The following is a 115343-nucleotide window of genomic DNA, read 5'->3' as shown; positions in this document are numbered from 1 at the left end:
AGACCGGCTACCTCTGGCTGCCCGACGGGACCGGGAAGGCGATCCCGCTGCCCACCGTCGAGGGGCGGAAGGCGGACTTCTTCCGGCCGGCGGCGATCACCGACGGATGGGTGCTCGGCGTGGCGATCGTCGAGGGGGGGACCGACGGGGTGACCGGGGAGGCGGGGAAGGCCGGCAGTGTGCCGATCTACACGTCCCTGCGGTACCGGCTCTCCGACCGGACCTACCACCCGGTCCCCAGCACGGTCGACGCCGATCAGCTGGCCGGCAACGGCTGGATCCTCGGCACCACCGGCAAGTTCTACCAGCCGGTCATCGCCTCCGGCGACGAGGTGTTCAAGCTGCCGCTGTACGCGGACTTCAAGGAGTACGACGTCCGCAGTCTCAGCGCGGACGGGAGGATCGCCGGCGGCTACACCACCGACATGGGCCCGGAGGAGGTCGACAACCGGCCGATCCTCTGGACCTGCGAATAGCACCGCGCGGGGCCCGGATCCGGGCCCCGCGCATCCACGTATCAGGAGATCGCGACGTCGTCGAACCAGACGGTGCCGCTGTTGTCGCCCGACTTCAGGTGCAGCTGGACGCTGGCGGCACCGGCCGGGGCGACCGCCTCGACGACCAGCTTGGTCCAGCTGGAGTCGCCAGCCGGCAGCCGGTTCGACAGGTTCTGGCCGATCCACTTCCCGCCGGCGTCGAACCAGCTCAGCGCGATCTCGGTGGTGCCGGTGACGTCGGTTCCCCGGGCGTACGCCTCGGCCCGCCACCGGTAGCCCGGCTGCACCGGCGTGATCGGCGCGGTGACCAGCGACGGCAGGCCGGCCGTGGTGCGGGTGGTGTTCGAGAACCGCACCGACCGGGTGCCGCCGCGGGCGATGTCGGTGGTGACCACCGCCGTACCGGCCGCGCTGTTGGCCGGCCGCCACGGCGAGTCCGCCGCGGGCGCCTCGAAGCCCAGGTTGAGCAGGCTGTTCGGGACGGTGCCGGTGGTCCACGCGGTCCGCACCACGGTGGCCGCGAACTTCGGCGTGCCGTCCGCCCGGAACAGCCCGAACCGGTACTGCGCGGGCATCGCCGACACCGACGAGTTGCCCGGGATCGCCCCGTCCTCGAAGTCGTTGAGCGTCCACGGCGACACCGAGCCGACACCGGCCTCGGCCGCCGCCCGGAACACCCGGGCCAGGTAGGCGCCCTGCTCCCCCTCGCTGACCACGGCACTGCTGACCCCGGTCTCGCCGATCACCACCGGGTCCGGGGCGACCGCGGCCTGCGCCTTGCGGATCTCGGCCAGCGCCCGCTCCGACGAGCCGTAGAAGTGGAAGTCGTAGTAGTCCAGCGGGGTGCCGGCCAGCGACGACTTGATCCGGGCCATCCCGGCCGCGCCGATCCCGCCGTCCACCGACAGGGTCAGCGGCATCGCCGGGGCGGCCGCCCGGATCGCCGGGATCAGCTGCCGCACCCAGGTCACCGCGGCGCTGTCACCGGGCTGGAACTCGTTCTTCAGCTCGACGGCGATCACCCGGGGATCATTGACGTACGGCGCCAGCACGGTCCTCGCCCAGTTGACGCTGTTGCCGACCTCGTTGTAACCGGACCACCAGTCGAACAGGGTCACCTTGACGCTCAGCCCGTGTGAGTCGGCGATGCTGACGAACTTGCGCAGCTTCGCGGTGTTGTCCGCTTTCGGGGTGGGCCAGCCGAACGCCTGCGGGAAGACGATCACCCGCACGTTGTCGGCGCCCAGCGCGGCGATCCTCGCCAGGTCCTGGTCGATCCGCGCGGCGTCGAACCCGGTCCACATCGCCGACCAGCCGGCGTCCGACGGGTAGTAGTTCATCGACTTCGCGGTCTTCACCTCGGCGAGCCGGCTCGCCATCGTCGGCACGGGCACCACCGCAGTCTGCGCCGCGGCGGGAGACGGCGGTGAGGTCAGGCCGAGACTCATCAGAACGGTGGAGGCGACCAGACCGGCACGCACACGCAGAGTGTTCATCGGGGGATCGGTGCCTCTCTTCTCGGATGCCCTCTCCATCGGTCGTGGTGTCGTCCACTCCAGCTTCCGGTTGAATGCGACGAGGTTGCAAAACGGGTCGGCGGTCTCCAAACCTCCGGTGGAACCTCATGTCGTTTTCCGCCGCCCGCCAGCAGAATCGAAGGCGTACCACGGGGGAGGAACGATGTGCCGCCCGGATCCCGAGTGCGGGGGCCGGGGAAACCGGGCGGCACATCGGCCGGGTCAGGCGGCCTCGACGGCGAAACGGCGGTACCGGGCCGCGTCGGTGAACTCGGAGGCGGCCGAAGCGGGCAGCCGCAGCGCCGTCGAGAGCAGCCTCTCGGTGGACCGGCGCGGTGCGCGCACACCACGTTCCAGATCGGAGATGCTGCGGATGCTCAGGCCGGTCAACTCGGCCAGTTCCTCCTGGGTCAGCACGGCGTCCCGGCGCAGCCGCCGCAACAGGTGCCCGAAGTTCTGCATGGTGTCCCCTCTCGTCCGGGCTTCGCAGACAGAGGGTGCCGCCCGGATCGCCGGGGTGGGGGAATCCCGACCGAATCCGAACGCCCGCACTCAGCCGGACGCGGCCATCAGATCCCGGATCTCGTCCGCTCCGGGCAGTCCGGGATGGATCTCCAGCGCCCGGCGGCAGTGGTCGGCGGTCCGGGCCCGGTCGCCGAGGGTGTGGTGGGCCCGGCCGAGACCGGCGTGCGCGCGGGCCTCCTGCTCCCGGATGCCGACCACGACGGCCCGCTCCAGCGCGGCGGAGTGATGGCCGATCGCATCAGCTGCCCGGCCGGCCGCCTGCGCCGCCTCCCCGAGGCCGTTGAGCACCCACATCTCGAACTCGTGGTCGTCGCTCTCGGCGATCATCGCCAGCGCCTGCTCGTGGAGGATCATGGCCTCCGCCGGACGTCCGAGCCGGGTGTGCGCGACACCGAGACCGTCCAGCATGTAGGCCTCGCCGAGCCGGTTTCCGGCCTGCCGCAGCAGCGCCAGCCCCTGCCGGAACCACGTCACCGCCTCCTCGAAGCGGCCGGACCGGCTGGCCAGGCGGCCGAGCGCACCGTAGGCCGCACCCTCGCCGGCCCGGTTGCCCATCTCCCGGAAGATCTCCAGGGCCTGCCGGTAGCACTCGATCGCCTCGTCGAGCCGGTCCAGCAGCCGGAGGAGATCACCCAGGTGGCCCAGCGCACCCGCCTCGCCGGACCGGTCGCCGGTCTCCCGGGCCAGCGCGACCACCTGCCGGAACCGCTGCTCCGCGGAGGTGTGCTCGCCGGTGCGCTCCTCCACGACACCGAGGTTGATCAGAGCGCGTGCCTGGCCGGCCCGGTGCCCGGACCGCTGGAACAGCGGCAGCGCCTGGGCCGAGTGCCGGGCCGCGGCGTCGTATCGGCCGGCCCGCCGGGACGCGATACCCAGATCGGTCAGGGCATGCGCCAGCTCACCCGGGTCACCGCCGTCGCGGGCGGCTCGGACCGCATGCTCGTGCAGGGTCACCGCCTCGGTGATGTGCACCCCGTTGAAGTAGAAGTACAGGGTCCGGGCGAGCCGGACGGTGTGGGTGGGCGCGGTCTCAGCCACCGCCATCAGGGTGGGCCGCTCGGTGTCCAGCCAGAGCCGGGCCTGATCCACATCGGTCAGATCCGGACCCGGCGTGGTGAGCGGCGGCACCGGTGGGCGCTGGGCGGCGTCGGCCGGATACAGCAGATCCATCGCGAGACCGGCGGTGGTCAGGTAGTGGTCGTACAACCGGCTCTGTGCCGACCGGCGATCGGCCGGGCGCTCCTCGTCCCGGGCGCGGGCCGCGGCGTACGCCCGGACCAGATCGTGAAACGTGTAACGGCCCGCCGACTCCTCCCGCAGCAGGTGGTCGGCACACAGCCGGTCCAGGGCGGCACGGATCGCCGGCATCCCGCCGTCACCGGTGAGAGCGGCTGCGGCGTACGCGTCCAGGTCCTGCCCCGGATGCAGCGCCAGCAGCCGTAGCAACCTGCGCAGCTCGTCCGGCAGATGCTGGTAGGACAGGTCCAGCGCGAGTTCGACACCCGCGTCCAGCCGGCCGCCCTGGTGCCGTTCGTCCAGCCAGTCGGCATGATCGGTGAGCGTCCACCCGGGACGGGCCCGCATGTGCCCGGCGATCAGGCCGAGCGCCAGCGGCAGCCGCCCGCAACGCTCGGCGATCCGGGCCGCCGCACCCGGATCGTCACCGGCCGGGACGTCCGGCGTCGCCCGGGTCAGCAGGTGACGGGCCTCGCCCGGCGAGAACACCTCGACCGGCAGATGCGCGGCGCCCGGCAGCCCGGTCAGGTTGCGCCGGCTGGTGATCAGCACGGTGCTCCGGTCCCCCGGCGGCAGCAGCGGCCGCACCTGCTCCACGTCGGCGGCATCGTCCAGGACGATCAGCGCGCGCAACGGCTCCAGCCGGCGCCGGTAGAGCGCCACCCGCTCCGGCAGGCCGGGCGGGATCTCCGGGCCGGGCACCCCCAGCAGGCGCAGGAAGCCGTCCAGCACCGCCGTCGGATCAGCCGGCGGCTGGGTGCGATCCGGGTGGAAACCCCGGAGATTCACGAACAACACCTGGTCGTACGGCCGGTCCCGGCCCAGCCGGTGCGCCGCGTGCACGGCCAGCCGGGTCTTGCCCACCCCGGCCATCCCGGCGATCACGTGCACCCCACCGGTGAGCCGGCTCAACTCGGTGCCGCGCCCGGTGAACTCGGCCAGATCGGTGGGCAGCGTGTCCCGCACCCGGACCGGCACGGCCGCCGCGGACTCGCCGCTGACCAGCCGCAACGCCTGCCGCCACTGCGCCACATAACCGGTGTCCGGATGCAGCGCCCGGACCACCGCCACCACCAGATCGGCGCTCAGCCGCCGGCGGCCCCGGCGGAACACGTCCACCACGGTGGTCTTGCCGGCCAGTTCCGCGGCGGGCCGCCCGTCCGCCGTCCAGGCCGTGTTGACCCGGTCGGTGATCACCGCGAACGACGGGTCACCGGCCCACACCTTCAGCGCGCGCAGCCGCTCCACCAGATCGTCCAGCGTCCCGGCCTCGCCGGGGTCGGGCAGGCGCACATCGACATGCCCCGATTCACGCCTCATACCGGGTCAGATTAGTCAATCGAGCCAGGACGATCCGGCTTCCACCCCGTAGTGGTCCGACAGGTAGACGGTCCGGCCGCCGGGTAGCCGTACCCGGTCCTGAAAGACCAGGCTGGCCCGGCGCCACCCACCGTCCGGCCGGACCAGCAGATGATCGAACGCCGGCGGCGACGGCCAGCCCGGAGTGGGCCGGTAGGTGGGCCGGGTGTCGCCCGCCAGCACGTCTCGCAGCCCGGTGGCGGCGAGGAATTCGGCGAGCAGCGGGGAATCTCGCGGCACGTTCAGGTCTCCGGCCACCACCACCGGCGTGGTGACGCCCGCGAGCCGCCGCCGCAGCACCTCGAACTCGGCCCGCTGCGCCACCGAGTACCGGTTGCCCGCCGACCAGTCGTCGTCCCGGTTCGCCGACAGATGGGTGTTGACCACGGTCACCGCCCCGTCGATGACGACCACCTGGGCCCCTTTGCGCATCAGATACTCCGGCCGGGCCGGAGCGGTCCACGGGAACCGCACGAACGTCTGCCCGCTGATCGGCAGCCGGGAGAGCACGACGAGCCCGCCCTTGAGTACGACGGAGCCACTGCACGCCCGGTACCGAAAGCTGGGTGCCGCCTGGGCCAGCACCCGGACGCCCCACCGGTACATGACCTCCTGAAGGCAGACGACGTCGTGATCCGACCGTTCGAGCCGCTCCCCCAGAGCCCGCAGCCGCTCCCGGACATCCCCCTTGAACAGGGTGTTGAAGGTCAGAAGCCGCATTGCACATCCATCATCCTCCGCGCCGATCGAACACTTTCGCACATCGATTCGATGCTGATTGACATCGTTCGGGATTGTTGCAAGTGTGCGTCCAGCATGTTTCCTGTGTGAATCTGTGTGCACGTCCTCCAGGAGGATTTCATGTCACTCACTCGATCAGGCGTCGCCCTGCTCGGCACCCTACTCTTGACTCTTGCGTCTGTGAACGTTCCCACATCGGCTTCAGCAGGCCCTAAGCCCGCCCCCGCCGACACCTCGTGCGCCACCACCGGAGCCGTCGACTTCGGGTTCGACCTCGCCGGAACCGGCTGGAAGTTCACCACCGGCGACGACCCGGCCTGGGCCGACCCCGCCTTCGCCGACGGCACCTGGCGGGACTGGAGCGTCCCGGACAACTGGGGCGACCACAGTGATCTGTCCTCGTACGACGGATTCGCCTGGTACCGCAAGACCTTCACCCTGCCCGCCCGCCCGTCCGGGGTCACCGACGCGGCGGTGGTCGCCGCACTCGGCAAGATCGACGACGCGGATCAGACGTTCCTCAACGGGCGGGAGATCGGGCGCACCGGCGGATTCCCACCGAACTTCGACTCCACCTGGGAGGTGCCGCGCGAGTACTACCCGGCGGACGGCCTGCTCAACTGGGGCGGGGCCAACACCCTCGCGGTACGCGTCTACGACGGCACCGGGGGCGGCGGCTTCTACCAGGGGCCGGTCGGGCTGTACTCGAAGGCCCGGCTGCGGACCCTGGCCGGGATCAGTGGGACCGCTGTCACGCGTACCCAATTGGCTCATGTCTGTGCGGTGTTGAACCGGCAGCACAGCGCCGTGGCGAAGCGGGACCTGCGAGGTTACGCGGCGTCACTGGCACCCGGCTATTTCCACCAGGGTTACACCTCTGAGGTACGGCTAGCCGAAGTTCAGGCGCTTATGCGGGCCGGGAAAGTCACCTTGAGTGACACGCAGGCCGAGGTGTTCAAGAACGCGCGGGGCCACCTCGTCGTCGACACCATCCGCACCTGGACCGGCCTGCCGCCGACCCGCGAACTGCTCCACATCGACCCCCGCAAGCAGCTCGAACTCGGCGACCACTCCCGCTTCTTCCGGCACGACTACGCCTCGGCGGCGATGGGCCGGCGCGCCGAGTTCAACGTCTACCTGCCGGAGAGCTACACCCGCACGTCCACCAAGCGGTACCCGGTGGTCTACATGCTGAACGGCTTCAACGGCAGCAACATCGAGTGGGAGGCGCGTGACATCGACACCGTCCTCGACAAGCTGATCCGAGAGAACGGTCTGTCCGAAACGATCGTGATCTTCCCGGACGGCGGCAGCGGCTGGTACGTCGACACCTCAGCCGGCAACTACCGCTCGATGATCGTCAACGAGATCGTGCCCCTGGTGGACCGCACCTTCCGCACCGTCGCCGACCGCGACCACCGGGGTGTCAGCGGGGTGTCGATGGGCGGTCAGGGCGCGTTCACCCTGGGCCTGACGAATCCGGCCGTGTTCAGTTCGATCGCCAGCCACATGGGCGCGCTCAGCCTGGCCCCGCTGGTGGGCACCCCCGCCGAGCAGGCCACCAACGCCGGCCTGCGCCCGCTGACCCTGGTGGCGGGCATGTCGGCGGCCGACCTGAACAGGCACCGCTTCTACTTCGACGGCGGCGACTCCGACGAGTACCGGTTCGGCGCGGCCGCCCAGCAGATGAGCACCCTGCTGGCGGGCAAGGGCGTCCGGCACGACTACCAGCTGGGCGCCGGCCGGCACGACGACGCCTACTGGATGCCGAAGCTGCTCCGCTCGTTCCAGCTCCACACCGAGCAGTTCCGCTCCCGCTGACCAGGATCGTGTGGTGAGTTCGGGTCCGCTCCGCGCCCGAACTCACCACACGGGGTCCGCGTCGCTCCAGGCAGGCGTCCCTTGCGGCCGGTTCAGACCATGAAGGTGTACGCCGATCGGCCCCACCGAAATCGGGCCGCCCCGTCCGGTCCACGCGACGCCGGCCTCACTCCGGACCGCCCGGCGACCGCCGGGCGAATGCGCCGCTCACCGCCTACCCGCGAACTGCTGGGGGATCCCGCGAGCGCGGGGTCCCCCAGGTGCGGGGTCCCCACGGGTCAGCCGCCGTAGTAGCGGCTCCTTCGGTTGTTGCGGTAGGCCGGGCGGCGGTTGCCGGCGAGTTGCTTGGTGGCGAAGACGCCGACGGCCAGGCCACCGGCGAGGGCGGCCAGGATGAAGCCCATGTTGGCGCCGGAGATCGAGTCGCCGGTCTCCGCGGCGGACAGCACCTGTTCCGGGGCCTTGGCAGCGGGTGCCGCCGAGGCGGGTGCGGCGGCGGCCGCGGCCAGGTCGGCGAAGTCGACGAGCTGGCTGCTCTCCAGCAGGGTCATGTGGGTCATGACGAACTGGTTGGCCTGCTGGGCGAGCTTGCGCACGGTGTCGTTCTCGGTGCTGGCCCGGATGTTGGCGATGGCCGGGAAGATCTTGCCGTGCGCGGCCCGGAGCCGGTCGATGTAGATCTTGTCGAACTCCTCGCCCTGCGCCGACTCCATCTCGTCGAGCCAGCCCTGCTGGTCCTCGTTCGGATCGTTGGGCAGCTTGATCTTCAGTTTGGCGGCCGCGTTGCGGGCCAATTCGTCGAGCTCGATGTGCTGGTCGGCGATGCTGCGGCCGATCCGCTTGATCCGGTTGCTCTCGGACAGGTCCTGGGCCATCTCCCCGGCCGGGATCTCCCACAGGCCGGCCAGCCGGACCTTGATGACGAAGTCCTTGTCAGCGGCCGTGATCTTGCCTTGGCCCCGGTCGGAGAGCAGGTTCTCCGGGGGCACCGGGACGTCGGCGGCCATCGCCCGGTCCGGGGCGAGAACGATCAGGAACGCGGAGATCAGCGCGGCACTGCCGAGACGGCGCCACATTGACCTCGAGCCGACAACAGCCACGTGAACCTCCTAATGCACCACAGGTTGTGCACAGGAATACGGAGCGCTCCCACGATCGGATCACACGGTTGTCGACGGAATCGTGGCGGTGAGGCTCCAGTCGTGGCTGATGTCCGCGGCCGTACGCAGCAGTTTTGGAAGGTAATCTTCCAGTAGCGTCTCCACCGAGGTCTCCGCGGCATGCACCGTCACATTGATGGCAGCCACTACCCGGCCTTCGCCGTCACGCACGCCGGTGGCCACCGAGCGGACCCCGGGCGCCAGATCCTGATCGGCCAGCGCCCATCCCTTGGCCCGGATCTCCCGCAGCATGGACTCCAGCTCGGCCGGGGCCGGCAGGTTGCGCGGGGTGATGCCGGAGCGGGACGGCTCGGCCAGCACCCCGGTCACCGCGCCCGGCGGCAGAGCCGCCAGCAGGATCTTGCCCATCGAGGTCGCGGCGGCCGGGAACCGGGTGCCGATGGTCACCGCGAGCGTGACGATCTTGGGTACGGCCACCCTCGCCACGTACACGATGTCGCTGCCGTCCAGCTGGGCCATCGAGGTGGACTCGTTGGTCCGCGCGACCAGCTTCTCCATGTGCGGCCGGGCCACGTCCCACATGCTCAGCGCGTTCACGTACGCCATGCCCAGATCGAGGACCCGCGGGGTGAGGGCGTAGCCCCGGCCGGCGCCGCGCACGTAGCCCAGCGACTCCAGGGTGATCAGGATGCGCCGCACGGTCGGCCGGGCCAGCCCGGTCTGCCCGGCGATCTCGCTCAATGTCATCGACGGCGTGCCGGGGCGGAAGGAACGCAGGACGTCGAGGCCACGCGCGAGCGCCTCGATGAAGTCGGGCCCCGCGCCCCTTCCGATGTCGGTCACCCGGCTAATGCTTCCATTCCGCGCTGCCCGCGTCCCACTGGGTGTACTGATAGGGGTTGTCGAAGAGCTGGGCCTCGGGGATGTCCGGGTTCATCCCGCGCAGCCAGGCCTCCTCCCCCATCGTCTCGCGCAGGTGATCGACGGTGGCCTGGACCTTGGCCCGGGCGGACGCCAGATCGGCGTCGACGAGCCGGCCGTCCCGTTTCACCACCCGGCCGCCGACCAGCACCGTGTGCACGTCGCCGCGCTGGGCCTGGAAGGCCACGTGGCCGTACGGGTTGAGGATCGGGAACATCACCGGTGACGCGTCGTTCTTGAGCAGCACCACGTCGGCCTGCTTCCCGACGGTGAGCGAGCCGACCTCGGAGTCCATCCCGAGGCTGCGGGCGCCGCCCCGGGTGGCCCAGTCGACCACGTGATCGGCGCGCAGGTGGTGGTTGGTGACGGTCTGTTTGCCGGCGTGCGCCTCCAGGTGCTCCCGGGAGCGGTCGGCGCCGAGCGTGGTGCGCATGGCGGAGAACAGGTCGCCGCTCCACCAGACGCTGGTGTCCATCGACAGCGACACCGGGATGCCGTATTTCCGCAGCTGCCAGGTGGGCGGGTAGCCCTGGCCGGCGCTCTGCTCGCTCTCGGTGGAGACCGAGACCGATCCGCCGGTGGCGGCGATCCGGTGGTACGAGTCGGCGCTGAGCGTGGCCGCGTGCACGTAGACGGTGCCGGGGGTCATGAAGCCGTTGTCGTACATCAGGCGGATGCCGTCGTCGTTGGTGGCGCCCCACACCCCGGCGTGCGTGGTGACCGGGACGCCCAGCTCACGGGCGGTCTCGAAGGCGGCCCGTTCGGGGAACGCGGGGTCACCGGTGACGTCGAAGGCGAGCTGGAAGCCGGCCAGCCTCCCGCCGTCGATCCGCCGCCGGTGGAAGTCGCGGAACTCGGCGGAGGTGGACCACTCCCAGGGGCCCTGCTGGATGTTGCCGTAGGCGAGGACGAACCGGCCGGGCACCGCCTCCAGGGCGTCCACCGCGGCGTCGGCGTGCTGGACGGTCTGGAGTCCGTGCGACCAGTCGACGGTGGTGGTGACGCCGGAGTCGAGGGCCTCGATCGCGGAGAGCAGGTTGCCGGCGTAGACGTCCTCGGGCCGGAAGTGTCTCCCGGATTCCAGGTAGTACCAGACGAAATACTGGGTGAGGGTCCAGTCGGCGCCGTAGCCGCGCATCGCGGTCTGCCACATGTGCCGGTGCGTGTCGATCATGCCGGGCATCACGATCCCACCGGAGGCGTCGATCTCCTCGGCGCCGTCCGGGGCCGTCAGGCCGTATCCGATCCCGGCGATGCGGCCGTCGACCACGAGCACGTCGGCGCCGGGGAGCACCCGCCGCTCGTCGTCCATGGTCAGCACCAGGCCGTTCCGAAAAATCACAGTCATCGTCACCTTCTTTCGGACGCCTGTCCGCTGTACGGGCAGAGCGATTTCCCTAGAGTGCTCCAGGTCACCTTTAGGGTCAAGCGTTTGTTTCGGGGATGTTGACATCGCAGCTGAACGGGGAGACGCTGATCTCACGGACAAGTGTCCGTAGAACGGACGGTAGCTAGTGACTACGCATCCTGGACCGCTGGCGGGCCTGCTCGTCGCCGACTTCTCCCGGATCCTCGCCGGGCCCTACGCGACGATGCTCCTGGCCGACCTCGGCGCTCAGGTGATCAAGGTGGAGGGGCCCGGCGGCGACGACACCCGCACCTGGATGCCACCGGTGCGCGACGGCGTCTCGACCTACTACCTCGGCATCAACCGCAACAAGCGCTCCATCGCGCTGGACCTGAAGGACCCCGGCGATCTGGCGGCCGCTCAGGAGCTGGCCCGCCGCGCCGACGTGATGATCGAGAACTTCCGGCCCGGCGGACTGGCCCGATTCGGCCTCGACTATCCGAGCGTGTCCGCGAGCAACCAGAAGGTCGTCTATGCCAGCATCAGCGGCTTCGGCTCCGGAGCGGGCGCGTCCCTGCCCGGGTACGACCTGATGGTCCAGGCGATCTCCGGGCTGATGAGCCTGACCGGTGATCCGGACGGTTCGCCGTACCGGGCCGGGATCTCGGTCTTCGACGTGATGGCCGGGATGCACGCGAGCATCGGCATCCTGGCCGCCCTGAACCACCGCGCGAGCACCGGCCGGGGCCAGCACGTCGAGGTCAACCTGCTCAGCTCGGCGCTGTCCGGCCTGGTCAACCACTCCAGCGCCTACGTCGCCGGGGACACCGTGCCGTTCCGGATGGGCAACGCACACCCCAGCCTCTTCCCGTACGAGCCACTGCCCACCGCCGACGGCGATCTGATCGTGATCGCCGGCAACGACGGGCAGTTCCGCAAGTTGTGCCAGGTCCTCGGCCTGCCCGAGCTGCCGGAGGACCCCCGATTCGGTCGCAACCAGGACCGCACCGCCAACCGGGACGAGCTGCGGCCCCTCCTGCTCGCCCGGCTGGCCACCCGCACCCGGGACGAGTGGTTCCGCGACCTGCTGGCCGCCGGGGTGCCGTGCGCGCCGATCAACACCATCGACGAGGGCGTGGCGTACGCCGGCGAGCTGGGCCTCCACCCGGTGATCGACTCCGGTGGCGTCCCGTCGGTCCGCAACCCGATCACGTTCTCCGAGACCCCACCGGCGTACGAGCTGCCACCGCCCGGTCTGGACGAGCACGGCGAGGAGATCCGCGCATGGCTACTGAGCTGAATTCAAACCCAGGACTGAGATTCCCGACCGGCCTGGGTACGTCCGACGCCGACTCGATCTCCCTGCTCGGACAGGACCTGGCCGCCGACCTGATGGGGAAGGTGGGGTTCGGCGAGCTGGCGTTCTGGCTGGTCGCCAACCGCCGGCCCACTCCCGGTGAGGTGCGGGTGTTCGAGGCGGTGCTGGTCGCGCTGGCCGATCACGGGTTCACCCCGACGGCCATCGCGGCCCGGCTCACCTATCTGTCCGCGCCCGACTCGATCCAGGGCGCGATGGCCGCCGGGCTGCTCGGCGGTGGCTCCCGGTTCCTGGGTGTCACCGAGGACTGTGGACGCTTCCTGGCCGAGGCCCTGCGCGACGGCCGGACCGCCTCAGACATCGCCGGCTCCGGCGCACGGATCCCCGGGCTCGGGCATCCGGTGCACAAGGTGCGGGACCCGCGTACGCCCGTGCTGATCACCATCGCCCAGGAGGAGGGGCTGTACGGACCCCATCTGCGGCTGTTGGAGGGGATTGCCGCCGTACACCCCAAGAAGTTGCCGTTGAACGGCGCCGGGGTCTGCGGGGCGGCGCTGGCCGATCTCGGTCTCCCGGTGGAGATGTTGCGGGGTTTCGCCCTGCTCGCCCGCGCCGCCGGGCTGCTCGGCCAGATCGCCGAGGAGCACCGCCGGCCCATCGCCAACGACGTGTACATGACGGTCGACCGCAACGCGGTATACGAACCCTAAGGATTCACCATGGCCAGCATCGTCGCGGTCATCGCCTCGACGCATCACCCCTTCTACTACCGGGCCAGCACCGCCACCGGCGACGACCGGCCCCCGTTCGCCGACGAGTGGGTCCGCAAGATCACCGCGTTCCGGGAGACCCTGACCAGGGCGCGGCCGGACGTGCTGGTGATGGTCGGCTCGGACCACTTCCACCAGCTGTGGCTGGACAACATGCCACAGTTCCTGGTCGGCAAGGCGCCGTTCTACGACGCCAACTGGTACAACGAGGAACGCGAGTTCGGCCTGCCGAAGATGCGGCTGAAAGGCCAGGAGGACCTGTCCGCACACATTCTGCGGGCCGGCCTCGACGAGGGATTCGACCTGGCGTTCAGCAACGAGCTGCGCATCGACCACAGCGTGACCTGCCCGATCATCACGCTGCGGCCGGAAGCCGACCTGCCGATCGTGCCGATCTACACCAACATCTTCGCGCCACCGCTGCCGCAGCCGTCCCGGTTCGTCAAACTCGGCGAGACCGTTCGGACGATCATCGAACAGTGGCCGTCCCACCTGCGGGTCGCGGTGATCGGAACCGGTCACCTGTCGCTGGAGTTGGGCGGACCCCGGCAGTTCGGCCCGCACGGGCCCGACCCGGAGTTCGACCAGCGGGCCGTCCAGTGGATCGCCAACGGGGATCTGGACGGCTGCCTGCGCGAGGTGACCCTGGACAGCCTGCACGAGCCGGGCAACGCCACCCACGGGTTCATGGACTTCATGCTGATGATGGGTGTCGCCGGGGCCGGGGTGAAAGCCGACTACGTCGACACGCTCGACCTGTTCCACACCATGGAGGCGTACTTCACCTGGTATCCGCAGGGGGCTCCGGCATGAGTAGGTACCTGCTGAACAAGTTCCTGTTCACCGTCGACCGGGATCCCGCACTCGTCGAACGCTACCGGGACGACCCCGCCGAACTGGTCGCCTGGTGGGAGTCCACGATGGCCAACAAGCTGCTGAACTGTCACGACGGCGAGGACTCCACCTGGCTGGCCCTCACCGACGAGGAGCGGGACGCCCTCGTCGCCCGCGACCACGTGCGGCTCTTCGAGTTCGGGGCCCACCCGTTCCTCACGCTCACCCTGCTGATCGCGGTGTTCGAACGGGACAACACCGAACCCCTCGAATACCAGAAGGCGTACGGGGCCGCGCTCGCCCACGTCACCCGGCCCTACCCGGACATCGCCACGTGATCCGCGCGGCGGTGCTGAGGATCTGCGGCCAGCCGCCGGCCGTCGAGTCACGGCCGGCGCCGGCGCCCGCCGACGGAGAACTGACGGTGACCGTCACGGCGGTGCCGATCACCCCGCTCGACCTGCTGTGCGCCTCCGGGACCAGCTATTTCGGGACACCATCCACGCCGTACGTGCCAGGGGTCCAGGGGGTCGGCACACTCCCCGGCGGGACCCCGGTCTGGTTCGCCACCGCCGCCGGGATGCGGCCCGGGGACGGCGCCATGGCGTCGGTGGTGACCGTGCCGCCGGAGGATGTGGTGCCGCTGCCCGGCGACGTGCCTCCGGTGCTGATCGCGGCTCTCGGGCTGTCCGCCGTCGCCGCCCACCAGGCCCTGCACTCGGCCGGTGGGCTCGCCGCCGGGGAGCAGGTGATCGTGCTCGGCGCCGGCGGGGTGGTCGGGCAGGCTGCGGTCCAGCTCGCCCGGCTGGCCGGCGCCCGCCGGGTGATAGCGGTGACCCGGGCCGCCTCGTCACGGGCCGCGTCCCCGGGTGCGGACGCCGTCGTGCCGCTGCTGCCCGGGGACGGCGTCGACGAACTCGCCGAACGGCTGCGGCCGGTGCTCGACGGGCCGGCCGATCTGGTGCTCGACCCGGTCTTCGGGGTGCCGGCGGCGGCCGCGCTGCGGGTGCTGCGGCCGGGTGGGCGGCTGGTCAACCTGGGATCGTCGGCGGCCCCCACCGCGCCGATCGACTCGGCGACGCTGCGGGGCGGATCATTACGGGTGATCGGCTACACCAACAACGGCCTGTCGGTGGCCGAGCGGGCCGCCGCCCTGACCGAGATCGCCGGGCACGCGGCGGCCGGGCGGCTCACCGTGGACCACGAGATCGTCCCGTTCGGCGACGTGGCCGACGCGTGGGAACGCCAAGCCGCGGGCCACGCCACCGGCCGGATCGTGCTGACCCTGATCTGAGGGCCTGCGTTCGTGTGCCGATTTTCGGCTCGATTCGAGCCGGAAATCGGCACACGAACCGGCGTCCCGTCAGCGGGCGGCGGTCGGGGCGTCCCAGAACTCGTCGTCGGCGCCGGTGGTCAGCCGGGCCAGGGTCGCCTGGGCCTGCTGCCGCTCCCGGCGGCGGGTCATCGCCTGGTTCACCATCCGCACCGGGCGCTGCAGCAGGTAGGGCAGCAGCAGGAGGATCGCCAGGATCACCGCGGCCCAGGTCAGCGCCTTGCTCAGGGTGTCCATGCCGCTGGCCGCCGAGGCCGGCGTGGCGTTCGCGGTCGCCGACGGCAACGGCGTGTTCACCGCGGCGACCGGGCTGACCAGGCCGTCCGCGGCGGTCGCCACCAGCCGTTCGGTCACCTCGGCGGCGTGCATGCCGGGGTACGCCGAGCGGATCAGGGCGGCCGTGCCGGCCGCCCAGGCGGCCGCGTACTCGTCGCCGCTGCCGACCCGCCCGATGGTCGCCACCCGTACGCCGGGCGCCAGCACGTCGGCCGACCCGCCGAGGTGCTCGCCGGCCGGCTGCTTGTCCTGGCCGGCCGCACCGGCCCGGATCAGCCCGCCGGCCGGGTCCGCGGTCGACGTCGCGGGCAGCACCACCACCACGTCCCGGCTGATCGCGTCGCTGACCGCGCCGACCACCGCCGGGTCGCGGGCGTCGATCGCGGAACCGATCAGGATCACCCGGGCGCCGGCCGACACCGCGACACCGATGCCGGTGGCGGTGAGGGCCGGGGTCAGCTTGACACCGGCCTTGATCGGCACGATCCGCGCGCCGGGCGCCACCCCGTAGCTCGCGCCGTCCTGGCCGTCCTCGCCGGCGATGATGCCGGCCAGCCCGGTGCCCGCCCGGCAGCCCAGGTCGCCGCGCCCGGTGCCGCCGGTGAGGTCGGCGCCCGCGTTGACCCGGCCGCCCAGCTCCGGGGCCGAGCCGTCGACGCCGGAGGCGATCACCGCCACCTTCACGCCGGAGCCGTTCGTGGTCTTCCACACCTGGCTCGGGGTGAGCAGGGTCTGTCCCCAGTTCGCGACGGGCGGCAGGTTCTCCTGCCGGGCGCAGGAGGTGCCGCCGCCGTCGCCGGCCGGCACCGGGCCCTGCCGCAGGTCCGGGCCGACCGCGTCCCAGGGCAGCACCAGATGCCAGCCCGCGCTCAGCCGGCTCGGGTCGGAGAGGCGTTCGCCGTCCGGCTGGACCCGGCCCGAGTTCAGGTCGAGGATCTCACCGGCCCGTGCGGGGTCGCCGAGGAACCGGGACGCGATCTCCCACAGGTTCTCCGGGGAGCCCTGGTAGGAGGCGGTGACCGTGTAGTAGTACCGGTTCACCGCGGCGCCGGCCGGTGGTTCGGCTCGGGCCGGTGACATCGGCGTGGTGGCCAGCACCGCGCCCAGGGCGGCGGCCGCCGCGACGGCCCGGAGTCTCGTCATCGTCCTCACCACTCGGATTTCTCGACAAGCGCCCAGTCATGGTCGTCGTTGGCCTTGCAGGTGGACAGGGTCAGCCGGGCGTCCGCACCGCCGTCGCCGCTGCCGGTCACGTCCAGGCAGTTGCCGCCGACCGCGTTGACGATCCAGTAGTAGACGAACTTGCCGACGGTCTTCTTCTTCTCCAGTCGGAAGTCCTGGTTGTCGTCGGGCAGGCAGAGACTCTCCCGCAGCTCGGTGCCACCGCCCACGGCTTCCTTGCCCGGCGCGTCGATGCAGCGCCCGTCGTCGACGTTGCGGATCCAGTAGAGCTGGTTGCCGTCGCCGTCCACACCGCGCGGCTCGAACGTCCACTCCTGGTTGTCATCGGTGGTCTTGGCACAGGGGAACTGGTTGACGTCGCCGCCCTCGACGCCGGGGCCGTAGCCGCCGATGTCGACGCACATCTCGGTGGCCAGGTTGAGGATGAAGTACGGCCCGTAGTTGCCGCTCTTGACCTCGGTCGCCTTGATCGCCGGCTGGTTGGCCCGGCCGGTCTCCTTGGGCTTCGGGGCCGACGATTTGGACGGCTTCGGTACGGCCGGGGCGGTGTTCTTCGGGGCCACCTGGAGGCGGGTGTCCTTGGCGTACTCCTCCTGGGCCTTGGTGATCGTCTCGGCCAGCGCGGTCACCGCCGCGGCGTCGCTGCCGCGGGTGAAGGCGGCCAGAGCCGGGGCGTACTGGCCGCCGGACTTCTTGACCAGCTTGCACATGGTCCGGCCGAGCACCTGGATGGAGACCACCGGCTGCCACGGGCTGCGGTTGGCCGCCTTGACGTTGGCCTGCCACACCCGCGGCAGGAACTGGGCGATGCCCTGCTCACCGGCCGGGCCGAGCTTGCCGGGGTCGAATCCGGAGGTGGCCATCACCTGCGCGGCGAGCAGAGCCGGCGGCACCTCGGCGCACACCTTGCCACCGCTGACGACCGCGGCCACGTAGGCGTCCGGGACCGGGACCACCGTGCCGGCCGCGGTGTAGCCACCGATCGCCGGCGGGGACGCCGCGGCGCCACCGAACTCGGGCTGCAGGGCGTACCAGGTGGCGTACCTGTCGACGGTGTCCACGTGGTCCTTGGCGTCGCCCAGGCCACCGGCCTTGATCACCCCGTCCAGGCCGATCCGCCGCGCCGCCAGCGCCAGCTTCCACGGGTCCTCGCCGAGGTTCAGCGCGCGGGCCTGACCGGTCAGACCACAGGTCAGGTGGGCCAGCGCGGTGATCGCGGCCTCCCGGTCGGTGGGCTGCGCGCCCTCCCACGGGATGTTCTGCTGCCACTGCTGCGGGGTCAGCGCGGCCACGCCGGTGGCGCCGTTGTCGCGCATCCCCTCGACCGGTGTGGCGCCGAACGCGGAGGCGGCCATCACCTGGCCGGCCAGCCGCGCCGGGGTGAGCGCCGGGCAGGACCGGCTCGCGCTCGACAGGATCCGCAGGTCACCGGCGGACACCGTGCCACCCTCCAGGGGCTCGGCGGCGTTGGCCGCCTGCCGTGCCACGAAGGCGCCGGCCCCGAGCAGGGTGATCAGGGCCAGGGCGGAACCCAGGAAGACCGGGCGGCTCAGGCTCGGCATCCGGAACATCAGTACCGCTTTCTAAGTCAGTCAGAGGGGAGTTGGGCGAGCACTTCGTCCTCGGTGGGGACGTCGACCCGGTCGGACCATCGCAGCGTGCCGACCACCGCGTCGAAGAGCAGCGTGATGGCCTGCACCTCCTCGGCCTCGACGTCACCGTCGGTGAGCACGGTGAAGGTGAGCAGGCCCCACACCCCGGGAGCGTCCGGGGCGGCCACGTAGTAGCTCACCCGTACCGAAGGGGCTTTGCGTTTCAGGGGTTCACTGTCGATGATCTGCTGGACCCGGACGGCCGGGCAGCCGCCGATCTCCAGGGCGATCCCGTTGTCACCGGCGTCGGCGAGGACCGAGTTCAGCACCGACACCGGGTCCTCGGGCTCGCCGTCGTCGGCCCCGATCACGGTCAGCAGCAGCGAGCCGGGCAGGCGCATGCCCTGCATCTCGGACACCGGCATGACCAGGCCGCGGGCTCCCGAGCGCTGGGCCTCGACGGCGGCCTCGGTCATGTCCTTGCGCAGGATCCGCCGCCACGGGCCGGCCTTGTCCCGGGGCAGGGTGTCCGGCAGCGCCCGCTTGATGATCTCCTCGATGTTGCGGTCGCGCAGTTTCGTGTACTCCGGGAGGGTCGGGATGTGCACCCAGCCGGTGGGGATGACGAGTTCGTAGTCGATCACGAGGGGTCCTGTTCAGGGGCGGTCCCGGGAATGAAGCGCAGCTGGGGGCTGTCGGCGAGCAGGTTCATCGCCGCCTCGATCCCGTCGCCGATCGCCCCGAGCTGTTCGAAGTCGGCGATCCGGGTCTCCAGCAGGACGTCGAGGTCACCCTCCGGCCGTTCCAGGCGCAGGGCGGCGTGCACCCGGCCGTACGTGCCCTCCTCCTCGGTCTGCGCCAGCGCGATGACCCGCACGCCGTCGCCCCGGGAGGTGGAGAAGTACTCGACGTTCGGTGGGCGGATGTCGTCCGGCAGCCCCTCGGCGCCGACGACCGACATCAGATAGGCGGGGTCCTCGCCCTCCCGCGGCGCCCGGAACTCGGCCAGCAGCATCAGCGGCACCCAGCGCACCTGCTCGCCGAAGAAGCCGGCGCCCCAGATCAGGCGGAAGCCCTCGGGCAGAGCGTCGGCGCGCTCGATCAGGTCACCGGCGACCGCCGTGCCCATCGCGCCGGCCTCGAACGGGAACGCCTCGGGTGAGTCGGCCGGCCAGTTGGCCCGGGCCACCGCGATCTGGTCGCCGACCATCTCGTCGAGGATCTTCGCCATCGACGCGATCCAGGCGTCCCGGTCCTCGTCGGCGGCCGGGACCAGGTCCCAGGTCCAGGAGATCGGCAGCATCACGCGTCCCCGAGCGCCGGGTGTTCCATCGCCTGCATGGTCGCGACGACGATGCTGACCCCGATGCCGAACGCCTGGTTGAGGCCGCCCCAGGCGCCCCAGGTGGTCTGCAGGAAGGTGCCCAGGCCGTTGAAGCCCCCGTTGAGGAACGGCAGGCCCTTGAGCCAGCTCAGGTCCTTGAACGTGCCGATCCCGGCGAAGTTCTTCCACCAGGTGCTCATCAGGCCGTTGAGGCTGCCCTTGAAGCCGCCCCAGCCGTTGAGGAACATGTTGCCGAAGCCGTTCTTGAAGTTGCCCCAGAAGCCGGTGAACATGTTCTTGAGGCCTTCCCGGAAGCCGATGCTGCCGGGCGCGCCCATGCCGATGCCGTTGAAGGTGAACTTGATGTTGGTCACCTTGCCGTTCGGGCCCAGGATGAGCGTCCACTTGGCGCCGAAGCCGTTCTGGAAGCCCTTCCAGCTGCTGACCATGGCCCCGATCTTGGAACCGAACTTGGCGACCGCGGCGCCCAGGCCGGCGAGACCCAGCCCGACCGCGCCCAGGACCACCGAGAGCACACTGCCGTCGCCGCCGCCCAGCAGGACGCTGTCGGCGATCAGTGTGACCGCGCCGGCGACCACCCCGGCGACCACGATCCATCCGACGCCGGGGAACAACACCGCCAGGAAGGCGAAGGCCAGCGCGATGTATCCGAAGATCTTGCTGACCCACTTGAAGAACTGCATGATCTTCCAGTTGATCTTGTCAGTCAGACCGTCGTCGTAGTTCTTGCAGTTCACCGCGTCGCCCAGGCGCTTGCCCGCCACGCCCAGCGCGTCCAGCGCCGCGTTCAGCTTGTTCTTGGCGGTGGTGACGTCGCCGCTCGCCTCGTCCTGGAGGCGCTTCTTGTCGACGCCCTTCTGCTCCTCCTCGGGCGAGATGGTGCCGTCCGGGCCCTTCTGCGGGTCGGGCAGGGCGCTGGCCCGGCTCAGCGAGGCGTTCGCGTCCGCCTCGGCGGTCTCGGCCGCGCCGACGTCGGTGAAGGCCTTCTCGAGTTCCGGCTGGTAGATGCCGATCTCGGTGGCCGCGTCGTGATACCGGACGCCGGCCTTCTGCAGGCTCTCCTTGATCGACTCGGCGTCCTCTTTGATCTTCTCGGCCCAGCTGCCCTTGAGGCCGCTCTCGCCGGCACTGACGATCTTGGACAGCTGACTGACCGTGTCCTCGATGGTGTCGGAGATGTGCTTGTACCGCTTGTGCGCCTCCTCGATCCGGGCCGGATCGGACGCGCGCATGGTCTTGATACGGCCGTCGCTCACTGTTCTCCGTCACTCTGCAGAGTCTTGAAGAGTTGCAGGTCCGCCTCGGTCCAGGCCTCGTCGGCCTTGTCGATGCGCTCTTTGAACTTCTCCAGGTCCTCGACCATCTTGTCCCGGTTGCCGGTCCAGTTGTCCGCGAAGTCACCCATCGACAGGTTCGCGTTGTGCTGGCCCCACTGCTTCTCCAGCCCGTTCTCGAGGTCCAGCGCCCCCTTGAACTGATGGATGATCTCACCGAGGTTGCGCGACAGATCGTTGAGTCCCTTGACCACGATGTCGGCCATCAGCACACCGCCTTCCGTGTCGTCGTGTTCACGCGCCCGCCGCCTGTTCCAGCAGAGGAATCTGAACTGCCTGAAGGGTTCCGTCGCCGAGGTGCACCCGGGCCACACCGGGCACCACCTTGTCCGCGATGGCGGCCCGGGTCAACCGGACACCGACCAGATCGCCGGCGCTCAGGGTCGGCGGGGACAGCAGCGCTCCCCGCCGGTTCTTCTTGACCTCCACCTGCCAGCCGGAGAAGCCCATCGCCACCGAAGAGATCTCCCCGGCGATGATCACCGCACGGCTCTTGCCGGACGCGGTCCGGGTGAGCTGGCGCAGGTAGTCCTTCGCGGCGACGTCCCGCCACACCTCGGCGTCGTCCACCAGCAGCGCGACCGGGGCGTCCCCGGTCTCGATCAGTGCGGAGAACTCCTCCTCGGCCGGGTTCTCACCGGTCACCGCGCCACGCACACCGGGCTTGCCGACCAGGTCCAGCAGCGGTGTACGCATCGGCGCGCCGATCACCAGCTCCACACCGGAGCGCAGCAGCGACTCGGCCATCACCTTCAGCGCCGTGCTCCGGCCGGAGCGGGACGGGCCGGCGATCAGGAACGTCGGCGCGTCCTGCAGCGGGTTGACCCCGATCGGCGCCAGGTCGTCGCCGCCGACGCCGATCAGAGCGAAGCCCGGCTTCGGTGTGCCGACCAGCTCCCAGGCCTGCTCGAAGTCGAGCTCGGTGGGCATCGTCGCGATCTTCTGCGGACGCTGGGCACGGGGCACGTCCACGTCCCGCTCGGTCAGCCCGGCCGCGATCTCGTGCATGGCGGCCACCTGCGCCGGGCCGCTCGCGTCCGCGGCGATCAGGGCGACCTGCACCTCGATCTGGGACACCGCCCGGTAGGCCCGGCCGGCCGGCATGTTCTCCGGGATCTTGCGCGGGTTCAGCCCGGCCAGCGCGGCATCGGTCCGGTCCGAGAGCCGCAGCACCAGTTTCTCCTCGACGAGCGAGGCCATCCGGCCGCTGAGCAGGCTGTGGTCACCGGCCACGATCAGGTGCACACCGGTGCTGGCGCCCTCCCGCAGCAGGGTGTAGATCTGGTCGGTCAGCGTGCCGTTGTCGTGCTCGCTGAGCGTGCCGAGGAAGCCCTCCCACCGGTCCAGCAGCAGCAGGATGTGCGGCAGGCGCTCGGCCTTCGGCGCGGTGGCCCGCTGCTCGGTCAGGTCGGCGAACCCGCCCTGGCCCAGGATCCGCTGCCGGCGCTGCACCTCCTCGTGCATGCGCTGGAGCAGCCGGCCGGCCCGTTCCACGTCGGTGCGCTGGGCGACCGCCCCGCAGTGCGGGAACCGGGTGATCGGCAGCAGCGCGCCGTTGCCGCAGTCCAGGCCGTAGATGTGCAGGTCGGCGGTGCTCGCCGCGGAGGCCGCGGCGGTGGCGATGGTGCGCAGCGCCTGCGATCGGCCGGACCGGGGCGCGCCGATGATGTGCAGGTGGCCGAAGGTCGACAGGTCGATGGTCAGCGGCACCTGCTGCTGGCTCTTCGGCAGGTCCTGCACGGCCCAGGCGAACGTCGGCTCGCCCCGGCTGTCCACCCGCGGCTCGGTGGCCAGGTCGGCCACCGTGTTGGTGGGGAGGGCCGGCAGCCACGGGCGGCGCTGCCGGGCGATCCCGAGCATGTCGTTGGCCTGCCGGATCGTCGACACCAGCACGGACAGGTCGGTGGCCTCGTCGACCTCGACCGCCTGGCGGGGGCGCTGCGGGACCGGGCGGCCCAGGTCCGGCCAGCCGACCTGGTGCAGGAAGGGCGCGACCACCGACTCGGCGACGTTCTGCTGGGGGCGGCGGCCACCGACCCGGCCGGTCTGGAACGGGATCAGTGAACTGTGGCCGAGCCGGGCGTACGCGCGTCCCGGGGTGGCCGGCGAGATGCTGGCCGCCTCCCGGGCGTCGATCACGTCGGAGCTCTCGGTCGCGTCGGTGACCCGCAGCGCGACCCGCAGGTTGGTGTTGGCCCGGATCTCGGCCGACACCACGCCGCTGGGGCGCTGGGTGGCCAGGATCAGGTGGATGCCCAGCGACCGGCCCCGCTGCGCGATGTTGACCAGGCCGGTGACGAAGTCGGGCAGCTCCCGGGCCATCGACGCGAACTCGTCGATGACGATCAGCAGCCGGGGGATGACCTCCGGGACCGGCCGCCGGGTGGAGTAGTCGACGTAGTCCTCGATGTCCTTGGCGCCGACCGCGGCCAGCAGGTGCTCCCGGTGGGTCAGCTCGGCGCCGAGCGAGGTGAGCGCCCGCTCCACCAGGTGGGTGTCCAGGTCGGTGACCATGCCGACGGTGTGCGGCAGGTCGACGCAGTCCTTGAAGGCCGCGCCGCCCTTGTAGTCGACCAGCACGAAGTTCATCGCGTCCGGGCGGTTCGCCACCGCCAGCGAGGCCACCACGGTCTGCAGGAACTCCGACTTGCCCGCGCCGGTGGTGCCGGCGACCAGACCGTGCGGGCCGTGTGCGACCAGGTCCAGCGCGAACGGGCCGTCCATGCTGTAGCCGATCACCGCGCGGGTGTTGCGCGGCGAGGCGTTCCACCGGGCGCTGATCGCGCCGACCGACGGGTCCTCCAGCTGGATCACTTCGAGCAGCCGGGCGGCGGACGGCAGCGCGGCGTCCCCGGCGGTGTCGCTGATGTCGCGGATCGGGGCGAGGCGGCGGGCCGTGTTCGGGAACCAGTCGTCGATCACCTCGTCGACCCGGATGCCCTCGATGGTCGCGGCCCGCTGCTGGCGCAGCGTGGTCGGCAGCCCGTCGCCGCCGAGGACCATCGTCGAACACTCCTCCGGCAGGGTGCGCTCGTCGCTGTCGATGCAGATGAAGTAGACGCCGACCGCCGGGCCGGCGAGCAGCAGCGAGACCACACCGGGCAGGGCACGCAGCCGGCGGGCGCCGTCCAGCACCACCACCACGTCCGGGTCGTCGGTCGCCACCCCGGATCCGGTGTTCATCCGGGCCCGGCGCCGGGCGTCGACCAGTTCGAGCAGCTCGGCGATCCGCCGGGCGGTCGTCTCGGCGTCCATGCCGATCAGGGTGAGGGTCTGCTGGCCCAGCGCCGGCCGAGTGTGCGGCAGCCAGGCGGCCCACTCCCACAGGGCGCTGCCACCCGCGTCGGTGAGCACATAGATCTGCAGGTCCCGGGGGCTCTGTGCGACCGCGAGCTGGCCGGTGATCCACCGTGCCAGGCGCCGCGGCCACTCGCCGCGGCCGGCCACCCCGGCCACACCGGCGAGTTTGATCGAGAACGCCACCGGGACGTCGACCAGGATCCGGTCGGTCTGCCGGTCCCGGCCGGCCTCCTCCACGGTGATCATGCTGGGCAGGTCGGCGATGCCGACCCGGACCACCAGGTGGTCGGGGTCGGTGGTGCGGCGCTCCCACAGCCGGGCGCGCGGGCCGGTCGCGACCATCAGCAGCTCGGCCGGGTCCGGGGAGGCCACCCGCCGGTCCGAGCGCTCCAGGACGGTGGTCTCGGCGATGTGGTCCTCGATCGCGGCCACCCGGGCGCGGTGCTCGGCCAGCTGGGCCTTGAACCCGGTCTTGCCCTGGCGACGGCTGGTCCACCAGTTGCCGAACACCATGATCGGGGTCATCGCCGCGAACATCAGGTACATCGGGTTGCGCAGCACCGTCGACATGACGATGCCGAAGACGGCCGGCAGCATCGCGGCCAGCCACGGCAGGGCGTTCGGCTGCGGCGGCTTCGGCTCGGCCGGGATCTTGAACTTGTCCTGCCGTTTCGGCGGCAGCAGCCGGGGCGGGCGGTTGTAGTCCAGGTATTCGTTCTCCGGCGACGGTTCGATCACCGCGTCCGGGTGCAGCAGCGGGTGCGCCTCCAGCGTGGTCGGGCCGGCGGTCAGCTGCGAGGTGTCGCGCCAGACCACCTCACCGGCGGCGAGCGCCTCCCGGTCCAGCAGCAGCGTGCCCTCGACCCCGCGGACGTGCACCTCGGCGTCGAAGGTGACCCGGACGATCGCGGCCACCGGCGGGACACCGTCCAGCCGGACCGCGCTGCCCTCGACCGCGCCGATCCGGTGCTCGCCCGGACCGAGCGACCAGACCCGCCCGGCACCGGCGCCGGTCACGGCTCGAATCGTGACCAGGCCACCGGTGGTGCCGTACGGCGCGGGCCCCGGGCCACCGATCCACAGGACCGACCCGTCGTGCACGCCACTGGCGGACAACGGCAGATCCAGGTCGAGCGGTCGGTCGCCGAGGTGGACCGCACCCGTGTCAGGAATAGCACCGTGCGCGAAAGCCGACGGATCCAGACTGTCCAGCAGCGTCTTGACGATGTCCCGCACCGGAGTGGTGGGTTCGGCGTCCACGACCACGTCGGCCGACCACGCCTCCGGCGACGCGAGCGTGATCAGCATGCGCACGGCGTACTCCCTCTGGTGGTGTTGTTACTTCTTGAGGGAGCCGGCCAGCTCGGTGTCCATCGAGCGGAGCGCCTCGACGGCCTTGTCCAGCCACTCGGAGAGCAGGGTGAGGTTCTCCATCAGCTCGTTGGCCGCGCCGACGAACTCGGTGTGGACCGTCTCGAACTCCTTGGAGGCGGTGTCGGTGACGAAGCCGGAGTTGGTCAGGTTGTCCACGATGGACTTGCACTCGGTCAGACGAGAGTCGATCTCGTTCTTGTTGTTGCGCATCCGGGTCGCGCTGTCCTGCATCTCACCGTAGGTGATATTGAGGTTCGCCATCGGGTATTCCCTTCGAAGTGCGAGCCGCGCTGCACGCCCGGCCCGGCGATCGGCAACTCGACCAAAGTAGGAAGACCCGCCGGGAAGGTCCAGATTCGGTAGGCGATCTTGGGCCCCTGGGCCCAGGAGGGTGAACCGGAGTCGTTGACAGCGGTTACCGCCCGTGCCGACGATCGCCGGATGAACAGGCCGGGCACTCAGGGCACCCACGGCAAGAACAGCCCCCACGAACGCTCCGGCGCCTGGACCGTCGCCCATGCCGCACGGGCTCTGGCCACCGCGTGCGACGAATGGCAACGCCCGCTTCCCCGGGTCGGTGCTCTGGTCCTCGGGCCGGAGTCGGTGACCCTGCGGCTGACCACCCCGGACGAGGCCCCTCCGCCCGGGTGGACCGCCGAACGGTTCGGGCGCACCTGGTGGATACCGCTGCACGAACTGCACGGCACCCCGGTCAGCGACCGGATCGCCGAGCCGTTCCCGCTGCTGGTGTCGGCCGGTGCGTCCACCGACGGGCGGGTGATGCTCAATCTCGCCGAAGCCGGCGGCCTGATCAGCCTGACGGGGGATCCCGCACTGGCCCACGGCATGGTCCGATCCTGGTCACGACGGCTGACCACCGGACCGTGGGCGGCCGGGACCCGGGTGATCCGGGTCGGTTTCGAACCGGACGCCGACTTCACCGGCTGGGATGCGTCCCGGCTGGTCGAGGTCGCCCACATGCTGGAGGCCCCGGAGGGTGGGATCGTCCTGTTCGCCGCCCGGCCACAGGGCCGCGACCTCTACCTGGTCGACCGGCTGCTGGAGCAGGCGGACCGGCGCTGGGCGGTGGTGGCGGTCGACGCCGAGAACGCGACCTGGCGTCTCACCGTGTCGATGGACGGAACCATCGACACCGGGCTGTTCGCTGAGACGCTGAGCATGCGGCCGTGAAGCGTTCGTGAAGAGACCGTGAAGCGGACCGCAGCAGACTGGCGGTCATGCCCACGGTTCCCCCCACCCCGGGCGCGGCCGGCGGACGGGTGCGTATCGCGATCTCCAGTCCGGAGATCCTCGCGCACATCCGCCAGGAATTCGCCAGTAAAGGCCTGGACGTGCTGATCGACGGGTTACCGTCCGTCGATGTCACGGTCACCCCGGTCAGCGTCGGCGCACCACCCGCGTCCGGCGCGCTCGCCGAGGCCCTGAACGGCCTGGCCGGCCCGCACACCCGGCGCCGTGACCCGGCCACCGCCCGGTACCGGCTGGCCCTGGTCCCGCACAGCCGCCCGGCCCGGCGCCCGTCGGCCACCCCACCGGCCGCCTGTGAACGCCCGGCGCTGTCCCCGCGGGAGGCCGAGGTGATGGAGTCGATCTGCCGTGGCATGCGTAACGCGGACATCGCCGCCCTGCTCCGGGTGCAGCAGAAGACCGTGAAGAACCACGTGAACCGGATCTTCACCAAGCTCGGCGCCGGCAGCCGGGTGGAGGCCGTGCTGATCTGGCAGCGGTCCCGCGTCTAGAGTCGCCGATTCGTGTGGTGACCTGTGGCTCGATTCGAGCCACAGGTCACCACACGAATCAGGGGTCCTCGGCCAGGAAGGACCGGACGTCGGCGGCCTCCTCGGCGTCCAGCTCCTCGAACCGGGCCAGGGCCCGGCGGGCCAGCTCCGCGGCACCGTCCGCCGAGCCGCTCACCCGGGCCAGGCCGAACAGGGCCACCGCCTGGTGGTAGCGGTCGCCGGCGTCCTCGCTGATCCGCAGCGCCTCCCCGAACGCCTCCTCGGCCTCCGGCACGCCCAGGCCGAACCGGGCCCGGCCGATGTTGATCAGCAGGTTGGCCTCCAGGATCTGGCTCTGCGACCGGCGGGCGTACACCAGTCCCGGTTCGCCGATCCGCATCGCGTCGGACCAGTGACCGGTCTCCGCGTACAGCTCGCACAGCACGTCACGGGTAGCCGCCAGGTAGTAGTCGATGCCCTCGCGCTCGGCCAGTTCGAGGGCCTCCAGCGCCGGGTTCAGCGCCGCCGCGTACAGCTTGGCCTCGCGCAGTGTGGAGGCCAGGTTGCCGAGCAGACTGATCCGGAACCGCCAGTCGTCCGGCTCGCCGAGCAGTGCCAGCCCGAGCCGGAGCTGCCGCACCGCGACACCGTTCCGGCCCAGCCGGGAGTACGCCACACTGCTGTGGTTGTGCAGCATCGCGCGGGCCACCCGGTTGCCGTCCGCCTCGGCCCCGCGCAACGCCGTCTCCAGCAGCTCCAGCCACTCCAGCGGATGGCCGGCGGTGTAGAAGTAGTCGAACATCAGGCAGACCAGGTGCCAGACCGGCCCGTGGTGCCCGGCCGCGGCGGACGCCCGGATCAGCGCGGTGATGTTCGGCGACTCACCGATGCACCACAGCAGACAGTCGCGCTGCCCCTCGAAGTGGATCGTCGGCACGTCGCTCTCCGGGGTCTCGATCGGCCAGCCCCGGTCGAGCATGCCGTTGCCGGCCCGGGACACCGTCAGCCGGTACCACGCCAGCACCCGGGCCAGGGCGTCCCGCCGCTCGGCGGCCCCGAGATCGGCGGAGAGTTCGGCGGCGTACAACCGGACCAGGTCGTGCATGGTGAACCGGCCGCCGTCCTGCTCCAGCAGGGAGAGCGCGGCCAGCCCGGACAGCCACACGCCGGCACGCACCGGGTCGACACCGAACAGCGCCGCCGCGGTGTGCCGGGACACGCTCACCCCCGGCAGGACGCCGAGCAGCCGGAACGCCCGCGCCTCGGCGGCGCCCAGGGTGGCCGACGACAGGTTCAGCACGCCGCGCACCGACAGCAGCGGATCATCCGGCAGTTGCAGGGCGTCCAGCCGATGCTGCACGTTCTCCAGCTGCCCGACCAGGTCGCCGATCCGGGCGCCGGCCGTCGACACCACCTGCTCGGCCGCGATCTGCAGGGCGAACGGGGACCTGTCGCACAACTCGGCCAGCCGTCGCGCCGACTCCGGCTCGGCGCCCACCCGGTCCGGGCCGACCGTGCTGCTCAGCAGGTTCAGCGACTCCGGCTCGCTCAGCGGGCCCAGCGGGATCCGGCGGGCGGCGTGCCGGACGGTCAGCCCGGACAGCCGGTTGCGGCTGGTCACGATGACGAAGCAGGTGGCGCCGCCGGGCAGCAGATCCTCCACCTGCTCGGCCGACGCCGCGTTGTCCAGGATCACCAGCATCCGCTTGTCGGCGAGCAGGCTGCGCCACAGCGCGATGCGTTCCTCCCGGCCGCCGGGCACGTTGCGGGCGCCGACCGAGGTCAGCAGCCGGTGCAGGGCGGCGTCCGGGGTCAGGGCGGCGTGTGACGGGTCGAAACCGCGCAGGTTCAGGTAGATCTGGCCGTCCGGGTGGGACTCCCGCAACAGGTGCCCCGCCCGTACGGCCAAGGCGGTCTTGCCGATCCCGCCCACCCCGGCCACGGTGACGATCCGGCGGCGCTGCCCGGACCGCCCGGTGGCGTTCTCGATCAGCGTGTGCAACTCGGCGGACCGGCCCACGAACACGTCGTTGTCGTGCGGCAGCTGGGCCGGCCGGGTGACCACCGCAGGCGGCGGGCGGTCCGCGTCGAGGATCTCCGCGTACACCGTCTGGGTCGCCGGGGACGGACTGATCCCGAGGTCCGCGGCGAGGACGCGACGCAGGTCCGCGTACTGCCCCAGGGCGTCGGACGTCCGCCCGCCACGATGCAGGACCCGCATGAGTACGGATCTCAGCCGCTCGTCGAACGGATGCGCCGGCACTTCGGCGAGCAGTCGATCGGCCACCCCGTCCGCGCCCGGCGGAGCCAGCTCGGCGTGCTCGATCAGCAGTTGCAGGCGCAGTCCGGCCAGCCGGGCCCGGATCTGTGCCACGAACGGCCCCGGCACCGAGGCGAGCGCGGTGCCGGGCGGCCACAGTGCCAGGGCTTCGGCGTACACCAGAAGGTTCTTCCCGGTCCTCGCCCGGAGGGCCAGATCCTCCGCGCGGGCCACGTCGAACATCTCCCGGTCCAACCGCAGCCGGTAGCCGGACCGATCGCTGACCAGCAGCTCCTGCGCGTCGCCGAGCGCCCGGCGCAGACCGGTCAGATAGGTGTGCAGGCTGCCCGCCGCGGTGGTCGGCGCGGTCTCGCCCCACACCCGGTCGACCATCTCGTCCCGGGAGACGGCGACACCGGAGCAGAGGGCGAGCACCGCGAAGACGGCGCGCTGCTTGGGCGGCCCGAGGTCGATCTCCCGGTCGTCGAGGAGGGCGGTGAGCGGACCGAGCCCCACGACCCGCAGTCGCGGGACAGCCTTCGGTGCTGCCAACTGCGGACTCCTCGTGACCCGGACGGGCGAAAGCGGGTGGTAACGATAGCGCAGTTAGATTTCCGATCGAACCGGTCAATGCGCGCCCCGAAGAGGGGCATGCTCAGACGAATGACCGGTGACACCCTTCCCGAGGCTGATCCACGGCTGCGCGCGCTCGCGGTGACGGTCGGTGCGCTGACCGCGCTCTGGGTGGGCGTCCTGCTCGACGGATTCCAGTCCGGCACCGCCCTCGTCGCCCTGCTGCCGGCGCTGCTCGCGGCGGTACCCGTCACCCTGCCGGCCCGGCTCCGCCCGGCCGTCGACACCGTTGTCGCGGGAGTCGTCACGATCGGCTCCGTCCTCACCGTCAACGACGCGGGCATCCACTACTTCCCGCTGGTGATGCTGCTCTGGGCGACAGCCGTCGTACCGTGGCGGATGCGGCACCACCGCGGACCGGCCGCCGTCCGGCTGTGGCATCTCGCCGCCGGGCTCCTCGTCTCGCTGCCCGGCCTGGCCGCCCTCGGAGCACTCAGCGAGGAGATGCTCATGGTCGACGCCATCGGCCTCCTCTACATCGCCGGGCCGGTGGCCCTCGGTGTGCTCTGCGCCTTCAAAATCCGGACCGGGTACGCGGTGATCGCGCTCATCGGCACGGCGTCCCTGATCCTCGCCCTGCTCGACGGCGGCTTCCTGTTCGCGGCCTTCTGGTGGTTCGGCGGCATGTATCTGACGATCGGTGCCGTCGGCTGGATCACCACGCCGGCACGCACGGCGTAATCTGCCCTCCATGCAGCCGGTCTCCAAGCTGGAACGACGTGTGGTGGACGCCGCCGGGCAGGCGCTGGCCAGGCAGCGGTATGTGAGCCCGCTCGACGTGCTGACCGGGATCGGCTGGGTGCCGCCCGGCCTGGTCACCGACTGGCGGCAGGGCCGCGCCCCACACCTGGAGGCGGTCGCCGCGGTCACCGTCGACCGCCTCGCCGACGCCCTGGAGATCCTGCGCCGCTGGGCGTCCGCACAGGGGCTGCGGCCGGAGGTCGTCGAATATCCGGCGGCCACCCGGGACCGCCGGCCACTGCGTTTCACCGCCGCCGACGCTTCCGAGGAGGCGTTCCGCACCCACTGGACGCGGCCGGACCTGACCGACCGGCAGCGGGAGACGTTGACCGCCCGGCAGAACAAGGTGCCCGATCTGGTGGTGGTGCAGCCCACGCGGGAGTTCACCTGTGCCGGCTGCGGCCGCACCGACGGTGACCTGTTGATGATGGAGGACGCCGGGCCGCACTGCCTGACCTGCGTCGACTTCGACCACCTGGTGTTCCTGCCGGCCGGGGACACCGCGCTGACCCGGCGGGCCAAGAAGGCGAGCCGGCTGTCCGCGGTCGTGGTCCGGCACAACCGGTCCCGCCGCCGCTACGACCGGCTGGGCCTGCTCGTCGAAGCGGCGGCCCTCGACGAGGCCGAACGGCAGTGCCTGTCCGACGAGGACGCCCGCGCCCGCCGCCGGGACCGGGACCGGGAACGCCGCGAGGTGCTGGACGAGTCGTTCGTGGTGAAGCTGGCCGCCGAGATCACCCGCCTGTTCCCCGGCTGCCCACCGGACCGGGCCACCGCTATCGGCGAGCACACCGGGCTGCGCGGCAGCGGCCGGGTGGGCCGCAGCGCCGCCGGCCGCGCCCTGGACCCGGAGGCGGTGACCCGCGCCGTGATCGCCTCCGTCCGCCACGAGGACACCGGCTACGACGACATGCTGATGAACGGTGTCCCCCGCGACGAGGCCCGCACCCGGATCCGCGACGACATCGACCGCGTCCTGACCGCCTGGCGCCAGCCTTAGAACCCCTTCGGCGTCCGGTCTCGTTCGTGTGGCTGTTCGCGGCTCGATTCGAGCCGCGAACAGCCACACGGACCGACCTAGACTCGCCGGCATGCGGATCGCCTTCGCCAGTGACGACGAGAACGAGACGACCCGGGCGGTACTGGACGCCCTGACCGCGGCGGACCACACGGTCATCCGCCCGCCGGACGGCGAAAGCTGGCCGGACCTGGGCCGGTTCGTGGGCCGGGCGGTGGTCGAGGGCCGGGCCGACTACGGCGTGGTGATGTGCTGGACCGGCACCGGGACGGCGATCGCCGCCAACAAGATCCCCGGCGTCCGGGCGGCCACGGCCTGGGACCCGTGGATCGCCCGCGGCGCCCGCCTGTGGAATGACGCGAACGTCCTGGCGATGAGCCTGAAACGACTGGCCCCGGACTTGGCCGTCGAGGTCCTGGAGGCCTTCCTGGCCACCACCGCCCCAGACCCGGACGAGGCCGCCGCCATCGCCGCCTTGGAGAACCTCTGATCCGGACGCACAATCACACGCGGCGGACTACCAGGCCCGGCTTGGTCTCGGCGGCCGCGCCGAGATGGGTGATGTCGTAGGGGTCGCTGGTGAAGACGATGGCCGTCGTCGACCGCAACGTGATGAATCGCCCACATTCGCCGATCGTTGCCGTCAATCGCCAGAAGGACCCCGGCGTCGTAAACATACGGAATACTCACGCCACGGCCGAGCCGGAGACGTTCAGCGTCTCGGCGTCTGCGGCAGCCCCCGGTCCACCATCTTCTATCCGGCCAGGTGTTTGCGGGCGAAGGCGATGTTGTGGGGCAGCGCCTCCTTCCACACGTTGTGGCCGGTGGCGTACGGCCGGTAGGTGACCTTCGCGCCGTGCAGCAGCATCTCGGTGACCTGGAGGTCGGTCAGGAACGGGAACGCCACCACGTCGAAGCGGCCCTGGTTGACCAGCACCGGGGCGTCGTAGCCGGACACCGGCAGGGTGGTGACCTCACGCAGCACCGACGTGAACGGGCCGGTGTTCAGCGGCTTCTTCAGCATCTGGCCGATACCGACGCCCTGGGTGCGGGTGTTCATGTCGAAGTAGCAGAGGCGGTGCGCGTCGTCGACGACGGCGCGGCCCAGCGGGGTCAGGTAGGCGTTCAGGTCGAAGCCGGGCCGGGCGGTCTCCAGGCCGGCCAGGATGTACGAGACATAGGTGGTGTAGTCGGGGGCGGGCAGCGGCGGGATGTACGGCCCGGCCAGCGGGATGTAGCCCTCCACCTTGGTGGCCGGCGCGTCCGCCATGGCCGCGGCCAGGCGCAGCTCGGGGGCGCGCTCCTTGGCCTTGGCGGCGGTGGCGAGGGTGGCGTGGCCGCCCTGGGAGATGCCGTTGACCACGTAGTCGCGGGACAGGGTGGGGGCGACCGAGCGGGCGGCGCGCACCGAGTCGATGACCGCGTTGGCCTCGGCGGTGGCGTCCAGGTAGGCGTGCGAGCCCTCGGTGCCGATGCCGATGTACTCGGTGGCGACGAAGGCGAAGCCGGCCTGGATCCACGGGGTGACCACGTTGACGTCGGCGGCGGCGGTGCCGTAGTCGTCGGTGTAGGCGCAGTCGTCGCCGAGGCCGGCGGTGACGTGCGCGTTGGCCAGGATCGGCCAGCCACCGGCGGGGGCGGTGCCGGTCGGCACGTAGATGGTGGCCAGTGACTGGCGGGCCTGGCCGAGGGAGTCCTCGGTCCAGTAGGTGATCGAGGACGCGATGCTGCCGGGCGCCTCCTTGCCGGGCAGCGGCGTCGATGTGATCACCGCGCCCGGGGGGCCACCCGCGACGGCGGCCGAGACCGGGGCGGGCAGCCCGATCGCGAGGAGCGGGCCGATCGCCAGGGGCACGACGCGGCGGATCGAGAGCATCGACATCACTCGTCTCTGTTCACAGCGGACAGTAAGGTTAGGCAAACCTAACATGTCAGGCGAAGGCGATCGTGCCGAGGCCGCCGCTGATCTGCATGCCGTGGTAGCGGCCGTACCCGGTGGTCACCGTCCGGACCGCGCTGAGCTTCCCGTCCGGGCCGGCCAGCCGGACGTTGACGTTGGTGCCGTCGTGGACGACCAGATCGTCGCGGCCGTCGCCGTCGTAGTCGGCGAAGTACAGCCGGCCCAGGCCGTTGGCCATCCGCAGGCCGTGGTAGCGACCGTATCCGCTGGTCACGTTCGTCTCGGTGCCGAACCTGCCGGCACCGTTGTTGATCCGCACGTCGACCGTCGTGCCGTTGTGGACGATCAGGTCGTCGCGGCCGTCACCGTCGAAGTCGGCGAAGTACAGCCGGCCGAGACCGTCCGGGACGTGCAGGCCGTGGAAGCGGCCGTACCCGGTGGTCGCGGTGGTCACCACGCCGCTGAACACTCCGGTGCCGGTGTTCAGCCGGACGTTCACGTTCGTCCCGTCGTGGACGACCAGGTCGGCCCGCCCGTCACCGTTGATGTCGGCGAAGTACAGCTGCCCGAGGCCGTCCGGGACGTGCAGGCCGTGATAACGGCCGTATCCGCTGGTCACGTTGGTCGCCGGGCCGAAACCGCCGGCACCGTCGTTGAGCCGCACGCCGACGTTGGTGCCGTCGTGCACGAGCAGGTCGGTCCGGCCGTCCCCGTCGAAGTCGGCGTAGTGCAGCTCGCCGCGGCCGCCGGGCAGGTCGAGCCCGTGGAACTGCCCCCAGTCGGCGGACACGCTGGTGCCGCCGGGCTGGAAGCCACCGGTCGGCACCGCCTCCCGGACCGTCAGATCGGCGTCGGTGTGCACCACCAGGTCGGCGCGGGCGTCACCGTTGAAACTGTGGTACGGGCCGTGCGCCCAGCCGTCGTTCACCACCCGGTTGAGGGCGGTGAAGAACGTGTCGGCCATCACCCGGTACCCGTCGTTGTCGGGATGCAGGTTGTCGGCCAGCTGCGCCGCGGTCACCGGCATCTCCACGTACCGGACCTTGTTGCCCTCGCCGACCTCACGCTCGGCGATCGCCCGCGCCCCGGCGTTGACGACGGCGATCTCGGCCTGGACGCCGGGGGTCGCGGCGAGCAGCCCGCTCAGCACGATGGTGACGTTCGGCCGCTTGAAGATGATCCGGTTGACCAGGCTGTCCAGGCGGCTCACCACGTCCGCCGTGGTCGCGGTGCGGTCGTACTTCAGGTCGTTGATCCCGGCCAGCAGCAACACGACGTCCGGCTGCGCGGCGTCCATGAACCCGTCGATGTTGTCGCGCAGGTAGGCGATCGTCTGGCTGGAATGCCCCTCATGCTGCGGGTCGGCGATGGCGTGGCTCACCGTCGAACTGCCCACGAAGTCGATCCGGTACCGCGCCTGCTGCCGCACGAGGTCCCCGAGGCGGCCCCGGTATCCCACATAGTTGGGAACACTGTGCGACCCCGCGGTGATGGAGTCACCCAGGGGCATCACCCGCAGGGTCGGGTCGGTCAGAGCTCGGGCCTGGGCCGGCGCCGCCGGGATCAGAACCGTGGCGACGAGCACGGCGAGGGCAAGCCGTAGGGGCTTCATGCGACTCCGATGTAGAGAGCTGGCGAGGGATGACGGCGCAATCTATCCCACCGCGATCAACACTTTCAGCCGGCCGAACGCGGCCAGGCCCTCCAGCCCGCCCTCGTAGCCGTACCCACTGAGCCCCCGGCCGGACAGCGGTGACATCGGATCGGCCCCGGTCCCGCAGTTGACCGAGACCCGACCGGCGTCCAGCCGCCGGGCCAGCGCGGTGGCCCGTTCGCGAGAGCCGAAGACGAAGGCCCCCAGCCCGTACGGCGTGTTGTTGGCGATCGTCACGGCCTCGTTCTCGTCGCCGACCGCGACCACCGGCGCGACCGGCCCGAACGGCTCCTCGGCGAGGATCCGGGCGTCCGCCGGGACACCGGTGAGCACGGTGGCCGGGTAGTACCAGCCGGGTCCGGACGGCAGCCGGCCGCCGGTGAGCACCGTCGCACCCCGCCCCACCGCGTCGGTGACCAGGGCGTGCACCCCGTCCCGGCGGGCCGCTACCTGGAGTGGCCCCATGGTTCCGCCGGGCCGGTCGTCGGTCTCCGGGACGGCTGCGGCGAACCGTGCGGCGAACTCGTCGTGGATCGTCCGGTGCACCAGGAACCGGCCGGGCGCCGCACAGCTCTGCCCGGCGGAGCCGAACTTGGCCCGGATCAGGGCCGGAACCGCGACGTCCAGGTCGGCGCCGGGCAGGATCACCGCCGGTGCGTGTCCGCCGAGTTCCAGGACGCAGCTCGCCAGGTGACCGGCGGCGCCGGCGGCCACCAGCTGCCCGACCCGGTGCGAGCCGGTGAAGGTGATCACCGCGAACTCGGGCCGGGCCACCAGGGCCGCCGAGCCGGCCGCGTCGGCGTCCACCACCTGGAGCACACCGGGCGGCAGACCGGCCTCGACCGCCAGCGCGGCGACGGCGCGCACCACCGACGGCGCGTTCTCCGGCGTCTTCACCACCACCGGGCACCCCATCGCCAGGGCCGGGGCGATCTTGCGGGCCAGCACGACGGCGGGGAAGTTGCCGGCGACGATGGCGAGCACCGGTCCGGCCGGGTCGACGGCGGTGTGCCGGCTCAGGCCGTCCCCGCCGTCGATGGCCCGGCCGCCGGTGGCGGCGGTGGCGGCCGCCGCGGTCCACCGCAGGGTGTCGACGGCCCGGTCCAGTTCGGTCTCGGCTTCGGCCCGGGTCTTGCCGGCCTCCCGGGCGAACCGTTCGCCCAGCTCGGGCGGCCGATTCGCGAGCAGCCGGGCGAGTTCGGTGAGGACGGCGCACCGGGTGGCCGGTGGGGTGGCCGCCCATCCCGGGGCCGCGGCCCGGGAGCGGGACGCGACGGCCGGGATGTCATCGGGGGTGAGGAGGTCGAGGTGACCGATCACGTCACCGGTTCGGGGGTCGTGGACGGCGGACATCGTGCTCCTCACCGATCGCCGGAGCGTCAGCTCCAGGTCACCACGTTGCGGTCGTCGAGGAAGGCCATCATCGCGGCGAGCGTGGTCCGGGTCTGCTCCTCGGTGGTGTTCGGCTCGACCGCGTGCACGTGCGCGCCGTTGAAGACGTAGACGTCACCGGCGTTCACGTCGATCCACTTGGACTCGTAGCCCTCCAGGAGTTCGGCCGGGTAGGGCGAGCCGGTGTACTCGACCCCGAGAGCGCGCTTGCTCGCCAGGTCGGGCTGGATGTTCCAGTAGACGAGCCGGCCCCCGCCGCCGTTGTTCTCCAGGCAGATGTTGAGCGCGCCGATCGGCTTGCCGAACACCCCGTTGCGCTCGAAGTCGGCCATCTGCGGGTCGGAGCACTGCGAGTCGTCGTCGTGCGGTTCCAGGGCGAAGACGCCCTGCCCGTGCCAGGAGCGGAACAGCGCGATCGCGGCGCTGCGGCCCTCGTGCTCGGCCGGGCGGACCACCGCGCCACGCTCGGCCAGCACTCCGCCGAGCCCGGCGTAGAACTCCTTCATCGGGTCGCCGGGCACGTCCAGCAGGTCACGCAGGACCGGGTTGGCCACCGCCGCCTCGTCCAGGTACTGCGCCGTCGGTTTGTTCCAGGTGTACGCCCCGATGTAGTAGCCGGGGGCCTCCACGCCGCGGACCTGACGGTCGGGGCTGTCCCAGAAGCGCCGGGAGATGTTCTCGGCGACCTCCGGGGCGACCATGCCGCGGAAGACGACTCCGGCGACCCGGCCCTCCAGGACGTCGAGGACGGCCGCCGGATCGAACTCCTGGTACTCGCGGAAGGTGAAGTAGTCGGCGTCGCCGGACCATCCGGTGATCTGCCGGGTGCTCAGGGTGCTCGTCATGTCGGAACTCCTCGATCAGTGGAAGGGCGGAGAGTCGGAGGGGCGGGTCAGTCCCACGGGTTGTTGTCGGTCGGCAGGGTCGGGGTCGGGGTGGGCGTGGCGGTGGCGGCCGCCGGGGCGGGGGTGCCGGCCGGCTGGTCGGTGTCACCGGCGAGGGCCGCGGAGGCGCCGAAGAAGATGACGGCGGTGGTCGTCGTGACGGCGAGAGCGAAGATCTCTACAACAGTCTTGCGGGCCATTGTCTGCTCCTCTGCGGTGTTCCCTGCGGTGATGCCGAAAAGCTAACGACCAGCGGAATCCCGGTTTTATCTCCGCAGTTATCTCGGCGCTATCCCGGCCGCCCGATCCGCTATCACGCGGAGATATCCGCCGGTTCCGGCGCTGCGAGTTGCCGGATCAACTGCCGCCGGCCGCAGTTGATCGCCGATTGAATGACGGCAATACAGCGGCGACTGCACAGGAGGAGGGATGACCCTTGCCGAATAATGTCGAGCACGAGAACTTCACCAGAACGGCCGTCATCGCCGGGCTCGGCGCGTACGTGCCGGAACGGGTGGTCAAGAACGACGAGGTGGCCGAGCGGCTCGGGGTCACCACCGACTGGATCAGGGACCGCACCGGGATCGAGCAGCGGTTCGTCCTGGAGCCGGCCGGTGCCACCTCCGACCTGGCCGTGGAGGCCGGCCGCCGGGCCCTGGAGTCGTGCGGCAACCCGCAGATCGACTTCCTGATCCTGGCGACCTGCACCCCCGATCACCCGTTCCCGGCCACCGCTCCGGCGGTCGCCGCCCGGCTGGGTTTCAAGGGCGTCGCCGCGTTCGACCTGAACGCCGCCTGCTCCGGCTTCGTCTACGCGCTGTCGGTCAGTGCCGGGATGCTCGCCTCGGGCACCTACCGGACCGGGCTGGTGATCGGCGCCGACGCGATCTCGACCGTTCTTGATCAGAGCGACACGATCACCGCCCCGATCTTCGGCGACGGTGGCGGCGCGGTGGTGGTGCGGGCCGGCCACACCGGTGAGCCGGGCGGGCTGAGCACCCAGATCCTCGGCAGCGACGGCGACCTGCTGGACATCATGAAGACGCCGGCCGGTGGTTCCCGGCAGCGCTCCGCCGGGGTCGGTGACGACGCCGCCAACAGCTACTTCACGATGGCCGGCCGGGCCGTCTACAAGCACGCGGTGAACCGGATGAGCACCGTCTCCAGCGCGGTGCTGGAGCGGATGGGCTGGGCGCCCGGCGACGTCGACTGGCTGGTCGCGCACCAGGCCAACCGGCGCATCCTGACCGCGACCGCCGAGGCGATCGGGATCTCCCCGGACCGCGCGGTGATCAATGTGGACCGGGTCGCCAACACCTCCGCCGCGTCCATCCCGCTCGCCCTGGTCGACGCGATCCGCTCCGGCGCGCTGACCGCCGGGAACCGGGTGCTGCTGGCCGCGTTCGGCGGCGGCGCCACCTGGGGCGCCACCGGGCTGATCTGGCCCGACCTGACCCTGGCCGAGCACCAGACGGCCACCTGACCAGCAATCGTCCGCCGCATCACCCCTGGGAAAGGACCGATACAGATGATCACCACATTGGACCGGGTCAGCACGATCCTCCGGCAGCAGGCCCCCGAGGTGGAGGTGACCGAGATCGTCCCGGAGCACCGCATCCAGGACCTCGGCATCGACTCGCTGACCTTCGTCGACATCCTCCTGAAGATCGAGAAGGACTTCGCCGTCGAGTTCAGCGACGACGAGCTCGCCGCCGTGGAGAGCGTCCAGGACATCCTCGACCTGGTCGCCCAGAAGGCCTGACCCCGCGTCACCGGCGGCGGCCCGGCGTTCGACCCGGCCGCCGCCGCCCAGTCCCAGGTCACCGCGTTCCGTGCACAGATGGGGGTACTCACCATGTCCGATCCGTCCACCGGCGTACGCCCGCTGAACGGCGCGCAGCGGGGCGTCTGGTACGCCCAGCGGATCGATCCCGGCAACCCGGTCCACAACATGGCCGGCTATCTGGAGATCCACGGGGCCCTGGACCCGGCGGCGCTGTCCGCGGCGGTGACCACGCTGGTCCGCGAGGACGAGACCACCCGTCTGCGGTTCACCGAAGTCGACGGCACACCCGTCCAGTACCTGGCGGACCCCACCGGCTACCTGCCCACGGTGACCGACCTGAGCACCGCGGCCGACCCGTACGACGATGCCGTGCGCCTGATGCGCGCCGACCTGGACCGGCCCCTCGACCTGGAACGGGACCGGCTCTTCCGGCACACGATCTACCGGCTCGGCCCGGAACGGTTCCTCTGGTACATGCGGGCGCACCACCTGATCCTGGACGGCTACAGCGCCACCATCCTGCGCCGCCGGGCCGCCGAGCTGTACACCGCGCTGGCCACCGGCCGCACCGGTGCGGGGGTGCCGCTCGGCTCGTTCACCGCCGTCCTCGACGGCCAGGCCCGCTATGCCGGGTCCGGGGCCCGCGAGCGGGACGCCGCGTACTGGCGCGGGCTGATGGACGGCGCGGTCCCGCCCACCCCGCGCGGCCGGCCGGACGACCGGGTGGCCCGGCTGGTGACCCGGCTCGACCCGGCCGGGTTCGGCGGGCTGCGCGCGTTCGCCGAGCGGTCCGGGGTCACCTGGCAGCAGGCGCTGATCGCGGTGGCCGTGCTGCACCGGCGGATGTGGACCGGAAACGATCACGTGGTGCTGGGCCTGCCACTACCCGGGCGACTGGACGCCCAGGCCATCCGCACACCCGGGATGACCGCCAACGTCATGCCGCTCTCCTGCCGTGTCGACCCGGCGGAGAGCATCGGGCAGCTGGCCGCGAAGGTCGCCCGGCAGGCCATCCGGGCCCAGTGGCATCAGCGCTACGACGCCGCCGACCTGCGCCGCGACCTGGGCTGGGCGGCCGATCAGGGCCGCGACTTCGGCCCCACGATCAACTTCGTGGCGGGCGACGAATACGACGACTTCGCCGGTCTGCCGGCCCGCTACCACCTGCTCTCCACCGGCGGCACGGTGGCCGACGTGGCACTCACCGTCACCCACCATCCGGAGGGCGGGCTGCGCATCGACGTCAGCGCGGACACCGCGTACGCCGACGATCTCGACGCCTACCAGCGCACCTTTCACCGGATCCTGGCGGGTGCGGTCAGCCGTCCGGACGTCCCGGCCGGGGAGATCGGGGCGCTTGACGACACTGAGCGTGACCTCGTGCTGCGGGAGTGGAACGCCACGTCGGTGGACGTGCCGGACCTGTCGCTGCCGGAGCTGTTCGCGGCGCGGGTGGCCGCCGACCCGTCGGCTCCGGCGGTGCACGCGGACGGGACGACCCTGACGTACTCCCAATTGGATCTCTCCTCCAACCGCCTGGCCAACCATCTGATCGCCACCGGGGTCCGGCGCGGTGACGTGGTCGCGATCCTGATGCCGCGCGGGCTCGATTTCGCCGTCGCCGTGCTGGCCGTGGCGAAGACGGGGGCCGCCTACACCCTGCTGGATCCGGACTTCCCGGAAAGCCGCCGGCAACGGGTCCTCGCCGAGACCAAGGCCACCGCTCTGGTCACCTCTCTGACCGGAAACGATCAAAACCCTCCTTGTGTACGCGTGGAGCCCGGTGATGCCGCGTGCGTCATGTTCACCTCCGGCTCCTCCGGCACACCTAAGGGTGTGGTGGCGCCCCACCGCGCTCTGGTCGGGACGCTGGCCGGTCAAAGCTATGCCGACTTCGGCCCCGGTGAGGTCTTCCTCCAGTGCTCCCCCGTCTCATGGGACGCGTTCTCCCTGGAGTTCTGGGGAGCCCTGGCCTTCGGTGGACTCTGCGTCCTGCAACCCGGCCAACGCCCGGAACCTCACCTGATCGTCTCGCTGGTCCGCGACCACGGCGTGACGATGCTCCAGTTGTCGTCGGGCCTGTTCAACCTCCTGGTCGACGAATACCCCGAGGCGTTCGACGGGGTCCGGGTGGCGTTCACCGGCGGCGAGGTCTCCTCCGCCGGACATGTTCGAAAAATACTGCCGCGACTACGGATCGCCAACGCCTACGGCCCCGCCGAATCCATGGGCTTCACCACGACGTTTCCGGTATCAAGCGACTTTTCAGACAACTCACTCCCCGTCGGCCGCGCGGTAGCCAACAAACGCGCATACATCCTGGATGAGGGCCTGCGCCCGACCCCGGTAGGCGTCGTCGGCGAGGTCTATCTCGCGGGGATCGGACTTGCCCACGGCTACCTCAGCCAGCCCGGGATGACGGCCACCCGGTTCATCGCGGACCCGTTCACCGAGGGTGGGCGCCTCTACCGCACCGGCGATCTGGCCCGCTGGTCGGCCGACGGCCAACTGGAGTTCGCCGGCCGCGCCGATGGTCAGGTCAAGATCCGCGGCTTCCGGGTCGAGCCCGGCGAGGTCGAGGCCGCCCTCCTCGACTGTCCGAAAGTGACACAAGCCGCGGTGGTCGCCACCCCGGACCGGCTGACCGGCTACGTGGTCGGCGACACCGACGGCGACACGGTCCGCACCCGACTGCGGGAGCGCCTGCCCGACCACCTGGTCCCCTCGGCGGTGCTGGTGCTGGACCGGTTGCCGCTCACCCCGAACGGCAAACTCGACCGCCGCGCCCTGCCCGAACCCGATCCCACCGCAGCCTCCACCGGCGCCGGCCACCGCGCGCCGCGGGACGCCCGTGAGGAGATCCTGGCCGGTCTCTTCGCCGAGGTGCTGGGAGTCGGCACGGTCGGGGTCGACGACGACTTCTTCGCCCTGGGCGGCCATTCCCTGCTCGCCGCCCGGCTGGCCGCCCGCGCCCGGGACGTCCTCGGCGTCGAACTGGGCATCCGGGACATCTTCCAGACGCCGACCGTCGCAGCGCTGGCCACCGCCTCGCACGGCGGCGACCCGGCCGGGGCACGACCGGTTCCGGTCGCCGGCCCACGCGGTGGGCGACTGCCGCTGTCGTACGCCCAACGCCGTCTCTGGCTCACCGACGCCGTGCGGGGGCCGAGCGCCACCTACAACGTGCCGATGGTGTTCCCCCTGCACGGACCGCTGGACGTGGCCGCGCTGACCGCCGCGCTCACCGACCTGACCACCCGGCACGAGGTGCTCCGGACCGTGATCGACACCGCCGGCGACGAGCCCGGCCAGCGGATCCTGCCCCCGGAGCCGGTCGTCGTCGAACGGGTCGCCGTCGTCGAGGACGACCTCGACGACCGGCTGACCGCCGCCGCCGGGCACGTCTTCGACCTGGCGACCGAGCGGCCGCTGCGGGTCACCCTCTTCGACCTCAGCATCGGCGTCGCCGAGGAGACCCACTTCCTGCTGCTCCTGCTGCACCACATCGCCACCGACGGGCAGTCGCTGCGGCCGCTGCTCGGCGACCTGACGATGGCGTATGCGGCCCGGCGCTCCGGTGTCGCCCCGGACTGGGCTCCGCTGCCGGTGCAGTACGCCGACTACACCCTCTGGCAGCGGGAACTGCTCGGCGACCCGGCCGATCCGGACAGCCGGCACGCAGGCGATCTGCGGCACTGGACGGCGGCCCTGGACGGGTTGCCCGACGAGACCGTCCTGCCCCTGGACCGGCCCCGGACGGCGACCGCCGACGACCGGGGCGCGGCGATCCCGATCCGGATCGCCCCCGAACTGGCTGACCGGATCCGATCAGTAGCCCGGGAGCAGCGGTGCACCCCGTTCATGGTGGTGCGGGCGGCACTGGCGCTGACCCTCGGACGGTTCGGCGCCGGCACCGACGTGGCCCTCGGCACCCCGGTCGCCGGGCGTACCGATCCGGTGCTGGATCCGCTCGTCGGGTTCTTCGTCAACACCCTGGTACTGCGGACCGACATGTCGGGTGATCCGTCCTTCACCGAGTTGCTGACCCGGGTCCGCCGCACCGACCTGGACGCCCTCGCCCACCAGGACCTGCCGTTCGACCTGCTGCTGGCGGCGATCGATCCGCCCCGCTCGCCGTCCCGGCATCCGCTGTTCCAGGTCTGCCTGGGGTTCGACGACGCCACCGACGCCGAGCTGTGCCTGCCCGGGTCGCGGGCCGGCCGGGGCCGGGTGGTGGTCACCGGCACGGCCAAGTTCGACCTGGAGTTCCTGCTGCGCGACGAGGGAGCGGACGGCATCGGTGGCGGGTTGCTGTACCGGACCGCGCTCTTCGATCAGGCCACCGCCGAACGCCTGCGGGCCGGGCTGCTGCTCACCCTCAGCCAGGTGCTGACCGATCCTGATCGGCAGATCAGTGCGGTGGAGGTGCTCACGCCGGCGGAACGGGCCGCGGTGGTGCACGACTGGAACGCCACGTCGGTGGACGTGCCGGACGTGTCGTTGCCGGAGCTGTTCGCGGCGCGGGTGGCCGCCGACCCGTCGGCTCCGGCGGTGCACGCGGACGGGACGACCCTGACGTACTCCCAATTGGATCTTGCCGCCAACCGCCTGGCCAATCACCTGATCGCCACCGGGGTCCGGCGCGGCGACGTGGTCGGAGTGCTGATGCCACGCGGGCTCGACTTCGCCGTCGCCGTGCTGGCCGTGGCAAAGACCGGCGCCGCCTACACCCTGCTGGATCCGGACTTCCCAGAAAGTCGGCGGCAACGGGTCCTGGCCGAGACCAAAGCCAACGCTCTGGTCACCTCTCTGACCGGAAACGACCAAACCCCTCCCGGTGTACGGGTGAATCCCGGTGATGCCGCGTGCGTCATGTTCACCTCGGGATCCTCCGGCACACCCAAGGGCGTCGTCTCGTCCCACCGCGCTCTGGTCGGCACCCTGGCCGGACAGAGCTATGCCGACTTCGGTCCCGGTGAGGTCTTCCTCCAGTGCTCCCCCGTCTCATGGGACGCCTTCTCCCTGGAATTCTGGGGAGCCCTCGCCTTCGGTGGACTCTGCGTCCTGCAACCCGGCCAGCGCCCCGAGCCCCACTTGATCGTCTCGCTGGTCCGAGAGCACAAGGTGACCATGCTCCAGTTGTCGTCGGGCCTGTTCAACCTGCTGGTGGACGAATATCCCGAGGCATTCGACGGGGTCCGGGTGGCGTACACCGGCGGCGAGGTCTCCTCCGCCGCACATGTCCGAAAAATGCTGCCACGACTGCGGATCGCCAACGCCTACGGCCCCGCCGAATCCATGGGCTTCACCACGACATTCCCGGTATCGAGCGACTTCTCCGACCACTCACTCCCCATCGGCCGCGCCGTCGCCAACAAACGCGCATACATCCTGGATGAGGGCCTGCGCCCGGCCCCGGTAGGCGTCGTCGGCGAGGTCTACCTGGCCGGAGTCGGCCTGGCCCACGGCTACCTGGGTCAACCAGCAGTCACGTCGACACGATTCGTCGCGGACCCCTTCGGCGGCCCCGGAGAACGCCTCTACCGCACCGGCGACCTGGCCCGCTGGTCGACCGACGGCCAGCTGGAGTTCGCCGGCCGCGCCGACAACCAGGTCAAGATCCGCGGCTTCCGCATCGAACCCGGCGAGGTCGAAGCCGCCCTCCTCGACTGCCCGAAAGTAACCCAAGCCGCGGTGGTCGCCACCCCGGACCGGCTGACCGGCTACGTCGTCGGCGACACCGACGGCCACACGATCCGCACCCGGCTACGGGAACGCCTACCCGACCACATGATCCCGTCCGCCGTCATCGTCCTGGACCGGCTACCGCTCACCCCCAACGGCAAACTCGACCGCCGCGCCCTGCCCGAACCCGAACTCACCACAGCGGGCACCGGCCGAGCCGCCCGGGACGCCCGCGACGAGGTCCTCTGTGGGCTGTACGCGGAGATCCTCGGAAGGCCGGCGATCAGCATCGACGACGACTTCTTCGAGCTTGGCGGACACTCCCTGCTCGCCGCCCGGTTGACCGCCCGGATCCGTGCCGCGCTCGGCGCCGAACTGAGCGTCCGCGACATCTTCCAGGCGCCGACGGTGGCCGCGCTCACCGAACGACTGCCGGCCGCGGCCCCGGCCCGGTCCCGCCCCGCGCTACGGCGCCGCACCGAGGCGGGCGTACCGCTTCCGAGCTGACCGGCCGACGACCCGAGTGGGCGTTCCGCCCCGCGCTGACCGACGACCCGACAGGAATGGAGCCATCGTGGACCTTCAACCCGCCCCCGACGACGTCGTCTGGGATCTGCCCGGCGACCCGCCGCACCGCACCGCGCTGCTGGTCCTGCCGCACTCCGGCGGGAACGCCCACGGGTACGCGCCGTGGCGGGACCGGCTGCCGGGGCACGTACGCCTGCTCGTCGGCCAGTACCCCGGCCGGGGCGCCCGGTTCGGTGAGCCGCTGCCCCGGGACATGACCGACCTGGTCGGCCCGGTGCTGGACTGCCTGCCGTCCGGCGTCGAGGACCTGGTGGTGCTCGGGCACAGCATGGGCTCGCTGGTCGCGTACGAGACGGCTCTCGCCCTGACCCTGGCCGGCCGCCCACCGCGCGCCCTGATCGTCTCCGCCTGCCGGGCGCCGTTCCTGCCCAACCCGAGCCCGGTGGTGCCGGCGGCGCTCGACGACGACGCCCTGGTCGCCGCGATCAGACAACGGGGCGGCACCGACAACGCCATCCTCGACGAGCCGGAGCTGCGGGAGCTGGTGCTGCCGTCGATCCGGGCCGACTTCGCCATCGACGACGACTACCGGCGGGCCACCGCGCCCCGGCTGACCTGCCCGGTACTGGTGCTGGGCGGGGAGAGCGACCCGGTGGTGCCGGCCGGGGCGCTGGCCCGCTGGGCCGAGGTCACCACCGGCCCGGTCACCACCCGGGTGCTGCCCGGCGGCCACTTCTACTTCCAGGACCGGCTCGACACGTTCCTCGCCCTGGTCACCGGCGTGCTGGACGCCGTACCGACCGCATCCGTCTGATCTTCGGAGGTTCTCCATGTCCGTCACCAGCCACCAGCCCACCGGCACCCTCGACGTCGTCACCCGTCCGGGCAGCCCGGCCGTCCTGGTCACGCCCGCGTTCGACGATCTCGATGACGCGCTCGCCTGGCTCACCGACCGGCGCGCGGCGGTCCGCGCCGAGCTGCTGCACCACGGCAGCCTGATGATCCGCGGCCTGCCGGTGCGGGACACCACCGACTTCGCCCGGGCCCGGGACGTGCTGATGCCGCAGCGCACCGGCTACCGGGAGAAGGCCACCCCGCGCACCGACTTCGGCGCCGGTGTCTTCTCCTCCACCGACCTGCCCGCCGCTCAGCCGATCAGGCTGCACAACGAGAACAGCTACACCCTGGAGTTCCCGGGCACGCTGCTGTTCGGCTGCCTGGTCGCACCGGAGGAGGGTGGCGCGACCACGGTCGGCGACATGCGGGCGGCGCTGCGGCTGCTCCCGGCCGCGTTGCGGGACCGGTTCGCCGCGCACGGCTGGCTGCTGGTCCGGCACTACTCGGACCTGGCCGGACTGCCCTGGCAGACCACCTTCAGCACCGACGACCCGGCGGTGGTGCAGCAGTACTGCACCGAGAACGTGATCGGCTACCGCTGGCTGACCGGCGGCACCCTGCGCACCGAGCAGCGCCGCCCGGCCATCGTCACCCACCCGCTCACCGGCGAACAGAGCTGGTTCAACCACTACTCGTTCTGGAACCGCTGGGCCCTCGACGCCGACGTGCGGGACGTGCTGGTCGAGACGTACGGCGCGGACGGGCTGCCGTTCGACACCTATGTCGGCGACGGTTCCCCGCTGACGCGGGCCGAGGTGGAGACCCTGATGACGGCGTACGAGACGGTCACGGTCCGGGAGACCTGGCAGCGGGGCGACCTGATGCTGGTCGACAACATCCTCAACGCGCACGGCCGGGAGGCCTTCACCGGCGACCGCCGGATCGTGGTGGCGATGGGTGACCCGGTCACCCTGGCCGACTGCGAACCGCGGCCGGAGCCGTCCGACGGTCCGTGCTCCACCTCCTGCCCGGTGCCCGGGAAATGAGGGCGGCGATGACCACCGATCTGCTGGACCGGCTGGCCGCCGCGCCCGCCGGCCGGGTGGCCGTGATCAGCGGTGACACCCGGCTCACCTTCGCCGAGCTGCGGGACCGGGTGGCCCGGGTCGCGGCCGGCCTGACCGCCCGCGGGATCGGCCCGGAGAGTGTGGTCGGCCTGTGCCTGCCCCGCGGCGCCGACCTGGTCGTGGCCCTGCTCGGCACCCTGGCCGCCGGTGCGGCGTATCTGCCGATCGACCCGCGGATGCCCGCCGGCCGCCGCCGGTTGCTGGCCGAGGACGCCGGCGCCGCTCTAGTGGTCACCGAGGTGGCCGGGCTGGCCGCCGAGGGCACGTTCGCGCCGGTGCCGGTGGACCCGGGTGCGCTGGCCTACGTCATCTACACCTCCGGCTCCACCGGGCGGCCCAAGGGTGTCGAGATCAGCCGGGGCGCGGCCGCCCGGCTGCTGGCCGAACTGGAGGAGACCGGTGTGGTCCGGCCCGGCCACGGCACGGTCGGCTGGAACGCCTCACCCTCCTTCGACGCGTCGGTCCAGCAGTGGGTACGGGTCTGCCGGGGCGACACGCTGGTGCTGCTGGACGAGGCCACCCGGGCCGATCCGGTGCTGTTCGCCGCGGCGATCCGCGACCACCGGCTGACCGATCTGGACATCACCCCGTCGCACGCCGAACCGCTGCTGGAACACCTCGGCACCGACCGGGAGCAGCCGCTGACCCTGCTGGTCGGCGGCGAGCCGATCAGCCCGGAGCTCTGGGACCGGCTGGCCGGGCTGGCCGACGCCGGGGTGCTGCGCCCGGTCAACGTCTACGGCCCGACCGAGTGCACCGTGGACGCCACCGCCGCGTGGATCACCGCCGGGACGGCCCCGCACATCGGCGGCGCGCTGCCCGGTCTGACGGCCCGGCTGCTCGACGACGCGCTGCGCCCGGTCGCCGACGGCGAGGTGGGTGAGCTGTACCTGTCCGGGCCGCGGGTCGGCCGCGGCTACCGGGCCCGGCCCGGCCTGACCGCCGGCCGGTTCGTCGCCGACCCGGCCGGGGACGGCACCCGGATGTACCGCACCGGCGACCGTTGCCGCCGCCGCACCGGTGGGGAGCTGGAATTTCTGGGCCGGGCCGACGGCCAGGTCAAGGTTCGCGGACACCGGATCGAGCTCGGTGAGATCGAGGCGGCGGTCCGGGCGCATCCGGCGGTGGCCGAGGCCGCGGTCGCGGTGCACCGGGACGACCTGGTCGCCTACTACCGCCAGTCGGCGCCCGCCGACCCGGCCGAGCTGCGCGAGCTGGTGGCCGCGGCGCTGCCCGGCTACATGGTCCCGGCCACGTTCGTCGCGGTGTCCCGGTTCCCCCGCACCACCAGCGGCAAGCTGGACCGGGCGGCGCTGCCGGCACCCGCGCCGACCGCCCCGGAGGTGGTCGCGGACGCACCCACCGGGCACGTCGAACAACTGATCGCGGGGGTCTGGTCCGAGGTGCTGCGGCGGCCGGCGATCGGCGCCGACGACAACTTCTTCAAGCTCGGCGGTCACTCGCTGCTGGCGATCAAGCTGGTCGCCCGGGTGCGTACCGAACTGGGATTCGGCCTGCCGGTCAAATCCGTCTACGAGAACCCCCGGCTGCGGGATCTGGCCCGGGCCATCGAGGCCGGCCTGGAATCCTCCGGCGCCCGGTGACCGTCACGGCGGGGCGCGGGCCGGCGCCCGCGCCCCGCCACCCCCGTGAGGAGCTGCTGTGATTCCGCTGTCGTACGCCCAACGCCGGCTGTGGTTCCTGAGCCGGCTGGAAGGCCCCTCCGCCACCTACAACGCGCCGATCGTGCTCGACCTGCCGGGGATCCCGGACCGGGCCGCGCTGGCCGCCGCGCTCACCGACGTGGTCACCCGGCACGAGGTGCTGCGTACCGTCTACGACACCGTGGACGGCGCCCCGGTGCAGCGGGTGCTGACCGGCACCGATCCGGGGCCGGTGGTGCGGGAGTGCGCGCCCGGCGACCTCGATGAACTGGTGTCACGGTTCTGCACCGGCACCTTCGACCTGGCCGTGGAGCCGCCGCTGCGCTCCTGCCTGTTCACCACCGGGCCGGGAGACGCCGGGCCAGGAGACGCCGGGCCGGATCGGTCGGTGCTGGTGCTGCTGACGCACCACATCGCCACCGACGGCGCCTCGGTCGGGCCGCTGCTGCGGGACCTGACCGACGCGTACCGGGCGCGGCTGGCCGGTGCCGCCCCGGACTGGGAGCCGCTGCCGGTGCAGTACGCCGACTACACCCTCTGGCAGCAGGACGTGCTCGGCGGCGAGGACGACCCGGACAGTGTCGTCGCCGGTCAGCTGGCCTGGTGGCGGGAGAACCTGGCCGGGCTGGCCCCGGTGCTGCCACTGCCACTGGACCGGCCACGGGCCGCCGCCACCGGACGCGGCGCCACCGTCACCGGGCTGCTCGAACCGGCCGTCCACACGCGGCTGACGGATCTGTCCCGCGCGCACCGGGCCAGTCTGTTCATGACCATGCAGGCCGCGCTGGCCGCCACCCTCACCCGGATCGGATCCGGCACCGACATCCCGATCGGCACCCCGGTCGCCGGCCGTCCCGATGAAGCCCTGCACGACCTGGTCGGCTTCTTCGTCAACACGCTCGTGCTGCGCACCGACGTCTCCGGCGACCCGGCCTTCAGCACCCTGCTGGACCGGGTCCGGGACGCCGACCTCACCGCGTACGCCAATGAGGAAGTGCCCTTCGACCTGATCGTCGAACGTCTCAACCCGGCCCGCTCCCCCGGATACCACCCGTTCTTCCAGGTGATGCTGACCGTCGGCACGCACGCGCCGGACGACCTGTTCCTCGGCGATCTGCCGGCGGCCGGCCGGCCGGTCGACCTGGGAGCGGCCAAGTTCGACCTGACCGTGTACTGCGCCGACACCCGGGACCGGGAGGGCTCGCCGGACGGGATGCGGGTGGAGTTCCAGTACGCGACCGACCTGTTCGACGAGTCCACCGCGCGGCTGCTGCTCGACACCTATCTGCGGGTGCTGCGGGCGGTCGCGGCGGATCCGGGCACCACTGTCGGGGCGCTCGACGTGCCGCCCTCGGCGCTGACCGACCGGACCGCCCGCGCCCTCGCTCCGGCGCCCCTCGCCGCTGAGGAGACCGACGACGGGCCGGCCGACCCCCGCGAGGAGATCCTGGCCGGGTTGTTCGCGGCGGTGCTGCGGGTGGACCGGGTCGGGCGGCACGACAGCTTCTTCAAACGCGGCGGCCACTCGCTGCTCGCCGTCACCCTGATCAACCGGGTCCGCGCGGTGCTCGGGGTGGAGATCGGGCTGCGGGACTTCTTCCTGGAACCCACCGTCGCCGGGCTGGCCCGCCGGATCGCCGGACTGTCCGGTTCCGCCACCCGGCCGCCGCTGGTCCCGGTGCCGCGGCCGGATCCGATGCCACTGTCGTACGCGCAACGCCGCCTGTGGTTCCTGGAACAGTGGGGCGGCGCCGGCCGGATGTACAACATCCCCCTGGTGCTGCGGCTACCCGAACCGCTCGACCCGGCGGTGCTCAGTGCGGCGGCCCGGGACGTGACCGGCCGGCACGAGGTGCTGCGGACCGTCTACCGGTCGTCCGGCGGGGATCCGTGCCAGGTGGTGCTGGACCGGGCCGAGCCGGTGGTGACCGTTCTCGACACCGAGCCGGACGATCTGGCCGCGGCGATCGACAGGGCCACCGGGCACGTCTTCGACCTGCGGACCGAGATCCCGTTCCGCCTCTGGCTGCTGGGTCCCCGGGTGCTGGTGGTCCTCCTGCACCACATCGCCGGGGACGGCTGGTCGACCGGGCCGTTACTGCACGATCTGGGATCGGCGTACGCGTCCCGAACAGCCGGACAGGCTCCGGAGTGGACACCTCTTCCGGTGCAGTACGCCGACTACACCCTGTGGCAGCGGGACGTGCTCGACGCGGCCCTGCCCGGTCTGGTCGAGCACTGGTCCACGACTCTGGCGGGTGCGCCGCCGCTGCTCGACCTGCCGATCGACCGGCCCCGGCCCGCCGAGTCCAGTCATCGGGGCGCGGTCGTGCCGTTCAGCCTCGGCGCGGAGTTGCACGCGGGTGCCGCCGAACTGGCCCGTACGTCCGGCACCACGCTGTTCATGGTCTGTCAGGCGGCGCTCGCGGTGCTGCTCAACCGGCACGGGGCGGGCACCGACATCCCGATCGGCACCGTGGTGGCGGGCCGTTCCGACGAGGCCCTGGACGATCTGGTCGGCTTCTTCGTCAACACTCTCGTGCTGCGCACCGATGTGTCCGGCGACCCCACGTTCAACGATCTCCTCGGCCGGGTCCGGGACACCGATCTGGCCGCCTTCGATCACCAGGACCTGCCGTTCGAACGGCTCGTCGAAGCACTCAACCCGGCCCGCTCCACCGCCCACCACCCGCTGGTCCAGGTCACTCTGGTGCTGCAGACCACCACCTCCGGTGGGCTGGCCGGCGATCCGGTGCCGTTCGAGACCGGCACCGCGAAATACGACCTGACCCTGGCAGTCCGCGAGGAGCACACCACCGGCGGGGAACCGGCCGGCCTCCGCTGCGTCCTGGAATACGCCACCGACCTGTTCGACGCCGCCACCGCCGAACTGTTCGCCGACCGCTTCGGCCGGCTGCTCCACGCGGCCGTCACCGACCCGAACCGCCCCGTCGGCGACCTGGCCCCGGGGGACCCGGGTGAGCCGCACGCCGGATGCCCGGCGCTGACCGAAGCCGAAGCCGGGCGGCTGGCCGAGTTCGGGCCTCGGCCGGCGCACTCCTCCGGGTGGCATGTGCTCGACGACCGGGGACGGCCGGTGCCCACCGCGGGCCGTGGCACGCTGCATCTCTGCACCACCGACGCCGACGGCCACCGGTTGCGCGATGCCGGAGTGGCCGCCGGGGTGTCCGCGCGAGGCGAACTGCGGCTGCACCTGCCAGATCCGGACAGAACTACCGCCACCGCTTCCCGGCCGTCCGGCCCGCTTGCAGACGAGCCGCTTCCAGGCGAGCCGCTTCCGGTCGATCCGCGGGAGGAACGGTTGCGCGAACTGTTCACCGAGATCCTCGACGGCCGGCCGGTCGGCCGGGACGACAACTTCTTCAAGGTCGGCGGCCACTCCCTGCTGGCGGTACGCCTGGTCAACCGCATCCGCACCGCCCTGTCGGTGGACCTGTCCGTCCGCGACATCTTCCAGGCGCCGACGGTGGCCACCCTGGCCACCCGCCTGACCGCGAGCACCGCCCCGGCCCGCCCGGCCCTACGCCGCCGAGCGGAAGCCCGTGTGCCGAGTTGAGGCGCGTCCCGCACCACAACTCGGCACACGGTTGAAGCCCGACCATCGCGTGACCCGAAACGGTCCGAACCGCACCACAACTCGGCACGCGGCTGAAGCCCGACCATCGCGTGACCCGAAACGGTCCGAACCGCACCACAACTCGGCACACGGTTGAAGCCCGACCATCGCGTGACCCGAAACGGTCCGAACCGCACCACAACTCGGCACACGGTTGAAGCCCGGTCACCGTGTGGCCGGGAGGGCGGCAGCATGCTGCCGCTTCGGCTGCCGCCGGCCCGGTGGCGCGCTGACTAGCCTGATCTCAGCGCGCCGCCGGGATCCTTTCGTTCCGGCACCCCTCTCTTCGACGTCCACGGTGGGGGCCTCCACGGCCCCCGGGTGGCGTCCGTCCGCGAATCGCAGGAGGAGAAGCGATGCCCTCGATCGACTACGCCGGGCCGGCCACGGCCGCTGGAGGACCGGGCCGGCAGCATCCGCCGGCCCCGGTGATCCTCGATGGCGGGCCGCCGGCCGGGCGGGTCGTCGACGTGCTCGACGCGATCGCCGCCCGGACCGCCGCCGCCCCCGGACATCCGGCCGTGATCGCCGGGGAGACCTCGCTGAGCTACGCCGAACTGGACGCGGCGGTCGCGGCGCGGGCCGCCGAACTGCGCGCCGGCGGTGCCGGGCCCGGCCGGCTGGTGACCGTGTGCCGGCCGCGCGGCGTGGACACGATCGTCGCCATCCTGGCCGTGCTCCGGACCGGAGCGGCCTACCTGCCGCTGGACCCGGGCGCGCCGGCCGCCCGCAACGAGGCGATCCTCGCCGACGCCAGCGGTCGCGACGAGACGATCCCGGCCGGCGCGAGCGGCCTCGGTGAGGTGGCGCCGCCGGAGCTGGCTGTGGTGGTCGAGCGGGGCGAGGTGGTTCTGCCGGGGACGCCGGTGGCGGCCGGCACCGCCTACGTCATCTACACGTCCGGCTCCACCGGGACTCCGAACGGCGTTCTGGTCGGGCTGGCCGCGCTGGCGCACTTCGTCGCCGGGGCCACGCACCGCTACGGCATCACCGCCGCCGACCGGGTGCTGCAGTTCGCTCCGTTGCACTTCGACGCCAGTGTCGAGGAGATCTTCGTGACGCTGGCGGCCGGGGCCACGCTGGTGCTGCGGGGTGACGGCATGCTCGACGTTCCGGCTCTGTTGGCCGGATGCGTGAGGCATCGGGTGACCGTTCTTGATCTGCCGACGGCGTATTGGCACGAGCTGGCCTACGCGGTGTCCGGCGCTGCGACGAGCCTGCCGGGCACCCTGCGAACCGTGATCATCGGCGGTGAGGCGGCCCTTCCCGAGCGGGTGGCGCGCTGGCGGCGGGCGGTCGACGGGGTGCGGCTGTTCAACACCTACGGGCCGACCGAGGCCACCGTGGTCGCCACGGTGGCCGAGTTGACCGGGCACGACGGTGGGGAGATCCCGATCGGGCGGCCGCTTCCGGGGGTTCGGGCGGCGGTGGTCGACGAGGAGTTGTGGCTGCTCGGTGGCGGGCTGGGGGACGGCTACCTGGGCCGGCCGGAGTTGACCGCGCGGCGGTTCACCACTCTGGACGGGGTGCCGGCGTACCGGACCGGCGACCGGGTCCGGGTGCGGCCGGACGGCCAGCTGGGTTATCTGGGCCGGCTGGACGACGAAGTCAAGATCAACGGGCATCGGATCGATCCGGGCGCGGTCGAGTCGGTGCTGCTCGGCCACCCGGGGGTGCGGGACTGCGCGGTGATCGCCCAGGACCTGGCCGACGGGATGAAGCGCCTGGTGGCGTTCGTGGTGGGCGACGCCGAGGCGGCTGACGTGCGGGCGTTCCTGGCCGATCGGCTGCCGGCGGCGGCGGTGCCGGGCACGGTCCGGCCGGTGGGCACCCTGCCGCGGACCAGCAACGGCAAGGTGGACCGGCGGATGCTGAGGAGCCTGCCGGCCGCCGAGGTGGACCGGCGGGCACCACGGGACCGGCCGGCCGCCGAGGTGGACCCGCGGCACGGGCCGGCCACCGCGGAGATCGTTCTGGAGCCGGGCGCGGAGCTCGTCCCGCTGTCGTACGCCCAGCGCCGCCTCTGGTTCCTGTACCGCCTGGAGGGCCCGTCGGCGACGTACAACGTCCCGTTGGTGCTGGAGTTGTCCGGCGTACCGGATCGGGTGGCCCTGTCCGCGGCCCTCGGTGACCTGACCGCCCGGCATGAGGTGTTGCGCACCGTCTACCCGTCGGTCGACGGCGAGCCGGTGCAGCACGTCCTGGACGACGCCGGTGACGTGCTGTCGGTGGTGGAGTGCCCGGCCGGCGAGGCCGGTGAGCGGGTGGCCCGGTTCTGTGCCGGCACCTTCGACCTGGCCGTGCAGCCGCCGCTGCGAGCCCAGCTGTTGATCACCGAGCCGGCAACCACCGTGCTGGTGCTGCTCGTGCACCACATCGCCACCGACGGCTGGTCGCTGAACCCGATGCTGCACGATCTGGAGACCGCCTACCGGGCCCGGCTGGCCGGTGTCGCGCCGGAGGTCGAGCCGCTGCCGGTGCAGTACGCCGACTACGCCCTCTGGCAGCGGGATCTGCTGGGTGACGGCGACGATCCGGCCAGTCTGCTGGCCCGGCAACTGTCCTGGTGGCAAAGTGCCCTGGACGGCCTGCCCGCGGTTCTGGACCTGCCGCTGGACCGGCCCCGCCCGGCCGAGTCCGGCTTCCGCGGCGCTTCGATCCGGGCGGTTCTGGACGCCGATGCCCGGCAGGGGCTGGACCGGCTCGGCGAGGATCGTCAGGCCAGCCCGTTCATGGTGATGCACGCCGCGCTGGCCGCCACTCTGACCCGGCTCGGTTCGGGCACCGACATCGCGATCGGCACCCCGGTCGCCGGCCGTCCGGACGAGGCCCTGCACGACCTGGTCGGCTTCTTCGTCAACACGCTCGTGCTGCGCACCGACGTCTCCGGCGACCCGGCCTTCACCACCCTGCTGGACCGGGTCCGGGACGCCGACCTCACCGCGTACGCCAATGAGGAAGTGCCCTTCGACCTGATCGTCGAACGTCTCAACCCGGCCCGATCGCTGGCGCACCACCCGTTCTTCCAGGTGATGCTGACCGTGGACACGTCGGTCCCGGCGGACCCGCGGCTGTTCGGGTCGGACGCGCGGATCGTGCCGGCCGGTCTGGACGGGGCCAAGTTCGACCTGAGCCTGTCCTGCGCGGCCCTGCCGGACGGCACGATGGAGATCTGGCTGCAGTACGACGTGGACCTGTTCGACGCCGGGACCGCCGCGTTGATGCTGGACGCCTACCTGCGGCTGCTGCGGTCGGCCGCCGCGGACCCGGACGTCCCGATCGGGGAGCTGGCCGTCCTCACCGAGGACGAGCGGACGGCTCTGGACGCCCGGCGGGCCTCCGTGCAGTCCGGCGCCACCGTGGTCACCGGATCCGGCGGGCGGAGCCGGTCACCGCGCGCCGACCTGCTCCGCGACCTGTTCGCCGAGGTGCTGGGCCGGCCCGGGGTGACCGTCACCGACGACTTCTTCGCTCTCGGCGGCCATTCGATGCTGGCGATCCGCCTGGTCAACCGGGTGCGGTCGGCGCTCGGCGCGGAGATCGGCCTGCGGGACGTGTTCCGGGCGCCCACCCCGGGCGGGCTGGACCGGCTGATCGGCGAGCGGAGCGGCACGGCCCGGCCGCCGTTGACCGCGACGCCCGCGGACGGGCCGGTGCCGCTGTCGTACGCGCAGCGCCGCCTCTGGTTCCTCGGTGAGCTGACCGGCCCGAGCGCGCTCTACAACATCCCGCTGGTGCTGCGCCTGGACCGGGTGCTCGACCCGGGGGTGCTGGCCGCCGCGCTGGCCGATGTCGCCGGGCGGCACGAGGTGCTGCGGACCGTCTACCGGGACGCCGGCGACGATCCGGAGACTGTGGTGCTGGACGGCGCCCGGCCCGAGCTGACCGTTCGTGATCTGCCCGCCGATGAGCTGTCGGAGGCGATCGACGGGGCGGCCGGGCACGTCTTCGACCTGCGTACCGAGATCCCGTTCCGGTCGTGGCTGTTCCGCCCCGCCGACGGCGCCCAGGTCCTGGTGCTCCTGCTGAATCACATCGCCGGGGACGGCTGGTCGACCGGTCCGTTACTGCACGACCTGGGATTGGCGTACGCGTCCCGAACAGCCGGACAGGCTCCGGAGTGGACACCACTACCGGTGCGGTACGCCGACTACACCAGGTGGCAACAGTGCCTGCTCGACGCCGAGATGCCGCGGCTGGTGGACTACTGGCGGGGCGCGCTGGACGGCGTACCGCAGGTGCTGGATCTGCCCACCGACCGGCCGCGTCCGGCGGAGGCGAGCCATCGGGGCGCGGTGGTGCCGTTCGGGTTCGGCGCGGACCTGCACACCGCTGTGGTCCGGCTGGCCCGCGAGTCGGACAGCACGGTCTTCATGGTGGTGCAGGCGGCACTGGCCACACTGCTCTCCCGGTACGGGGCGGGCACCGACGTCCCGATCGGCACGGTGGTGGCCGGCCGTTCCGACGAGGCCCTGGACGACCTGGTCGGCTTCTTCGTCAACACCCTCGTGCTGCGCACCGACCTCTCCGGCGACCCCACCTTCAGCGAATTGCTCCGCCGGGTCCGGGACACCGATCTGGCCGCTTTCGATCACCAGGACCTGCCGTTCGAACGGCTGGTCGAGGAGCTCAACCCGGCCCGCTCCACCGCCTGCCACCCGCTGATCCAGGTGCTGCTGAACCTGCAGAGCGCCGGACCGGACGACGATCCGCCGCCGTCCGCGCTGACCGGCGAGGAGCTGTCGTTCCGGGCCGGGGTGGCCAAGTTCGACCTGACCGTGGCGGTGCGCGAGCGGTATGACGCGGACGGTGTCCCGTGCGGGGTGTCCGGCGGCCTGGAGTACGCCACCGACCTGTTCGACGAGCCGACGGTGGTCCGGCTCGGTGACGCGCTGGCCCGGCTGCTGGCCGCGGTGACCGCCGACCCGGGGCTGCCGGTGAGCCGGCACGACCTGCTCACCGGCGAGCAGCGGCAGGAACTGCTGGAGACCTTCAACGACAACCCGGCCGGTGCGCCCGATCTGCGGATCACCGAGGTCTTCGACGGGTGGGCGGCGGCCGGGCCGGACCGGGTCGCGCTGATCGGCGGCGACACCACGATGACCTACGGCGAGTACGGTGCGGCGGCGAACCGGCTGGCCCGGCGCCTCATCGATCTCGGGGTGCGCCGCGGTGACCTGGTCGGGGTGCTGCTGGGCCGGGACCTGCCGATGGCGGTGGCGATGCTCGCGGTGCTGCGGGCCGGGGCCGCCTACACGCTGCTGGACCCGGAGTTCCCGGACGCCCGGCTGGCCGAGCTGGCCGGCGGGGCCGGGCTGGTGGCGCTGGTGTCGGACACCGCGACGGCCGGGCGGCTGGGCGCGGCCCGGCCGGCCCGCACGGTGCTGCTGGACGTGGACGCGGGCGTCCTGGACGCGCTGCCCGCCGATCCGCCGGAGGTGCCCGGTGACCCGGGTGACGCGGCCTGTGTCATGTTCACCTCCGGTTCCACCGGCCGCCCGAAGGGTTCGCTCGCCGCGCACCGGGCCGTCGTCGGCACGGTGACCGGCCAGGACTTCGCCGGCTTCGGCCCGGACCAGGTGTGGTTGCAGGCCGCCCCGGTCTCCTGGGACGCGGCGGCGCTGGAGTTCTGGGGCGCGCTGCTGAACGGGGCGGCCTGTGTGCTGCAGCCCGGCCAGCGGCCCGAACCGGACCGGATCGCCGCGCTGGTGGAGCGGCACCGGGTGACCAGCCTGTGGCTGTCGGCGGGCCTGTTCAACCTGATGCTCGACGAATACCCGGACACCCTGGCCGCGGTCCGGCAGGTGATCACCGGTGGCGAGGCGCCGTCGGTGGAGCACCTGGCCCGGTGCCGCCGGCTGCTGCCCGGGGTCCGGCTGGTGCACGGGTACGGCCCGGTGGAGAGCATGATCTTCACGAACTGCCACCGGATCGACGAGCCGCCCCGGCACGCCCCGGTCCCGGTCGGCGCGCCGCTGGTGAACCGCCGCTGCTACGTGCTGGACGACCGGCTGCGCCCGGTGCCGGCCGGGGTGACCGGCGAGCTGTACGTGGCCGGCACCGGTCTGGCCGACGGCTATCTGCACCGGCCGGCCCTGAGCGCGGCGGCCTTCGTGGCCGACCCGTTCGCCCCGGGCGAGCGGATGTACCGCACCGGTGACCTGGCCCGGTGGACCCGGCACGGCACCGTGGAGATCCTCGGCCGGGCCGACGACCAGGTGAAGATCCGCGGCTTCCGGGTCGAGCCCGGTGAGGTCGCGGCGGTGCTCGCCCGGCAGGCCGGGGTCGACGGGGTGGCGGTGATCGTCCGCGAGGACCGGCCCGGTGACAAACGGCTGGTGGCGTACCTGACCCCGGCCGGCCTGGCGGTGACACGGATCCGCGAGGCCGCCGCCGGCGTGCTGCCGGCGCACCTGGTGCCGGCCGCGTTCGTGACACTGGACCGGCTGCCGCTGACCCCGAACGGGAAGATCGACCGCCGGGCGCTGCCCGCTCCGGCGGCCGGCGCACCGTCCCGGGCCGGGCGCACCCCCGTCGAGCAGCTGCTCGCCGAACTGTTCGGGCAGGTCCTCGGGGTGGACCGGGTCGGCGCCGACGACGGCTTCTTCGACCTGGGCGGGCACTCGCTGCTCGCCACCCGGCTGGTGAACCGGATCCGGGCGGTGTTCGGCGCCGGGATCGGGGTGCGGGACGTGTTCCAGGCGCCCACCCCGGCCGGGCTGGCCCGGCGGATCCAGGAGGCGGCCGGCCGTCCGGTCCGCCCGCCGCTGACCCCGGCCGAGCCCGGGGCCGAGGTGCCGCTGTCGTACGCCCAGCACCGGCTCTGGTTCCTGAACGAGCTGGACGGGCCCAGCCCGCTCTACAACATCCCGGTGGCGCTGCGCCTCGACCACGAGCTCGATCCGGCGGCACTGGCCGAGGCGCTGGCCGACGTGACCGGACGGCACGAGGCGCTGCGCACCGTCTACCGGGAGCGCGACGGCGAGCCCCGGCAGGTGGTGCTGGACGGCGCCCGCCCGGTCCTGACCGTGCTCGACCTGGAGCCCGGCGAGCTGGACGAGGCGGTCACCGCTGCCGCCGGGCACGTCTTCGACCTGTCCCGGGACGTGGTGCTGCGGGCCTGGCTGGTGCGGCCGGCCGGCCGGAACCAGGTACTGGTGCTGGTGGTGCACCACATCGCCGGGGACGGCTCGTCGATGGCGCCACTGCTGCGGGACCTGACCACCGCGTACCGGGCCCGGCTGTCCGGACGGGCCCCGGACTGGGCGCCGCTGCCGGTCCGGTACACCGACTACACCGTCTGGCAGCGCCGGGTGCTCGGCGATCCGGCCGACCCGGACAGCCCGGTCCGCCGCCAGCTGGACTTCTGGCGGGCCGCGCTGGACGGCGCCCCGCCGGTGCTGGACCTGCCCGCCGACCGGCCCCGCCCGGCCCGCGCCGGACATCGCGGCGACGCGGTGCCGTTCCAGCTGGACGCGGCCGCGCACACCGCGCTGGTCCGGGTGGCCCGGGCCACCGGGGCGTCGCTGTTCATGGTGCTGCAGGCCGGGTTCGCGGCGGTGCTCACCCGGCTCGGCGCCGGCACCGACATCCCGATCGGGACGGTGGTGGCCGGCCGCGACGACGAAGCCCTCGACGATCTGGTCGGGTTCTTCGTCAACACCCTGGTACTGCGCACCGACGTCTCCGGCGACCCCACCTTCGGCACGCTGCTGGAGCGGGTCCGGGACGCCGACCTGGCCGCGTACGAGCATCAGGATCTGCCCTTCGAACGGCTCGTCGAGGAGCTGAACCCGGCCCGGTCCACCGCCCACCACCCGCTGTTCCAGGTGATGCTGCTGGTCCGGGACACCGCGGCGGCCGACCCGGACGGCTCGCCGTTCGCCGGGCCGGAGCTGCCGCTCGGGCCCGGCACGGTGAAGTTCGACCTGACCCTGTCGGTCGGCGAACGGCGGGACGCGGCGGGCGCCCCGGCCGGCCTGGACGGCTCCCTCGAATACACCGCCGACCTGTTCGACCCGCAGACCGCGGTGCTGCTCACCGAACGGCTGGCGAGGCTGCTGACCGCCGCCGCCACCGACCCGGAACGGCCGGTCGGCGAGCTGGACCTGCTCGGCGACGAGGAACGCCGGTGGCTGCTGGACGGCTACAACGACACCGCGGTCCCGGCCACCCGGGGCGGGGTGCACGAGGCGTTCCGGGAGCGGGCCCGCCGGACCCCGGAGCGGATCGCGATCAGCCACGGCCCGGTGCGGTTGACCTGTGCCGAGGTGGATCGCCGGGCCAACGCCCTCGCACACCGGCTGATCGCGGCCGGGGTGCGGCCGCAGTCGACGGTCGGGGTGCTGATGGACCGGGGCGCCGACCTGGTGGTGGCCAGCCTGGCGGTCCTCAAGTGCGGCGCGGCGTACGTCCCGGTCGGCACCACCCTCCCGCCGGACCGGGTGCGGACCATCCTGGCCGACGCCGCTGCTCCGGTGCTGCTGACCGACCGCGAGGTGACGGAGACGTACGACAGCCGGGTTGTGCCCTTCGCCGTCGGTGACGGGCCGGACCACGACCCGGGGCTGCCGTTCGACGACCGGTCGCTGATGTACGTGATGTTCACCTCGGGCTCCACCGGGCGCCCCAAGGGGGTCGGCGTCACCCACCGCAACGTCCGGGAGCTGGTCGCCGACCGGTGCTGGGACGCGGCCCACCACCGCCGAATGCTGGTCCACTCCCACTACGGATTCGACTCCTCGACGTACGAGATGTGGGTGCCCCTGCTGCTCGGCGGGGAGCTGGTGATCGCCGAGGGGCACGGCGCCGACCTGGCCGAACTGGCCCGGACCATCACCGACCACGACGTGACCGCCGCCTACTTCACGATGGGCCTGTTCCACGTGATGGCCGACGAGGGGCTGGCCGTGCTGGCCCGGCTCCGGGAGGTGTGGACCGGCGGGGACGTCGCCTCACCGGCCGCGGTCCAGCGAGTCCTGGAGCACTGCCCGGACACCGTGCTGGTGCACAGCTACGGCCCGACCGAGGTCACCTTCGCCTCGCATCAGCAGCGGTTCGGCACCGACCGGGGCGCGTTCGGCGGGGTGCATCTGGGCCGGCCGCTGGACAACAACCGGACCTACGTCCTGGATCCGCTGCTGCGCCCGGTGCCGCTGGGTGGCACCGGTGAGCTGTACCTGGCCGGTGACCAGGTGGCCCGGGGCTATCACGGGCGGCCGGCGCTGACCGCGGAACGGTTCGTGGCCGATCCGTACGGCCCGCCCGGCACCCGGATGTACCGCACCGGCGACCGGGTGGCCTGGAGCAGCCGGGGCGAGCTGCGCTTCCTCGGGCGTACCGACGGGCAGGTGAAGATCCGCGGCTTCCGGATCGAGCCGGGTGAGGTGGCGGCGGCGCTGGCCGCGGACCCGGACGTCGGCCAGGTGGCGGTGGTGGTCCGCGAGGACCGGCCGGGCGACAAGCGCCTGGTCGCCTATCTGGTGCCGGCCGACACCGCGCCGGTACGCGACACGGCCGCCTGGGAGTCCGCGGTGACCGCCACCGCGGCCCGGACCCTGCCCGGATACATGGTCCCGTCCGCGGTGGTGGTGCTGGACCGTCTGCCGGTCACCGTGAACGGCAAACTCGACCGGCGCGCGCTGCCCGCACCCCAGCGGGACGGGCGGGCCGGGCGGGCGCCGCGAACCCCGGACGAGCACCGGCTGTGCGCGCTGTTCGCCGAGGTCCTCGGGGTGGACCGGGTCGGCCTCGACGACGGGTTCTTCGAGCTGGGCGGGCACTCGCTGCTGGCCACCCGGCTGGTCAGCCGGATCCGCGGCACGACGGGCCGGGAGGTCGCCGTCCGGGACCTGTTCGAACGGCCGACGGTGGCCGGGCTGCTCGGCGACAGCCGGGGTGTGGACACCCTGGACGTGCTGGTACCGCTGCAGCCGGCCGGGAGCCGCCGCCCGCTCTTCTGTGTGCACCCGGGCGCCGGGATGAGCTGGGGGTACGCCGGCCTGGCCCGGCGCCTGGGCCCGGACCAGCCGATCCACGGCCTGCAGACCCGGGCGCTGACCGTGCCCGGATACCGGGCGGCAGGTGTGCCGGAGCTGGCCGCGGACTACCTGGCGGAGATCCGGCGGGTGCAGCCGCACGGCCCGTACCGGCTGCTCGGCTGGTCCTTCGGCGGGGTCCTCGCGCACGCCATGGCCGTCGCGCTCCAGGAGGCCGGCGAGCGGGTCGAGCTGCTGGCCATGATGGACGCCTATCCGGTGTCCGCCGAGGACGCGGACCGCGAGCCGGACCCCGGCGAGACCATGCGGATGCTGCTCGGCGACGATCATCCGGACCGGTACGACCCGGACACGGCCGCCGAGGTGCTGCGCCGGCGTGACCCCGTGCTCGCCGGGTTCACCCACGACGAGGTGCGCGCGCTGGTCGAGGCCACGGTCCGGCACGCCGAGATCCTGACGGAGCACCGGCCCGGGGTCTTCGACGGCGACCTGCTGTTCTTCGCCGCGAGCCGGACCGGGATCTCCCCCGAGACCTGGGCACCACATCTGTCCGGTGTCCTGGAATGCCATCACATCGACACCGAACATCTGCGTATGACCGAACCGGAACCCCTTTCCGAAATCGGTGCCCGACTGGCCGATAAACTGTCCGAGAGGAAATGACATGACCAATCCGTTCGACGACGAGGCCGGCACGTTCCTGGTATTGGTGAACACGGAGGGGCAGCACAGCCTCTGGCCGGTTTTCGCACCGGTCCCGGACGGCTGGGAGACCATCTTCGGCCCCGCTGACCGGTCCGGATGCCTGGAGCACATCGAGCAGAACTGGACCGACATCCGCCCCCGGAGCCTGGTCGCGCAGTACGCGTGAACCATTCCTGAAACGGCCTTTCCGCATTCCGCGGAAAGGCCGTTTCGGCTTTTCCCCGGACACCGTTACTGCCTGTTCTTCTGCCGCTTCACGGTCAAACTCCGGCATAGATTTCAGAGGTGCAGAGCGGAGCGAGAGAATCGGGAGGCGCGATGTCCCAGCAAGAGCAGCCGGCGGCCCTGGCCGGCTTCCGTCCGGACGGTCTCGGCGAGCACCTGGTGGCCGAGACGACCGTGGCGGCCATGCGGGTGCAACAGGAGGCGCTGTACGGGGCGCGGGACTACTTCCGCGGCCTCGGCTTCACCGAGCTGCTGCCGCCGATGATCGGCCCGGTGACCGACCCGGGCGCGCGCGGCGCGAAAGCCCTGGACGTCGACTTCTACGGCCACCCCTACAAGCTGATGACCAGCGCGATCTTCTACAAGCAGGCGTCGCTGAAGGGCTTCCCGAAGCTGTTCTACATCGCCCCGAACATCCGGGTCGAACCGCCGGAGACCGCGGCCACCGGCCGGCACCTGGTCGAATTCCACCAGATCGACGTGGAGATCGCCGGGGCGTCCCGGGAGGACGCCATGGACACCGCGGCCGGGCTGCTCACCCACGTGGTCCGGCACGTGCTCGACACGGTTCCGGACGTGCTGGACGGTCTGGGCCGGGACCGGCTGGCCTTCGCCGAGCTGCTGGCCGGCAAGTTCGACCGGGTGACGCACACCGAGGCGGTGCACCGGCTGCGCGACGGCGGCCACCCGCAGAGCCCGGACGCCGAGATCGACTGGGCCGGTGAGCGGATCCTGTCGATGGAGGCGGACCGGCCGTTCTTCATCACCGACTACCCGAAGGGCTCGCGCGGCTTCTACGACAGCGAGGACCCGGCCGACCCCGGGGTGCTGCGCAACTTCGACATGATCGCGCACGGCGGGTTCGGCGAGCTGGTCAGCGGCAGTGAGCGCGAGGCCGACTACGCCACCATCGTCACCCGGATGCGGGAGAGCGGCGAGAACCCGGCCAAGTACGACTGGTACCTGCGCCTGATGCGGGAGGGGCTGCCGGCCAGCGCCGGGTTCGGCATGGGCTTGCAGCGGCTGGTCCGGTTCCTGACCGGGCTGGACGCACTGTGGCAGGTCAGCGCCTACCCGAAGCTGCCGGGCACGGTGTCGCCGTGACCAGCGCTCCGGGATTCCCCGAGGCGCAGGTCCGGGACCGGGCCCGCAACGGGGTCACGGCGGTGTTCCCGCCGGTGGACTCCTACGGCGTACGGCTGCACGGGTCCGGCACTGAGGAACCGCCCGCCTCCGGTGCGATCACCGACGACCTGGACCGGGCCGTGCTGACCCCGCCGGTGTTCATGCCGCGGCGGCTGGAGAAGCTGATCGACCTGGGCCGGGAGCCGCTGCACGACGACGTCGACCTGGCCACCGTGGTCGGTGGCTTCGCCGCCCCGCTGCCGGTCTACGTCTCCGCGTTCGGCTCCACCCGGGCCGCCCAGGGCGACGCCGGGATCGCCGCCAGCCGCCAGGCCGGCCGGCTCGGCATCCCGATGGTGATCGGCGAGAACATGGTGCCGGTGGCCGGTTACCGCCGGGCCGCGCGGGACCGGTCGCCGATCCTGGCCCGGCTGCGGGCGTACGCCGAACACTGCCCGCCCGGCGCCGGCGGCGTGGTGGTGCAGCAGAGCACCGAGGACGCCGACTCCGAGGTGTGGAACCTGGTCTACAGCGACCCGTCGGTGGCCGACCTGGTCGACTCCGGCCGGCTGGGTTTCGAGTTGAAGACCGGGCAGGGCGCCAAACCCGGGCTCGGCGGCATGACCGTGGTCGATCAGGCCGAGGCGGCCCGGCTGGCCACCCGGTTCGCGGTCCGCGAGATGCCCGGTGACGGCGGCTGGCTGCGCTGTGCCACCCCGGGCACGTTCACCGAGGAGATCCTGCGCCAGCAGGTGCGGTTCATGCGCAACAACTTCCCGCGGGCCCGGGTGTGGGTGAAGTTCCATCCCGGACGGGACATCGGCCTGGCCGCGGCGACCGCCTGGCGGGCCGGCAGCGACGCGGTCACCGTGGACGGCGCGCAGGGTGGCACCGGCTGGGCGCCGCGGGCCTTCCCCGGCCGGGTCGGGCTGCCGCTCGGCGAGTGCCTGCGCCGGATCGGCGCCCCGGCGGGCTGCCTGCTGGCCAGCGGGCGGATCTGGGAGGGCGGCCGGGCGGTCCGGGCGCTGGCGATGGGCGCGACGGCGGTCGGACTCGGCCGGGCGGCGCTGCTGGCCGTCGACGAGGACCCGGAGCACGGGCTGATCCGCCTGGTCGAGGCGCTGGCGCTGGAGGCCCGGATGCTGATCAGCGCGGTCGGCAAATACCAGGCGGCGGCCCTGGACCGGGAGGACCTGTGGTGGCCGGAGGCGGCGACGCCGGCCCGGCCCGAGGTCCCGGCGCTGGAGCGGACCCCGTGACCGCCCTGCTGGACGTCGCCTGCCATCTGCCCGAGGAGCGGGTGTCCATCGAGGACGTGGGTGCCCGGATGGGCGCCGACCCGCAGCTGATCTGGACCTTCCGCCGGCTCTACGGGCTGCGTTCGGTCCGTCGCGCGCCGGGCGAGGACCACCGGTCGCTGCTGGCCGCGGCGGTCGCGGGACTCACCGCGCTGCGCGGCAACGAGAACCGGATCCGGTACGTGGTCCTGGCCCGCACCCTGGGCCCGGCCACCCCGGCCGGCCGGTACCCGGTGGAGGAGCTCTGCGCCGGGCTGGGCCTGACGAACGCGGTCGGGTTCACCCTCAGCCAGCACGCCTGCGCCGCCGGGCTGGTCGCGATGGACCTGGCCGGACGGCTGCTCACCGCCGACGGCGACCCGGACGCGCTGGCCCTGGTGCTCACCGGCGAGAAGATCGTCTCGGCGGTGGCCGAGGCCATCCCGGAGAGCACGGTGATGGGTGAGGGCACCGCCGCCGTGCTGGTCGGCCCGGACGGCGAGCGGGACCGGCTGCTCGGCACCGCCACCCGGACCCTGGGCCGGTACGCCGAACAGGTGCCGCCCCGGCCGCTGGACCCGGACTTCGTCAAGGAGCACAACGAGGTGCTCGCCGACGTGATCCGGCGGGCCTGCGCGGCCGCCGGGGTCACCGTCGACGACCTGGCGCTGATCCTGCCGCACAACGTCAACCGGCTGTCCTGGACGTGGGCGGCCCGGCTGCTCGGGATCCCGGCGGACCGGGTCTACACCGACAACATCCCGGTCACCGGGCACTGCTTCGGCGCCGACCCGTTCATCAACCACGTGCACGCCCGGGCCGCCGGCCGGCTGCGGCCCGGCGATCTGTACCTGATGGCGTCGGTCGGGCTCGGGGCGACGTTCTCCGCCGCCGTGCTGCGGCACTAGAGGGGAGTCACCTGATGTCAGAGTTCCTGCGCGGGGTCAAACAGGCCTGCACCGGATCCACCGCAACGCCGTTCGTGCTGATCGGCAACTTCGAGGTGGAGGACGAGTGGGCCGAGGACGAGGTGGGCCTGCCGATCTTCGGAGGGCGCGCCGCCACCGCGATCGTCAACCGGATGGACGAGTTCGCGCTGCTGCTGGCCGGTCCCGGCGACCACGTGGTGCTGAAGGCCGCCCCGGACCCGGACTACCTGGCGTACCTGGAATCGCTCGGGATCGGCCTGCCCGGGATCCTGCTCACCGACGTGCACGACCCGGGCGCCACGGTCAGCGCCGACGCGCTGCGCTCGCCCCGCCTGCTGGCCGTCCTGCGGTCGCTGGCGGACCGGGGCGCGCACCTGCTGCCGCACGGCATGTCCGCGATGGAACAGCAGCTGTGCGACCGGACCGGGCTCGCCCCGGCACTGCCGCCGGTGCCGGTCGTCAAAGCGGTGAACAGCAAGATCTACAGCCGCCGGCTGGCCACCGAGCTGGGCCTGCCGCAGGCGGCCGGCTGGGAGGTGGAGACGGTCGCCGAGTTCGCCGCGGCGGCCGGCGAGGCGGCCCGCTCGATCGCCGCCGGGCGCCGGGTCGGGGTCAAGGACGCCTACGGGGTCTCCGGCAAGGGGATCATGGTCTTCGACGACGCCCGCCGGCTGCACCAGCTGGTCCGGATGGTGACCCGCCGGGCCGACAGGTCCGGTGACCCGCGGATCGCCCTGGTCCTGGAGGAGTGGGCGGACAAGGCCCTCGACCTGAACTACCACTTCACCGTCGGCCGGGACGGCACGGTCCGGTTCGACTTCGTCAAGGAGGCGCTGACCGAGAACGGTGTCCACAAGGGGCACCGGATCCCGGCCCGGATCAGCCCGGAACACGTCGAGCAGCTGGTCGGCACGGCCGGCCGGATCGGCGCCCGGCTGGCCGCCGACGGCTTCCACGGCGTGGTCGGGGTGGACGCCATCACCACCGGCTCCGGCGGGCTGCTGCCGGTGCTGGAGATCAACGCGCGCAACAACATGTCCACCTACCAGACCGCGTTGCAGGAACGGTTCCTGGGACCGGACACCGTCGCCGTGGCCCGCCAGTACGACCTGCGGCTGCGCACCCCGCTCGGCTGGCCGGCACTGCGCGACCGGCTCGGTGACCTGGTCGTCACCAGCGAGCGCCGGACCGGGCTGCTGGTCAACAACTTCGCCACGGTCAACGCCGCGGCACCCGAACCCGGCGACACCCGGCCGTACGCGGGACGCCTGTACGGGCTGTTGATCGCCCGTACCGAAGAGGAGCTGACCGATCTCGACCGCGGAGTCACCGCGGCCGTCCTGAAGGAGACCGCCCATGTCTGAGCCGACCTCGTGGGGCGGCGTCCCCGTCGACGAGCTGGTGGAACAGTTCGGCACCCCGCTGTACGTCTACGACGGCGCGGTGATCACCGACCGGTTCCGGGGCCTGCGTGACCGGCTGCACCCCGATGTGGAGATCTACTACTCGCTCAAGGCCAACCCCAACATCAGTGTCTGCGCCCTGCTGCACTCGCTGGGCGCGCGGGCCGAGGTGTCCTCGCTGACCGAGCTGGTCACCACCCAGCGCGCCGGGGTGCCCGCCGGCCAGGTGATGTTCCTCGGCCCCGGCAAGAGCCGCGACGAGCTCACCACCTGCCTCAAGGACGGGGTCACCCTGATCTGCGAGTCGGTGACCGAACTCGGCCTGATCGACGAGCTGGCCACCGGGCTCGGCGTCGTCGCCCGGGTGGTGCTGCGGGTCAACCCGAGTTTCGCGGTCAAGGGCAGTGGGCTGACCATGGGCGGCAAGCCCCGGCAGTTCGGCATCGACGAGGCGATCCTCACCGAGCAGCCGGATCTGGCCGGGAGACACCCGGCGGTCCGGATCATCGGCTTCCAGTCCTATCTGGGCACCCGGTTCCTGGCCGAGGACATGATCGTGGAGAACACCCGGCGGATCCTCGACCTGGCCGAACGGCTCGCCACCCGGCTCGGCGTCCGGCTGGAGGTGGTCGACGTCGGCGGTGGGCTCGGGGTGGCGTACTTCGACGGCGAACGTGATCTCGACCCGGAGGTGCTGACCGCCCGCCTCAACCCGGTGTTCGCCGCCTTCCGGGACCGCAACCCGGACACCCGGATGGTGATGGAACTGGGCCGCTACCTGGTCGGCCACAGCGGCGTCTACGCGGTCCGGGTCCGCTACGTCAAGGAGTCGATGGGCGAGCTGTTCGCGGTCACCGACGGCGGCACCAACCACCACATGGCGGCGGTCGGCATCGGCTCGTTCGTCAAGCGCAACTTCCCGATCCGGCTGCTCAACCGGCACAGCGACGCCGAGCCGGCGAAATGGAACGTCACCGGCCCGCTCTGCACCCCCGGCGACACCATCGGCAAGGCCGTCGCGCTCCCCGGAGACCTGCGGCCCGGCGACGTGATCGGGGTGGAGCGCTCCGGCGCGTACGGCCCGACCGCCTCGCCGGTGTACTTCCTCAGCCACGGATACCCGGCCGAGGTGCTGATCCACCGGAACCGGCCGCGACTGGTCCGGTCCCGCGACGACGTGCAGAGCATGCTCGCCGCCCAGATCCTGCACGACTTCCAGTGATCTCCCCCGTCATTTCTTCCCGAGAGGACCCCGTCATGAGCGCCAGCACCGTCGAGACCGGCAACCAGCAGATCGTCACCGTCATCGTCTCCGTCCTGGAGGAGGTGCTCAACCAGGAGCTGACCGACGTCACCGCCGAGACCCGGCTCTTCGACGACCTCAACCTCGACTCCACCGGAGTGCTCGCCCTGCTGATGTCCCTGGAGGACGCCCTGGACATGCAGGTCGACCCGGAGGACCTGCAGAAGTCCGATCTGGACTCGGTGGGTTCGCTGGCCGCCTTCGTCGCCGGGAACCGCTGACCATGACCACGCTGGAACGGATCCTCGCCGTCACGTTCAGTGACCCGGTGCCCGCGCCGGACCCGGACGAGCGGCAGTCCCTGCGGGACCACATGACCGCCCTGTACGGCGACCTCGCCGACCCGGTCTGGCCGGACGGTCAGGCCCTGGTCAGCTACCACCGGATGGCTCGCGCCGTGGTCCGGGAACTGGGCCCGGACCTGGCCGGGGTGGACCTGGTGATCACCGTCGACGCCGGGCCGGACTGCCGGCACCAGAGCTTCGCCGGGCCGGTCCTGGCCGACCTGCTGCCCGGTGAGCCGGCCGTGCTCGGCGTCTCCGAACAGGGGGTGGCCGGGCCGTTCACCGCCCTGCGGATCGCCTGGCGGTATCTGGCCTCCGGCGCCGCCCACCGGGCCCTGGTGGTGGTGATGGAGCAGTCCACGCTGCCGCCGCCGGCGCTCACCGGCCCGGCCGGCCCGGACGTCGCCGTCGCGATGGTGCTGGGCCCGGACGGGACCGTCCGGCTCGGCCTGCCCGAGGTGACCGCCACCCGGTCCGGGCAGCGGGCGGCCGCACCGTCCGGGAGCACCTGCACCGGGGTGTGGCGGGCGCTGGCCGACCGGCTCGCCGGCGACCACGACGGTGCCACGATCCTGGTCACCGACCGCGATCCGGTGCTGCCCTATCAGGGCTCGATGACCGTCACCCGGCCCGCCGGGGTGCGGTCCCCGTTCAGCCCACGACCGCTGCGGATCCCGGAGCCGGTCCGGTGACCGCGGTCCTCAGCGACCGGGCCCACGACCTGGTCGCGGCCACCGACGGCCCCTGCGCCGCGCTCACCGCGCTGCTCGCCACCGGTGGATCGGCGGCTCTCCCGGCCGGGCCGGGCGGGCATCTGCTGCTCCCCGCGACGGCCCATCCCGAGGGATGCCGGGGCGTGCTGGCCCGGATCCCCACCGACGACGGTGAGCTGGTCGCCTGCCGGGGCCCGGACCACGCCGTGGCGCCGGCCGGGCCCGCCTGGACGGCCGGGATCGCCGCGATCCGGCTGGGGCTGGCCGAGCGGCTGCTCGACCGGGTCACCCGGCACCTGCGCGGCCGGACCGTGGACGGCACGGTGACCCTCAACCTGCCGATGGTCCGCGGGCTGCTGGCCGACGCCGCCGCCGGCCTCGCCGAGGCCCGCGTCCTGCTCGACGGCGACACCGGCGCCGACGCTCTCCATCGTGTCCACCGGGCGCTGGACGGCGCCGGGCGGATCTGCCTGCACCTGTTCGGCGCGGCCGGTCTGCTGGCCGGCGGGCCGGGCGCCCTGGTCCGCGTCTCCGAACTGCTCGCCGACACCTACCCGCCACCGACCGACCTGGGGGGATCATGAGCACCGACTTCCTGACCGGGCTGCGCGCCGAGGCCCGGGCCCACGCCGACCTGCTGCGGCCGGGCGCCCTGGATCTGGACCGGGACCCCGGACGGGCCCGCGATCCGGTTCTGCCCTGGCGACGATTCGCCGGCCTGCCGGCCGAATACAACCCGGACCCCTTGCGGGTACGCGGCCGGACCGCCCCGCTGGACACCTGCGTGCAGCAGGTGGTGGCGTTCGAGGAACTGGCCCGGGCCGACGCCGCGGCCGCCCTCGCCCTGCCCGGCCCGTCGATGTCCGGTTTCGTGATCGGTGACCTGGCCGGCGAGGCGCAGCGCCGGCGCTACTGGGAGGTGGTCGGCGGGGAGGGCGCCTGGACGTTCTTCGGCATGACCGAGCCGTCGGCGGGTTCCGGGCCGGCCGGCATGAGCACCACGCTCGGCCCGGACGGCGACGGTTTCCGGCTGACCGGCACCAAGCGCTACATCGGCAACGGCGCCCGCGCCCGGATCGGGGTGGTGTTCGCCCGCCGGCACGCCGGCCCGCTCGGCGTGGTGGCGACACTCGTCGACACCGCCCGGGACGGGTTCACCGCGGTACCGCTGCCGACGACCGGGCTGCGCGGCCTGGAGCTGAGCGAACTGCGGCTGGCCGGGGTCCGACTGGACGCCGGTGACCTGCTCGGCCGGGGCCGGTCGGCCACCCGGCAGGGGATGTGGGCGGCCACCCGCACCTTCCACCGGTACCGGCCGGTGGTGGCCGCGCTGGCGCTGGGCGTCGCGCAGGCCGGATTCGACCTGGTCACCGGGGTACGGCGGAATCCCGGCGGCCCCGCCCGGGCGGTGCTGGACGACTGGCGGCAGCGCCTGCTCGGCACCCGTGCCCTGGTGCTGGCGGCGGCCCGGACCGCCGACCACGACCCGTCCGACGGCACCCTCGCCTCGGCGGCGAAACTGCGGGCCACCCGGCTCGCCGAGGACGTCACCACCGGCGCGGTCCGGCTGCTCGGCCCGGGGGCGAACTGGGAGCATCCGCTGCTGGACAAGCTGGTCCGGGACGCCCGCGGGTTCGAGTTCATGGAGGGCACCGGCAACATCCAGCGGCTCACCCTGGCCGCCGGCTATCTGCGTGGACGGCTGACCGATGTCCGCGCCGCGTGAGCCGGGGCCGGGCCGGGTCGGGCCGCCGCCCGGAACCGACGTCTGGCACATCGGCCTCGACCTGGACCCGGACGCCGCCGCACCGGTCGGCGCGCTGCTCGACGACGAGGAGCGGCACCGGGCGCAACGGTTGCGGGACCGTCGGGCGGCCACCCGGTTCGTGGTCGCGCACGGTGCGGTCCGCTCGGTGCTGGGCGGCTATCTCGGCACCTCGGCGGGCACCCTGCACTGGGCCCGCGGGCCGAACGGCAAGCCGTACTTCGACGGCCCGTGGCGCCGCTGGCAGTGGAGCCTGAGCCGGTCCGGTGGGCACGCCCTGCTCGCGGTCCGCCTCTACGACCCGGTCGGCGTGGATCTGGAACAGATTCGCGACGACGTACGGGCCACCGCGCTCGCCGGCCGGTTCATGCCCGCGAACGAGGCGGCGGCGGTCGCCGGGGAACCCGATCAGCTGTCCCGGGGCGCGCTCTACCACCGGCTGCTGTCCCGGAAGGAGGCCTGTGTGAAGGCGTCCGGCGGCCGGCTGCTGGACGGGCTGTGCCTGGAGGTGCTGATGCCGGGCCTGGTCGAGGGCACCGGGGCGTACGCCGGGCAGCGGTGGAACCTGCGGGACCTGCCCGCGCCGCCCGGGTTCGTGGCGACGCTGGCCACCGTGGGCGACCGCCCGCAGCCGCTGCGGATGTTCGAGTGGGACCTGGCCCCGCTCGGCGAGGGCCGGCTGGTCCCGGTGCTGAGGGGGCAACCGTGAGAACCCGGATCTGCCGACCGCGGCACCCCTTCAGGTACGTCCGTTTCATCCCTTCCGAACTCCCGGTGCTGACCAGCGACCACCCGGCGGCACTCGACGGCGCCGCCCTGGCCCTGGACCGGATGGGCCGCTCGCACCTGGGCGGCGTGCTCCAGGTCCGGGCCCCCGGCGCCACCTCGGACGCGGTCCGCCTCGCCGCCGCGCGGGCCGTCGAGAACGCGCTGCGCGGCGGCAGCGGAACCGTGACGCTCCACCCCGACAGTGAGGATTCGTGATGACAGCCGCCGACGCTCCCCCGACCACCCCGCCGGTGATCCAGTGGCGCAAAGTGATCATCCTGATGACCGGTCAGGCGTTCTCGCTGACCGGCGACTACGTCCTGCTGGTGGCGCTGGCCTGGACCGCGGTCCAGATCGGCGGGGCCACCGCGATCACCGTGCTGATGCTGGCCGGCGCCCTGCCGCGGGCCATCACCCTGATCTTCTCGGGCGCCGTCACCGACATGCTCGGCGCCCGGTTCGTGCTGCTGCGGACCACCTCGGCGCGTGCCCTGCTGCTCGCCGCCGGCGCGGTGGTCACACTCACCACACCGTGGTTCTGGCCGCTGGTGGTGGTCGCCGCGATCGAGGGGATCCTGCTCGGGTTCGGCAGCCCGGCCACCAGCACCCTGCTCCCCCGGCTGGCCCAGGGTGATCATCTGGCCCGGGCGAACTCGCTGTCCGCGATGATCACCCGGCTGGCCCCGATCGTCGGCTCGCCGATCGGCGCCTGGCTGATCGCGGTCGGCGACCTGTGGCAGGCGATGGCGGTGGTGGCGGTCACCGGCACGATCTCGTTCGCGGCGGCGGCCGTGGTCACCGCGGGCATGCCCGGTGGCAGCCGGCAGCCCGGCGAGACGCTGCTGCGGCACAGTGGTGACGGCATCAAGCTGCTCCGTACGTACGCCCGGTTGCGCTGGTTGTTCCTCTGCGCCTTCCTGCTGGACCTGGCGTTCGGCTGGCCGCTGGAGGTGGCCCTGCCGCTGCTCGTCGACGGGCGCGGCTGGGGGGTCGAGTCGGTGGCCGTCGTGGTGGTGGCGTTCAGTTCGGGCGCCCTGGTCGCCGGGCTGGCCGGGGCGCTGCTCGCCCACCGGCTGCCGCTGTCGGTGCGCCTGGTGGCCACCGGTTTCGGGATCGGCCTGGGCATCCTGCTGATGGCGTCGACCACCTCGCTGGCCGCCCTGGTGACGGTGAGCGTGCTGGTCGGGTTGATGGCCGGGCTGAACGGGCCGGCCATCGTCACCGTCTACCAGCAGGCGTCGCCGCCGGCCCGGCTGGGCACCGCGATGTCGATGCTGACGCTGGCCGGGATCGGGACCGCGCCGGTGTCGATCGCGCTGTTCGGGGCGCTGTCCGCGGTGATCGGCCTGCACGGCACCTGGCTGGTGTGCGGCGCGGTCGCACTTGCCGCACCGCTGGCCGCGATCCGGGCGATGCGCCAGCCGGTCCCGGGCCCTTCTCCGGACACCGCCCCCACCCCGGACACCGCCCCCACCCCGGACACCGCCGCCTCGCCGGACGCCGCCGGGCCGGACGCTGCCAGGCCGGACGCTGCCAGGCCGGACGCTGCTGTGCCGGACGCTGCCTCGCCGGACGCTGCTGTGCCGGACGCTGCTGTGCCGGACGCTAAACCGCTGGCCGCGACCCAGCCGGCGTGACGCCTGGCCGGCCGGCACCGGATCCGCGCCCTTCCCCGGGCGCGGATCCGGTGTCAGCTCGGCGCGAGGTAGTAGAACCGCCGGTAGCCGAGCAGCATCCCGTACTCGGTCAGGGTGAAGACGTCGACGAAGTCCACCGCCTTCGCACCGGACGTCACATAGCGCCCGGTCACCGCGATCCCGTCGCCGTCCGCGATCACCTTGAAGATCTGGTGCCGGGCCGGCGGTCCGGCCAGCCGCGCGTGGGTGCGGACCACCTCGGCCCGCCCGTCGCCCAGCGTCATGTCCGGGCGCTGTACCCGGACGTGCTCGTCGAGCAGCGACGCGTATCCGTCGAAATCGCCGGTGTCCAGGTAGTGGTACGACAGCCGGACGTGGTCGACTCCGGCCGCGGTGGTCGCGGTGCGGTACGGCGAACCTCCTTGCCCGATCATCGCGGGCTCCCTCCGTGTGGCCTGCCGTGCTGCGTGGGTGTGGTGCACCGCCGATGCTGGTGCGGTCCGCCAACCTCCCGCTATCACGGCGCTTTCACCGGAGCCGGTTAATCCGGAAGCGCAAGCTAGCCGAATGGCCAAATATTGCTGACTGTGAATTCCATGAGGGGTTTACCGGCAACCGTAAGGCCCAATCCCGAATAGCCGTACGGTCCGCATTGGACATTCCCCCTCTTTGCTGCCAATAGGGCGTACGAGCAAGCCTGGGTTACGGCGATTTGCGGAGCTTGCGGGTAGAAACGGAGTAATGACGCCAGGCTGTTCCGACCAGGCTCCACGCCGGTAATCTGCGCCTGGACAGTAGGTCTCCAATGCAGTGCAATGGTGCAGTGACGGCATTGTTGGAAAGGCTGTCATATTGGAGAAAAATGCGTGATCTGAACGTCCTCAGCCCGACCGTTCCCGACGGAATCGTCTTTCGGGTCCTGGGATCGCTCCAGGTGGACGGGCCGGGCGGTGCCGTCCGGATCCCGCCCGGCCGGCAGGAGATCATCCTCGCCTGTCTGCTGATGGAGTCCGGCCGTGTCGTCGGCACCGACCGGCTGCTCGACCTGATCTGGCCGGGCGAGGCGCCGGACACCGCCCGCACCCAGATCCAGATCTGTGTGTCCCGGTTGCGCAAGAGTTTCGCCGAGGCCGGGCTGGCGGTGACGGTGGTCTCCCGCGCTCCCGGCTATCTGCTGCGCACCGAGGACGAGTCGGTCGATCTGCAGGTGTTCAACCGGCGGGTGCAGGCGTCCCGGGTGCTGGTCAAGGAGGGCCGGGACGCGGAGGCCGCCGAGATGCTGCGGACCGCCGTGGCGCTGTGGCGGGGCCCGTGCCTGAACGGCATCCCGAACGAGACCATGCGCACCTGGGGGGTCCGCCTCGACGAGGACCGGCTGACCGCGATCGAGACGTACCTGGGCCTGGAACTCGGGCTCGGGCGCGGCCACGACCTGGTCGGCGAGATCAGCCGGCAGATGCACGAGAACCCGCTGCGGGAACGGCTGCGCGGTCAGCTGATGCTGGCCCTGCACCGATCCGGCCGGCAGTCCGAGGCGCTGGACGTCTACCGGGCCGGCCGGCAGGTGCTCGCCGACGAGCTGGGGCTGGAACCGGGCGAGGAACTGCGCCAGCTGGAACGGGCGATCCTGGCCGGGGATCCGGCGCTGCTCGCCCCCGCCGCCCGTCCCACGGTGCACGTGCCGGCTGACCCGCCCCGCCCGGCCGAGCCCCCGGCGCCGGGGTACGGCGAGGAACGCCCCCGCCAGCTGCCCGCCGACACCGCGGACTTCGTGGCCGACGAGGGACTGCTGCACACCGTCGAGGCGGCCCTGCTCGGCGACGCCGGGCAGCGCGCGCTCGGGCTGGTGGTGATCGCCGGCAAGCCCGGGGTCGGCAAGAGCGCGCTGGCCACCCATGTGGCGCACCGCGTCGGGAAGAACCGGTTCCCGGACGGCCAGCTCTACTGTGACCTGCGCGGGGTCGGCGCCGACCCGGTCAGCGCCCGGGACGCGCTCGGCCGGTTCCTGCGCGCCCTCGGGATACCCGGCCCGATGATCCCGGACGACATCGACGAGCGTGCCGAGATGTACCGGACCCTGCTGGCGTCCCGGCGGCTGCTGGTGTTCCTCGACGACGCGGCCGGCGAATCCCAGATCAGCCCGCTGCTGCCCGGCAGCAGCAGTTGCGCGGTGGTGGTCACCAGCCGTTCCCGGCTGGCCGGGCTGCCCGGGGCGCTGCGGATCGAGCTGGCGGTGCTGGACCGGGCACAGGCCCTGGAACTGCTCGGCCGGGTGGTCGGCGAGGCCCGGGTGGCCCGGGAGCCGGTGGCCGCCGACGCGCTGGTCCGGACCGTCGGCGGGCTGCCACTGGCGCTGCGGATCGTGGCCGCGCGACTGGCCGCCCGGCCACACTGGACGCTGGCGTCGATGGTGCACCGGCTGGCCAGTGAACGGCACCGGCTGGACGAGCTGGCGCACGGCGAGATGACCATGCGGGCCAGTCTGTCGCTGACCCACGACGGGCTCGGCGCCGCCGACCGCCGGCTGCTGCGGTTGTTCAGCCTGGCGGACGGGCCGACGGTGCCCGGCTGGATCGCCGGCGCCCTGCTCGACGACGATCGCCCGTTCCCGTCCGACCTGGTCGAGCCGCTGGTGGACGTACAGATGCTGGATGCCGTGGCGGTGGAGCGGACCGGTGAGTTCCGCTACCGCTTCCACGAGGTGATCCGGCTGTTCGCCCGCGAGCAGCTCACCCTGCACGACAGTCCCGAGGCGCAGCGGACCGCCACCGAGCGGATGATCGGCGGCTGGATGTCGCTGGCCGAGCAGGCGCACGCACGGGTCTACGGCGGCGACTTCACCGTGCTGCACGGCAGCGGCCGGCGCTGGCGGCCACCCACCGCCTACTCCGACAGTGTGCTGAACGAGCCGATCGACTGGCTGGACGACGAACAGGCCAACCTCTGCCTGGCCGTCGACCAGGCCGCCCGCGCCGGTCTGCACGAGCTGTGCTGGGACCTGGCCACCACGCTGGTGACGCTGTTCGAGGCGCGCGGCTGTTTCGACCAGTGGGAGCACACCCACCACCGCGCGCTGGAGGCCACCCGGGCGGCCGGGAACCGGCGCGGCACCGCGGCCCTGCTCGGCTCGCTGGGCACCATGCACCTGAGCCGGCAGCAGCCGGACGAGGCCCGGCGGTCGCTCGGCCAGGCCCTGAAGATCTTCGAGGAGCTGGCGGACCGGCACGGTCTGGCCCTGTGCCGGCGCGACCTGGCCCTGCTGGACCGGCAGATCGGCGCCGACGACAGCGCGCTGCGGCTGTACGAGCAGGCGGTGCAGGACTTCGAGGCGGTCGGTGACGTGGTCGGCCGGGCCGCGGTGCTGACCCAGAGCTCGTACATCTGGATGTGCCGGGGTGACACCGACTTGGCGCACGACCAGCTGGAGGAGGCGCTGGCCGACTTCCGGGCGGTCGGCTACGCGCACGGCGAGGCGCAGGCGCTGCGCCGGGCCGGGCAGGTGCTGCTGCGCCGGGGTGAACACGCCCAGGCCGAACGGGTGCTGCTGCAGGTGCTGGCGAAGGTGCGCCGCAGCCGTGACGTGATCGGCGAGGGCCACCTGCTGCGCAACATCGGCGAGGTGCACGAGACCGGGCTCCGGTACGAGCAGGCGCGGGAGGCGTACCAGCAGGCCCTCGCCGTCCGCGAGAAGATCATCGACATCGGTGGCGCCGCGGTGGTCCGCCTGGACCTGGCCCGGGTGCTGGCGCGCAGCGGCCGGGCCGGCGAGGCCGGGGTGCTGCTGGACCAGGCCCGGGAGAGCTTCCTGGACCGCGGCATGCGCCCGGAGCTGCGGCAGGCCGAGGCGTTGGCCGGCGAGTTGACCTCCGGCTATCCCGCCCCTATCCCGCGGTGATCGTGGGGTGACTCTGCGGTTGGCAGCGTGATGCCCGGTGGATAGCGGCATCCGGACGATGAATGGCACGGGCACCGTCCCGGATCCTCATCGACCGCGCCGCCACACGGGAGAAAGCCGAGGGCCGCATCATGACCACCACGACCGGGACCACCGAGGAAGTACCGCTGTTCGGCCGGCTCGTCCGCCAGCACCGGGTCCGGATCCGGCTGACCCAGCGGGAGCTCGCCGACTTCTCCACCATCAGCGTCCGGGCGATCCGCGACCTGGAGCAGGGCCGGGCCCGGCGCCCGCGGCAGGACACCGTCCGGCTGATCGCCGACGCCCTGCGTCTCGGCCCCCGGGCCCGCGCCGACCTGGAGTCGGCGGCCGCCGAGGGCCGCACCGGCTGGGCGGTGAAGGACGGGTACGAGGCCGAGCCGCCCGCCCCGCCGCTCGCCACCGACCTGCAGACCGGCCGTGAGGCGGAGACCGCGGTGCTCGTCGGCGAGCTGTCCTCCGGCGCCGAACGCCTGGTCACCGTCATCGGCATCACCGGGGTGGGACGGACCCGGCTGGCCCTGGAGGTGGCCACCCGGATGCACCTCGCCGACCGTACGCCGGTGCTCTGGTGCCCTCCGGACGGACCGGCCGGCGGCGACCGGCTCGCCACCCTGGTCCGGGCCGCCGCCGACCAGCTGCTGCATCCGGGGAACGGCACCGACCAGGTCACCGCGCTGGTGGAGACGATCGCCGACCGGCCGCCGCTGCTCGTCCTGGACGGCATCCCCGGCACCGCCGACCCGGCCGGCCTGACCACGCTGCTCCGGCGGGTGCCCGGACTGCGCGTGCTGACCACCGCGGACCGCCCGCTCGGCCTGCCCGGCGAGCGGACCTTCCTGCTCGGCCCGCTGACCACCGACGAACCGGACTCCCCGGCGGTACGCGTCTTCCTCAGCGCGGCCCGCCGGATCCGCCCGGACATCGACCCGGACGGCGACCTGGTGGCCGACATCTGCCGGCGGCTCGACGGGATACCCGGCTCGCTGCACTCGGCCGCCTCCTGGCTGATCGTCTACGACCTGGCCACCCTGCACCGGTGCCTGCACGACGACCCGGCCACCCTGCTGCACCACCTGGACGGCCCGGACGGCGGCACCGGGACACCCGCGGCGCTGGCCCGGCGGCTGACCGGGCTGCCCGCCGCCGACCGGGAACTGTTCGAGGCGCTGTGCCGGCACGGCGACACCTTCGACCTGACCGACGTGATCCGGCTGACCGGCCGGAACCTGCCGGACAGCGGGCGGGCGGTCCGCGCGCTGCTGCTGCACGGACTGATCCGTCCGGCGTACGCGTCCGGGCAGTCCTGGTTCCGGATCCTGCACACCGTTCGCGCCGCCCAGCTGTGCGCCGCGCCGGCCCGGATCTGACCCGCGATGATCGTCGTCTCGGCGCCCGCCCATCCGGTGGTCCGGCTGACCCTGCTGCGGTTGACCCGGATCGCCCCACGGGTGACCCGGATGGTCGCCGGCGGGCCGGACGTGGCCCGGCTCGACCCGGGACCGTTCACCGACTCGTACATCCGCCTGGTCTTCCCCCGTCCCGGCGTGCGGTATCCGGACGACCTGGACATGCGCCGGATCTGCGCCGACCTGCCCCGGTCGGCGTGGCCGCGCACCCGGACGTACACCATCCGGGCCCTCGACCCGGTCGCCGCCGAACTCACCATCGACTTCTACGACCACGGCCGCCCCGGTCTGACCCCGTCCTGGCTGGCCGGGCTGCGGCCGGGCGATCCGGTGCTGCTGCGGGAGCCGCGCGGGCTGTACCGGCCCGGCCGTACCGCGGACTGGCATCTGCTGGCCGGCGACGCGGTGGCGCTGCCCGCGATCGCCGTCACCCTGGAGTCGATGCCGCCGGGCATGCGGGCACGGGTGATCGTCGAGGTGGCCGACCCGGCCGACGAGCAGCCGCTGCCGACCGTGGCGGACGCCGACATCCGCTGGATCCACAGCGCCCGCGGTGACGATCTGCCCACCGCGGTCCGGGATCTGACCTTCGATCCCGGACTGGTCCAGGCGTTCGTGCACGGCGAGGGCCGGGCGATCCGGGCCCTGCGCCGGCACCTGCTGGAGGAGCGGGGAGTCCACCGGGACCTGCTGTCGATCTCCGGCTACTGGCGGCGCGGCCTGAACGACGAACAGTGGCGGGAGTGGAAGGCCGGCCCGGCCGGCCGCTACTAGCGACGACCGTGTGGTGATCTGTGGCCCGGATCGGGCCACAGATCACCACACGGTCTAACCGAGGAGTTCGCGGATGTCGGTGGCGGTGAGCCCGGCCGAGGCGAACTCCCCGCCGTCCATCACCCCGGCGAACAGCTCGGCCTTCCGCTTCTGCAACGCCATCACCTTCTCCTCGATGGTGTCCCGGGCCACCATCCGGTAGACCATCACGTTGCGGGTCTGCCCGATGCGGTGGGCGCGGTCCACCGCCTGCGCCTCGGTCGCCGGGTTCCACCACGGGTCCAGCAGGACGCAGTAGTCGGCCTCGGTCAGGTTCAGCCCGAACCCGCCGGCTTTCAGGCTGATCAGGAAGACCGGGGCCGACCCGGACTTGAACCGCTCGATCACCCGTCCGCGGTCCCGGGTGGTGCCGTCCAGATAGGCGCAAATGATCCCGGCCTGCTCCAGCCGGTCCCGGGCGGCGCCGAGGAAGCGGGTGAACTGGCTGAACACCAGGGTGCGGTGGCCCTCCGCGACGATGTCGGTGAGCTGCTCGACGAGCAGGTCCAGTTTGGTCGAGGCGACCCCGCGGTGCTGCTCGTCGACGAGCGCCACGTCCAGGCTGGCCTGCCGCAGCAGGGTCAGCGACCGGAAGATCTCGAAGCGGTTCTGTTCCAGGTCGCCCAGCAGGCCGAGGACCTTCTGCCGCTCCCGCTGGAGATAGCGCTGGTAGACCTTGCGGTGCCCGGGCGACAGCTCGACCTCGACCACCTGCTCCTGCTTGGCCGGCAGGTCGGCGGCCACCTCGTTCTTGCGGCGGCGCAGCATCAGCGGCCGGATCCGGCGGCGCAGCTGGGCCAGCCGGTCCTGGTCGTGCTCACGCTCGATCGGGTTGCGGTAGTACTCGGTGAACCGGTCGAGCCGGGGGAACAGTCCGGGGGCGGCGATCGCGCAGAGCGCCCACAGTTCGGCGAGATTGTTCTCCATCGGCGTACCGGTGATGGCGATCTTGAAGGGTGCCGGGAGGCGCCGGGCGCACTTGTGGGCCTGCGACTGCGGGTTCTTCACGAACTGCGCCTCGTCCAGCAGCAGGCCGGCCCAGTCCATCGCCGCGTAGTCGTCGTACTCCAGGCGGAACAGGGTGTAGGAGGTGACCACCACGTCCGCTTCGCCGATCGCCTCGGCCAGGCCGGCGCGCCGCCGGGCCGCGGTCGAGGTGATCGTCCGGACGTCGAGGCCGGGAGTGAACCGGGCCGCCTCGGCCGCCCAGTTGTGCACCACGCTGGCCGGCGCCACCACCAGGAAACGGCCGTGCTCACGGGCGTGGCAGAGCAGGGCGAGGGCCTGCAGCGTCTTGCCCAGGCCCATGTCGTCGGCGAGGATGCCGCCGAGCCCGTTGTCGTGCAGCGCGGCCAGCCAGCGGAACCCCTCCAGCTGGTACGGGCGCAGCTCGGCGTCCACCCCGCCGGGCACCTTCTGGTCCAGGACGGCACCGGACTCGCTCAGCGCGGACACCGCACGCTGCCAGTCCGCCGCCTGCCCGGCCAGCTCGCCCAGCTCGCCGAGTTCGTCCCACACCCCGGCCTGGAACCGGCCGACCCGCAGCACCCCCGGCGGGCTGTCGGTGAGCGCCCGTGACTCGGCGATCAGCTCCCGCAGCTGCCGGAACTCCGGCCGGTCCAGTGCGAAGTAGACACCGCTGGGCAGGATCAGGAACTCCTGCTCCCGGGCGAGCGCCACGAACAGCGCCTCGAAGTCGACGTGCTCGCCGCCCACCTCGACCCGCACCGACAGGTCGAACCAGTCCCGCTCATCGCTCGCCGCGGCACCGGTGAACGTGATGACCGGCGCCTCGTCGCTCTCGTGCAGGTCCCAGTCGCCCGGCCCGTCCACCGCCACGCCCAGCTCGCCGAGCGCGGGGACGACCGTACCCAGAAAATGGATCATCGCGTCGCCGGCCAGCTCCGCCCCGGTTTCGAGCAGGCCGGGCCCGACCAGATCGGCCACCCGCCGGACGAGGCCGGCACGGTCCCCGGACAGCGCCGGCACCGACAGCGGCTCCCCGTGCCGCACCCCGCCCACCTCGGTCACCCACTCCCACCGCAGCCGCAGCCGGGGCCCGGGCTCGGCGGTCAGCGTCACGGTCAGCACCGGGGCGCCGACCTCGGGCAGGTGCACGTCCGGCCCGTCCGGCACCACCTCCAGATGCCGGACCAGGCCGGGATAGAACTCGGCGAGGAACCGCTCCTCCTGGCCGCCGGGGATCCGGATCTCCGGCGCGGTCAGCACCTTGCGGGCCGGCCGGGGCAGTGGCCGGGCCAGCGGGGCCAGCCGCAGCCCACCGGAACCACCCCAGGAGGCGATGCCGTGCGCCGGTTCGCCGATGAACTCCGCGTCCGTCAGGTCCACCGGTGTGCCGTCGTCCTGCACCACCGCCCGCAACGACATGTCGCCGTCGACCCGGGCCACCCGCATCACCACCCGGGCCGGGTCGCGCGCCACCACCACCGGCGCGGCGTTCCGCCCGGCCCGCACCAGCGGCAGCCCGGACTCCTGCGCCTCGGCCAGCAGGTCCCAGATCCGCCGGGTGCCGAACTCGTCGAGGAAGACGGACGCGGCGCCGCTGGTGTAGTAGAAGTGCGAGCCGGACAGCTTGACCATCTCGGCGAGCAGCCGCCGGTGGTGATCCGCGACCGGGGTGCGACCCCCGGCGTAACCGAGTGAGTGCCAGTTGATCCCGGTACGCACCCAGCCCCGCTGACCCGGCAGCACCGGCCGCATCGAGATCCGCCGGCCGGTCTTACGGGACCGTGGCAGTGGCGCCTGCACCACCTCGAACTGGAGGCCGAGCCCGGGCGCCGGCGGCTCGGGGGTCTCCGCCGGCCCGGCCACGTCACGCACCAGCGCCGACAGCTGGGTCTCCCAGCGGCTGTTCCGCGGCCGCCGCTGCGCGGGTGCCGGCCGGGTCCTCCCCGGGTCGTCGCCCAGAACCGCGATCATCAACGCGATGACGTGGACACAATCCGCGTCGGCGCAGGTGCAGAGGCCGGTCAGCCCGGCCTCGGTGATCTCCCCGGTCACCACCCCGCCGTCCCGGATCCGGCCGACCGCCTTACCGGGCACCGCCGACACCGGGCCGGCGATCTGCCCGTCGGCCAGCGTGTCCCGGGCCCGGACGAAGTCCCGGACACCGACCAGATCGCAGAGAACCGCTTCTTCGGGAGTGAGGATCAGCTTGGCCATCGTCGCCTTTCGTCGAGTCCAAGGATCGCACCCCGGACCGGGTCTCCCCGGAGCACCCATCGGCGCTAATATCTCCGGGCTTCGGCTACCGACGGGGGTAAGATCCACATGAGACGAACCATTCCGGCCGGCGCCCTGCTGGCACTGGCCCTGCTGATTCCCACGGCGCCGGCGGCGGCCGCGCAGGCGGACAAGCCCGGGCTGGACGCGGCCTGCCAGACGGTCGAGCGCAAGCTCTTCACCGACATCCGCAAGCTGGTCACCATCGATCTGGACACCGCGACCGTCGCGGAGGTCCGGATCACCGCCTTCCGGGTCCTGGACGCGGCGGAGACCGATTCGCTGTACGGCCTGCCGGACGCCACGCAGAAGGCACTGGGCGGCACCGACGAGGACCTGCGGGCCTTCCTGGGCAAGGGCATGCTGAGCACCTGGACCCACGATCTGCGGATCTCGGTCGGCCAGACCCTGAAGGACGCCGGCGCCGACGTCGAGAAGGCCGCACAGAAGACCCTCGACGACGGAAGCATCGACGCGGCCCTGGCGTACCTGAACGACGGTTTGTGGGCCGCCCGCGAGCTGGACTGCGCGGCGCAGCCCTCCCCATCGGCCTCGGTCTCGGCCTCGGCCTCGCCGGGTGCGAGTGTCACGCCCAGTGCCACGACGACCGGCACGGCCGGCCCCTCCGCCACCACCACTCCCGGCGGCGGGACCGGCGAGGGCGGCGAGGGCGGCGGCCTGCCCGTCACCGGCGCCGCGGCCGGCACGGTCGCCGGAGTCGGCGGCGCCCTGCTGGTCCTCGGTGGAGCCGGCTTCCTGATCGGCCGCCGGCGCCGGGCCCGCTTCGAGGCGTAACCGGTCTCACACCCGAGAAGCCCCAGGTCAGCGACCTGGGGCTTCGTCGTGGTCTTGTGCCGGAGCAGCGAAGGGCGAAATCATCATCACCCATGATCGATCCCTCGCCCGAGGACGACGGGACCGCACCGGCCGTTGCCATCCCGGGTTTCACCGGCCGTGACCGGGAGCTGGCGGCGCTGCGCGGCGCGCTGGCCCGCCCGCCGGCGATCGTGCTGGTGGAGGGCGAGGCGGGGATCGGCAAGAGCCGCCTGCTGCGCGAGTGGCCGGCCACCGCGGACGGGCACACCGCCCTGGTGTCGGTGTGCCCGCCGCTGCGGGAGTCGCTGACGCTGGGCCCGATCGTCGACGCGTTCCTCGGGATCGAGGGCCCGCTGCCGCACCAGCGCCTGACCGAGCTGGCCGGCGCGCTGCGGCCGCTGTTCCCGGAGTGGTCCTCGGTCCTGCCGCCCGCGCTGCCGCCCCTGGACGACGCGAAGGCGGCCCGGCACCGGCTGTTCCGCGCCCTGGACGAGGTGCTGCGTGCCCTGCGGGTCGACGTCCTGGTGCTGGAGGACGCGCACTGGGCCGACGAGGTGACCCTGGAGTTCCTGCTGTTCGTCCTCTCCCGGCAGCGCACCGGCGGTCCCAACCTGGTGATCTCCTACCGGCCGGAGGAGGTGGACGACGGGTCGCTGCTGCTGCGGCTGACGTCCCGGTTGCCGGCCGGGGTGACCCAGCTGCGGATCGCCCTGGCGCCGATGCCGCCCGGTGACACGGCGGCGCTGGTGTCCTCGATGCTGGACGGCAACCCGATCTCACCGGAGTTCACCGCGTTCATGCACGGCCGGACCGGTGGGGTGCCGCTGGCCGTGGAGGAGTCGGTCCGGCTGATGTGCGACCGGGCCGACCTGGTCTTCCGGGACGGCCAGTGGGTCCGGCTGAAGCTGCGCGAGCTGCAGGTCCCGCCGACGGTGCGGGACTCCACCCGGGAGCGGGTGAGCCGGCTGTCGCCGACCGCGCAGCAGGTGTTGCGGGCGGCGGCGACGCTGGCCGAACGGTCCTCGGTGGCGACCATCGCGATGACCGCGAACCTGTCGCCGGCGGTGTGCCGGGGCGCGATCGCGGAGGCGGCCGACGCCGGTGTGCTGGACGGCGACGACCACGGCCGGTGGCGGTTCCGGCACGTGCTGGCCGCGACCGCCGTCTACGAGGCGATCCCGCTGACCGACCGCCGGCACTTCCATCTACTGGCCGGCCGGGCTCTGGAGCATCTCGACCCGCCTCCGGTGGCGCGTCTCGCCCATCACTTCCGGGAGGCCCGCGAGACGCGGTCCTGGGCCCGGTACGCCGAACGGGGCGCCGAGCTGGCCATCGCCTCGGGGGACCACACCAAGGCGGTCGGCATGCTCGTCGATCTGCTGTCCTGGGCGGTGCTGCCGCCGGTGGACCGGGCGCGGGTGGCGCGGGTGGCCGGGGTGGCCGCGCTGGGCCGCCGGGAGCAGGTCGACGACGTCTACCACCGGGTGATCCGCACGCTGCGCTCGGTGCTGCACACGCCCGGTCTCTCCGCCCGCCAGCAGGCCGAGGTCCGCAATCCGCTGGGCCGGCTGCTGATCACCGTCGGTGAGGCGCAGGCCGCGCTCAGCGAGCTGGAGCAGGCGGTGGACAACCTCGATCACGACCCGGTCGAGGCGGCCCGGGCGATGACCTATCTGGGCTGGGCGTACGCCGGACCGTGGCCGGCCTCGACCCATCGGCGCTGGCTGGATCGGGCCGCCGGGCTGACCGCCCGGATCGAGTCCCCGGCGGAGCGGCTGAACCTGGCCGGGAACCGGGCCGCGGCACTGCTCATGCTGGGTGAGGAGGAGGCCTGGGAGGTGGTCGCCGGGCTGCCCGCCGACGGCCGGACCGCGGCCGAGCGCCTGGACGTGGCCCGCATCCACGTCAACGTCGGCACCGGGGCGCTGATCTGGGGCCGGTACACCGACGCCGGGGAGCATCTGGCGGTGGCTCTGCGCCTGGCCGAGGCCGAGCAGGCGTCCCGGTTGCGGCACAACGTCCGGCTGGAACAGGCCAATCTGGCCTGGAACACCGGCCGGTGGGACGGTCTGGCGGAGACCAGCGCGGCTCTCGCCGACGCCGACCGGGACCGGCCGGCCCACTATCTGGGCAGTGTGCGCCTGGCGGCCCGGCTGGCCGCGGCGGCCGGGCGGCGGCGGGCCGCGGAGGAGCAGTTCCGGCTGGTTCTGGAGGAGTCGGCCCGGCTGGGCGCGGCCGACGACACGATGGAGGCGGCGGCCGCGCTGGCCCGGTTGTGGCTGACCGACGGGGACAGCCGCCGGGCACTGCTGGTGACGGAGCGGCCGCTGGACACCGTACGCGGCAAGGGCATCTGGGTGTGGGCGACCGACCTGGTCCCGGCCCGGATCGAGGCGCTGATCGCCGCCGGTGACCTGCCGGGCGCTGCTGCTCGACGCGTCCGGTGAGCACGTCCGGGCGGCGGCTGCCTTCGACCGGGCGGCCCGTGCCTGGAGTGGGCTGCCGCGCCCCTATGACGCCCTGCGCGCCCGCGAGCGGCAGGCCGGGGCGCTGGTGGCGGCGGGCCGGATCGAAGCGGGCCGGGAGCTGCTGGCCGCGCAGTACGAGGAGTTGTTCCGGCTGGGCGCCCGCGGTGACGCCGACCGGGTGGCCCAGCGGTTGCGTGAGCACGGCGCCGAGGTGCCGCGGCTGTGGCGGGGTGGCCGGCGCGGGTACGGCGACCAGCTCTCCCCGCGTGAACTCGACGTGGTCCAGCTGGTGGTGGCGGGTAAGACGAACCGGCAGATAAGCCGGATCCTGGCCAAGTCACCGGCCACTGTGGACCAGCAGCTGCGGGCGGCGATGCGCAAGCTGAAGGTGAGTTCCCGGACCGCCCTGGCGGTCAAGGCGGTCGAGGCCGGGGTGTTCGCCGAAGAAGATTGACGTATCCGCCGGATAGCTACGGTGCTCCGCCCGGCCCGAGCATGACTCCATGATTCATAGCCCAGGGCCGATGCATGTCTGAGCAACCCATCGTGCCTGACGAGCTCCCACCGCCTCCTGAGCCGCCGCGGGATCCGCACGAGGACGAGGCCGACACACCCCAGAGCCACGACCCCTACCAACCCCTGTAGGCGGAAGGGACCCCATGAGAATCACCACTCTCGCGGCGACGATGGCCGCGATGGCCGGCCTGAGCATGCTTCCAGCGATACCGGCGTACGCGGCGGATCCCGATACCGGCAAGATCGAGCGGGCCCTGTCGGACCGCTTCCGTACCGAGCCCTCCTCCGACTTCTGGATCACCTTCGAGACCGGGGCCGACCTCGGGCCGGCGGCGCGGATCACCGACTGGGCCGACCGGGGCCGCTTCGTCTACGACGCGCTGACCACGGCGGCGAAGAACTCGCTGGCCGTCGTCTCCCCCGAACTCGACCGGGCCGGGGTCAAGTACACCTCCTACCCGATCGCCAACGCCGTACTCGTCAAGGGCGGCACCGAGAGACTCGCCCTGGACGTGGCGTCCCGGGCGCAGGTCGCCGAGATCCACACGACACCGCAGGTGGCGCTGATCGATCCGGTGGACGAGAAGGTCGCCACCACCCGGGCCGCCGCCGCGGACGGCACCACCACGTGGGGCCTGGACGCCATCCACGCCCCGGAGGCGTGGGAGATGGGCGCCACCGGCGCCGGCATCACGGTGTCCAACCTGGACTCCGGCGTGCAGTTCGACCATCCGGCCCTGAAGCGGCAGTACCGCGGCACGAACCCGGACGGCACCGTCGACCACGACTACAACTGGATGGCCACCCGGACCTCGTGCGCGGGCGCGCCGTGCGACGACGACGGGCACGGCACGCACACCATGGGCACCATGGTCGGCCAGGACGGCGCCGACCACATCGGCGTCGCACCGGACGCCCGGTGGATCGCCACCGACGGCTGCTGCACGGACTCCGGCGTCGAGTCGCTGCTGCGGTCCGGCTGGTGGCTGCTCGCGCCGACCGACGTGCGGGGCAACAACCCCGACCCGGCCAAGCGCCCGCACGTCGTCAACAACTCGTGGGGCCAGGGCGCCGAGCACAACTTCAACGGCTTCTTCCGGGCCATCGACGAGGCCTGGACCGCCGCGGGCATCTTCAGCACCTGGTCATCCGGCAACACCTCGCCGTTCGCGGCCTGCGACACCGTCTCCTCGCCGGGTTCGGCGGAGAGCGCCTACTCGGTCGGCGCCTACTCGCCGGACGGCACGCTGGCGTCGTTCTCCCGCAAGGGCGAGGGCGAGAGCGGGCAGATCAAGCCGGAGATCTCCGCCCCGGGTGTCGGCGTCCGTTCGGCCTACCCGAACAACGGTTACGCCGAGCTGTCCGGCACCTCGATGGCGTCTCCGCACGTGGCCGGCGCCGTCGCGGCGCTGTGGAGCTACGATCCGACCCTGATCGGGCGGATCGAGGAGACCCGCCGGCTGCTCGGCCAGTCGGCCGTCGACGTCGACGACACCGAGTGCGGTGGCACCGCCGCGGTCAACAACAAGTACGGCGAGGGCCGGCTGGACCTGGTCCGCCTGCTGAAGCTGGCGCCCCGCGAGGGCGGCACCCTGACCGGCGTGGTCACCGCCGGTGGTGACCCGGTCGCCGCCGCGGACGTGACGATCACCGGGCCGTTCAGCCGGTCGATCGGCACCGACGAGGACGGCCGGTTCACCACGAACCTGCCGGCCGGCGACTACCGGCTCAGCACCAGGGCCTTCGGCTACCTGACCGCGACCGCCGAGGTCACCATCGCGCTGGGCCGGGACACCTCGGTCGAGCTGCCGCTCACCGCCGCCACCCGGCACGACGTCAGCGGCCGGGTGGTCGACGACAAGAGGAAGCCGGTGCCGAACGCCGACGTCACGGTCACCGGCACGCCGCTGAAGCCGGTACGCACGAACGCCGACGGCGCGTTCACGATCACCGGGGTGCCCGAGGGGGCGTACCGGCTGGATGTCCGGCCGAACGCCTGCTTCTCGCCCACCACGGTCCCGCTGACCGTCGGTGCCCGCGACGAGCCGGCCGAGATCCCGGTCGGGCTGGTCGTCGACAAGGGCGGCTACCGCTGCGCCGTCACCGAGGGCGAACACCTGCGTGGCACCGAGCGGGTCGACTTCCCCAGCGGGGTGTGGGCCACGGTGCGATTGCCGTTCCCGGTCGCGCTCTACAACGGCAGCCACGACACCCTCGGCATCGGCCTGCGCGGGGTGATCGCCCCGGACGGCAGCACCGGCCCCGGCTACGGCGGCGCGGGCATCTTCCCGTTCTACACCCAGAGTCCCGTCCAGTTCGCCCCCGGCGGTGGGGTCTTCACCGCGGCCACCGAGGTCAACGGTGAGGACGCGTTCGTCATCGAGTACCGCGACGCCAAGCTGTGGGCCTACCCGAGCCGGTCGGAGTACACCGAGCCGGTCGACTACTCGGCCACGATCACCCGCTCGGGCACCGTCATCTTCGGGTACGGCGACGGCATCGGCTCCGACGACGAGGTGACCGGCGGCCGGCACGGCATCACCGGCATCCAGGGCTGGGCCGGCGTCGACGGCATCCGGTTCTCGGACAGCTCGCCGGTGCTGCGCGACGGCATGATCGTCACCTACGACATGCCGGACTTCGGATACCTCGACACGACGATCCTCGACCGCAACGACGGGTTGCCGGTGGCCGGCGCGAAGGTCTCCTTCAGCACCGCGAACGGGCTGGTCGAGACGGTCACCACCGGCGGGACGGGTGTCGTGCACCGGCAGCTCCCGGTCGGCGGTTACACCATGACGGTCGAGGCGCCGAACTACACCACCGCGTCGTACCCGTTCGAACTGCCGAAGCTCTACGCCAAGGCCGCGATCGACGTACGCCTGACCACCGGTGTCGCCGGCCTGAAGGCTGACGGCCTGGACGCGCTGCTGGGCACCGGCCAGAACGGCGAGGGCACCCTCACGCTGACCAACACCGGCTCCGCCCCGGTCACGTACCACCTGGGCGAGGCCGCCCGGCATCCGGAACTCGACACCGCCGGGACCACCACGGGTACGGCCGGCACCGTCGATCCGGCCGGGTGGAGGGCCGGCGCGAGCGGCATGAAGAAGTCGAATGTCGACGGTGCGGAGACGGCGTCGAGCGCCGCCGAGAAGCTGGCGGCCGCCAAGGTGGGCACGACCGCCGGCGGTGACGTGATCACCCGGATCCCCATTCCCGGCACGATCGCGGAGAAGGAGCCGTCCGGCATCGGCTACGACGGCGACGTCTGGGTGCACGACTACGTGGCGCGGACCAACACCGCGTACACGGTGGCGGGCCGGAGGACCGGGAAGGTCTTCGACGCGTCGTGGAACCCGGACTACCGGGCGTTCGACATGGCCCTGGACACCAGGACCGGGGACATGTGCCAGATGGAGGACAGCCCGGCCAGCTTCATCCACTGCTTCGACCGGGCGACCGGCAAGAAGACCCGGGAGATCAAGGGCGACTGGTCGACGCTGCAGCTGACCGGTCTGGCGTACAACCCGAACCGGGACGTCTTCTATGTCGGCGGCCGCCGCAACGGCATGATCGGAACCGTCGCCGGCACCTCGCACACCACCCCGGGCGCGCTGCTGTCGTTCTGCGCCCCGCCGCTGCCGGAGATCATGGGCCTGGCCTACAACCAGTCGTCGGACACCGTCTGGTACACCGACCTCACCTCGAACCGGCCCACCCGTCTGCTGCAGGTCGACCCGGTCGACTGTTCGCTGGTGAACGCGTGGTGGTTCCCCGGTCAGAAGGTGGGCCAGGGCGGTGGCCTGGAGACCGACGCCACCGGCGCGCTGTGGGCGGCCGACCAGATCGCCGACGACGTGGTGCTCGTCGACGTCGAGGACGACCTGCTCACCGACCTGCCGTGGCTGTCGCTCTCGTCGGCCGGAGGCACCCTCGCCCCCGGCCGGTCGACGACCGTCAAGGTGTCGATCTCCGCGAAGGACGCGAAGCCCGGAGTCCAGGGCGCGAACATCGTGATCCGCTCCGACTCCGGACGGCAGTCCAAGAGCTACGTCCCGGTCACGCTCACGACCACGAGATACCAGGTGGGCGTCAACGCCGGCGGCACGAGACTGACCGACGGCTCCGGCTTCACCTGGTCCGCCGACCAGGCCGCGGGCAAGAAGTCCTGGGGCTACCAGGGCAAGACGAAGATCAACACCACCAGGACACCGATTGCCGGTACGCCGGACGACGCCCTGTTCCAGTCGCAGCGCACCACGAGCGACAAGCAGTTGTTCTACCGCTTCCCGGACGCGCCGAAGGGCACCTACACGATCGACCTCGGGTTCGCCGAGATCGACCGGGCGGCCCGGGGCAAGCGGGTGTTCGACGTGCTCGTGAACGGCACGCTGACCGATTACGCCTACGATCCGGCGGCGGCCGTGGGCCCGAACACCGCCGACTGGCGTCAGGCCGTCGTGACACACGACGGCGGCCCGCTGACCGTGGAACTGCGCGGCTCGAAGGGCCTGAAGACCCCGAGCGTCGCCGCGCTGCGGGTCACCCTCGACCCGCGTGCCGACGTGGCCGAACCCGAGCCGCAGCCGGAACAGCCGGAGCCGGGACCCGTACCGGTGGCTCCGGCCGGCCGCTCGTACACGATGACGGTGACCGAGGGGCTCTACCGTCAGGGCACGCGGGATTCCGGTTGGCACGGCGACGACCTCTGCGGCGTGCTGTGGTTCGACGCCGGCTACCTGCAGCCGTTCTACGACAGCGCCTGGGACGGCGTCTGTGTGACGACCAACGGCCGGCTGACCTTCGACCGCTCCCACACCACCGGCGGCAACACGGCTCTCCCGTCCACCTCCCCGATCGACGCGATCGCCCCGCTGTGGGACGACCTGATCGTCGACGACCAGGCCGGCATCCACTTCGGCACGACCACGGTCGACGGGATCGCGGCGCAGGTGGTCGAGTGGCGCGACGTCGCCTTCTACAGTGACCGGACGGCCCGGGTCAGCTTCTCGGTCACCCTGATCGCGGACGGCCGGATCCAGATCGGATACGGCGACGGTGTCGGCGGCGACAACCCGCTCACCAGGGGTTCGTCGGCGACCGTCGGGGTGGAGAGCCTGAACCGCAACCCGGCCCTCCAGTACTCGGTCAACCAGCCGGTCCTGACGGCCGGTCTGGGTCTGGAGTTCCGTCTGCCGGCCGCCGGCACGATCGAGGGCACGGTCACCGACGGCAACGACGGCAAGCCGATCGAGGGCGCGGTGGTCACCCTCACCGGCCCGGCCGGCGATCGGGTCATCACCGCCGACGTCAAGGGCCGCTGGAAGACCCAGGCCCTGATCGGCGAGAACACCGTGCGGATCGAGGCGCCGAACTACGTGACCGTCACCCACCCGGTGCCGATCACGACGAAGGACCAGGCCGAGGTACGGAACACCGCCCTGACCACCGGCATCGCCACGGTCACCGGCGCCGGCCTCGACTGGCTCCTCGACAAGGGGAAGAAGGCGACCGCCGAGGTGACGGTGACCAACAGCGGTTCCGCCCCGATGCGGGTGCGGGTCAGCGAGGCCACCGACATGCCGTGGCTGACCCTCACCGGCCCGGCCGCGACCGGCACCACGACCCTGGCGCCCCGCGCCTCCACCAAGGTCACGGTGACCGCCGACAACACCGGGCTGAAACCCGGCGTGCTGACCGGCGACCTGCTGGTGACCTCCGACACCGGAAAGGCCGACACCCAGCACCGGCCGGTACGCCTGGCGACCTCGGCCTACTGGCGCGGCATCGACGCCGGCGGCACCGGTCATGTGGACGCCACCGGTTTCGTCTGGTCCGCCGACCAGTCCCACGTGGGCGGCAAGGTCCGCACCACCAGGTCAGCCATCGCCGGCACCACCGACGACGCGCTGTTCCGCACCCAGCGGACCGGCGAGACGTTCAGCTACGTGTTCCAGAACGCCCCGGCCGGCACCTACCGCCTCGGCCTCGACTTCGCCGAGTTCGAGAAGGTCAAGACGGGCGAACGGGCCTTCGACGTACTGGCCGGCGGCAAGGTGGTCCTGTACGACCACGACGTACAGGCGAAGGCCGGCCTGCTGACCGCCGACCGCAACGCGGTCACCGTGAAGCACCCCGGAGGCGACCTGAAACTCCTCTTCAACCGGGAGAAGGGCGAAGCCGACCCGATCCTCAACGCCCTGAGCATCCAGGAGGACCCCCGCCTCTGACCCACCCACCACACACCGGAGCCTCCCCGCCACCACCGGCGGGGAGGCTCCCTCATGTCGGCCGGGTCAGATCAGCCGGGCCCGCTCGAAGCGGTCGAGGAGGCTCACCTTTCGGGCGTGGCGCTCCCGCAGACGGGTCAGCCGCTCGGTGAACCCGGCGGAGCCGTCGTCCCGGGCCGCCAGCGCCTGGAGATCCTGCAGCAGGGTGACCGCCGTGTCGTAGTCCTTCGGGCGCTTCGTCGCGATCAGTTCCTCCACCTGGGTCCAGGCTCGCGCCGGGTCGCGTACCAGATCGTCCAGACGCTGTCGGCGGGCCGCGGCCGTGGCCTCCGCGCGGCGTGCCTGCCCGGCCGCCGGCCGCTCCCGGGCCTTCCGCTGCCGCGCTGCCCAGAGGGCCTCGGCGGCGGCGAGCAGTTCCCCCGCGGTCCGGGCCTGCCCGGCGGGTGCCTCCTCGTCCTCGGCGCCGCCGCGGAACCGTTGCAGCAACTCCGCCCGCAGCAGCCCGGCATCACCGCGCAGCACCCGCAGCAACGCCTCGTCCTTGTCCGCCACCGGCAGGTCTTTCACCCATCGGCGGAGTGCGGCGGCGGACGGTGCCGCTTCGGTCATCGACCGGCTCGCCGTCGCTGCCGCGGCCAGCAGGTCGGGGTCCAGCCGGAGGAAGTCGGTCAGGGTCCGTAGCGGCCCGCTCAGGTCGGCCAGTCCGGCCGGGACCGGCGGTTCCGGCTCGTCGTCGTCCCACTCATGGTTCTGTGCGCACAGCAGCCAGGCCAGATAGAGCAGCCGCCGATCGCCGCCGACGAGCTCGGCACGGACCGGCGCGATCGCCGTGAGCGTTCCGGTCTCCTCCCACCAGTCTTCGTCGCCGCCCTCGTTCTCGCTGCGGAGTTCGAGGATCACGTGGGTCGGGGTGGTCCACGAGCGGGCCGACGCGCCGGCGCAGAACTCGTCCGCGGTCTCCGGGGCCAATGCGGCCCGGGGGAATCGCATCATGATCAGCCGGGTGCCCCAGTTCGCCAGATACAGATGAGCGTCGAAGTACCGCTCCATCCACTCGGCCGGATCGGCTTTGAGATCGCCCCACTGGTAGTCGTTGGCGAAACCCGACGACGTGATGCGGCCCCGGGACGACACCGCCCGCAACTCGCGCTGCTGCTCAGCTGTCAAAGTCCGGTCGAGCGCCACGAACTCGTAGTACTGGTATTCGCTCACCGGGCACCCACCGGATCGGTATCACTGATTGACGGCACGCGCGCAGGATAGAGAATCGCCTCTCGCCGCGGCACCGGTCACCGGCCGCACGGGCCATTGATGCCCGTCTCGGCTCCCGGCGTGCTGTACAGCGCGTTTCCCGAGGCCCGATCGCTGCGGGCGAGTGGATGTCGATTAGCTTCGTGCGATGGTCCATGTCGTTAGTGACAGCAGCCAGCAGAGTCCGTCCAGCCCCGTAACCCGCGACCGTGATCGGCCGTTGGAGCCGGGAGCCGGGAGCCGGGAGCCGGGAGCCGGAAGCCAGCAGCCGGGAGCTCTCTGGCGCACGGTTGAGCACCGCCGGGTCGTGTTGGGCATCGCCCGGACGGTGACCTCCGCGAATCGGCTTCTGGAGGCACTGCGGGTCTTCGACGACGATCTGCGGATCCAGGTGGTGTTCACCATCGATGACGGTTCGGTGTTCGCCGGCGGTGTGCGTGAAGTGCTGAACGCCGCCGGCGCCCGAATCCTGTCCCGCGAGCAGGCGCGCCGGGTCTCTGCGCACCTCACGCTGACCGCTACCGAGAACGCCGACCTCGACGGACTCCACGGGCCGGTGGTGGTGCTGCCGCACGGTGTCGGTTTCCACAAGCTCCTTCCCGGGGCGGACGGCAGCGGCACACGCGTCTCCGGGGTCGTCCCGCGCCCCCGCGCCGATCCACCGACCATGGTGGTGTCCCACCCCGATCAGGCCGAGCAGCTGGGCCGGTTGTCTCCGGGCGCTCCGATCCGGGTGATCGGCGATGTCACGCTGGAACGGATGCTCGCCGGCGAACGGCTGATCCCCCGGTACCGTCGGGCCCTGGGCGCCGGCGACGGGCAGCGGCTCGTCGTCGTGACCTCGACCTGGGGTTCGTCCTCGCTGTGGGGCACCCGGCCGTGGCTGCCGGGTGAACTGCTGAAGTCTCTGCCGTACGACGAATTCCGGGTGGCACTGATTCTGCATCCGAACATCTGGTTCGGTCACAGTCCCTGGCAGGTGCGGGCGTGGCTGGCCGAAGCGCTGGACTCCGGGCTGGCGCTCGTCCCACCGGAGGAGGGATGGCAGGCGGCGATGACGGCGGCCGATGTCGTCGTGGGTGATCACGGCTCGGTGACGCTGTTCGGCGCGGCGCTCGGCAAGCCGCTGGTGCTGGCCGCGTTCGGTGAGGACGAGGTCGTGCCGGGTACCGCGATGGCTCGCCTGGGCGAGACCGCCGCCCGGCTCGACCCGGAGCGGGATGTGCGGAGGCAACTCGACACCGCGGGTCCGGTCGAGGGGATCCGGGAGTCGGCGTTCGTGAAGCCGGAGGGCTCCACGGAGAACCTGCGCCGGCTGTTCTACGACCGGCTGGAGCTGCCGGAACCCTCGCGAAGCGCCTCCGTACGGGCGTGGCCCACCCCGCGGCCGGAGCGCCGTTCGCCCAGCTCGTTCGCGGTGTGTACGGACGTCTCCCGGCCCGGGACGGTGACGATTCGGCGCCACGCCCCCGGCTGGCCGGGGGCGGAGCCGGACACTGTGGTCCGGCACTGGGCGGTGTACGACGACGAGCCTGATCAGGACGCCGTCGCGAATGCCGCCGTGGTGACGGGCCGGCACGGCGGCGACGTCCAGGAGTTGCTGCGCCGGCATCCCGGCGCGGCCTGCGCCGGCGCCGCCGACCGGGTGCTGCTGCGTGACGGGACCCTGATCCGTGCGGTGGTGGACGTACCGGTGGATCCGATGTTGACGGCCGCCGCGGTCTACGCGATGTGGGTCACCGGCCGCCCGCTCACCGGCGCTGTACGGCTGATCGCCGGGTCCCGCGAGTTCCGCGTCACTCTGGAGTGACCTCACCCGCTTCCAGGGTGGCCAGTCGTTCCCGTGCGGTCGCCGGCAGCGGGATGCCCCGGGCGGCGAGCAGTTCCGCGGCCTTCGACAACGCCCGGTGTGCGCCGGCCGGATCGCCGAGTCGTTCCGCGATGTCCGCCAGCACCTGCAGCGCTTCGGCGGCGTAGTGGGTGGCGTTGCGCCGGAGCAGGACCCGCACCGCCTCGTCCAGCACCGGAACCGCGCGCTCCGGTTCGCCCTGCTCCGCGTATGCGGCGCCGAGCCGGATCCCGACCCGAGCCGCCATCCGCTCGTCGGCCAGCTCCCGGCTGAAGACGTGGTGCAGTCGTTGATAATCGGCGATCGATGTCCGCCCGGTCACGCCGGTGAGGAAGAACGCCGCGAGAGCCGCGCCACGTCGATCGCCGGCGGATTCATTCAGATCCAACGACTTGCGGTACGCGTCCTCGGCCTCGGCCCGCCGGCCGGCTCGTTCCAGATACCGCCCCCGGAACTCCCAGATCGATGCCAGCAACAGCTGGTTCCCCGCCTCTTCGCCCTGTTCCAGAGCCGCGGTCAGCACACGTTCCGCCGAATCCAGGTCGCCGAGGTCCAGGTGACCACGGGAGGCGAGCGCGTTCAGTCGGGCCCGCACGTCGGCACGGCCGTCCTCGGCAGCGGCCTGCCCGCCGATCTCGCAGATTCTGATCAGGTCGCGGGAACCGCGCCGGTTGAGTGACAGCGCAGCGATGATCTCGGCGAGCTGCCAGACGCGCTCGGCATGCCCGCACCGTGCACCGTGGTCGAGCGCGGCCATCAGCACCGGCCATTCGCCGTCGACCCAGTCCTGCGCCGCGGCGGCGTCCGGGAACGGCAGGCGCTGTCCGGCGGTCCGGCTCGCCGGCGATACGAGTCGGAGCCGATCGGGATGCAGGAGCAGCTGATCGGCGAACAGCGCCCGTGTGGTGAGGTAGCCGAGCAGGCGTTCCACCGCCTCGCTCACCGCCGCCCGCGACTGCCCGAGGCCTCGGCGCCGCGCGGCTCGCAGCCCACGCTCGGTCATCCGGAACCGCCGGGCCGGCAGGTCCACGGCCAGGTACCGGTTGTGCAGAGCCGCCACGGCGGCACGTCCCTCGGTCTCCTCGGCACCCAGCAGGGCGGCCACCACTCCGGCGGTGAAGGTGGGCAGCGACACCGCCCCGAGCATGCCGAACGCGCGCTGCGCGCCGGGCGGCAGCCGCTCGTAGACGGTGGTGACCAGTCCGTCGAGGCGATCGTCGTGGTCCGGTTCCAGGTCGTCGAGGAGTTCCCGGACGGTCAGCGCCGGCACGTCGGCCAGCCAGCCGCCCACGGTCCGCAGCCCGATCGGCAGCCCACCACAGATCTCGATCAGAGCGGTGGTGGCGGCCGGGTCGGCGTCGATGCGTTCCGCACCCGCCATCGCGATCAGCAACTCACGTGCGTGACTGTCGTCCAGCGAGTCCAGTTCCACCGGTACGGCACCTCCTTGCGCGATGAATCGTCCCGGCCGCTGCGCGATCGTGGCCAGCACGACGCTGCCGGCGGCACGTGGCGCCAGCTGGTAGACCTGCGCCGGCTCGGTCACACCGTCCAGGACCATCAGGACCGGCCGATCCGCGGTACGCGTCTGCAGCATCGCGCGGCGTTCGTGCAGCTCGCCGGGAATCGACCCGCGGTCGACGCCCAGGCTGCGCAGGCAATGCGCGATCATCTCGGTGATCAGGGCGGGCCCGTCGGCGTACTGCTGCACCGCCCGGACATCGACCCACAGCTCACCGCCCGGGAACTGCGGCACGAGCGCGGCGGCGGCACACACCAGAGCCGTCTTGCCCGCCCCCTCGGGTCCACTGACCACCACGATCGGAACACCGGTGCGATCGCCGGCGAGTGGCCCCCCGATGATCGCCCGGAGTGGACCGGTGCGATCGATGAACAGCGGATCGGCGGGACGCAGCTGGCGCGGGGCCGGCGCCGGTGGCACGTCGATCCGGGTGACGATGTCGCCGATCATGTGCTGCACCTGCACCACGGTGTGCGCCTCACCGGAGAAGTCGTTCCGCACCTGCACCCCTCGTCACCATCCGCGTACGTGAGCTCACCGTACGCGCCTCCACGGATCGACGTCCGCCGGTGTCCGATAAGGAGGGAAGTCTTGACACTTCTGGCTAGTCTCCACTGATGGAGCCATTCACTGTGGAGGCGATCGCAGCCACCGTCACCGCGCTGATCAGTGGTGCCGCCGGCGAGGCCGGGAAGTCGACCTGGACCGGCCTGAAGACTTTCGTCACCACCCGCTGGGGCCGGGATTCGGCTCCGGCGGCCGCATTGACCGCGGCTGAGGAGACACCGAACGATCCCGCCGCCACCCGGGCCCTGGCCGGCCTCCTGCACGACGCCGCGGACCGCGAGCCCGAGGCCGCCGCGTGGCTGAGCCGCTGGCTGGACCAGGCCGGCACGGTGGCCAACGCGTCCGGCGCGGCCCACAACACCATCGCCGGCACCGCCAACGTCCGCACCGCGATCCAGGGCTATCAGTTCAACGGCGACATCAACCTGAGCTGATCACCCGCACACCTTGTCCGATGGTGGTCAGATTCCTTCGATAATCTGGCCGCATGCCGGAACCACGGATCTCGTTCGGACTGGACGATTTCGGGGTCGACGATCGCCTTCGGCTGTTCAGCTACGTCAATGCCGACAACCGGCTCGCATACCTGTGGCTTCTCCGCGCCTTCGACGCCGCCCGTTCCAGCTATCACGTCGTCCTGCACACCTCGGACGTGCAGGCGGCTCTGGCCGGACTCGCCGGGATCCACCACGACTGCCCCGATCCCGCCGGGCTCGACCTGCCCCGGCTGCTGGACGCCCTCGTCGACTGGGGTGTGCTGGACCGCGGCCAGGACGGCACCCGGGCCGCCACGCTCGCCGAGTACCGCAACCGGCATTCGGTCTACCAGTTCACCGAGGCCGGTTACCGCGCCCATCGCGCGGTCGAGTCCGTCCTCGCGGCCGGCCCGGACGACAGCACCCTGTCCCGGCTGGTCTTCGCCGACCTGCTCGCCGACCTCAAGGCTCTCGCCACGGCGAACGCCGACGGCGACGCCGAGGAGGTCTACCGCAAGCTCAACCGCCTGGACCGGGCTCTCGCCGACATCGCGGAGCGCGCCGCCCGCTTCTATCACATGCTCGGTGATCTGAGCCGGACCCACGACATCCGCCCGGAGGTCTTCCTCACCCACAAGGACGCGCTCCTGGCCCACCTGCGGGACTTCCACGACGAGTTGCAGCGGTACACACCACGCCTGCGGGAGGCGGTGTTCGAGGTCGAGGAGACCGGTCTGGAGCGGATGGTCGAGGCGGCGGCCGAGGCCGACGAGCGACTCTTCGCGACGCCGGTCGAGCGGATCGAGGACTGGCGCCGCCGCTGGAGCGGGCTGCGGTCCTGGCTGGCGCCGGAGACCGACCGGCCCAGTGAGGCCGACCGGCTCGCCGACGCGACGATGGCGGCGATCGGGGACGTGCTCGCCCTGCTGCGCCGGGTCACCGAGGCCCGCCGGGGTGGGGTGAGCCGGGAGTCGCAGTTGCGGCATCTGGCGGCCTGGTTCACCGGGGCCGGCTCCGACGAGGCCGCGCACGCCGTCTTCGACGTGGTGTTCGGGTTGGGTGCGCCACGGCACGCCGGGGTGGCGTACCCCGATCCGGACGCGATCCCGGGACGGCTGTCCTGGTGGGAGGCGCCGGCGGTGGAGTTGTCCCGGACGCTCGTGCAGAGCGGCCGGATGCCGGGACAGGGCAACGGCCGGATCGCCCGGGTCGACCGGTCGGAGTCCTCCCGCCGGGCGTTGCGGGAGCGTCAGGTCGCCGGGGAGCGCCGCCAGGCGGAGGCGGCCGCCGGCCTCATCGGTGCCGGGACACTCACCGGGGCGCAGGCCGGCGCGCTGCGCCGGCTTCTGGACATCGCGTTGGCGACACGGCAGGCGGGCCGGCGGGAGGTTCCTCTCGCGGCCGCCGCTTTCGGGGTACGGCTGACGCTCACCCCCTGCCCCGGCAGATTCACCACGGTGCCCACCGAGTCGGGCCGGTTGCACATCGACGGCTTCGAGCTGTCCGTGACCGCTGCCGCGCACACCGCTGCGCGCCGGACGGAGACGGTGGCCGGATGAGATTCGCCGCCGAGGTCTCCGATCTGGAACTCGCCGACTACCAGCGCGCTGTCCGCCTCCTGATGCGGTATCCACTGATCACCGCGACCTGGCCGGACGAGAAGGCGCTGCCGCGGATCCGCCGGTTCGCCGCCGGCCTGCGCGGTGACCTGTCCGAGGCGTTCGGGTACCGGCTGGAGCTGCACGGGGCCACCGCGCGGCTGGTCCGCACCGCCGACCGGCTGGCGACGGACCGGCCCGCGGTGTCCCGGACCGGTCGCCCGTTCGACCGGCAGCGTTACGCCTACCTGTCGTTGTGCCTGGCGACACTGGGCCGGGCCGGCATCCAGATCACGCTGAGCGAGCTGGCCGAGGCGGTGGCCGCCGACGCGGGCCGGATCACCGGGCTGGGACTCGACCCAGACTCCGGCGCGGACCGGCGCGCGTTCGTCGACGCGGTCGCCTGGCTGGAGGAGCGGGGTGTGCTGCGGCTGGCCGACGGCTCCAGTTCGGCGTGGGCGAGCGATCCGGGCGCGGGCGAGGCGCTGTACGACATCGCCCGGGACGCCGTGCTCGCACTGTTCCGGCCGCCCCGGGTGCTGCAGCACATCGAATCGGTGACCGCCCTGCTGGACCGTTCGCTGAGCAGCAGCGGCAACGCCGAACGCCGGGCCGCGGCGCAGGCCGCCCGCCGGGCGGTGCTCGAACAGCCCGTCGTCTACTTCGACGACGTCTCCGCCGAGCTCGGCAACCACCTTCGGGGGCAGACGCTGGCCGCCGACCTGTACCGGCTCACCGGGCTGCGTCTGGAGCGGCGGGCCGAGGGGGTGCTCCTGGTCGACACGGCCGGCTGGTCGGCGGAGCGGTTCCCGGGGACCGGCTCGGTGGCGCAGGCGGCGGTGTTGCTGGCGGTGGCGATCGCCGAACGGGTGGCCGACCCGGACGGCCGCAGGACCCGCCGGATGCCGGTGCCGGATCCGGCGGAGGCCCGGGAGAAGCTGATCGGCCAGATCGACGCCGGGTTGCCGGCGAGTGTCCCGCTAGGACCCGGCCCCGATGAGACACCCGAGAGCGCGCCGGAGGAGGCGGAGAATCCGGAACGGCGACTGCCACTGATCACCGACAGCTTCCTGCGGGAGGCGACCGCGGAGATCCTGCACCGGTACGGGCCGGCGTTCGGGGCCGCCTGGCACGCCGATCCCGACCGCCTGCGCACCGAGGCGATTGAGCTGCTCACCCGGTTCGGCGCGGTGCTCCCGGTGCCCGGCGGTGTGCTCGCCCGCGCCCTGATCGGCCGTTATCGCAGCACCGTAGCCCAGGTGAAGCAACGCACCCTCTTCTAGATCGAGGACTCTGTCTTGGCTCGTTTCACCCCCACCCGCGCCGGCATCATCAACCTCTGGGACTACCGCGACGAGGAGTTCCTGTTCGTCGACGGCTGGCTGGTGCTGCGCGGCCCGAACGGCTCCGGCAAGACGAAGGCTCTCGAAGTGCTGTTCCCGTTCGTGCTGGACGGGCGGATCGAACCACGCCGGCTCAACCCGTTCGCCGGCGAGGACCGGACGATGAAGTCCAACCTGCTCTACCGGGGGCAGGAGACGGCGTACGCGTACGTCTGGATGGAATTCTCGGACGGCGACCGGTTCGTGACGATCGGGATCGGTTTGCGCGCCCACAAGCACAACGACCGGGTGACCCGCTGGCACTTCGTCGCCGACGGCCGGGTCGGGGTGGACCTGTCACTGCTCGACGGCGAGGACCGGCCGGTGTCCCGGCGGGACCTGATCGACCGGCTGGGCGCCGAGGCGGTCCGCGACTCGGCCGAGGAGTACCGGCACCTGGTGGACGCGACGCTGTTCGGGCTGGGCCCGGCCCGCTACGAGCAGCTGCTCGATCTGGTCCTGACGCTGCGCAAGCCACAGCTGGCGAAGGATCTGAACCCGGTGGAACTGTCCCGCACCCTGCAACGTGGCCTGCGCCCGGTGGAGGACCACCTGCTGGTGGAGGCGGCACGCTCGTTCGACGACATGGAGGCGGTGGCCCGTACCCTCGAAGGTCTGGTCGCGGCCGACGCCGCGTCCACCTCCTTCCTCACCGTCTACGCCACCTATCTGCGCACCCACGCGAGAGCCGCGGCCGACGCGCTCACCGCACGCCGGGACGACACCGGGGTACGCCGGGAGGCGCTGGCCGCGGCACACGACGCGGCCGAGACGGCACGTGAGCAGACAGCGGAGGCGGAGCGGCGGCTGCACGCGGCCGAGGGCGAGCCCGGCCGGCTGCGGGCACATCTGGACAGGTTGAAGAGTTCGGCCGCCTACCGCTCGCACGAGCAACTCGCCGACCTGGAACGGCATGTGCACGACCTGGCGGACGCCGCCCGCCGCGCCGAACGGCAGGTCGAGGTGGAACACGAAGTCGCCGAGCGGCGGCGGGCGGAGTCCGAGCGAGCCGCCACGGCGCTGCGCGATGCGCGCGCCCGGGTCGGCCGGGTGACCGCCGAACTGGCGTCGGAGGCCGAGTCGGGCGGCGTCGAATGGCAGGCCCGGGACGCCGAAGCCGACGGGCTGGGGACACGCCTGGCCGCCCGCTCGGCGGCGCGCCGGGCGGACGTGCGCGCGGTACGGGAGCTGGCGGACCGGCTGGCCGAGGCGGAACGCGAACACGTGCGGGCGGCGGAGGCCGACCACGCGGCCCGCGCCGCCGCCGAGGACGCCACCTCGGCGGCGGAACAGGCCGGCGATGCCCTGGAGGTGGCCCGGGAACAGTCCGCCGAGGCGATCCGGAGATGGGGCATCGCACACGCCGCCCTGCTCACCACCCTGAACGTCGCGGATCTGCCGGACGCCCTCGCCGAAGCGGTGGCCGGCCCGTCACTGCGCGACCTCTACCACGACCGGATGGCCGCCCCTGCCGGCGCGATCCGGGACGACATGGCCGCGCTCGGCGCCCGGTCCGTTCGGCTGGGCACCGAACGCCGGACCGTGGCGGACGAGCGGGCGCTGATCGCGGCCGAGCACGACGACTCGCCGCCGCCGTCGCCGACCCGGCCCGCGTCCCGGCAGCACCGGGCCGGCGCCCCGCTGTGGCGTCTCGTCCGGTTCGCCGACGGGACACCGGAGACCGAAGCGGCAGGCATCGAGGCCGCCCTGCACGCGGCCGGGCTGCTCGACGCCTGGGTGCACCCGGCCGCCGACGACGGTGAGCAGGACGCCTATCTGCGTGCCGGTGTGCGGTCCGGCCGGACCCTGGCCGACGTGCTGGTGCCCGAGGAGCAGGAGTTCGTGCCGGCCGACCGCGTCACCGCGGTGCTCCGCGGCATCACGCTCGGTGACATCACCGGTCCGTCCGGGGTCACCGGCGAGGGCCGATGGGCACAGGGTTCCGGTGTCGGCCGGTTCACCAAGGACCGATGCGAATACATCGGTGCGACCGCCCGCGCGGCACGCCGGGCCGCCCGGATCGCCGACTGCGACCGCCGGATCGCGGCGCTCGATCGGGAGATCGACGAGGTGGAAGCCGCCCGGGACGCCCGCCGGGAGACGCTGGGCGCGGTGGACCGGGCCGGCGCGGCGCTGCCGGCACGCACCGCGATCACCGAGGCCGAACGCGATCTGGACCGGGCCGTGACCCTTCTTCGGGTACGCCGCGAGGCAGCGCTCGACGCGGCCGGCCGGCTCGACGCGGCCGTGGCCGGGCGGGCCGCCGCCGGCACCGGACTGCGCCGGGCCGGTGCGGACCGGTCGCTGCCGGTGGACCGGCTCGACACGACCGCCGCCGCCCTGGACCGGTTCGACCGCCTCGGTGTGGAGTTGCGGCACGCCTGGGACGGCGCGGACAGCGCGGACATGCTCGCCGGGGAGGCCGCCGAACGGCACGCCGAGGCCGAGGAACGGTCCGAGGCGGCCGGTCAGGCGGCGCGGGCGGCACACGCCCGGCACACCGAGAAGGACGAGGAGTTGCGCACCCTGTCCGCGGCCATCGGGGCCGAGGCGACCCGGGTACTGGCCGAGGTGGCCGAGACCGAGGAGGCGGTCACCGGCGCGGAGCAGACCTTGGGCGAGGCCAGGGCGGCCCACAGTGCGGCGTTGCAGAGCCGGGCCGGTGCGGTCGCACGGGTCGAGGTCGGCGAGCGATCGGTGGCCGAGGCGGTCGTCGAGGCACGGCGCGAGGCGGTGCGGCTCCGCCCGTACGCCCAAAGTGATCTTCTGGGCCTGATCCGTTGCCCGCCGCATCTGCGGTGGCCGGCCGGCGACACCACGGCGGACGACCTCGATCCGGCGATCGTGGCGCTGCACGAGGCGATCCTGACCGCCACCCGTGAGCTGAGCCCGACCGAGACCTCGCTGAAGCAGAGCGCGACCCGCCTCAGCGGCGCCCTCACCGACCTGCAGGCGCAGCTTCCGGCCGCCGGGCTCGACCACCGGCCGGAATGGGACACCGACGACGGTGTCATCGTCGTGCGGGTCGCCGACGAGCAGGGCCTGACGCCGGTGGCGCACTTCGCCGAACGGATCGCCGCCGAGCGCCGCGACCAGGAGCAGCTGCTCACCGACGCCGAGCAGCGGGTCTTCGAGGACGCCCTGCTCGGCCGGCTGGCCGGGCAGATCCACCGCCGGACGATCGAGGCCCGCGACCTGGTCGACGCGATGGACCGGCAGATGCGTGCCCGGCGGATGTCGTCCGGTCTGACCGTCGGCGTGGGCTGGCGGCTCTCCGACGACCTCGACCCGGACCAGCGTGACGTGTGCAAGCTGCTGGAACGCGATCCGGCACGGCTCGGGCCGGGCCAGTTGACCACCCTGCGCCGCCACTTCGCGGCCCGGATCAAGTCGGCGCGCGCTCAGGCCCCGGAGAAGCCCTACCGGGAACTGCTGGCCGAGGTGCTGGACTACCGGCAGTGGCGGGTCTTCGCGTTCACCCTGCATCGGCCCGGCGGTGTCAGTGAGCCGCTCACCCGGGCCCGGCACAGTCAGCTCTCCGGTGGTGAGCAGTCGGTGTCGCTGCACCTGCCGCTGTTCGCGGCCGCCAACGCGCTGTTCGGGTCGGCCCGCCCGGACGCGCCCCGCCTGCTCGGCCTCGACGAGGCGTTCGCCGGTGTCGACGACAACGGCCGCGGTGAACTGATGTCCCTCGCCCGGCAGTTCGACCTGGACCTGTTCATGACCGGATACGACCTGTGGGCCACCCATCCCGCGGTGACCGGATGCGCCCACTACGACCTGTCGCACTCCACCGTCGAGCACACCGTGTCCACGGTCCTGCTGGTCTGGGACGGCGCCGTGAACGTGGCCGACTTCGACGGGACACTCGCCGCGGCTCTCGGCTCACCGTCGACCCGTACCGCCGGATCCCATGCCTGATCTCACCACCGATCCGGGCTGGCGGCGGCTGCTGGCCGCCGCCCGGCGCAGCCTGGAACGTACCGGCGGAAGTCTCGCCGGAACGATCTCCCTGACCGCGCCGGACGAGGCGGAACGGCATGTCGTCATCGGTGTGACCGGGGTGCACCGGCCCGCCGGCGTCAGCCGGGTCACCGTCCGCCTGTCCGAGATCGACGCCTTTCTGCGCGACGCCCACGGCACCGATCTGCCGTCGGCGGTGGGGCCCTTCCGGGACCGCCCCGCCGAGCGCGCCACCCTCGCCGAAGCGCGGGAGGCGATGCTCGACCTGGCGTCCACGAGCCGGCACGCCGGCCGGCCCTGGTTCGAGGACTGGATCGCCGGCCTGCGCCGGGACGGAACCCTCACCCGGACGGCCCGCGGCGGACTGCCGTTCTCCCGGGTGCTGACCGCACTCGCCGCGTTACCGGTCGTCGCCGAACCGCTGCCGGTCTTCGCCGAACGGGTCCTCGGCGACACCAAAGCCCTCACCGACGGGCCGCTGCGCGGACTCGTGCTCCGGGCGCTGGCCGCCTGGCACCAGGTCACGCCACCGGCCGGAGCGGAACAGGAACGGGCGCTCTGGGAGATGGCCGGCCTGGTGCCCGACGACCTCGCCAGCCAGGTCCTGGTGCTCAACCTTCCCGCTGACGGTGGTCTTCTCGGCGACTGGCTGACCGCCGCCGCGACGGCTCACGTGCCGTTCCGGGTGACCCTGCACCAGATGCGGCTCGCTCCGTTGTCCCTGCCGGTCCCGGAGATCCACGTGTGCGAGAACCCGGCTGTCCTGCGAGCCGCGGCGGGACATGCCACAGCTCCGCTGATCTGCACCGAAGGGGTGCCGTCCGCCGCGGTCCACACGCTGCTGGCGAGCCGGGCGGCGGGCACCGTGATCCGCTGGCGCAACGACTTCGACTGGACCGGCATCCGGCTGACCGCCGCCGCACTGGCCCGCTACCCGGACGCCGTGCCGTGGCGCATGTCCGGAATCGATTACCTCGATGCCGAAGCGACGGGTCTGCCGTTGACCGGTGCCCCGGCGGCCAGCCCCTGGGATCGCTCCTTGGCGGAGGCGATGACCGCCGCCGGCCGATCGGTGATGGAGGAACGCCTGATCGGCACGCTGCTCGGCGACCTCCGCCGGCCCGCGGAACCCTGATCAGCGGGCTGCTCGTCACTGCGGTGGGATCTCGTCCCGGCCCGCCGCCCAGCCCTCCCTGTTGTTGGCGGCGGTCGTGACCCGTGTCAGATCGGGGAACTGCTCCGCGGCCGCGTCACGCACCGCGTCACTGTGCGCCGCCAGCAGCGCCGGGGCCGTCTCGGACGCGACCACCTCCCGGGTGGCCTGCTCCGAGGCGGTGCTGAGCCGTTCGCCGATGCGTGACGCGTACGAGGTCGGAAACGACCGCCGGAAGGATCGGGTGGTGTTGCGCCCGGCTCCACCCGTCTTCGTGCCGGACGCGGTCGTCGATGCCCTTCTCCAGCTGCTGCCGCCGCATGCCACGGGGCGGCGTCGAACGCCATCATCTCGCTCATCAGATCGCCCGCGATCCGCCGCGCCGCAACTCGTCGGCACCGGCCTGATCGGTGACCTGATAGCTGTCCGCAGCATCCGTCATCGTCCGGCCGAGCCGATCCATCCTGGCGGTCAGCCGGCTCAAGCTCGCCGACCAGGCCGCCTCCGCGGCCCGCGCCGCCGTCCCCGCCGATGACCCGGGCTGAGCAGCGGGCACGAGGCCCGGTCCGGCAGCCCTCATCGCCTCCCGCAACGTGGCCGCGGCCCCGGCGACATCGGAACCCATGACACGCAGGGCCACCACATCAACCCCCAGCTGCCCCGGCTGCATCGATGCCCTCCCGCCGTGCACGCGATTGCGCGCCTCTACTGGAACGTACGCCGGCATCGATGTCCCGGTTCGCCCCGCAGCCGCACAGTCTGCCGTCGAAGGTGACCGTCCCGTTCCCGGTCTCGGCCGGGCCGGTCAGCGATGGCCGAGCATCCGCCGTGCCATGGTCACCGGTTCCCCAGCGGACGCGGAGAACACCTCATCCCTGACGGCTCGGGGTGGCGGCCCGGCGACGTTGTGGCACCTCGATGACCGGGCTGCCGTCGGCACGGACACCCGAGGGAGCAAATCCCGCCGCGCGCGGGGCGGCCAGCGTCGCGGCCGGCGGCTCGGCGCTGACCAGCACGGTCGGCGCCAGCCGGACCAGGGCCAGAGCCCACAGCGAGCGGGTGTTGAGGATCTCGGTCAGCGGTCTCCCAGCCGAGGCGGGCCACGACATGATCGCCGTCCGAACTGACGCGGCCGATTCGCCAGATCCGGGTCTTCGCCAGATGCCTCAGGCCGGGCGTGATGATGGTCCGGATCGACTCGGGAGGGGCGGGAAACAGAAGCGGTGGTTCCGGCGCCAGCTCACGCCGAAGGTAGTCGCACCCGAGATTGCCGGCACCGGCAAGGGCAGGGTCGGCAGGCACGCGAGTGGTACCGCATCTGGTGCAACTTTGGAGGCGTCGTGACTTCAGCGATCAGCGCCGGCGAGGCGCGCGAATCCCTGTTTCCGCTCATCGAGCGCGTCAACGAGGACCACACCCCGATCGAGATCGTCTCCAAGCGCGGCAACGCCGTCCTGGTGAGCAAGGAAGACTGGGACTCGATCATGGAGACCAACTACCTGCTCCGGTCTCCCGCCAACGCCGAGCGCCTCACCGAAAGTGTGGAGCAGTGGCGAGCCGGCCGAGCCACCGAGCATAATTTCGGGCCCGAGGAGTGAAACTCAGCTGGACCGACAACGCCTGGGGCGACTACCTGAACTGGCAGACCCAGGACCGCAAAACCCTCAAACGAATCTACGCGCTGATCGCCGACATCAAACGCGACCCCGACGGCCCCGGCATCGGCAAACCGGAGATCCTCCGGAACAAACGCGCCGGACTTCGATCCCGCCGCATCGACGACGAGCACCGCATGGTGTACGCCGTCGAGACCAACGAGATCACCATCATTTCCTGTCGATACCGCTACGAGTAACGCCGGGCCAATCATTCTTGCTGTCGAGCGTCGCGGTCGGCTCCGCACGTCAAGCGCTCACCCCGGACCACCTTCCAAGCCAGGTCGCCTCCGTATTCCGCCTCTTCGGACTCGGCGCACCGGCCGGCGGACTCATCACCGACATGTGGGACGCGACCGTCCCGCCGTACAGGCCGATCATCAGCCCCGACCGACGGCAACCGGGACCGGCTCGCCCCGCGCCACCACCGTGACGTGGGGTCTGGGGGTCGCCCCCCAGGTTGGTAACGGTGGGCCGGGCGTTGCACCATGCGAACCACGCCACCGCCGTCCCCGGTAGCCCACTTCCGGGGCGTTTTACCAGCTCACGGGATACTCAAGCAACAAATAGGAATCGGTAACCAAGCGCCCCCAGCGCGGTGCCGTGTCGATACAGCGACCCACCAGGCCAGAGGACCTTTGCGCAACCATGATCCACCTCGCGGAGGGGTTGCACCGAACCACGCATAGATTCCTATGATCACTATCGATCGAGCACGAAGGAAGGAAGAGCATGTATCCCGATGAGGTTGACCCGTCCCGCAACTGCCCGGGAACTGGGCAAAAGGGGAACGTAGATTTTCAAGCTGTCGGCGACGACTGGTACGTCAAATGTCCGGTCTGTGGCATGACCTGGGCTGGTGGCAACGATACGATCGCGCCCCATGAGGATTGGCGAACTCGCTGAGTCACCTCCTGGCGGGCCAAGGCCACCACAGGGTGGCCTTGCCGCACCACTCTCCGTTCAAGTCTGACGCTTGAGCTGCGCGATCCGCCGTTCCAACGATCTGACGTGCATCGAATCGGCACCGAACTCAGCGACTAGCCGAGGGCGGAGGGACTCCAAAAGGTGAAGACATCAAGCGCGCCGACCGTTCGTCGTTGCTGAGCCACCTCTTCATGCAGGGCGTCGTCTCCGCGGACGCCCTCCGGGAGGAGCCGAGCGCACGTCAGCGCTTCGCCGAGCGCGTCCATGCGGTGTCAGGAGGAACGCGGACGGTGCCGCTCGACTTCAAGCCCTCCAGGGTCGTGTACGGGATCGCGCTGAAATCCGGAGAGGCGTTGACGGCGCAGAACCTGTTCACATTCGCTCAGGTCGCGATGTACAGGGCAGTACGACACCTACGCAGTTTCGAGATCGAGGTCGAGATCGTCGGCATCAGTGGGTGATGACCCACACCAGCGGTCGCAACACCGGACAATGCTGCAGCCCGGAACAGGGCTGAGGCCGTGTGGGCCTCCGGAAACGCCCGACTGAGGGCTATGGTGTCCGGTGATGCCCGGTTCGGAGAAGCCGGGATCACCGTTCATCGGACTCGTTAGGGGTAGCCGATGCCTCGGCGGACTGTTGTTGCCCATCCCAACTTCGGCCGAAAACTCAAGGAGTTGCGGGAGCAGCATGGACTGTCGCTGCGCAGGCTCGGCGGGATGGTCCATTGTTCGCACGGCCACCTGTGGGATCTCGAATCGGGGACCAAACGGCCGAGCCTTTCGGTGGCGGCACTGCTAGATCAGGCCCTCGGCGCGGGTGGGCAGTTATCCGCCATGGTGGCCGAGGTGTCAGCCGACACCGATGCCCGGCCCGTCGCGGTCGAATCAGCAGTGGTGGCCATGCCGTCCGGGCTAGAGTTCGCGCCGGACTGGCGGCACGGCATAGATGTCGCTGTTGATCTTTGGCGAGGCGATATGCAGCGGCGGAACCTTCTTCGGCAGGTGGGCTTCAGCGCGACGGCCTTCCTGCCTGCGGCGATGCGATGGCTGATGTCGTCGCTCGACGAGCGCCCGGCCGGCAGCGGTGAACGGCTGATCGGGGTCGCCGATGTCGAGACCGTGCGCCGGATGACCTCGACGTACCGGACGCTGGACAACCAGTTCGGCGGCGGCCACATCCGCGACAGCCTGGTGCGGTTCCTCAACGCCGACGTCACCGAGCTGATCAACGGCCGCTACGACGCGGCGACCGGCCGCCAGTTGCTGTCCGCGGTCGCGGAGACGACCCAGCTCGCGGGCTGGGCTTCGTACGACGCCGGGATGCACGGCCTGGCCCAGCGATACCTGATCCAAGCTCTTCGCCTGGCGGCCGGTGCCGGTGACCGGGCGCTGGGAGCTGAGATCTTGGCGGCGATGAGCCATCAGGCCGCGTTCCTGCGCGCGTCCGGCGAGGCGGTGGATCTGGCCAAGGCTGCCAGCCGCGCAGCGGCCGAGGCGGGCATCGCCGCGATCGAGGCGGAATCAGCCGTCCTCGAAGCCCAAGGCCATGCCGTCGGCGGCGACGAGAAGGCCTGCGCAGCCGCATTGAACAGGGCCGAGGCGATCTTCGACAAGGCTGACCGGACAAGCGAGCCGCAGTGGATCGGCTACTTCGACGAGTCCTACCTGGCGGCCAAGTTCGGTCACTGCTTCACCGCACTCGGGCGGGGCGATATCGCTACGCGGTTCGCCACCCGGTCGCTGGACATGGACGGTCGGCAGTATGCGCGGGGACGGCAGTTCAACCTTGTCCTGCTCGCCGTGGCGCACGCGCAGAACGGCGAGCCGGAGGAAGCCGCCCATGTCGGCCTCGACGCCGTCGAGGCCTCGGAGGGGCTGTACTCGTCACGGGCTCGCGACTACCTGACCGACCTTGCCGATCGTCTCTCCAAGCATGTCGGGCTGCCCGCAGTCCAGGACTTCGCCGAGCGAGCCCGACCGGTTCTGACGAGCGCCTAAAGTTTGCCGGTCGCTTTCTGCAGCAGCAGGGCGAGCAGCCCGGAGACGGAGCCGGCGCCGACGATGGTGCCGTTGTCGATGTGCTGCTGGATCTCGTCGAGGGGGATCCAGCCGAGGCGTTCGGCTTCGTTGATGTCCGGGGCCGCGCCGGTGAAGTCGGCGCCGCGGGCGAGGTAGACGATGTTCTCCTGGTCGATCGTGCCCACCATCGGCTGGAAACTGATCAGCTTCTCGATGCTGCGTGGCCGCCAGCCGGTTTCTTCCTCGACTTCGCGGGCGGCGCAGGTCATGGAGTCCTCGGCCGGGTCGAGGTAGCCGCCGGGCAGTTCCCAGACCCAGCGGTCGACGATGAAGCGGTGCCGCCACATCATCAGCACGCGTTCGTCGTCGTCGAGCACGATGACCATCGCGGCGGCCGGGATGCGGAGTACGTACTGCTCGAAGCGGACGCCGTCGGGTAGCTCCACGTCCGCGATGCTCAGCACCGCCCGGCGGGTGTCGTCGACGACGCGCTCGCCGTGGATAGTCCATTCACTGGCTCGCTTCGGCTCCACGCTCATCAGCGCACAGTAGCCGTACGCCATCCGGGTTGTACTCCGACACCTGCCGCGTCGGCTGACAGCGGCTGACGCCCGTCGCCTTCAATCCGGGTCACCGGACCGCCACGCTGTGACCGAAACACCTGGTGAACAGCAGCGAAGCCCACGGCGGCCACCGCACCACGCCGGCCGCCAACCCTGGAATCGAGACCGGGCACGCGGTCCCCGCCGCACCACAACGAACCAGCGGGCCGGCAGGACCACCGTGACAGTACGTCGCAGGTCGGCGTGCCCTCGACATCACGGAAGGCAGGACATGGCGACGATCACGAACCACCTCGTTCGCGGAGGTGAACCCCAGTGGTGGCGATAGCGGCGACGAGCGCGCTCCTGGTGGGTTTCCTCGCGGGCCTGATCAGTTTCAAGGTCAAGAGCCGGTGGTGCCCGCAGTGCGGCGCGATGACCACCGCCGACCTGCCCGCAGCGGCCGTCCCGCCGGCCACGCCGAGCGTTCCGAGTTGGTCGGCGCTGCCGACACAGTCCTACAACCAGGTCGGGCGAGCGGGGGCACTCACCCCGGCTCAGCGGCGCCGCGCGAACGGCGGCCATTGATGCTGATCCCGAGGACGCCACACCAGCCCGACCGGCCGACGTGGGACTGCCTTGCCTGCGGCGAGCCGTGGCCGTGCGCACCCGGCAAGGCCGAGCAGGCCGAGCATGGTGCAAAGCATCGCCGATCGCTGCGGCTCTACCTGGAGTCCTGCGCGATCGACATGATCGACGACCGCGTCGGCGGGCATCGCGCCAGCGGCCGTGACGACGCCATCTACGACCGAATCCTCGGTTGGTTCGCCGCTGACGAGTCTGTATCGACCGACCGCGCGCCCGGACGGGCGGCCTGACGATGATCATGAGGCACTACCCGCCCGCAGTCCTCGTCCACGTGCCCGAGTGCGTGGATGGGGCCGCGCTCCCGGCGGTCATGGCGTCCGTACTGGAAACCGGCTTCTACAGCCACCGCTTCCACTTCTGCTTCGCCGAGGCAGGCTACGACCTCGCCGCCGTCACGGCCACGCACGTGATCCGTGACGGCATCGTCCCGATGGTCACCGTCGAACGACTCGACTATCGGCCACATCGCTACGTCCCCAGCGACGACCAACCCGCCGACGCGTTGCACGCCCGTTGCCGCGTCTGCTACGGCACCCACGGCGAGGACAAGCCGACGCATCCCGCAGTCGGAAGCGAAAGCGCCTCTCCATGAACGCCGGGCGATCGACTTTTCGGCCCTTCAGACGCCCGGTCCGGTCGCCTTCCCTGCGAAGACGACGACCAGACCGGGGCGAATGCACCACCCGCGAGGACGGACCTCGTGGCGCACACGCAAAGGAGAGCATGCCATGGACACCGACGACCTGTACTCGGTCGAGGTCCCGGAAACGGCGTTCCGCACGCCGTGCGGCGGCAACATCGGCGGCAGCCTGGAGTCCTGCGTCTCGTTCGCGGACATCCCCGGCGAGCCCGGCGCCTACGCCATCCGCGACACCAAGCTCGGCGCGGCCAGCCCGACCCTGCGCTTCAGCGCGGCGGAGATGACCGACTTCGTCACCGCCATCACCGGCCCGGGCGACAACGCCTGATCCGCAAGCCCAGTTCACACGCGGTGGG

At 72.1% G+C, this 115343-nt stretch carries 83 protein-coding genes (1 of these 83 running past the window's edge); 54 read left to right on the top strand and 29 right to left on the bottom strand.

Features of this window, described 5'->3' with window-relative positions; translation table 11 throughout:
* A protein-coding gene (locus ACQ0O7_RS37135; protein ID WP_430789600.1) for a hypothetical protein crosses the window boundary here: on the top strand, window positions 1-476 show its end. Its footprint begins 793 nt before the window's first position; only the last 476 of its 1269 coding nucleotides appear in the window; its start codon lies off the left edge, out of view; its stop codon occupies window positions 474-476.
* A 41-nt stretch (window positions 477-517) separates the two neighbouring features.
* On the opposite strand, the gene ACQ0O7_RS37130 is transcribed toward ACQ0O7_RS37135, so the two are convergent.
* The 4 genes from ACQ0O7_RS37130 to ACQ0O7_RS37115 form a co-directional block, all read right to left on the bottom strand.
* Complete coding sequence (locus ACQ0O7_RS37130; protein WP_430789598.1) at window positions 518-1993, bottom strand: cellulase family glycosylhydrolase; 1476 nt, start codon at window positions 1991-1993, stop codon at window positions 518-520.
* Window positions 1994-2236: 243 nt separating this feature from the next.
* Window positions 2237-2476, bottom strand: coding sequence for a helix-turn-helix domain-containing protein (locus ACQ0O7_RS37125; RefSeq protein WP_430789596.1), 240 nt, complete (start codon window positions 2474-2476; stop codon window positions 2237-2239).
* A gap of 90 nt (window positions 2477-2566) precedes the next feature.
* Window positions 2567-5095 carry a tetratricopeptide repeat protein gene (locus ACQ0O7_RS37120; protein ID WP_430789594.1) on the bottom strand — a complete coding sequence of 843 codons (2529 nt, stop codon included), beginning with the start codon at window positions 5093-5095 and terminating at the stop codon, window positions 2567-2569.
* 15 nt (window positions 5096-5110) lie between these two features.
* Complete coding sequence (locus tag ACQ0O7_RS37115; protein WP_430789592.1) at window positions 5111-5854, bottom strand: endonuclease/exonuclease/phosphatase family protein; 744 nt, start codon at window positions 5852-5854, stop codon at window positions 5111-5113.
* Window positions 5855-6055: 201 nt separating this feature from the next.
* On the opposite strand from ACQ0O7_RS37115, the gene ACQ0O7_RS37110 reads away from it, so the two are divergent.
* Window positions 6056-7696, top strand: coding sequence for an alpha/beta hydrolase-fold protein (locus ACQ0O7_RS37110; protein ID WP_430789590.1), 1641 nt, complete (start codon window positions 6056-6058; stop codon window positions 7694-7696).
* Between the two features lie 278 nt (window positions 7697-7974).
* Here ACQ0O7_RS37110 and ACQ0O7_RS37105 read toward each other — a convergent pair whose 3' ends face one another.
* Genes ACQ0O7_RS37105 through ACQ0O7_RS37095 form a run of 3 tightly spaced genes read right to left on the bottom strand, consistent with a single transcriptional unit; the run spans window position 7975 to window position 11086 of the window.
* Window positions 7975-8796, bottom strand: a complete 822-nt coding sequence (locus tag ACQ0O7_RS37105) for a DUF4142 domain-containing protein (protein ID WP_430789588.1) — start codon at window positions 8794-8796, stop codon at window positions 7975-7977.
* A gap of 60 nt (window positions 8797-8856) precedes the next feature.
* Window positions 8857-9660, bottom strand: coding sequence for an IclR family transcriptional regulator domain-containing protein (locus tag ACQ0O7_RS37100; protein WP_430789586.1), 804 nt, complete (start codon window positions 9658-9660; stop codon window positions 8857-8859).
* A 4-nt stretch (window positions 9661-9664) separates the two neighbouring features.
* Window positions 9665-11086, bottom strand: coding sequence for an amidohydrolase family protein (locus ACQ0O7_RS37095; protein WP_430789584.1), 1422 nt, complete (start codon window positions 11084-11086; stop codon window positions 9665-9667).
* A 166-nt stretch (window positions 11087-11252) separates the two neighbouring features.
* Here ACQ0O7_RS37095 and ACQ0O7_RS37090 point away from each other — a divergent pair, with 166 nt between their 5' ends.
* The 5 genes from ACQ0O7_RS37090 (at window position 11253) to ACQ0O7_RS37070 (ending at window position 15302) form a co-directional block, all read left to right on the top strand.
* Window positions 11253-12386: a CaiB/BaiF CoA transferase family protein gene (locus tag ACQ0O7_RS37090; RefSeq protein WP_430789582.1), complete on the top strand. Its 1134-nt coding sequence runs from the start codon at window positions 11253-11255 to the stop codon at window positions 12384-12386.
* Window positions 12371-13114, top strand: a complete 744-nt coding sequence (locus ACQ0O7_RS37085; protein ID WP_430789580.1) for a citryl-CoA lyase — start codon at window positions 12371-12373, stop codon at window positions 13112-13114. The genes ACQ0O7_RS37090 and ACQ0O7_RS37085 overlap by 16 nt, the downstream gene beginning before the upstream one ends.
* A gap of 9 nt (window positions 13115-13123) precedes the next feature.
* The gene (locus ACQ0O7_RS37080) at window positions 13124-13987 is read left to right on the top strand and encodes an extradiol ring-cleavage dioxygenase (protein ID WP_430789577.1); all 864 of its coding nucleotides are present in this window, start codon (window positions 13124-13126) and stop codon (window positions 13985-13987) included.
* The gene (locus tag ACQ0O7_RS37075; protein WP_430789575.1) at window positions 13984-14346 is read left to right on the top strand and encodes a hypothetical protein; all 363 of its coding nucleotides are present in this window, start codon (window positions 13984-13986) and stop codon (window positions 14344-14346) included. The genes ACQ0O7_RS37080 and ACQ0O7_RS37075 overlap by 4 nt, the downstream gene beginning before the upstream one ends.
* 86 nt (window positions 14347-14432) lie before the next feature.
* A complete protein-coding gene (locus tag ACQ0O7_RS37070) occupies window positions 14433-15302 on the top strand; it encodes a quinone oxidoreductase family protein (protein ID WP_430789573.1) in 870 nt (289 codons plus the stop codon).
* A 69-nt stretch (window positions 15303-15371) separates the two neighbouring features.
* Here ACQ0O7_RS37070 and ACQ0O7_RS37065 read toward each other — a convergent pair whose 3' ends face one another.
* From ACQ0O7_RS37065 to ACQ0O7_RS37030, 8 genes are read right to left on the bottom strand one after another with little or no spacing between them, the layout of a single operon-like run.
* Window positions 15372-16760, bottom strand: coding sequence for a S8 family serine peptidase (locus tag ACQ0O7_RS37065; RefSeq protein ID WP_430789571.1), 1389 nt, complete (start codon window positions 16758-16760; stop codon window positions 15372-15374).
* Window positions 16761-16765: 5 nt separating this feature from the next.
* The gene (locus ACQ0O7_RS37060) at window positions 16766-18370 is read right to left on the bottom strand and encodes an RICIN domain-containing protein (protein ID WP_430789569.1); all 1605 of its coding nucleotides are present in this window, start codon (window positions 18368-18370) and stop codon (window positions 16766-16768) included.
* Between the two features lie 17 nt (window positions 18371-18387).
* Window positions 18388-19035, bottom strand: coding sequence for a hypothetical protein (locus ACQ0O7_RS37055; protein WP_430789567.1), 648 nt, complete (start codon window positions 19033-19035; stop codon window positions 18388-18390).
* Window positions 19032-19694: a hypothetical protein gene (locus tag ACQ0O7_RS37050; protein ID WP_430789565.1), complete on the bottom strand. Its 663-nt coding sequence runs from the start codon at window positions 19692-19694 to the stop codon at window positions 19032-19034. The genes ACQ0O7_RS37055 and ACQ0O7_RS37050 overlap by 4 nt, the downstream gene beginning before the upstream one ends.
* A complete protein-coding gene (locus tag ACQ0O7_RS37045) occupies window positions 19694-20992 on the bottom strand; it encodes a hypothetical protein (RefSeq protein ID WP_430789563.1) in 1299 nt (432 codons plus the stop codon). The genes ACQ0O7_RS37050 and ACQ0O7_RS37045 overlap by 1 nt, the downstream gene beginning before the upstream one ends.
* A complete protein-coding gene (locus ACQ0O7_RS37040; protein ID WP_430789561.1) occupies window positions 20989-21276 on the bottom strand; it encodes a hypothetical protein in 288 nt (95 codons plus the stop codon). The genes ACQ0O7_RS37045 and ACQ0O7_RS37040 overlap by 4 nt, the downstream gene beginning before the upstream one ends.
* A gap of 28 nt (window positions 21277-21304) precedes the next feature.
* Window positions 21305-25678: an FtsK/SpoIIIE domain-containing protein gene (locus ACQ0O7_RS37035; protein ID WP_430789883.1), complete on the bottom strand. Its 4374-nt coding sequence runs from the start codon at window positions 25676-25678 to the stop codon at window positions 21305-21307.
* A 30-nt stretch (window positions 25679-25708) separates the two neighbouring features.
* A complete protein-coding gene (locus ACQ0O7_RS37030; protein ID WP_203794083.1) occupies window positions 25709-26005 on the bottom strand; it encodes a WXG100 family type VII secretion target in 297 nt (98 codons plus the stop codon).
* A 180-nt stretch (window positions 26006-26185) separates the two neighbouring features.
* Between ACQ0O7_RS37030 and ACQ0O7_RS37025 the strand changes: the two genes are divergently transcribed.
* Together ACQ0O7_RS37025 and ACQ0O7_RS37020 are read left to right on the top strand one after the other, a co-directional pair.
* Window positions 26186-26935 carry a hypothetical protein gene (locus ACQ0O7_RS37025; RefSeq protein ID WP_430789559.1) on the top strand — a complete coding sequence of 250 codons (750 nt, stop codon included), beginning with the start codon at window positions 26186-26188 and terminating at the stop codon, window positions 26933-26935.
* A 47-nt stretch (window positions 26936-26982) separates the two neighbouring features.
* The gene (locus ACQ0O7_RS37020; protein WP_430789557.1) at window positions 26983-27504 is read left to right on the top strand and encodes a response regulator transcription factor; all 522 of its coding nucleotides are present in this window, start codon (window positions 26983-26985) and stop codon (window positions 27502-27504) included.
* Window positions 27505-27562: 58 nt separating this feature from the next.
* Here ACQ0O7_RS37020 and ACQ0O7_RS37015 read toward each other — a convergent pair whose 3' ends face one another.
* Window positions 27563-30295 carry a BTAD domain-containing putative transcriptional regulator gene (locus tag ACQ0O7_RS37015; RefSeq protein ID WP_430789555.1) on the bottom strand — a complete coding sequence of 911 codons (2733 nt, stop codon included), beginning with the start codon at window positions 30293-30295 and terminating at the stop codon, window positions 27563-27565.
* Window positions 30296-30406: 111 nt separating this feature from the next.
* On the opposite strand from ACQ0O7_RS37015, the gene ACQ0O7_RS37010 reads away from it, so the two are divergent.
* The 3 genes from ACQ0O7_RS37010 to ACQ0O7_RS37000 all read left to right on the top strand — a co-directional run bounded on the left by ACQ0O7_RS37010 (window position 30407) and on the right by ACQ0O7_RS37000 (window position 32625).
* On the top strand, window positions 30407-31057 hold the full coding sequence (locus ACQ0O7_RS37010; protein WP_430789553.1) for a hypothetical protein: 651 nt from the start codon (window positions 30407-30409) through the stop codon (window positions 31055-31057).
* A gap of 10 nt (window positions 31058-31067) precedes the next feature.
* A complete protein-coding gene (locus ACQ0O7_RS37005) occupies window positions 31068-32117 on the top strand; it encodes a DUF2293 domain-containing protein (protein ID WP_430789551.1) in 1050 nt (349 codons plus the stop codon).
* 91 nt (window positions 32118-32208) lie between these two features.
* Window positions 32209-32625, top strand: a complete 417-nt coding sequence (locus tag ACQ0O7_RS37000) for an RpiB/LacA/LacB family sugar-phosphate isomerase (RefSeq protein WP_430789549.1) — start codon at window positions 32209-32211, stop codon at window positions 32623-32625.
* Window positions 32626-32889: 264 nt separating this feature from the next.
* On the opposite strand, the gene ACQ0O7_RS36995 is transcribed toward ACQ0O7_RS37000, so the two are convergent.
* From ACQ0O7_RS36995 to ACQ0O7_RS36975, 5 genes are read right to left on the bottom strand one after another with little or no spacing between them, the layout of a single operon-like run.
* Window positions 32890-34017 (bottom strand): lipase family protein, encoded by a 1128-nt coding sequence (locus ACQ0O7_RS36995; RefSeq protein ID WP_430789547.1) that lies wholly within the window; start codon window positions 34015-34017, stop codon window positions 32890-32892.
* Window positions 34018-34066: 49 nt separating this feature from the next.
* Window positions 34067-35647, bottom strand: a complete 1581-nt coding sequence (locus ACQ0O7_RS36990) for an FG-GAP-like repeat-containing protein (RefSeq protein ID WP_430789545.1) — start codon at window positions 35645-35647, stop codon at window positions 34067-34069.
* 42 nt (window positions 35648-35689) lie between these two features.
* Window positions 35690-37042, bottom strand: a complete 1353-nt coding sequence (locus tag ACQ0O7_RS36985) for an aldehyde dehydrogenase family protein (protein WP_430789543.1) — start codon at window positions 37040-37042, stop codon at window positions 35690-35692.
* A gap of 26 nt (window positions 37043-37068) precedes the next feature.
* A complete protein-coding gene (locus tag ACQ0O7_RS36980; RefSeq protein ID WP_430789541.1) occupies window positions 37069-37926 on the bottom strand; it encodes a hypothetical protein in 858 nt (285 codons plus the stop codon).
* Between the two features lie 47 nt (window positions 37927-37973).
* Window positions 37974-38165, bottom strand: a complete 192-nt coding sequence (locus ACQ0O7_RS36975) for a hypothetical protein (RefSeq protein ID WP_430789539.1) — start codon at window positions 38163-38165, stop codon at window positions 37974-37976.
* A gap of 236 nt (window positions 38166-38401) precedes the next feature.
* Here ACQ0O7_RS36975 and ACQ0O7_RS36970 point away from each other — a divergent pair, with 236 nt between their 5' ends.
* From ACQ0O7_RS36970 to ACQ0O7_RS36870, 21 genes are all read left to right on the top strand, one after another.
* A complete protein-coding gene (locus tag ACQ0O7_RS36970) occupies window positions 38402-39448 on the top strand; it encodes a beta-ketoacyl-ACP synthase III (RefSeq protein WP_430789537.1) in 1047 nt (348 codons plus the stop codon).
* A 45-nt stretch (window positions 39449-39493) separates the two neighbouring features.
* Complete coding sequence (locus ACQ0O7_RS36965) at window positions 39494-39727, top strand: acyl carrier protein (protein ID WP_430789535.1); 234 nt, start codon at window positions 39494-39496, stop codon at window positions 39725-39727.
* Window positions 39728-39805: 78 nt separating this feature from the next.
* Window positions 39806-45943 (top strand): amino acid adenylation domain-containing protein, encoded by a 6138-nt coding sequence (locus ACQ0O7_RS36960; protein ID WP_430789533.1) that lies wholly within the window; start codon window positions 39806-39808, stop codon window positions 45941-45943.
* A gap of 67 nt (window positions 45944-46010) precedes the next feature.
* On the top strand, window positions 46011-46778 hold the full coding sequence (locus ACQ0O7_RS36955) for a thioesterase II family protein (protein WP_430789531.1): 768 nt from the start codon (window positions 46011-46013) through the stop codon (window positions 46776-46778).
* 16 nt (window positions 46779-46794) lie between these two features.
* The gene (locus ACQ0O7_RS36950; RefSeq protein WP_430789529.1) at window positions 46795-47847 is read left to right on the top strand and encodes a TauD/TfdA family dioxygenase; all 1053 of its coding nucleotides are present in this window, start codon (window positions 46795-46797) and stop codon (window positions 47845-47847) included.
* Between the two features lie 8 nt (window positions 47848-47855).
* Window positions 47856-49532 (top strand): non-ribosomal peptide synthetase, encoded by a 1677-nt coding sequence (locus tag ACQ0O7_RS36945; protein ID WP_430789527.1) that lies wholly within the window; start codon window positions 47856-47858, stop codon window positions 49530-49532.
* A gap of 58 nt (window positions 49533-49590) precedes the next feature.
* Window positions 49591-53169 carry a condensation domain-containing protein gene (locus ACQ0O7_RS36940; RefSeq protein ID WP_430789525.1) on the top strand — a complete coding sequence of 1193 codons (3579 nt, stop codon included), beginning with the start codon at window positions 49591-49593 and terminating at the stop codon, window positions 53167-53169.
* 416 nt (window positions 53170-53585) lie between these two features.
* Window positions 53586-63890, top strand: coding sequence for an amino acid adenylation domain-containing protein (locus ACQ0O7_RS36935; RefSeq protein ID WP_430789523.1), 10305 nt, complete (start codon window positions 53586-53588; stop codon window positions 63888-63890).
* Window position 63891: 1 nt separating this feature from the next.
* Window positions 63892-64098, top strand: coding sequence for an MbtH family protein (locus tag ACQ0O7_RS36930; protein WP_430789521.1), 207 nt, complete (start codon window positions 63892-63894; stop codon window positions 64096-64098).
* A gap of 152 nt (window positions 64099-64250) precedes the next feature.
* Window positions 64251-65261: an asparagine synthetase A gene (locus ACQ0O7_RS36925; protein WP_430789519.1), complete on the top strand. Its 1011-nt coding sequence runs from the start codon at window positions 64251-64253 to the stop codon at window positions 65259-65261.
* Window positions 65258-66541 carry a glutamate synthase-related protein gene (locus tag ACQ0O7_RS36920; protein WP_430789517.1) on the top strand — a complete coding sequence of 428 codons (1284 nt, stop codon included), beginning with the start codon at window positions 65258-65260 and terminating at the stop codon, window positions 66539-66541. The genes ACQ0O7_RS36925 and ACQ0O7_RS36920 overlap by 4 nt, the downstream gene beginning before the upstream one ends.
* A complete protein-coding gene (locus ACQ0O7_RS36915; protein WP_430789515.1) occupies window positions 66538-67467 on the top strand; it encodes a 3-oxoacyl-ACP synthase III family protein in 930 nt (309 codons plus the stop codon). The genes ACQ0O7_RS36920 and ACQ0O7_RS36915 overlap by 4 nt, the downstream gene beginning before the upstream one ends.
* Before the next feature lie 14 nt (window positions 67468-67481).
* Window positions 67482-68852, top strand: a complete 1371-nt coding sequence (locus tag ACQ0O7_RS36910; RefSeq protein WP_430789513.1) for an ATP-grasp domain-containing protein — start codon at window positions 67482-67484, stop codon at window positions 68850-68852.
* Window positions 68845-70113 carry a diaminopimelate decarboxylase gene (locus tag ACQ0O7_RS36905; RefSeq protein WP_430789511.1) on the top strand — a complete coding sequence of 423 codons (1269 nt, stop codon included), beginning with the start codon at window positions 68845-68847 and terminating at the stop codon, window positions 70111-70113. The genes ACQ0O7_RS36910 and ACQ0O7_RS36905 overlap by 8 nt, the downstream gene beginning before the upstream one ends.
* A 35-nt stretch (window positions 70114-70148) precedes the next feature.
* On the top strand, window positions 70149-70415 hold the full coding sequence (locus tag ACQ0O7_RS36900) for an acyl carrier protein (protein WP_430789509.1): 267 nt from the start codon (window positions 70149-70151) through the stop codon (window positions 70413-70415).
* Between the two features lie 2 nt (window positions 70416-70417).
* Window positions 70418-71170, top strand: coding sequence for a hypothetical protein (locus tag ACQ0O7_RS36895; protein WP_430789507.1), 753 nt, complete (start codon window positions 70418-70420; stop codon window positions 71168-71170).
* Complete coding sequence (locus tag ACQ0O7_RS36890; protein WP_430789505.1) at window positions 71167-71775, top strand: acyl-CoA dehydrogenase family protein; 609 nt, start codon at window positions 71167-71169, stop codon at window positions 71773-71775. Before ACQ0O7_RS36895 ends, ACQ0O7_RS36890 begins: the two co-directional genes overlap by 4 nt.
* A complete protein-coding gene (locus ACQ0O7_RS36885; RefSeq protein WP_430789503.1) occupies window positions 71772-72917 on the top strand; it encodes an acyl-CoA dehydrogenase family protein in 1146 nt (381 codons plus the stop codon). Before ACQ0O7_RS36890 ends, ACQ0O7_RS36885 begins: the two co-directional genes overlap by 4 nt.
* The gene (locus ACQ0O7_RS36880) at window positions 72901-73665 is read left to right on the top strand and encodes a 4'-phosphopantetheinyl transferase family protein (protein ID WP_430789501.1); all 765 of its coding nucleotides are present in this window, start codon (window positions 72901-72903) and stop codon (window positions 73663-73665) included. The genes ACQ0O7_RS36885 and ACQ0O7_RS36880 overlap by 17 nt, the downstream gene beginning before the upstream one ends.
* Window positions 73666-73730: 65 nt before the next feature.
* The gene (locus ACQ0O7_RS36875; RefSeq protein ID WP_430789499.1) at window positions 73731-73940 is read left to right on the top strand and encodes a hypothetical protein; all 210 of its coding nucleotides are present in this window, start codon (window positions 73731-73733) and stop codon (window positions 73938-73940) included.
* On the top strand, window positions 73940-75361 hold the full coding sequence (locus ACQ0O7_RS36870) for an MFS transporter (RefSeq protein ID WP_430789497.1): 1422 nt from the start codon (window positions 73940-73942) through the stop codon (window positions 75359-75361). The genes ACQ0O7_RS36875 and ACQ0O7_RS36870 overlap by 1 nt, the downstream gene beginning before the upstream one ends.
* Before the next feature lie 53 nt (window positions 75362-75414).
* On the opposite strand, the gene ACQ0O7_RS36865 is transcribed toward ACQ0O7_RS36870, so the two are convergent.
* Complete coding sequence (locus ACQ0O7_RS36865; protein ID WP_430789495.1) at window positions 75415-75795, bottom strand: nuclear transport factor 2 family protein; 381 nt, start codon at window positions 75793-75795, stop codon at window positions 75415-75417.
* A 428-nt stretch (window positions 75796-76223) separates the two neighbouring features.
* On the opposite strand from ACQ0O7_RS36865, the gene ACQ0O7_RS36860 reads away from it, so the two are divergent.
* From ACQ0O7_RS36860 to ACQ0O7_RS36850, 3 genes are all read left to right on the top strand, one after another.
* A complete protein-coding gene (locus ACQ0O7_RS36860) occupies window positions 76224-79256 on the top strand; it encodes an AfsR/SARP family transcriptional regulator (protein ID WP_430789493.1) in 3033 nt (1010 codons plus the stop codon).
* Between the two features lie 131 nt (window positions 79257-79387).
* A complete protein-coding gene (locus tag ACQ0O7_RS36855) occupies window positions 79388-80665 on the top strand; it encodes a helix-turn-helix domain-containing protein (protein WP_430789491.1) in 1278 nt (425 codons plus the stop codon).
* Between the two features lie 6 nt (window positions 80666-80671).
* The gene (locus ACQ0O7_RS36850; RefSeq protein ID WP_430789489.1) at window positions 80672-81478 is read left to right on the top strand and encodes a siderophore-interacting protein; all 807 of its coding nucleotides are present in this window, start codon (window positions 80672-80674) and stop codon (window positions 81476-81478) included.
* Window positions 81479-81532: 54 nt separating this feature from the next.
* On the opposite strand, the gene ACQ0O7_RS36845 is transcribed toward ACQ0O7_RS36850, so the two are convergent.
* Window positions 81533-84700, bottom strand: a complete 3168-nt coding sequence (locus ACQ0O7_RS36845; RefSeq protein ID WP_430789487.1) for an SNF2-related protein — start codon at window positions 84698-84700, stop codon at window positions 81533-81535.
* Window positions 84701-84808: 108 nt separating this feature from the next.
* Here ACQ0O7_RS36845 and ACQ0O7_RS36840 point away from each other — a divergent pair, with 108 nt between their 5' ends.
* The 4 genes from ACQ0O7_RS36840 (at window position 84809) to ACQ0O7_RS36825 (ending at window position 94793) form a co-directional block, all read left to right on the top strand.
* Entirely contained in the window at window positions 84809-85555 is a 747-nt protein-coding gene (locus tag ACQ0O7_RS36840; protein ID WP_430789485.1) for an LPXTG cell wall anchor domain-containing protein, read from the top strand.
* A gap of 92 nt (window positions 85556-85647) precedes the next feature.
* The gene (locus ACQ0O7_RS36835) at window positions 85648-88023 is read left to right on the top strand and encodes an ATP-binding protein (protein WP_430789483.1); all 2376 of its coding nucleotides are present in this window, start codon (window positions 85648-85650) and stop codon (window positions 88021-88023) included.
* Window positions 87986-88498, top strand: a complete 513-nt coding sequence (locus tag ACQ0O7_RS36830) for a response regulator transcription factor (protein ID WP_430789481.1) — start codon at window positions 87986-87988, stop codon at window positions 88496-88498. The genes ACQ0O7_RS36835 and ACQ0O7_RS36830 overlap by 38 nt, the downstream gene beginning before the upstream one ends.
* Window positions 88499-88703: 205 nt before the next feature.
* Window positions 88704-94793, top strand: a complete 6090-nt coding sequence (locus tag ACQ0O7_RS36825) for a S8 family serine peptidase (RefSeq protein ID WP_430789479.1) — start codon at window positions 88704-88706, stop codon at window positions 94791-94793.
* A 66-nt stretch (window positions 94794-94859) separates the two neighbouring features.
* Here the strand turns inward: ACQ0O7_RS36825 and ACQ0O7_RS36820 are convergent, their stop codons facing one another.
* Complete coding sequence (locus ACQ0O7_RS36820) at window positions 94860-96005, bottom strand: hypothetical protein (RefSeq protein ID WP_430789477.1); 1146 nt, start codon at window positions 96003-96005, stop codon at window positions 94860-94862.
* Between the two features lie 367 nt (window positions 96006-96372).
* Here ACQ0O7_RS36820 and ACQ0O7_RS36815 point away from each other — a divergent pair, with 367 nt between their 5' ends.
* Window positions 96373-97854 carry a hypothetical protein gene (locus ACQ0O7_RS36815; protein WP_430789475.1) on the top strand — a complete coding sequence of 494 codons (1482 nt, stop codon included), beginning with the start codon at window positions 96373-96375 and terminating at the stop codon, window positions 97852-97854.
* Here ACQ0O7_RS36815 and ACQ0O7_RS36810 read toward each other — a convergent pair.
* Entirely contained in the window at window positions 97841-99922 is a 2082-nt protein-coding gene (locus ACQ0O7_RS36810) for an NB-ARC domain-containing protein (protein ID WP_430789473.1), read from the bottom strand. The two genes, ACQ0O7_RS36815 and ACQ0O7_RS36810, sit on opposite strands and share 14 nt — an antisense overlap.
* Window positions 99923-100032: 110 nt before the next feature.
* Here ACQ0O7_RS36810 and ACQ0O7_RS36805 point away from each other — a divergent pair, with 110 nt between their 5' ends.
* The 5 genes from ACQ0O7_RS36805 to ACQ0O7_RS36785 are packed head-to-tail and all read left to right on the top strand — an operon-like array spanning window position 100033 to window position 108536.
* On the top strand, window positions 100033-100416 hold the full coding sequence (locus ACQ0O7_RS36805; protein ID WP_430789471.1) for a hypothetical protein: 384 nt from the start codon (window positions 100033-100035) through the stop codon (window positions 100414-100416).
* Between the two features lie 53 nt (window positions 100417-100469).
* Complete coding sequence (locus ACQ0O7_RS36800) at window positions 100470-102017, top strand: TIGR02677 family protein (RefSeq protein WP_430789469.1); 1548 nt, start codon at window positions 100470-100472, stop codon at window positions 102015-102017.
* Window positions 102014-103339 carry a DUF2398 family protein gene (locus ACQ0O7_RS36795; RefSeq protein WP_430789467.1) on the top strand — a complete coding sequence of 442 codons (1326 nt, stop codon included), beginning with the start codon at window positions 102014-102016 and terminating at the stop codon, window positions 103337-103339. Before ACQ0O7_RS36800 ends, ACQ0O7_RS36795 begins: the two co-directional genes overlap by 4 nt.
* 15 nt (window positions 103340-103354) lie before the next feature.
* Window positions 103355-107359, top strand: coding sequence for a TIGR02680 family protein (locus ACQ0O7_RS36790; protein WP_430789465.1), 4005 nt, complete (start codon window positions 103355-103357; stop codon window positions 107357-107359).
* Window positions 107352-108536 carry a TIGR02679 family protein gene (locus tag ACQ0O7_RS36785; protein WP_430789463.1) on the top strand — a complete coding sequence of 395 codons (1185 nt, stop codon included), beginning with the start codon at window positions 107352-107354 and terminating at the stop codon, window positions 108534-108536. The genes ACQ0O7_RS36790 and ACQ0O7_RS36785 overlap by 8 nt, the downstream gene beginning before the upstream one ends.
* Before the next feature lie 15 nt (window positions 108537-108551).
* Here ACQ0O7_RS36785 and ACQ0O7_RS36780 read toward each other — a convergent pair whose 3' ends face one another.
* The 3 genes from ACQ0O7_RS36780 to ACQ0O7_RS36770 form a co-directional block, all read right to left on the bottom strand.
* Window positions 108552-108881 (bottom strand): hypothetical protein, encoded by a 330-nt coding sequence (locus tag ACQ0O7_RS36780; protein ID WP_430789461.1) that lies wholly within the window; start codon window positions 108879-108881, stop codon window positions 108552-108554.
* 31 nt (window positions 108882-108912) lie between these two features.
* Window positions 108913-109224, bottom strand: a complete 312-nt coding sequence (locus ACQ0O7_RS36775; RefSeq protein WP_430789459.1) for a hypothetical protein — start codon at window positions 109222-109224, stop codon at window positions 108913-108915.
* 199 nt (window positions 109225-109423) lie between these two features.
* The gene (locus ACQ0O7_RS36770; RefSeq protein ID WP_430789457.1) at window positions 109424-109663 is read right to left on the bottom strand and encodes a hypothetical protein; all 240 of its coding nucleotides are present in this window, start codon (window positions 109661-109663) and stop codon (window positions 109424-109426) included.
* A 231-nt stretch (window positions 109664-109894) separates the two neighbouring features.
* On the opposite strand from ACQ0O7_RS36770, the gene ACQ0O7_RS36765 reads away from it, so the two are divergent.
* The 4 genes from ACQ0O7_RS36765 (at window position 109895) to ACQ0O7_RS36750 (ending at window position 113136) form a co-directional block, all read left to right on the top strand.
* Window positions 109895-110152, top strand: a complete 258-nt coding sequence (locus tag ACQ0O7_RS36765) for a type II toxin-antitoxin system Phd/YefM family antitoxin (RefSeq protein ID WP_430789455.1) — start codon at window positions 109895-109897, stop codon at window positions 110150-110152.
* Window positions 110149-110409 (top strand): Txe/YoeB family addiction module toxin, encoded by a 261-nt coding sequence (locus ACQ0O7_RS36760; protein ID WP_430789453.1) that lies wholly within the window; start codon window positions 110149-110151, stop codon window positions 110407-110409. The genes ACQ0O7_RS36765 and ACQ0O7_RS36760 overlap by 4 nt, the downstream gene beginning before the upstream one ends.
* Before the next feature lie 876 nt (window positions 110410-111285).
* Entirely contained in the window at window positions 111286-111597 is a 312-nt protein-coding gene (locus ACQ0O7_RS36755) for a DUF6119 family protein (RefSeq protein WP_430789881.1), read from the top strand.
* A gap of 162 nt (window positions 111598-111759) precedes the next feature.
* Window positions 111760-113136 carry a helix-turn-helix domain-containing protein gene (locus tag ACQ0O7_RS36750; RefSeq protein WP_430789451.1) on the top strand — a complete coding sequence of 459 codons (1377 nt, stop codon included), beginning with the start codon at window positions 111760-111762 and terminating at the stop codon, window positions 113134-113136.
* Here ACQ0O7_RS36750 and ACQ0O7_RS36745 read toward each other — a convergent pair.
* A complete protein-coding gene (locus ACQ0O7_RS36745; protein WP_430789879.1) occupies window positions 113133-113699 on the bottom strand; it encodes an NUDIX hydrolase in 567 nt (188 codons plus the stop codon). The two genes, ACQ0O7_RS36750 and ACQ0O7_RS36745, sit on opposite strands and share 4 nt — an antisense overlap.
* 336 nt (window positions 113700-114035) lie before the next feature.
* Here ACQ0O7_RS36745 and ACQ0O7_RS36740 point away from each other — a divergent pair, with 336 nt between their 5' ends.
* The 4 genes from ACQ0O7_RS36740 (at window position 114036) to ACQ0O7_RS36725 (ending at window position 115315) form a co-directional block, all read left to right on the top strand.
* Window positions 114036-114287, top strand: a complete 252-nt coding sequence (locus ACQ0O7_RS36740; protein ID WP_430789449.1) for a hypothetical protein — start codon at window positions 114036-114038, stop codon at window positions 114285-114287.
* Entirely contained in the window at window positions 114287-114577 is a 291-nt protein-coding gene (locus ACQ0O7_RS36735; protein WP_430789447.1) for a hypothetical protein, read from the top strand. Before ACQ0O7_RS36740 ends, ACQ0O7_RS36735 begins: the two co-directional genes overlap by 1 nt.
* A gap of 8 nt (window positions 114578-114585) precedes the next feature.
* Complete coding sequence (locus ACQ0O7_RS36730; protein ID WP_430789445.1) at window positions 114586-114939, top strand: hypothetical protein; 354 nt, start codon at window positions 114586-114588, stop codon at window positions 114937-114939.
* Window positions 114940-115075: 136 nt separating this feature from the next.
* Entirely contained in the window at window positions 115076-115315 is a 240-nt protein-coding gene (locus tag ACQ0O7_RS36725; protein WP_285556696.1) for a DUF397 domain-containing protein, read from the top strand.
* Window positions 115316-115343: the final 28 nt, after the last annotated feature.

The sequence above is a fragment of the Actinoplanes sp. G11-F43 genome (assembly GCF_050589265.1).
Lineage (GTDB): Bacteria > Actinomycetota > Actinomycetes > Mycobacteriales > Micromonosporaceae > Actinoplanes.
Note: the sequence above shows the minus strand (reverse complement) of the source record. Positions and strands in the feature narration are given on the sequence as shown.

What these genes read in the sequence shown, in the direction of transcription:
- ACQ0O7_RS37125 (WP_430789596.1), bottom strand. Translation starts at nt 2,476, where the DNA reads ATGCAGAACTTCGGGCACCTGTTGCGGCGGCTGCGCCGGGACGCCGTG.
- ACQ0O7_RS36895 (WP_430789507.1), top strand. Translation starts at nt 70,418, where the DNA reads ATGACCACGCTGGAACGGATCCTCGCCGTCACGTTCAGTGACCCGGTG.
- ACQ0O7_RS36980 (WP_430789541.1), bottom strand. Translation starts at nt 37,926, where the DNA reads ATGACGAGCACCCTGAGCACCCGGCAGATCACCGGATGGTCCGGCGAC.
- ACQ0O7_RS37035 (WP_430789883.1), bottom strand. Translation starts at nt 25,678, where the DNA reads ATGCTGATCACGCTCGCGTCGCCGGAGGCGTGGTCGGCCGACGTGGTC.
- ACQ0O7_RS36735 (WP_430789447.1), top strand. Translation starts at nt 114,287, where the DNA reads ATGCTGATCCCGAGGACGCCACACCAGCCCGACCGGCCGACGTGGGAC.
- ACQ0O7_RS36855 (WP_430789491.1), top strand. Translation starts at nt 79,388, where the DNA reads ATGACCACCACGACCGGGACCACCGAGGAAGTACCGCTGTTCGGCCGG.
- ACQ0O7_RS36840 (WP_430789485.1), top strand. Translation starts at nt 84,809, where the DNA reads ATGAGACGAACCATTCCGGCCGGCGCCCTGCTGGCACTGGCCCTGCTG.
- ACQ0O7_RS37080 (WP_430789577.1), top strand. Translation starts at nt 13,124, where the DNA reads ATGGCCAGCATCGTCGCGGTCATCGCCTCGACGCATCACCCCTTCTAC.
- ACQ0O7_RS37010 (WP_430789553.1), top strand. Translation starts at nt 30,407, where the DNA reads ATGACCGGTGACACCCTTCCCGAGGCTGATCCACGGCTGCGCGCGCTC.
- ACQ0O7_RS36910 (WP_430789513.1), top strand. Translation starts at nt 67,482, where the DNA reads ATGTCAGAGTTCCTGCGCGGGGTCAAACAGGCCTGCACCGGATCCACC.
- ACQ0O7_RS36905 (WP_430789511.1), top strand. Translation starts at nt 68,845, where the DNA reads ATGTCTGAGCCGACCTCGTGGGGCGGCGTCCCCGTCGACGAGCTGGTG.
- ACQ0O7_RS36770 (WP_430789457.1), bottom strand. Translation starts at nt 109,663, where the DNA reads ATGTCGTGGCCCGCCTCGGCTGGGAGACCGCTGACCGAGATCCTCAAC.
- ACQ0O7_RS37040 (WP_430789561.1), bottom strand. Translation starts at nt 21,276, where the DNA reads ATGGCCGACATCGTGGTCAAGGGACTCAACGATCTGTCGCGCAACCTC.
- ACQ0O7_RS37025 (WP_430789559.1), top strand. Translation starts at nt 26,186, where the DNA reads ATGAACAGGCCGGGCACTCAGGGCACCCACGGCAAGAACAGCCCCCAC.
- ACQ0O7_RS36835 (WP_430789483.1), top strand. Translation starts at nt 85,648, where the DNA reads ATGATCGATCCCTCGCCCGAGGACGACGGGACCGCACCGGCCGTTGCC.
- ACQ0O7_RS36965 (WP_430789535.1), top strand. Translation starts at nt 39,494, where the DNA reads ATGATCACCACATTGGACCGGGTCAGCACGATCCTCCGGCAGCAGGCC.
- ACQ0O7_RS36935 (WP_430789523.1), top strand. Translation starts at nt 53,586, where the DNA reads ATGCCCTCGATCGACTACGCCGGGCCGGCCACGGCCGCTGGAGGACCG.
- ACQ0O7_RS36865 (WP_430789495.1), bottom strand. Translation starts at nt 75,795, where the DNA reads ATGATCGGGCAAGGAGGTTCGCCGTACCGCACCGCGACCACCGCGGCC.
- ACQ0O7_RS36850 (WP_430789489.1), top strand. Translation starts at nt 80,672, where the DNA reads ATGATCGTCGTCTCGGCGCCCGCCCATCCGGTGGTCCGGCTGACCCTG.
- ACQ0O7_RS37075 (WP_430789575.1), top strand. Translation starts at nt 13,984, where the DNA reads ATGAGTAGGTACCTGCTGAACAAGTTCCTGTTCACCGTCGACCGGGAT.
- ACQ0O7_RS37085 (WP_430789580.1), top strand. Translation starts at nt 12,371, where the DNA reads ATGGCTACTGAGCTGAATTCAAACCCAGGACTGAGATTCCCGACCGGC.
- ACQ0O7_RS37120 (WP_430789594.1), bottom strand. Translation starts at nt 5,095, where the DNA reads ATGAGGCGTGAATCGGGGCATGTCGATGTGCGCCTGCCCGACCCCGGC.
- ACQ0O7_RS37020 (WP_430789557.1), top strand. Translation starts at nt 26,983, where the DNA reads ATGCCCACGGTTCCCCCCACCCCGGGCGCGGCCGGCGGACGGGTGCGT.
- ACQ0O7_RS36930 (WP_430789521.1), top strand. Translation starts at nt 63,892, where the DNA reads ATGACCAATCCGTTCGACGACGAGGCCGGCACGTTCCTGGTATTGGTG.
- ACQ0O7_RS36885 (WP_430789503.1), top strand. Translation starts at nt 71,772, where the DNA reads ATGAGCACCGACTTCCTGACCGGGCTGCGCGCCGAGGCCCGGGCCCAC.
- ACQ0O7_RS36725 (WP_285556696.1), top strand. Translation starts at nt 115,076, where the DNA reads ATGGACACCGACGACCTGTACTCGGTCGAGGTCCCGGAAACGGCGTTC.
- ACQ0O7_RS36960 (WP_430789533.1), top strand. Translation starts at nt 39,806, where the DNA reads ATGGGGGTACTCACCATGTCCGATCCGTCCACCGGCGTACGCCCGCTG.
- ACQ0O7_RS36870 (WP_430789497.1), top strand. Translation starts at nt 73,940, where the DNA reads ATGACAGCCGCCGACGCTCCCCCGACCACCCCGCCGGTGATCCAGTGG.
- ACQ0O7_RS37065 (WP_430789571.1), bottom strand. Translation starts at nt 16,760, where the DNA reads ATGACGAGACTCCGGGCCGTCGCGGCGGCCGCCGCCCTGGGCGCGGTG.
- ACQ0O7_RS36975 (WP_430789539.1), bottom strand. Translation starts at nt 38,165, where the DNA reads ATGGCCCGCAAGACTGTTGTAGAGATCTTCGCTCTCGCCGTCACGACG.
- ACQ0O7_RS36785 (WP_430789463.1), top strand. Translation starts at nt 107,352, where the DNA reads ATGCCTGATCTCACCACCGATCCGGGCTGGCGGCGGCTGCTGGCCGCC.
- ACQ0O7_RS37060 (WP_430789569.1), bottom strand. Translation starts at nt 18,370, where the DNA reads ATGTTCCGGATGCCGAGCCTGAGCCGCCCGGTCTTCCTGGGTTCCGCC.
- ACQ0O7_RS37095 (WP_430789584.1), bottom strand. Translation starts at nt 11,086, where the DNA reads ATGACTGTGATTTTTCGGAACGGCCTGGTGCTGACCATGGACGACGAG.
- ACQ0O7_RS36945 (WP_430789527.1), top strand. Translation starts at nt 47,856, where the DNA reads ATGACCACCGATCTGCTGGACCGGCTGGCCGCCGCGCCCGCCGGCCGG.
- ACQ0O7_RS36800 (WP_430789469.1), top strand. Translation starts at nt 100,470, where the DNA reads ATGCCGGAACCACGGATCTCGTTCGGACTGGACGATTTCGGGGTCGAC.
- ACQ0O7_RS36750 (WP_430789451.1), top strand. Translation starts at nt 111,760, where the DNA reads ATGCCTCGGCGGACTGTTGTTGCCCATCCCAACTTCGGCCGAAAACTC.
- ACQ0O7_RS36795 (WP_430789467.1), top strand. Translation starts at nt 102,014, where the DNA reads ATGAGATTCGCCGCCGAGGTCTCCGATCTGGAACTCGCCGACTACCAG.
- ACQ0O7_RS36880 (WP_430789501.1), top strand. Translation starts at nt 72,901, where the DNA reads ATGTCCGCGCCGCGTGAGCCGGGGCCGGGCCGGGTCGGGCCGCCGCCC.
- ACQ0O7_RS36900 (WP_430789509.1), top strand. Translation starts at nt 70,149, where the DNA reads ATGAGCGCCAGCACCGTCGAGACCGGCAACCAGCAGATCGTCACCGTC.
- ACQ0O7_RS36730 (WP_430789445.1), top strand. Translation starts at nt 114,586, where the DNA reads ATGAGGCACTACCCGCCCGCAGTCCTCGTCCACGTGCCCGAGTGCGTG.
- ACQ0O7_RS36845 (WP_430789487.1), bottom strand. Translation starts at nt 84,700, where the DNA reads ATGGCCAAGCTGATCCTCACTCCCGAAGAAGCGGTTCTCTGCGATCTG.
- ACQ0O7_RS37050 (WP_430789565.1), bottom strand. Translation starts at nt 19,694, where the DNA reads ATGCTGCCGATCTCCTGGACCTGGGACCTGGTCCCGGCCGCCGACGAG.
- ACQ0O7_RS36995 (WP_430789547.1), bottom strand. Translation starts at nt 34,017, where the DNA reads ATGTCGATGCTCTCGATCCGCCGCGTCGTGCCCCTGGCGATCGGCCCG.
- ACQ0O7_RS37005 (WP_430789551.1), top strand. Translation starts at nt 31,068, where the DNA reads ATGCAGCCGGTCTCCAAGCTGGAACGACGTGTGGTGGACGCCGCCGGG.
- ACQ0O7_RS36775 (WP_430789459.1), bottom strand. Translation starts at nt 109,224, where the DNA reads ATGCAGCCGGGGCAGCTGGGGGTTGATGTGGTGGCCCTGCGTGTCATG.
- ACQ0O7_RS36825 (WP_430789479.1), top strand. Translation starts at nt 88,704, where the DNA reads ATGAGAATCACCACTCTCGCGGCGACGATGGCCGCGATGGCCGGCCTG.
- ACQ0O7_RS36925 (WP_430789519.1), top strand. Translation starts at nt 64,251, where the DNA reads ATGTCCCAGCAAGAGCAGCCGGCGGCCCTGGCCGGCTTCCGTCCGGAC.
- ACQ0O7_RS36805 (WP_430789471.1), top strand. Translation starts at nt 100,033, where the DNA reads ATGGAGCCATTCACTGTGGAGGCGATCGCAGCCACCGTCACCGCGCTG.
- ACQ0O7_RS36990 (WP_430789545.1), bottom strand. Translation starts at nt 35,647, where the DNA reads ATGAAGCCCCTACGGCTTGCCCTCGCCGTGCTCGTCGCCACGGTTCTG.
- ACQ0O7_RS37130 (WP_430789598.1), bottom strand. Translation starts at nt 1,993, where the DNA reads ATGAACACTCTGCGTGTGCGTGCCGGTCTGGTCGCCTCCACCGTTCTG.
- ACQ0O7_RS37000 (WP_430789549.1), top strand. Translation starts at nt 32,209, where the DNA reads ATGCGGATCGCCTTCGCCAGTGACGACGAGAACGAGACGACCCGGGCG.
- ACQ0O7_RS36950 (WP_430789529.1), top strand. Translation starts at nt 46,795, where the DNA reads ATGTCCGTCACCAGCCACCAGCCCACCGGCACCCTCGACGTCGTCACC.
- ACQ0O7_RS37030 (WP_203794083.1), bottom strand. Translation starts at nt 26,005, where the DNA reads ATGGCGAACCTCAATATCACCTACGGTGAGATGCAGGACAGCGCGACC.
- ACQ0O7_RS36860 (WP_430789493.1), top strand. Translation starts at nt 76,224, where the DNA reads ATGCGTGATCTGAACGTCCTCAGCCCGACCGTTCCCGACGGAATCGTC.
- ACQ0O7_RS36985 (WP_430789543.1), bottom strand. Translation starts at nt 37,042, where the DNA reads ATGTCCGCCGTCCACGACCCCCGAACCGGTGACGTGATCGGTCACCTC.
- ACQ0O7_RS37115 (WP_430789592.1), bottom strand. Translation starts at nt 5,854, where the DNA reads ATGCGGCTTCTGACCTTCAACACCCTGTTCAAGGGGGATGTCCGGGAG.